Origin of the sequence: Methyloversatilis discipulorum (assembly GCF_000385375.1) — a bacterium.
GTDB classification, from domain to species: Bacteria; Pseudomonadota; Gammaproteobacteria; order Burkholderiales; family Rhodocyclaceae; genus Methyloversatilis; species Methyloversatilis discipulorum_A.
In genome coordinates, this window is record NZ_ARVV01000001.1 from 3,257,237 (window position 1) to 3,372,579 (window position 115,343).

Genomic DNA, 115,343 nt, shown 5'->3' on the forward strand with positions numbered 1-115,343 from the left:
ATAGCGCGCTTTCAGCATGATTTCAGCTTCGTTCCCTACACTGGGGACATGAACCTGAAACGCATCGCACTGTTCGTATTGCTGCCCGTCACCGCCGTCGTATCCGCCGCCGGTATCGCGCTGCTGCACGCGCCCGACACGCAGGCCGGCGAAGACCACCTCAAGGCGCGCGCACTGAGCCAGCGCGGCGACATCCTGCCGCTGGAGAAGATCGCCGAGCGCGCGCGCGCGGAAAAGCCGGGCAAGCTGATCGATATCGAACTCGAACAGAAGAAGGGCATCTGGGTGTATGAAGCCGAGATACTCGACGACGCCGGTCGCGTGTGGGAACTGAAGCTGGATGCACGCACCGGCGTACTGCTGGAAATGGAGCAGGACGACTGACATGCGCCTGTTGCTGGCCGAAGACGACGAAACGCTGGTTGCCGGACTGAAGCCGCTGCTCGAACGCGCCGGCTACGCGGTCGACGTCGCCACCGACGGCGTGTTCGCACAGCTGTCGGCGGAAGCCATCGACTACGACCTCGTGATACTCGATCTCGGCCTGCCACGGCGCAACGGCGTCGAGGTACTGCGCCAGTGGCGCGACGCGCGGCGCGCGATGCCGGTGGTGGTGCTGACCGCCCGCGACACCTGGCAGGAGAAGGTCGAGGTGCTCAACGCCGGCGCCGACGACTATGTCTGCAAGCCCTTTCACAGCGAGGAACTGCTGGCGCGCATCGCCGCCGTGCTGAAGCGCAGCGCGGCGCGCCGCACGCCGGGCCCGCTCGTGCGCGGCCCACTGCGGCTCGATGAAGCGACGCAGAGCGCCGCACTCGATGGCGGCGCGCTGATAGAACTGAGCAGCATCGAGTTCCGCCTGCTGCGCTGCTTCATGCTGCACGCCGGCCAGGTGCTGTCGCAGCAGCGCCTGAACGAACACCTCTACGACCATGCCACCGATCACGACAGCAATGTGATCGAGGCCCACATCACGCGCTTGCGCCGCAAGATAGGCCGCGACTGGATACAGACGCGGCGCGGTCAGGGCTATGTGTTCGACGCTCCGGAGGCGCCGTGAAGTACGCGCTGCGCACCCGTCTTGCCGCCGGCCTGGCGATCAGTTTCGTCATGCTGGCCGGCCTGCAGTGGCTGCTCGCCGGCATCGCCATCGAACGCCTGCTCAAGGCGCAGCTGGCGCAGCGACTGGAGCGCGACGCCGAGAACCTGCTGGCCGCACTCGACGGCGAAGCCGGCGCACCGCTGCAGCTCGACGACGCACGCGTGGGCGGCGAATACCGACAGCCCTTCTCCGGTCATTACTTCCGCATCGTGATCGATGGCGGTGACGACATTTCGTCGCGCTCGCTGTGGGATCACAGCCTGGCCCTGCCGGCCGCCGGCAGCGAACGCATCGCGCAGAGCGAGGCTGCCGGCCCGCAGGGACAGTCGCTGTGGCTGCTGTCGGCGCGCTACGAAAAGCGCGGCCAGTCGGTGCGCATACTGGTTGCCGAAGACCTGTCGGCGCTGCGAACCGGGCTGCGCGAGTGGCATCTGCTGTATGGCGTGCTGACGCTGGTCGTGGTCGCGCTCGTGCTGGCCGTGCAGCAGTGGGTGGTGCGCCGTTCGCTGGCGCCGCTCGATACGCTGCGCGCCCAGATGCAGGCGCTCGAACGCGGCGAGCGCGAGCGGCTCGACGTCGCGCTGCCGGACGAGATCGCGCCGCTGGTCGATCAGTTCAATACGCTGCTCGGCATGCTGCTGCGCCGCTCGCAGCGCTCGCGCGACGCGCTCGGCAACCTCGCCCACGCGCTGAAGACGCGGCTGGCGGTGCTGCTGCAGGTCGCCGAGTCGCCGGCGATGGCGGCCCACCCCGAACTGCAGCAGCGCATGACCGACAGCACCGAACTGATGCGCCGCGCCATCGAGCGCGAGCTGCGGCGCGCCCGGCTGATGGGCGGCACCCACCCGGCCCGGCGCAGCGACCTGCGCGATGCCGCCGGACGGCTGGCGGCCACGCTGGCCATCCTGCACGGCGAACGGTCGCCGGACATTGCGCTCGACATGGCCACCGACATCACGCTGGCGATGGACGCGGAAGACCTGATGGAGCTGCTCGGCAACCTGATGGACAACGCCTGCGCCTGGTGCCGCAGCCGCGTGCGACTGTCGGTCGAACGTGGCGCCGACCTCAAGCTGGTGATCGAGGACGACGGCCCGGGCTGCGCGCCCGAACAACTCGAATCGCTCAGCGCGCGCGGCTTCCGCGCCGACGAGACGAAACCGGGCCACGGTCTCGGCCTGTCCATCGTGCGCGACCTGGTCGACAGCTATGGCGGCGCACTCGAGTTCGGACCGTCACCGGTCCTCGGCGGACTGCGCGTCACCGTGCATCTGCCGGCACGCATGGCGCTTGATGCGCCCTCAACCGAAGGAGAACGGACATGAAGAAAGCCCTGATCGCGACAACCACCCTGCTCGCCGCCCTGCTCACGCCGCCGGTCTTCGCCGACGACGACGATCTGCCGAAGATGCGCGCCATCGCCGAGGCGATGAAGCTGATCTCGCTGGAGGAGGCGACCGCCAAGGCGCTCGCCGCCAAGCCGGGCACGGTGATCGAAGCCGACCTCGAACGCCGCTTCATGAGCGACGACTACGACTACGAGTTCGAACTGATAGACACCGCGGGCAAGGAGTGGGACGTGCACATCAACGCGCGCGACGGCTCGGTGCGCTCGATGCGGCGCGACTGGTTCGACTGAGCGCTCGACCGGCGGGCGGACGTCCTGCCGCAGTGCACGCTGACCGTCCGTATGCGCTGGCGCACAATACCGGTTTTCAACGCAGGCTCCGAAACCGATGAACGCGCCCACCGATACCCTCACCCACTGGATAGACGGCCAGCGCAGCGCGCTGGACAGCACGCGCAGCGCCGACGTGTTCGACCCGGCGCACGGGCGGGTGGCGCGGCAGGTGCTGCTGGCCTCGGACGCCGACGTCGGCCGTGCAGTCGCCAGTGCCGCTGCCGCCCAGCCGGCCTGGGGCGCACTGGCACCGCAACGACGGGCACGCGTGCTGTTCCGGATGAAGGAGCTGGTCGAGCGGCACAGCGCCGACATCGCGCGACTGATCACGCGCGAGCACGGCAAGACCTTCCCGGACGCGCAGGGCGAGGTGCAGCGCGGACTGGAAGTGATCGAATTCGCCTGCGGCGTTCCGCAGTTGCTCAAGGGGCAATACTCCGATCACGTCGGCGGCGGCATCGCCAACTGGAGCCAGCGCATGCCGCTCGGTGTGGTCGCCGGCATCACGCCGTTCAACTTCCCCTTCATGGTGCCGATGTGGATGGCGCCGGTCGCGCTGGCCTGCGGCAACAGCTTCATCCTGAAGCCGTCGGAACGCGACCCGTCGCCGTCGCTGCTGACCGCCGAACTGTTCCGCGACGCCGGCCTGCCGGACGGCGTGTTCAACGTGCTGCAGGGCGACCGCGTCGCGGTCGATGCGCTGCTCGCGCACCCGGACGTGCGCGCGGTGAGTTTCGTCGGCTCAACCCCGATCGCCCGCCACATCTTTGAAACCGCCGCGAAGCACGGCAAGCGCGCACAGGCGCTGGGTGGCGCGAAGAACCATATGGTGGTGATGCCGGATGCCGACCTCGACCAGGCGGCCGACGCGCTGATCGGTGCCGCCTACGGCTCCGGCCGGCGAACGCTGCATGGCGATTTCGGTCGCGGTCGCGGTCGGCGACATCGCCGACGCTCTGGTCGAGGCAGTGCGCACGCGCGCGCAGAAGCTGAACATCGGCGACGGCGAAGCCGACGGCACAGACATGGGTCCGGTGGTGACCGCGGCGCACCGCGAACGCATCGTGTCGCTGATCGACGCCGGCGTGGCCGAGGGCGCGCAGCTGGTGCTCGACGGTCGCCGTCACACGGTGGCCGGCCGCGAACAGGGATACTTCCTCGGCGCCACGCTGTTCGATCGCGTCACGCCGGCGATGCGCATCTGGAAGGAGGAAATCTTCGGCCCGGTGCTGTGCGTCATCCGCGCCGCAAACCTGGCTGATGCGATCGCGCTGGTGAACAGTCACGAGTATGGCAACGGCGTGTCGCTCTACACGCGCGACGGCGCCGCCGCACGCGAATTCGGCCAGCGCATCGAAGCGGGCATGGTAGGCATCAACGTCCCGATCCCGGTGCCGATGGCCTGGCATTCCTTCGGCGGCTGGAAGCAGAGCCTGTTCGGCGACCTGCACGCCTACGGCGAAGAAGGCGTGCGCTTCTACACCCGCTACAAGAGCATCATGCAGCGCTGGCCGGACAGCGGCTCGAAGGGGCCGGAATTCGTGATGCCGGTGAACTGAGCGCTCAGGCCGGCGCGTCAGGCGGCGCCGCGCGCAAGCAGCGCGGTTGCCTCGTCCGCCGGCATCGGTTTGCCGAACAGATAACCCTGTCCGATGCGGCAGCCCTGTTCGCGCAGGAAGGCGAGCTGGTCTTCGGTTTCGACGCCCTCGGCAACCGCCTCGATGCGCAAGGAGCCGGCCATCGCGAGTATGCAGGCGCAGATTGCGGCGTCATCGGCGTCGTGACCGATGTCGCGCACGAAGGACGCGTCTATCTTCAGCACGTCGATCGGAAAGCGCCTGAGATAGGCGAGGCTGGAATAGCCGGTGCCGAAATCGTCGATGGCGACCGCGATGCCCAGCCGCTTGAGATCGCCAAGCAGCTTCACCGTCTGGCCGACGTTGTGCATCAGCATCGATTCGGTCAGTTCCAGTTCGAGATTGCGCGGCGACAGGCCGCTGCGTTCGAGTTCGCGCGAAACGGTGCGCACGATGTCGCTGCCGACGAACTGCCGCGCCGACACATTGACCGCGACCCGCAGTTCCGGGTCGAAGCGTTCGGCCCACACCTTTCCCTGCTCGCAGGCCTGGCGCAGCACCCACTGTCCGAGTTGCACGATGAGGCCTGTTTCCTCGGCCAGCGGTATGAAGTCGACTGGCGACACCAGCCCGCGCTCCGGGTGACGCCAGCGCACCAGGGCTTCGAAACCGATGACGCGGCGGCCGTTCAGCAGATCGACCTGCGGCTGGAAATGCAGTTCGAACTGCTGCTGCGCCAGCGCCGTATGCAGATCGGCTTCGAGGCGCAGCACACCGGAGGCGGCGTTCTGGTCCGGCTCGTGAAAACAGATCGTATTCCGTCCGGATTGCTTGGCCCGGTACATCGCGGCGTCGGCATGACGCAACAGCGTCGCGACGTCACGGCCGTCGCGCGGAAACACCGCCACGCCCATGCTGGCGGTGCAATGGATGTCGTGATTCCGTATCGACACCGGCGGCGCCAGCGCGCCCAGCATCTGTTCGCACACGGCCTGCGCGTCCTGCGCCTGGCGGATCTCCGGCAGCAGTACGACGAACTCGTCGCCGCCCAGGCGGGCCACCGTGTCGCTGGCGCGCACCCGCTGCGACAGGCGCCGCGACAGCACGCGCAGCAGTTCGTCACCGGCGTCGTGCCCCATGCTGTCGTTGACGATCTTGAAGCGGTCGAGGTCGATGAACACGACCGCCATCATCGCCTCCGTGTCGATCGCGGCATCGATCGCCTTCTGCAGCCGCTCGTTCAGCAGGATGCGGTTGGGCAGGCCGGTCAGCACGTCGAAGTGGGCCGCCTGGCGCAGCTTGGCTTCGCTGCTGCGCTGCTGCGTCACGTCGCGGGCGATGCCATCGAGGCGGATGCGGGCGCCGTGCTCGTTGAACACCACGCGCGCGCGATCAAGTATCCAGCGCACTTCGCCGTCAGGCCGGACGACCCGGTATTCGGTGGTCAGGCTGCCGCTGGTGGTCGCCTCCTTCAGCGAGCGCAGCATGCGTTCGCGGTCGTCCGGGTGAACCATGTCCAGCCAGTCGACCTCACTGCGGAGGAAGGCCTCGGCGCTCACGCCGTAGATGGTTTCGGCCGACGGGTTCAGGTAGACCAGCTTCTGCGACGGCAGCTCGATCGACCAGATGATGTCTTCCAGCGTGGCCAATATGCTGTGCAGCCGCAGTTCGCTCTCGCGCAGCTTCTGCCGTTCCGCGCGCAGCGCACGGGCGGTGGCCGACTTGGTGAGCTCACGGTCCACCACGGCGCCGAGGCGCAGCAGGTTCTGTTTGAGCAGATAGTCCTGCGCGCCGGCGCGCATGGCGTCGACGGCGACCGCCTCGCCGATGCCGCCCGACACCAGGATGAAGGGCAGGTCAGGCTGCATGCGCCGGACCACGGCCAACACGTCCAGACCGTCGCAGTCCGGCAGCACGTAGTCGGAAATCACGATGTCCCAGTGCCGCTCGCGCAGCGCTGCTTCGAGCGCGGCCACGCTGTCTACGCGGCAGTGTTCGACGGCAAAGCCCGCGGCGCGAAGCTTGGCCAGCACCAGCAGTTCGTCGACCGGGTTGTCCTCGACGATGAGCGCACGCAGACGCCTCGCGACGACGTCTGCGTCGCGAGGCGGAGGGCGAGGTGCTGCGCGATCAGGCAAGGAGGGCATCGGTGCCGGCCTTGGTTCGACAATGGTCATTTAACGGCCGACGGTGTCCGTGCTTGAACCCGGTGGCCGGCGACGCACGCGCGCGTCGTCAAGGGCGAAGGTCGGACATGCGCGAAATGCCTTCGGCACCCGGCTCCTCACCCTTCATAAGGTAGTACATGTTGTCCGGCGCCGACGGAGCCGCCACCTCCGCCCGCTCGGGAAACCAGGACGGGTGAGGCGCGGTCGATAGCGCATATTCCCGCCGCGACAACCGCATCGATGAACAGACGTCACCTGTTGCACGCCCTCGGCTGCCTGATGTTGCAGCCGGTCTCGGCACGCGCCGACGACACCCCGGCGCTGGACGCGCTGCGCTCGGGTGGCGTGCTGCTGTTGCGCCACGCGCTGACCGAGCCCGGCATTGGCGATCCGCCGGGTTTTCGCATCGGCGACTGCAGCACGCAGCGCAACCTGTCCGTCACGGGCCGCGCCCAGGCACGCGCCGCAGGCAACGCGCTGCGCGCGCGCGGCGTGACCGTCGATGCGGTGTACAGCAGCGCCTGGTGCCGCTGCATCGATACCGCGAAGGAGATGTTTCCGGAACTGCAGATTGAGGTGCTGCCGGCGCTGAATTCCTTCTTCGCAGGCCAGGGTGACCGCGAGCGGCAGACGGCGGCGCTGCGCCAGTGGATCGCGGCGCTCGACGACGGACTGCGGGTGGCGCTGGTGACGCATCAGGTGAACGTGCTGGCGCTGACCGGCGACAACCTCGCGATGGGCGAGGCCATTGTCGTGCAGCCGGACCGCCGTGGCGGCGTGCGCACCGCCGGCCGGCTGGCACTGTGAGGCGCGGGCGGCGGATCAGTACTTTCCGGCCTTCACCGCGGCGAAGTGTTCGTCATAGCGGAACACGAAATCCTTGTCCTTCAGTGGCGCATGGCAGCCGCGACAGGTGTCGTACTTCGCGTCGCCATTCAGCTCGCCATTGCCCTTGAACGCGGAATAGATCCAGTTGCCGTTGCGCTGCGCCTCCGGCACGTCGACGCCCCAGCCGGCGTTCTTGCCCATGACGAACACGGCGGCCAGCTTGTCCTTCACCAGCTTGCCGTCGGCGCCCTTGACCGCCTTGCCGTCAGCATCGAGCTTGATCGACCAGTTCTCCATCACGAACACCGACCCGTCCGGGAAGCCCTTCTCGGCGCTGCCCTTCTTCGCATCCGCGTTCATGTAGATGTCGCGTATCTGTTTGACGTCCTCGCGCTGCACGGCGGTCAGGAAAGCGGGCCAGGACTTGTAGTCGGCAGGCAGCGGCAGCTGGCCGTCGTCGAGCCGGGCGACCGGCGTGCTGCCCATCTGGCTGCAGCCGGCGACCAGCGTCCCGAAAACGATTGCGGACAGCAGATTCTTCTTCATCGGATAACTCCTCGCATGGCACGGGTGGTTGAACGGGTGCCCGCGCTGCATCGCATCTGCAGCGTCGGCACCCTGCGTGCCCTGTCTACGCGCGGGAGGCGTTTCCGGATGCAGTCGAGGTCGGGGAAATCTGCGCACGACGTCGACGCAGGCCTTCGACCGACAGCAGCAGCAGGCCGACGCCGATCAGCAGCATGCCGGTCAGTTCGTTCGCCAGTGGCCGCTCGCCCAGCTGCAGCGCCGCCGCCAGCACGCCGATCACCGGCGTCAGCAGTGACACCATGCTGGTGGTGCCGGCCGACAGCCGGCGCAGCGCGTACAACCACAGCAGCCAGGCCAGTGCGTTCGCCAGCACGATGTTGAAGCCGAGCGCGCCGATCAGCGACGGTGTCCAGTTCGCTTCGCGCGCCGGCCAGAACAGCGCGACGGCGACCAGCGGCAGCGAACCGAACAGCATCTGCCAGGCGGTCATCGACAGCAGGTCGATGTCCGGCGCACGGATCTGCAGACGCTTGGCGACGATGACCGCCAGCGCCCACAGCGCGCCGGCACAGGTGGCCAGCGCCATGCTGGTCAGGTCACCACCCAGGTGCGCCGGATCGAGGATGAACAGCAGGCCGGCCAGCGTGGCGACCGCCGACGGCCACTGCCAGCCGTGCAGCCGCTCGCCCAATAGCGGCCAGGCAAACACCATGACCCAGAAAGGCATGGTGTAGGTGAGCACCGCCGTCTTGCCGGCGCCACCGCTGACCAGCGCGAGGATGATCAGTCCGGTGAAGCCGGTGGTCTGCAGCACGCCCATGGTCGCCACCCAGGGCAGGTGCTGTGGCCGGAAGGGCCGGCGCAGCACCGCCATCAGCGCGAACAGGCTCAGCGCGCCGCCGAAGGTGCGCCAGGCGCCGAACTGGAAGGCGTCCATGTCGACCAGCGCGATCTTCATGACCACCCAGTTGTAGCCCCAGATCACCGCCAGCAGCAGCAGGGCGGCGACCGCGCGCAGCGACGGCGAGCGGGTATTCATGCCGGTGCTCCTCAGTTCCAGGTATGGGTCAGCGCGCGCCAGTTGCCATCGGGCTGGCGGCGATAGACCACGGAGATGTGGCCGGAGAAGGTCTGCAGTTCGCCATCGGCGTTCTTCGCCTGCGCACTCCAGCGGCCGCGCTGGGTGGCGAGCGCGTCGTCGCCGGCGACCGCATGCAGTTCGATGCGGTGGTTGTGGATGCCACTGGCGATGGCACCGGCAAACAGCGCCTGGATGGCCGCCGGACCGATGGCCGCCTCACCGCCGGCGGGCAGCACGGCCGCTTCGGCGTCGTACAGCGCGGCGACGGCTGCGGCGTCGCCGCGGTTGAAGGCGGCGTCCCAGCGGGTGTTGATGTCGGCGATGGCGGTCTGGAGTGCGCTCTGGGTCATTTCAATATCCTTTCGGTGTGCAAGGTTGATACGGAGGCTAACTATTCAGGCAAATTTTTTTACGGGTCACGTGAATGCATCGAGCCCAGCATGCACGGCACCCAGCATCGACTGCAGCAGCACGCGCTGGTTCTCGTCCAGCCCGGCCATCAGCGTGCGCACCCGCCGGTAGTAATCCGGCATCACGGTATCCAGCACGCCCTGCCCCGCCGGGGTCAGCCGCACCGTGGTGCGCCGCCGGTCGGCGGTGTCGAACACCCGTTGCACGAGCCCGTCGCGCTCCAGTCCATCGATCAGACCGGTCATCGTCGCCCGCGTCACGCCGGCCTTCTCCGCCAGCACCGACGGTGAGGATTCCAGCGTCTCCTCGCGGAACAGCAGGATGAGCACCCACCAGCGCCCCTGCAGCAGCCCGTGCCGCGCAAGGAAGGCATCCAGCGCCTGCGACAGCTCGGTCGCCGTACGCAGCAGCGTCAGAAAGCCGGTGACGGCGCTGACATCGGCGTCCGGATAGCGCTGCGCAAAGCGACGCAGGATGTCGGGGGTCGGAAGATCACGTACCTGAAGCATGTACGGAACAATATCATAAGCCACCTAACCATAGCAACACGGGCAAGTCGGGAAACCCGGTGCGATGACAGCACGGGACAAAAGAGTTCACTTCGCGGCAGCATTTCCGTGATAATTAACGAGAATCATTCTCGAACTCATTAAAACAAATAGCCATGACTGCCCGAACCCATCCTCAGCGCCTCCACCTGCTTGCCGCTGCGATCGCCGCGCTGCTCGCCCCGCTCGCCTCTGCCGATGAGGCGGTCGCAACGCTGCCTGCCGTCCGCGTCGACGCCGCTGGCGACGTCGGCTTCACGGCGCGCAAGGCAAGCAGCAGCACCTTGAAGTCGGACTTGCCGCTGAACGAGACCGCACAGTCGGTCACCGTCGTGACACGCGAACAGATGGACGCACGCGGCGTGCAGTCGTTGACCGACGCGCTGCAGGGCGTGGCCGGCGTGGTGTCCGGCTACTACGGGCGCCGCGGCTGGGACGACTTCATCATCCGCGGCCAGCGTGCGACCGAATCGGTCTACGTTGATGGCCTCAGGGTGGAGATGGATGCACGGGTCGCACAGGAAACCTTCGGCGCTGAGCGCATCGAGGTGCTGAAGGGCCCGGCCTCGGTGAACTTCGGTCTGGTGCAGCCGGGCGGCATGGTCAACATGGTGAGCAAGCGGCCGCGGGCGGAGGCGTTCACCGAGGTCGCCTTCACCGGCGGCAGCGACAACTTCCGCCAGTTCACTTTCGACTTCGGGCGCCCGCTGTCCGACACCGGCCGCAGCGCGCTGCGCATCAACGGCCTGATGCTCAACAGCGACGACCCGACAGACTTCGTCTATTACAAGAACCGCTGGATCGCGCCGTCGATGTCGCTCGACCTCGGCACGCGCACCGACTTCACGATACTGACCAGCTTCCAGACGCGCGAGTACGTCCGGCAGCAGGGGCTGCCGGTGCGCGGCTCGGTACTGCCGAACCCGAACGGCCGCGTGGACCGCAGCCTGTTCATCGGCGAACCGGGCTTCGGGCCCTACGAAGCAAGCCAGGCGCGCATCGGCTACGCGCTGGAACATCGATTCGACAGCGGCTGGACACTGCGCCAGAACTTCCGCTGGCAGGACTACGACATGGACGGGCGCCTGGTCGCCGTAGATAACGGTGCTTCGGGCGGCCTGCAGGCGAACAACAGGCAACTGAAGCGCCAGGGCACGCTGCAGGACTTCCGGGGCCACGGCTTCGGGCTGGACACCCATGTGTCCCGTGCGTTCGATACAGGCTCGATACGTCACACCTTGCTTGCAGGCGTCGACGTGAACCGGCACGCCAAGCGTGAAACCACGACTCGTTGCGCAGTCGGAATGCTCGACGTCTTCACGCCCGTGTATGGCTCGACGGTGAGTTGCAACGTCACGCCGCTGACTGATCTGGACGAAACCATCCGCTACACCGGTTTCTACCTGCGTGATCAGGTGCGTCTGACCGATCGGCTGAACGCCTCGGTCACACTGCGCCGTGACTGGGCGTCGATTGAATCGGTCAACATGCGTACCGGCACCTCGATCACCGACGAGAACTACGCAACCACCACCGGCAGCGCCGGCCTGATCTGGGAAGTGATCGACGGCGTATCACCGTACGTGAGCTACGCCGAATCCTTCCTGCCGCAGGGCGGGTATTCGGTGAGCGGGCAGGCGGTGAAGCCGGAAAGCGGCAAACAGACCGAAGTCGGCGTCAAGTTCAGCTTCGCGCAGGGGCGCATCCAGGCGACCGTCGCCCACTTCGATCTTGAACGACAGGACGTGCGCGCGAGCGACGCCTCCAACCCGGGCTTCTACATCCTGATCGGCGAGCAGCGCACGCGCGGCTACGAACTCGAACTGCTGGCCGACCTGCGCAACGGCTGGAACCTGTCGGCTGCCTACGCCAACACCGATGGCGAAGTGGTGCGTGACGTCATTGCTGCCAACGTCGGCAAGCCGCTCGACAACGTGCCGCGGCACAGCGCCTCGCTGTGGGCGCAGTACCGCGTGCGCAGCGGCGCACTGACCGGCCTCGGCCTCGGTGCCGGGCTGCGCTACGAGAGCGAAAAGCAGGGTTACAGCTTCAACTACACGATTCCGGACTACACCGTGTTCGACGCCAGCGTGAGCTATATCGGCCAGGGTTACCGGCTGAGCGTGATCGCGAAGAACCTGTTCGACCGCGACTACTTCGCCGGCGGCCTCAACAACAACGTCGTTCCGCTCGGCGACCCGCGCCGCGTGCTGGCGTCGGTCACGCTGGACTTCTGAGTGTGGCTTCGCAACGCACGCTCACCCTGCTGTTTGCGGTGCACTCGTGGGCCGGCATCGTCACCGGCGTACTGCTGTTCGTGATCTGCATGTCCGGCGCGCTGGCAGTGTTCAAGCACGAGATCGACCTGTGGGGCAATCCGTCGCTGCGCCACCTCGAGCACGCGCCGTCGCCGGTCGGGCCGCAAGCCGTCCTGGCGGCCGTGCAGAGCGCGTTGCCCGGCAGCAAGGTCGAGAACATCGTGCTGCCGACCGCCACCAGTCCGGCCTACTTCGCGCAGGTGCGACACGACGACGGTCTGCGCAGCAAGATCGCTGTCGATGCCGGCAGCGCCGCCGTCATCGGCCCGGCGGACAGCGAACTGGGGCAGTTCGTGCGCATGCTGCACGTGTTCCTGTTCTTCGCGCCGCGCTGGATTGTCGGCTTTCTCGGTGCCGTCATGCTGGTGCTGGCACTGACCGGCATCGTGATCCACCGCAAGATCATGCGCGAGCTGTTCACGGTGCGCTGGCGCCGCAGCAGCCGGCTGGCGGCGTCCGACCTGCACAAGGCGTCCGCCATCTGGGGCCTCGCCTTCCATCTGCTCATCGCTTTCACCGGTTGCTGGCTCGGCCTCGCACCGGTGTTCGAACAGAGCTGGCGTTACCTCAGCGGCGGCGCCGACCCCGCAGTCGCGCTGCCGAAGGACGCGCGCAAGCAGCCCATGCAGTCGCTGGACACCCTGCTGCTGCAGGCGCGTCGAGACCTGCCCGGTCTGGAGCCGGAAACGATCTCGCTGCGCAACGTTCAGCGCGCCGACGCCATCGTCACCATCTCCGGCGACCTGCCACAGCATCTGATCAGCAGCGCCCGCGTCAGCTACGCCGGCGCGGACGGTCGCACGCTCGACCTGCGCGACCCGCGCCAACGCGGATTCTGGAGCCGCTTCGACGGCTGGATGGAGCCGCTGCACTTCGGCGATTTCGGCGGCCTCATGCTCAAGGCGCTGTATTGCGTGCTCGGTCTCAGCGCTGCCGGCCTGGCCATCAGCGGTACCGTGATCTGGGCCGACCGACGCCGCCAGCAGCACCGCTCGGGCGACGCCGCTCACCGTTCGGCCATGGCTGGAGGGCGCCTTGTTTGAGCGCATCATGGCGGCACTGCTGACCGCCGCACCGACTGCGCTGCTGCTCTGTGCCGCGACCAGCCTGTGGCTGGGCCGCCGTCTCGAACTGCTGCCAGGCAATCAGGGCCTGGGCCCCTGGCTGTTCATCCTGCTCTGGCTGCTGCTGACGGCGCTGAATGCGCGGGCCACACAGCCCGTTGCGGTCTGGCGGCGCGGCCTGCACGGCAACGCCGTCGGCAGCGCGACGGTCGCACTGAGCGGCCTGCTGCAGCATTCGCCGCAGGCCGGCGCCATGGCCGTCGCCTGTGCCGTCGCAGCACTGGCCTGTTCCGCCGGCGCAATGGCGCTGCCCCACGCCGGCACTGCACCCGTGCGGGCCCCTGCCAGAGCGCGCCGCCCCACCCTGCTGCGTCGCTGCATGAACGGCCTGCCCTGGTGGGTGGTCGCGGCCTGTTTCGTCGAAAGCTTCCGCATCGCCCAGACCGGCGGCGATGGTCGCGGTGCTGGTCACACCGGCATGCTCCTCGCCTTCTTCGTACTGCTGCCGGCGCTGTCCCTGGTCAGCTGGTTCCGTGGTCCGGCCCGGCTCGCGTGGTTGATCGGCAGCGCCCTGCTCGGCTGGCTCGCACTCGCCGCCGATCGCCCGGTGCTGGCCGCGCTGGCGCTGACGGCGCTGCTGTGCGCGCGCCCCTTGGGCGGACGGACACTGCCCTCGACAGGCGCGGCCACATGATCGCCGGCTTGACCGAATGCGGACTCGCACTGACCGGCGCGGTGCCGGTGGCCGCACTGTTCGCCGCCGGCAACGCACGCTCCGCCGCCGACGCTGCGCCGCCGCGCTGGCTGATCGAACACGGTCGGCAACTGGCGCTGGCGAGCGCACTGGTGCAACTGCTGCTGGCGATGGCGAGCAGTGGCCCGATGGCCGGCAGCGTGCTGGTGCTGACGGCCTGGATGGTCGGCGGCAGCCTGTTCGTTCCCCTGGTGAATGCGTGGCCTGCGATCACGCTCAGGTCCTCGGCAGCGCTGGCCGTCGCCGGTGCGTTGATGGCGCTGACGGGTGCGCTTGCCTGAGGCGGCGCTGTTCGGCCCCGCGCGCTTCGGCTAGCATGAAGATCGAGTGCCGCATGCCGGTCGGGCATGCGAGCGCGACGCCCGATAACCGAAGCGATGCCCACGCCATGGACCTGACCGAAGCCATTGCCGCCGCCGCCGGCCTCGCCTGGGCCAGCGGCCTGCGGCTGTACGCCGTCATCTTTCTCGCCGGTCTGGCGGGGCGGATGGAATGGGTCGAACTGCCCGGCGAGCTGGACGTGCTGGAACACCCGCTGGTGCTGGCCGCCGCCGGTTTCATGCTGTGCGTCGAGTTCCTCGCCGACAAGGTGCCGGCGCTGGACAGCCTGTGGGACGGGCTGCACACCTTCATCCGCATTCCGGCCGGCGCACTGCTTGCCGCCTGGGCGCTGGCCGATCAGAGCACACCGGTGGTGCTGGCCGGCGCGCTGCTCGGCGGTACGCTGACCGGCGCCACTCACCTGACCAAGGCGGGCAGCCGGGTGGCGATCAATGCCTCGCCGGAGCCGGTCAGCAACGTGCTCGCCTCGACCAGCGAGGACGGCCTGGCGGTCGGCGGACTGTGGCTGGCCTTCGCCTACCCGGTGTTCTTCCTGGTGCTGCTCGCCTTCTTCGTGCTGCTCATGCTGTGGCTGCTGCCGCGCGTGTGGCGCTTCCTGACCGGATTGCTGTCCTGGGTGGCGGGCAAGCAGGCGCCCGGTTGACCTGCAGCAGCCCGTCATGACCCGGCCGGCGCTTCAATGACGAAAACACGTCGAAAGGGAGGGAATCATGAAAGCGCTGTCCGATCTGCTGTCGACCGACTACGGGCTGATGAGTCTGGTGGTGATCGCCATCGTCATCTTCATGAGCATCTGGTTCGGCCGTTTCTTCAAGCGGCATATGGACGAGGATGCGGCCGCGGCGGCCAAGGCCGAACAGTCCGGCCGACCGGCGCCGTGAGCGCGCCCGCGTTCAGCGGGTAAGCACCTTCCACACCAGGCCGACGCCCGCCACCAGCAGGTCGGCCACGTCCAGGCCGCCGGCATCGCGAGCGCCTTCGATCTGGCGCTGCCGGTCGGCGCGGGCGCGCGTGCGCTCGCTCTCGACGATGGCGTCGGCCATCGACACCGGGTCGCGGGTGGTGCGTTTCACTTCCGCCTGGTGGTAGCCCTTCAGCGCATTTTCGACGGCGTCCGGATCGAGCAGCGAAAAGGCCGAGCGGCAGTGCGGGCAGGCGTGGTCCTTGCGGATGTCGACCGGCGCCCCGCAGCCGGTGCAGTAGATGGCGCCGACCCGCTTCGCCAGATCGGCGATTTCGGCCATCGTCATCTGCCGCACGAAGCCCTTCTCGACCATGAAGGACGAAAAGCTGCTGTAGCGACCGTGCTTCTCCGGGCAGCGGTAGGTCATGTAACGCCCGCTGCGCACCAGATCGTAGCCCTTGTCGAGCTTGCGGCTGCAGCGCGGGCAGGCCATCACGTTGGCGACCGGATGCTGCATTTCGTCGCGGTGCGCGTGCAGTTGCTTGAACAGTTCGTTGACCGAGCCCGGCGACAGCTGCAGGTTCTCGAAAGTGTCGAACCAGATACCCTGGCAGTGCCAGCAGATGTCGAGCTCCATGTCCTCGCCGCCGTGATTCTTGAAGCGGTGCACCTTCATCGGCACACGGCAGGACGGGCAGTGCGGCACGGAATTCTGCATGGCGGTCGGTATGACGTCGGCTGTCGATCTATCGGCGCGGGCAGCGCCCGCATGGTGTTGTCAGCGGCATGCGGGCGCGCAAGGTTGAGGGCGATCAGCGCGCCGAGCGTGTCACCTTGACGCCTTCCGGCGCGCTGCGGTGGAAGGTGACCGGCACCGCCTGCGCCTTCAGCACGTTCTTGCGGATGCGGCCGACCACGTGCATTTCGCACTTCTTGCAGTCGAAACGCAGCGTGAGCTTGTCGTTGCCGTTCATCAGCGTCATCGGTTCGGCCTTCACCATGCCGCGCAGGTCGTAGTCCTTCAGTTCCTTCGGGCACAGGTTGTGGCTGAAGCGCAGGCAGTGCTTGGTGATCATCAGCGACACCTCGCCCAGTTCCTGATTCGCCTCGTAGGCGTCGGCGATCAGTTCCACGCCATGCTTGCGGTAGAAGGCGCGCGCCTTCTCGTTGTACACATTGGCCAGATAGGACAGTTCGGTGTCGGTGAAACGCACCGGCGGTTCGACCGGCACGCCGGGCTGTGGTCGCTGATGAGCGGCGATGCGCTTCGTCTCCAGCAGCGCCACCGCGTCGCGGCGCAGGCCGTTCAGGGCCGACGCCGGCAGGAAGCGCGCTTCCGGCAGATCGATCGCGATGTCGCCCGCTTCGAACAGCGTGTTGCCCAGCTTGCCCAGGCTGTCGCGGATGCCTGACAGCGCCCGTTCGGCGTCACGCGCCGGCTGCTTGTCGTGCACCAGCTCGACCCGGGCGCTGACGCCGTCCTCGTCGGTCATGGTCAGCGCGAAGCCGTCCGCGGTTTCCTCGAAGCGCAGGTCGGCGCGGATGCGGCGGTCGGCCGACTTCTTCTCCAGCGCGCGTTCGAAAGCCTGGTCGCGGTTGCGGTACAGCGTCATGCCCGGCTTCAGATCGTCAGGCATCGCGTTCGGGTAGAGCTTGCGGCCCTGCGCGACGTTGATGCGCAGGCCCATCAGTTCGCGGTGGCTGTCGTAGTAGCTCAGGCCGTCGCCGTTGTGGATGTCGACCTCGGCCTCGACCTCGATGTGGTCAGCCGCCACCTTGCTGATCGTCGCCGCTTCCTCGCCGACGAAGCTCGGCGATTCGAACGCCTCGATGCCGTGCTGGCGGCCGTTCGCGAAGTAGTCGGTCGAGCCGCGGTTGAAGGTTTTCTCCGGCTGCGGCACGAAGGTGTAGGTGCAGTGGCCGCTGGAGGCACGGCGGTAGCCCGGCAGATCGGCCAGCAGTCCGTTCAGCAGCGTGCTGTAGTGGGCGGTGATGTTCTTCACGTAGCCGAGGTCCTTCAGCCGGCCCTCGATCTTGAACGAGGACACGCCGGCATCGATCAGCGCACGCATATTGGCCGACTGGTCGTTGTCCTTCATCGACAGCAGGTGCTTGTCGTGCGCCACCACCCGGCCCTGCGCGTCGGTCAGCGTGTAGGGCAGACGACAGGCCTGCGAGCACTCGCCGCGGTTGGCGCTGCGGCCGGTATGCGCGTGGCTGATGAAGCACTGGCCGCTGAAGGCCACGCACAGCGCGCCATGCACGAAGTATTCGAGCGTACAGGAGGTGTTCGCCGCCACCTTGCGCACCTCGTCCAGCGTCATTTCGCGCGCCAGCACCATCTGCGTGAAACCGACGTCCTGCAGGAAGCGCGCCTTGGCCGCGTCGCGGATGTCGGTCTGCGTGCTGGCGTGCAGCTGGATCGGCGGCAGGTCCATTTCGAGCAGCGCCATGTCCTGCACGATGAGCGCGTCGACACCGGCGTCGTACAGTTGCCAGATGGCGCGGCGGGCCGGTTCGAGCTCGTCGTCGCGCAGTATGGTGTTGAAGGCGGTCAGCACGCGCGCGTGGTAGCGGTGCGCGTGCGTGCACAGGCGGGCGATGTCGGCGATGTCGTTGTCGGCGCCCTTGCGCGCACCGAAGGACGGGCCGCCGATATAGACGGCGTCGGCGCCATGGTTGATGGCCTCGATGCCGAAATCGGCATTCCTGGCGGGCGCGAGCAGTTCGAGTGTGCGGCGGTCGGCGTTCATGGTACGAGGCACTGCGGGAAAGACGGGATTATCCCCGATCCTGCGCCTCAGGCCATCGCCACGCGATCACGGCCGTCGCCCTTGGCCGCGTACAGCGCGCGGTCGGCACGGTCGACCAGCCGCACCGGCGTGTCGGCGGCGGCGAAGGCGGTGACGCCGACACTGACCGTCGCCGTTACCGCGGTGCCGTCGATACTCAACGGACTGGCGCCGATCAGCGCGCGCAGGGTTTCCGCCCGCTGGCGCGCGTCATCGGCCGCGCAGTCCTTCAGCACCACCAGGAATTCCTCGCCACCCCAGCGGCAGGCCATGTCGGATGCGCGCAGGCCGCTGCGTATCAGCGCCCCGACGTGCTCGATCATGCGGTCGCCGGCAAGATGGCCATAGCGGTCGTTCAGGGACTTGAAGTGATCGATGTCGATCAGCAGCACGGTCGACGGACGGCGGCTGCGCTGCACCTCGGCCACCGCGTGTTCGAGCATGATTTCGAAGGCGTGACGGTTGAGCAGGCCGGTCAGCCGGTCGGTGGTGGCCATCTGCTCCAGCCGGCGCTGGTAGCCACCCAGCGTCAGGCTGGCGAGCCACAGCACCGCCGCCGTCACCGCGGCGCAGATGAGCAGGTTGATGTAGAGGGTGCGGCGGATGTCGGCCAGCGCCTCGTTCTCGACCTTTTCGACGAAGAGGTACCAGTCCAGCTCCGGCACGTAACGCACGTTCAACAGGTAGTCCTTGCCGCCCTCGCGGTACTGGTAGGAACCGCTGTCGCGGGCCAGCACCTCGTGCGCGATGTCGCCCAGGCCTTCGACGTCGCCGATGCGCAGCGTGCCGTGCGAGGGCTGGTCGCCGTACAGCACGATGTTGCCACTGCGGTCGACGAAATAGACGCCGCGGTGATAGCGCTGCTGGTAGCCAGACAGCAGCCGCCGCACCGTGTCGACGGTGAGGCCGACGCCGGTGACACCCACCGTCTTGCCGGCGTAGTCGAACACGCGGTAATTGACGAACACGGTCAGCGTGTCGGGCGAAGCGGTGTCGGAATCGACGTTGATTTCGTACGGCGCGTCGAGGTCGCGCGAACGGAAATACCAGGCATCGCGCTCGCTGCCCTGCTCCACCCGGCGCAGCAGGCCGTCCGGGTGATAGTAGTTGCGGGTCGCTTCGGAGACGAAAAAGCTGGTGAAGGTGCCGTAGCGCGTGCGGATCTCGCCGAGGAACTTGGTCATCGCCGGCACGTCGCGCTCGCCCTGCAGCACCCAGTCGCGGACGAAGGTGTCGCCGGCCATCACGGACGACACGAACACCGGACGGATCAGATCCTTCTGGATTTCCGAGTAGATGGTGTCGGAGGTCAGCGGCAGTTCGTTCTCGACGATGGAGCGCTGGATCTCTCGCTTCGACACCGAGTAGCTCAGCAGCGTGTTGGCCAGAAAGCCGAGCGCGAGCAGCAGGCCCAGCATCAGCACCAGACGGCGGCGGCCGGTCACACCCAGCGAGGCGCGCACCTCGGCGCCCGGCACGACGGCCGCCGGGTCGGTGCCGGCAGGGACCACCGTGGCCTCTGCCTGAATCTTCATCGTTTCGGACATGAGGCCGCGCACAGGAGATTGACGTCCCCTGTTTTCGGCAATCCGGCGCCGGACTTTACCGCCGTGTGCAGCGGGCGCGCCGTGGCATCAGGCCGCACGGCGTCGGGCGGAGGCGCCCACCAGCAACAGGCCGCCCGCCATCAGGCCCCAGGTGGCCGGCTCGGGTATCGGCGCCGGCACGGTCGCCTGCAGGCTGGCCACCTCCCACCCGATGTCGCGCAGCGCCGCCCAGTCGAGTTCGGTCATGTAGCGGCGCGCGCCGGCGGGAATGACCGGCGACAGCAGCGGCACCTGATCGACACCGTTCGCGGCCGCCCGCAGGGAGGTATCGAAATGCGCATCGCTGCCGTCGTTGCGCAGCAGCGGCGCGACACCGTCGTTGATCGCGGTCGCGCTGGCGCCGATGAAGCTGCGGTCGCTGACCAGGGCGAACCAGCTGTCGGCGGTACCTATGCCCAGCACGTGCGCCGTTTCGTGCGCCGCCACCGTATACAGGTCGAACAGTCCGGCGAAGTTCTCGACGGTGCCGACATCGTCGTCGGCGTACCAGCCGACGTTGGTGCCGAAGGTGATGGTGCCGCCCCAGGGCGCGAAGTCGGTGGGCGGCGACGTCAGTGCCCCCGGCTCGCCACGCCCGTCGGCCAGCGCAACGAAGTCGCCGCTGCCGCTCGCCACGTGAAAACCCGGCCCGCCCACCCCCAGCGTCTGTCCGGAAAAGGCGCGCGCGCCGACGAAGATGCGGATCTCGTCGGCAGCCACGGTCAGCCCGGGCACCACCACCGTGCTGTTCAACGGATCGACCGGATCGAAGATGCGGGCCTGGAACACGTCGTCGCCGGTGGGCGCAATGGCCGCCAGCGTGTCGTCGAGATTGCTGCTGAACAGGCGCGCCACATCGTCGAGCACGGCACGTCGGTCGTCGGTGAAGAAGCCACCGCTGTCGTAGCGGTAGTCGAACACCACGTCGACCGCCCGCACAGGCGCGCTCAGGCACAGGCTTGCGAGTGCCGCAGCAAGAAAAGTCCGCATCATCATCCCGGCTCCCGGTTACGGCCGCACACGGCGCGGCGCATGGAAGCGCGAAGCGTACGCCCTCGCCGCCGCAAACTGAAGCGTGCGAGATCCGCCGGCGCACCGGCAGCTGCAGCGCCTGACCGGCGGCACCAATTCACAGACAGACACCTTGCGAAATCGGGAAGATTGACCTTGCGCAGCGAGAACGACTTTGTGCGGCGCTACGCTGGTTCCCGAGATGAGTGCGGTGTGCACACCGCCTGCCCGATGCCAACGCCGGCCGGGCATTGCGGACGAGGAACGGATGGACACGAAAAAGGACAGCCCTGAGCCGCCGTTCGACGCGCCCCCGCCGGGGCACGCGCCCGCGCGTTGGCTGACTCTGGTGCTGGACGACGAGCCGCGTCAGCGCCTGCGCATATCCCGCGCTTTTACGTCCATGCTGGTGTACGTGATATGCATTGGGCTGGCCGAGTACGCGCTGGCGCACGGCATGGCCGACCCGGTCGCCACCCGCCTGCTGCAGGGCGGCATGATCGTCTGGATGGTCATCGTCTACGCCACGCTGCGCAGCGGGCTGAACCTGCGGTTTCGCGATCCTTCGCTCACCTTCCTGCAGATCATGGCGGCAGGCGCCTGGATCACCGCCGCCTACATCGTGTTCGCACCGGTCCGCGGTGCGCTGCTGATGCTGCTCGCGCTCACTCTCGTGTTCAGCATCTTCAATCTCGACCGCAAGAGACGCCGCATCTACAACGGGTGCGTCGTCGTCGGCACCGGACTGACGATGTTCACGCTGTCCGCGCTGCGCCCTGACGACTTCCCGGCCGAGGTGGAAATGGTGCACTTCGTGCTGACGACGGCGGTCCTCGCGGTCATGGGCCGGCTGAGCGAACAGCTGCTGGCGATCCGGGCGCGCCTGCGCACCCAGCGCAACGAACTCGAGGCGGCGCTGACGCGCATACAGGAACTGGCCACGCGCGACGCCCTGACCGGACTGCCCAACCGCCGCCACATCACCGACCTGTTCGCGCAGATGGCCAGGGGCGCGGAACGGACCGGCTCGCCGCTCACCGTCTGCCTGATCGACCTCGACCACTTCAAACGAATCAACGACAGCTACGGACACAAGGCGGGTGACATCGTGCTGCAGCGCTTCGCCGACACCGCGACCGGCGCGCTGCGCGAGTCGGACGTGCTGGCGCGCTGGGGCGGCGAGGAATTCCTGGTGCTGCTGCCCGACACGCCGGCGCAGAAGGCCGATCAATCGATGACGCGGGTGCGCGCTGCACTGGCGCAGATAAGGCTGGTCGCCGCCAGTGACGCCGCCAAGGTGACATTCTCGGCAGGACTGGCTCAGTTCCGCCCGGGAGAGTCGATCGAACACGCGGTCGAGCGGGCGGACTTCGCGCTCTATCGCGCGAAGTCCGCAGGGCGCGACCGCTGCGTGATCAGCGACTGATGGGCTTGTAGCGGATGCGCTTCGGTTTGGCGCCCTCTTCGCCGAGTCGCTTCTTCTTGTCGGCTTCGTATTCCTGATAGTTGCCGTTGAAGAATGTCCATTGCGAGTCCCCCTCGGCCGCCAGGATGTGGGTGGCGATGCGGTCGAGGAACCAGCGGTCGTGCGAGGTGACGAGCACGCAGCCGGAGAACTCGAGCAGCGCGTCCTCGAGTGCACGCAGCGTTTCCACGTCGAGGTCGTTCGACGGTTCGTCGAGCAGCAGCACATTGCCACCGGAAATCAGCGTCTTGGCCAGGTGCAGCCGGCCGCGCTCACCGCCCGACAGGTTGCCGACGATCTTCTGCTGGTCGCCGCCCTTGAAGTTGAAGCGGCCGATGTAGGCGCGGCTGGGCATTTCGAAGCGGCCGACAGTCAGGATGTCCGCGCCGTCGGACACCGCCTCGAACACCGTCTTCGAGCCATCCAGCCCGTCGCGGGTCTGGTCGACGGCAGCGATCTTGACGGTCGGGCCGACCACGATTTCGCCCGAGTCCGGCGTGTCCTTGCCCTGGATCATCCGGAACAGCGTCGACTTGCCGGCGCCGTTCGGGCCGATGACGCCGACGATGGCGCCCGGCGGAATGCTGAAGCTCAGGTTGTCGATCAGCAGGCGGTCGCCGAAGCCCTTCGAAACATTGTGGAATTCGATCACCTTGTCGCCCAGGCGCTCGCCCGGCGGGATGAAGATTTCGTGCGTTTCGTTGCGCTTCTGGTACTCGACGCTGCTCATTTCCTCGTAGCGGGCCAGACGCGCCTTGCTCTTGGCCTGACGCGCCTTCGGATTGCCACGCACCCACTCCAGTTCGGTCGCCAGCGCCTTCTGCCGCGCAGATTCCTGCGACTCTTCCTGCCGCAGGCGCTCGCCCTTCTGGTCCAGCCAGCTGGAGTAATTGCCCTTCCACGGAATGCCGTGGCCGCGGTCCAGTTCGAGAATCCACTCGGCCGCGTTGTCGAGGAAGTAGCGGTCGTGCGTCACCGCCACCACGGTGCCCGGGAAGCGCACCAGGAACTGTTCCAGCCAGTCCACCGATTCGGCGTCCAGGTGGTTGGTCGGTTCGTCCAGCAGCAGCATGTCCGGCTTGGACAGCAACAGCTTGCACAGCGCCACGCGACGCTTCTCGCCGCCGGACAGCGGGCCGATCTTCGCGTCCCACGGCGGCAGGCGCAGCGCGTCGGCGGCGATCTCCATCTGCGTCTCGACGTCGGAACCGGCTGCCGCCAGCACCGCTTCGTACTTCGCCTGCTCTTCCGCCAGCTTGTCGAAATCGGCGTCCGGTTCGGCGTAGGCGGCGTAGATCTGCTCCAGCTTCTGGCGCGCCTCGACGATTTCGCCGAGGCCGGATTCGACCTCTTCCTTCACCGTCTTGTCCGCGTCCAGTTCCGGCTCCTGCGGCAGATAGCCGATGCGCACGCCGGGCTGGTGCTGCACCTCGCCGTCGTACTCGCGGTCGGCGTTGGCCATGATGCGCAGCACCGTCGACTTGCCCGAACCGTTCAGGCCGAGCAGGCCGATCTTGGCGCCGGGAAAGAAGGACAACGATATGTCCTTGATGATCGTGCGCTTCGGGGGAACCACCTTGCTCACGCGGAGCATGGACATCACGTATTGGGCCATTTTCTGCAACTGCACCGACAGGGAAAGGGCGCAAGTATACGCCGGGGTACCGGCATTGGTCCGCCGGACGGGGTCAAGACGGGCTTGCTGGCGGTCGATAAGTGCTTGACGCACCAGAAAGCTCACTGCGGCGCACCGCGGCCGCCCCGAGTTTGGTGACATGCCCGGAAAATGCAGGTTCAATGCCCGACATGAGCGCAGCGCCCGACACGCGAGCTTCAACGGACCGTTCTGTCTGGCAGATCGGTCTGCCCGTGCTGCTCGCCACGCTCGGCGCAACGCTGGCCGTCTATCTGGTGTGGAACGAGATGGATCGCCGGCACCGCGAGCGCGTCGACGAACGTCTGGCCTTCGAGGCGCGCGACATCACGCAGCAGGTCGAACAACGGATGCGCGCCTACCGTCAGGTGCTGCGCGGCGCACGCGCGCTGTTCGACGCGTCGGACGAGGTCACGCACGAGGACTGGAAAACCTATGTCGGCGCACTGTCGCTGCAGGAGGACTTTCCCGGCATACAGGGCGTCGGCTTCTCCGCCTACGTGAAAGCGGAGGATCTGGACAGCCACATCGCGTCGATGCGCGCCCGCGGCCAGGCCGATTACAGCATCCGTCCGCCGGGCAAACGCCCGGAGTACAGCAGCATCGTCTATCTCGAACCGCAGGACTGGCGCAATCAGCGCGCCATCTCCTTCGACATGCTGTCCGAGCCGGTACGCCGCGAGGCGATGCAGCGTGCCCGACTGACCGGCGAAGCGGCGCTGACCGGCAAGGTCAGGCTGATCCAGGAAGCCGACCGCGACATCCAGACCGGCGTACTGCTCTATCTGCCCGCCTACCGCCGCGGCCTGCCCACCGGCACCGAGACGGAACGCGCGGCGGCGCTCAGCGGATGGGTGTACAGCCCCTTCCGCATGCTCGACCTGATGGCCGGCACACTGGGTCGCATGCAACCCTCCTTGCGCCTGCGCATCTACGACGGCAGCTCCGCCGAACCCGAAGCGCAACTGTTCGACAGCCACCCGACCGATCCGGTCCGCTTCGACGCGCCGACGCATTCCATTTCGCGCGACATCGACGGACGGCGCTGGCTGCTGGTGTTCGAGCAGCGGCAGGAGGCGGCGGCCGACGTCGATCGCTGGCACACCGAACTGGCGCTGGTCGTGCTGTTCGGCGTACTCGTGGTGGCACTGACCGCCAGCCTCGGACTGGCCCGCCGCCGGGCCGCTCGGCTGGCCGAGTTGGGCGCTTCGCTGGCGCGCAGCGAAGCGCTGTACTCGACCCTGGTCAATCTGTCCGGCGAAAGCATCCTCGCGCTCGACCCACGGGGCCGCATCGAATATGCCAACCCGGGCCTGCACCGGATGCTCAACCTCGACGCGCGCGACGTCAGCGGCCGCTCGCTCGGCGAACTGGCCTTCGACGGCAACCGGCATGCGCTGCAGTCGATGGCGGACGCACTGCTCGGCGGCGACACCGTGCGCATGGAACTGACGCTGCAGAGCCGCGACCGCGGCGAAGTCGCCGTGCTCGCCTCCGGCGTGCCGCGCACCGACGGCGCCGGCCGCGTCACCGGCGCCATCATCGTCATGGCCGACATCAGCGAACGCAAGGCCGACGAGGCGAGGATCGCCTGGCTGGCCACGCACGACAGCCTGACCGGTCTGCCCAACCGCTCGCTGCTGGTGGAGCGACTGAACCGGACGCTGACGTCAGCGCAGCGCTACCGGCGACGTTTCTGCCTGCTGTTCATCGACCTCGACCACTTCAAGGAGGTGAACGACCGGATGGGGCATCACGCCGGCGACGAGGTGCTGATCGAAGCGAGCCGTCGCATGCTCGCCTGCCTACGCGCAGCCGATACGCTGGCCCGCCACGGCGGCGACGAATTCGTCGCCCTGCTGCCGGAAACCGGTTCGATCGAGGCCGCCTGCGCGGTGGCGGAAAAAATACGCTTGCGTCTCGGCGAGCCCTTCACGCTCGAACAGGGGCAGGCGCAGATCTCCGCCAGCCTGGGCGTCGTGATGTGCCCGGACCACGGCGACGACTTCGACACCCTGGTCGCCCGTGCCGATCAGGCGATGTACGCAGCAAAGGCAGCCGGACGGAATACCATCGCGGTCTGGACCGCCCCGGACAACAAGGACAAGCAATGATCGGATCGATCGGCCTCATCGTCATCGGCGCACTGCTGCTGGCTTCCAACCTCAACCTGTTTTCGCTGCGCGAGCTGGCCGAACTGTTCGGCACCTGGTGGCCGGCCCTGCTGATCGCCGCCGGCGTCGCCGGCCTGATCAAGCGCAAGTAGCGCCGTCCGGCGCCAACCGTTAAAGATTCCACGTTTTCTCCCGATATTCAGGCACTTGCCTCTGGAGTGCCCGACATGAACGGACTGAAAACACTGCGCGGCCGCCTGCTGGCCCTCGGCTTCGTCGCCCTCGCCGGACTGCTGGCCGCCGGCGGCTTCGGCCTGCTCCAGCTCTACCGCCTCGACCGCGGCGTCGGCGACGATCTGGCGCGTCTGCAGCGCACGGTCGCCATTGGCCTCGACGTGCAGAACGCGAGCATCGATTTCAAGACCCAGGTGCAGGAATGGAAGAACATCCTGATCCGCGGCAACGACGTCGAGCAGTTCCAGCGCTACAGCAAGAGCTTCGGCAAGCATGCGCAGGACGTGTCGTCGCGCCTGCAGGACATCGCCGGCCGACTGCAGGCGGAAGGATCGCCGCGCGTCGCCGAGGTGAAAGCCCTTGCCGCCGCGCACGCTGCGATGCACGAGCGTTACGTCACCGCACTGAAGGACTTCGACGCCGCCGATCCCGAATCCGGCAAGAAGGTCGACCGCGCGGTGAAGGGCATAGACCGCAGCGCGACCGAAGCGATGACCGCGCTGACCCGGCTGATCGAACAGGACGTGAAGGCGCTGGGTGACGACACGCGTGCCCGCACCAGCGCGCTCTACCGCACCGGCCTGATCACGCTGAGCGTCGCCATCGCCGTGCTGTCGCTGCTGCTGATCGTCGGCATCGTGCTGACGCTGCGCCGTCTGACCACCAGTCTTTCGTCGCTGCAGGGCGCGCTGGGGCAGGCACGGGCGCGGATGGACCTTACCGTACGCGCGCCCGACAGCCGTGGCGACGAGCTGTCGGCGGCCGGCGCGTCGATCAATGCGCTGTTCGCCGAGCTGCAATCAACCCTGAAATCGATGCGCGACAACGCGCAGCAGGTCGCCAGCCACTCCTCGTCGCTGCACGGCTCGGTCGACACGCTGGCCGACGCCGTCGCACAGCAGAACGATTCGACCTCGAGCATGGCCGCGGCGGCCGAACAGCTCGCCGTCAGCGTTGCCCACGTCAGCGAAAGCGCCGGTCACGCGCGCGACGTGTCGCGCAGTTCGCTCGAGCGCGCCGACTTCGGCGGCAACGTGATCGAGACCACCGCGTCGTCGATGCGCGACGCCGCGGTAGACGTACAGGCGGCCGCCGGCGGCATGGAAGAACTGAGCCGCCAGGTGGAACAGATCGGCGAGATCGCCGGCACCATCAAGGGTATCGCCGACCAGACCAATCTGCTGGCGCTCAATGCCGCAATCGAGGCGGCACGCGCCGGCGAACAGGGCCGCGGTTTTGCGGTGGTGGCCGACGAGGTGCGCAAACTGGCCGAGCGCACGACCGAAGCGACCAAACAGATCGACAGCGTGGTCGGCAACGTGCAGTCGGTGACCGAACAGACGCGTACCAGCATGCAGGAACTGGTGTCGCAGTTCGATCAGATCGGCAGTTCGACGCAGCAGGCAGCGCAGGCGATGGACGACATCAAGAGCGAATCGCGCAACGCGGTTGGCGCCACCGACGAGATTTCACGTGCGCTGCGCGAACAGACCAGCGCCAGTGAGAGCATCGCGCAGCAGGTCGAGCGCATCGCCGGCATGAGCGAGCACAACAGCGCGGCCGTGCGTCAGGTCAGCCACGCGGCCGACGCGATGAACGCGCTGTCGCAGTCGATGCGGCAGCGGCTGGAAACCTTCGTCGTCTGATCCGGCGACACGGCCCGCTCGCGCGGGCCGGCGCCCTCACTTGCGACCGTAGGTGTCCTCGAAGCGGACGATATCGTCCTCGCCCAGATAGCTGCCGGACTGCACCTCGATCATTTCCAGCGGCAGCTTGCCCGGGTTCTCCAGCCGGTGCGTGGTGCCCAGCGGAATGTAGGTGGACTGGTTCTCCGACAGCAGCAGCACGTTGTCGCCGCAGGTCACGCGCGCGGTGCCGCTCACGACGATCCAGTGTTCGGCGCGGTGGTGGTGCATCTGCAGCGACAGCGAAGCGCCCGGATTGACGACGATGCGCTTGACCTGGAAGCGCGGGCCGGCGTCGATCGAATCGTAATAGCCCCACGGGCGATACACCTTGCGGTGGTTTTCCGCCTCAGGGCGCTTCCTCGCCTTCAGCTCGGTCACGATGCGCTTGACGTCCTGCGTGCGGTCCTTGGCCGCCACCATGACCGCGTCACTGGTTTCGACCACGACCACGTCCTTCAGGCCGAGGCAGCTCACCATGCGGGTTTCGGCGAACACCAGACTGTCCGAGGTGTCCTGCAGCAGCACGTCGCCGCGCGCCACATTGCCGTCGGCGTCCTTGTCGGCCACCTGCCACAGCGCATCCCACGCACCGACGTCGGACCAGCCGGCATCCAGCGGCACCACCACCGCCGGCGCCACACGCGGTTCGCCGGCGGCCAGCGGTTCCATGATGGCGTAGTCGATCGAATCGGACGGGCAGGCGGCGAAGGCGGCCTTGTCGACACGGTAGAAGTCGCGATCGGCGGCGCCGCCCTCGTAGGCGGCGCGGCTGGCCGCCTCGATGTCCGGACGGAAACGCTTCAGCAGATCGAGCGCCACGCCGGCCTTCATCATGAAGATGCCGGCGTTCCACAGATAGTTGCCGCTTTCCAGGTAGGACTGCGCGGTCGGCGCGTCCGGCTTCTCGACGAAGCGGTCCAGCGTGCGCGCCGGGCTGCCGGCCAGTGCGGCACCGACCTTGATATAGCCATAGCCCGTCTCCGGGCGGTCCGGCGTGATGCCGAAGGTGACCACCGCGCCCTGCTCCGCCTGCGCCGCGCCGATGGCCACCGCATCGCGGAAGGCCGGGGTGTCGCGGATCACGTGGTCGGACGGCATCACCAGCAGCACGGTGTCGGGGCCGGCTGCGGCCAGCGCGGCAAGTGCCAGCGCCGGCGCGGTATTGCGGCCAACCGGTTCGAGCAGCAGCGCGGCCGGATGCACGCCGATCTGACGCAGCTGTTCGGCCGTCAGGAAGCGGTATTCCTCGTTGCAGACGACCAGCGGCGGCGCCAGTTCGATGCCGGGTGCGCCAGCGCGCAGCGCAGTGTCCTGCAGCAGCGTGTTGTCACCATCGAGCGGCAGCAGCTGTTTCGGATAGCGTTCGCGCGAAAGGGGCCACAGGCGGGTGCCGGAACCGCCGCACAGGATGACGGGCTGCAGGGACATGACGGAAACCTGAAAGGATGTCGGAAGCGCCCGAGTTTAAGCGACGCCTGCGCGCCGTCTGCGATAAATCCGTTACAGCCGGTGTGCAGGCCGCAGTTCAGGCGAGCCAGCGCTCCATCTGGTGCACCGGCGCGTTGCGCAGCAGATGGAGCTGCGGATTGTCGCGCTGTGCGCTCTGGCCGGATTCGATCACCCTGACCGGCTCGCGCTCCAGTATGCACAGCCGGCGGCTGATGCAGTCGGCGCGCCACTGCGCATTGGCGGTCCGGCCGCGCTCCTCGACCGCGATCCGGGTCAGCGCGAACTCGTCCTGCGGGTTCTCCCGCTCGATGCGCCGGCGGATGGCGGCGTGCGCCTTGTCCAGACTGCCCTGCTGCACGCACAGGTCGTACAGCGCGGCCAGGCAGCGGAAATTGCGTATCGGTATCGGCCGCACGCCTTTAAGCCAGGCCAGCGCGACGACCAGCTTGCGACCGTAGGTGTCGTAGGCGTAGCGCAGCCATTCGGCGCGGAACACCGGCTGCCGGCCGACTGCCTGCAGCGCCTTCGTCCACGCCGGATCGAAAGCGGCCTTGCGCGGACCGCGGCTCAGTGCATCGGCCCAGCGCACCTGCGCCGCGCGCGACGGCAGGCGCAGCATGCGCTGCCATTCGTCCCACAGCGCGCCGAAGCAGGCGCGCAGCGTCGCCTCGTCGCGCGCCGCGAAGCGGCGGAACAGCTCCTGCAGCGTGCCGGTGCCCAGATTGACCTGCAGCGGCCCGAAGGACAGACCGGCGCCGTCGAAATTGCCGGTCACCTGCAGATAGGGATCGCCGCTGGTTTCGAATGCCGCCGTCACCGCGATGGCGAGGTCGAGCGCGCGCTCGGCGGACAGCGCTGGCAGCTTGGACGGGTCGTGCATCTCGACATAGACCTGCTCGCCGCGCGGTTCGACTCGCGCCAGCCAGCCGTCGCGCGCGACACGGCGGGCGGCGTCGGCCAGTGCGGCCGGATCGGCCGCTTTCAGCCAGACGAAGCGCCCCTCGATCCCTGCGCCCAGACCACCGCGCGGCACAACGCCGGCAATGCTGACGCCCGTCCCGAGCTCTTCGCGTACCCGTTGCACCGCTGCCAGCAGCTCGCGATGCACGCGCACCGTACCGTCGGCGCGCGCGTATTCTGACAGCTGGAAGTTGGGCGTGACGCGGGCGCGCGCCGGGCCGCCGATCAGGTAGTCGTCCGCGTACTTCAGTCCGCTGGCCATGTGTCCTCCTTGAGTCCCGGTCAGGCGCCGAGCGCCTCACGCACCTTTTTCAGGCCGCTACGCAGCACGCCCAGGTCGATCAGGAAATCGACCTGATCGAGCACCGACGCGCGTTCTCTTGCGCTGCCGCCGCGGCCGAAGGCGGCGCGATAGGCGCCGACGATGCTCGCCTGTTCGGCGGCAGCCAGTCGCCCGTCGAGCAAGGCGCACAGCAGTTCGCAGTCGCCGACCACGGCCGTACTCCAGAAGTCCGGATGCGGGTGGGCGGCGGCATCCCGTTGCACGCGCTCGCATCCGTCGCGGACGGTGCGCGCGTCATCCGCCGGCAGTACCGCACCGCTCAGCCGCGCATGCAGCAGTCGCGCCGTCCACAGATTGACGAAGGCATAGCTGTCCACGGTCTGCCCCTCGTTGCGCGCGGCCAGCTCGAACGCCCGCCCGTAGTGCTTCGCCATGTCGGCCAGCGCCGCCAGCCGCGCGTCGCCGTCCAGCATCCAGGCCAGCCGCTTGTGTGCACTGCCGAGCAGCGCGCAACGCTTGGCCGACGGCGTCAGCAGTTCGAGGTCGGCGATGGCGCGCCGGATGCCAGCAACCAGGTCGGTTACGTCACCGCGCTTCTCGCGCATCAGCGCCCACTCGTCGTCGGCCGCCCGAACCCTGAAATTGGCCGACTGCTCGAGCACGCGCAGCGGGCAATCACCGTCGTCAGCCTCGCGCGCGCGGTCCAGCCACTGCGCCGCCAGCGCGTAATGGCCGGACTCGCCGAAACAGAGACCGATCGCCGCGGCGACGTCGGCGCGCGCCAGCCAGGCGGCACGGGCGGCGGCCGGCACGCGCGCGGTGTAGCTGTCGAGCCAGGCCGACGGATCGGCATCGCCACCGTTCGCCGCAGCGCCGCCGCTCATCAGCGCGCTGCTGCGGTTGTCGATCTGCACCACCAGTTCGGACGGTGTAGTGAAGGGCGGCGGCGCGCTGTCGCGGCGCGCAGGGCCGGTCGGGTCGAGGCGGTAATCCGGATCGCCGTAACACTGGTAGGCGCCCCAGGTATTCACCTTCGGGTGACGGGTCCAGGTCGCCTCGCGCGCGATGCGCACCGCGTCGCCGAAGCCACGGCCATCGAGCAGGCTGCCGTACAGGGTCTCGGCGAAACAGCGCGCGGCCGCGTCATCGACCGCCCAGCCTGCGGCGACGACGGCGCGCACGCCCATGCGGATGAACTGCGTCGCCAGGTTCGCGGCCAGTCGATTGAGGTCGGGTGAGCCGCCGGCATCGTCGCCGCCGGTATTGCCGAGATGGCAGCAGTTGATGAACACCAGTTCCGGCACGTAGCGCATCTGCTCGACGTCGCCGGGTGTCAGAAACCAGCCGTCGCCGATCACCATGCCGGACACCTTGCGCGTGCCGCCGCCGCCCTCCGCTGGCGTGGTGGTGGGCACCACGTACTCGTGAACGCCGTGGCCGGCCAGATGCAGGATGCGCCATGCGTCCTGGTGCAGCGCCGCCATGATGGCGCGACCTTCGGCGTGGATCAGCTCGGTCACCGCGCAACCGCCGGACGACAGCACGCCGGCCACCGCACGCGCCTCGGCGGCGGCGTCCGGCAGTGCGGAAAACCCGCGGCCCAGCGGCGCCGGATCGCCGATCACCAGTGCGCTGGCGCGTGTCGCACCCAGCGGTCGCTCGCGATACTGCGACGTGCGCAGCTGGCGCAGCATGCCGGAGGCCACGGCCGGCGGACGCTGACCGGCCTGCCAACGGTCCTCCAGCAGTTCCCACGGGAAACGGCCGGACACCTCGTCGACCAGCAGCACCACGCTGCGCCGCTCCGGGGCCAGCTGCTTCATCCGGTGCGGCAGCAGCATTTCGAACAGCGTGCGCGACGTGTCGGCATCGGCAGCGCAGGAGCGGCAGGCCTGGCTGACGAAGGCATCGACCTGCTGCAGCTGGCCGCCGACCAGGCTGATTTCGGCACGCGCGCGGTCGGTCAGCGCGATGAAGCGCAGTTCGTCGCGACGCGCGTCGTGGGATATCTCCAGGCGGTGCCACCAGCTCGCGTCCTCGTCGAAGCAGACGCGACGACGCCCACCGTGACCCTGGCCGAGCACCTGCTCCGGCCATACGAAGTCGCCGGCCAGCGGACCATCGACCACCTCGCGCAATGCGCCGGCGGCCTGGATGGCGATGTCCTCGTACAGCTCGATGAATTCGACCTCGCCGATGACAACGCGACCGGCGAGCGCACCCTCGCGCAGCGCGCGCTGGGCGTCGCCGGTGCCGCGCAGGATGGACTCGACCGAATCGCGCGTGCGCATGCCGCCGGCACCGGTGCCAACCAGCAGCGTGGACACGCAGATGCTGCGCGTCGCGTCGGCCGGGCCGAAGCGCTCGTCCGGCCACTCGATCACCTGCAGTGCAAGATCGAGCAGCGCGCGGCGCACGCCGTCCTGCAGCAGCCCCGGGCTCAGCTCACCCACCTCGCCCAGGCCGACCACGATGGCGCCCTGCGGGTGCTGGTGCATTTCGCGCGGAATGAAGATGCCGTGAGTGCCTGCCGCACCCGGATAGCGCCCCAGCTGCAGGCTGCGCGACAGCGCACCGTGCATGCGCCGGTCCATGCTCGCCTCGGCACTGACGATGGTATCGCCGGCATAGTGACCGACCATCACCGGGTGGCGCGCATAGCTCAGTTCGCAGTGGCGTACGCGCACGGTGATCGGCGTGCGCGTGCTTCGCTCGACCCGACGCGGCGGCGTCCCGCCGCCGAAGCCGAAGCTGGCGATGTCGGCCGCTTGCGGAATGCCGTCGGCCGGCGGCAGCGGCTTCAGCACGAACAGCTCCTCGCCAGCGCCGCCCGTGCGCGCGCTGGCCGGCGGCGCCGACGGCAGCCGGGTCGTGCTGCCGGTGGTCAGGATGTCGAGGTAGCCGTCGAAGGCGCGCGTCTGCGCGCACAGGAAGTCGTGCGCGGTGTCTTCGGCGTACCACATGGGCACGCCGGGCAGCGCGCCGGAGGCCCAGCTCACCGTGCCATCGCCACGCGCGGTCGCAACGAAGTCGATGCGCTTGCGGCCAAGCGACCAGGGGTCATCGACATCGTCGACACGGTAGTCGATGACGGTGGCCGGCTGGCAACCGGCCACGTAGCGGACAACGCGCGTATCGACCGCGATCGCCTTCAGCTGCGTCCAGGTGTCGCGCACGGACTTCAGTGTTTTCGCGTCGGCCGGCTTCCAGCGCGCGCCGAGCTGCTTGCGCAGCGCCTCCCAGCGCGCCACGTCGGCGAAGTCCGGATCGCTGTCGGCAAAGGGCAGCAGTTCGAGCAGGCCTGGGTAGGTGCGCACCAGGTCGATGATGTCGGTGGTGCTCTGCGTGAAGTCGAGCAGCGCAAGACGCGCCTGCGTCGGATTGTGACCGGTGAGCCAGCGCACTGCCTCGTGCGAGCCTGCGTTCGGTGTACCGAGCATCAGAAATCGGCTGCCCGGCAGCCGGGTGATGCGCGCCCACACGGCCGCACCGCGACCGCCGTCGCTCATCAGCGCGCGCACCACCAGTCCGCCCATCGAGTGGGCGACGATATGCACCGGCTGCTGTTCCGCCTCGGCGCGCGCGACCACCGCCTCCAGCCGCTCGGCCAGCCGCGCTGCGGCAGCGCGCACCGACTGGCGCCAGTCGTAGGCGAAGAATTCGACGCGGTGACTGCGCGCAAGGAATTCGAGCAGCGGCCCGTAGAACTGATCGACCAGTCCGCCCGGCTCGACCTGCGCCGCCGCCATGTGCAGGCGCTTGAGTCCGCCCTTGAACAGCGCGAGATAGTCCAGCCAGACGCGTTCGCCGTCGACGCTCAGCTCGCTGCCCATGGTGCCCGGCAACACCACCGCCAGCGGCCGCGGTTCGGCGGCACTCTGGCTGCGCGCCAGCGCGCTGCGCCAGCGCGGCGGATCGTGCGGCGCCTCGGCGATCGGCTGGAAACCGGCATCGTCACCCTCGACGCGCAGCAGGCCGGCGGCCAGCCAGCGCACGCTCTTCTCGTTGACGAAGTAGCGGAAATGATTGACCTGAGCGCCCGCGTCGCGACCGAAGCGCGCGCCGTTCGCCGGACGGCGCAGCCCGCCGCTCATCGATCCGGTGTTCACCACCAGATCGTGGTCGGCTCCGTAGAACCAGTCGGTGGCAAGCAGCTTGATCTTCTGCCACAGCGATTCGCCCTCGACGTCGCCGGCGATCACCGTGAGGTCGGCAGCGGTCTCGAGTTCTGCGTGATTGAGCAGCCGGGTCAGCGCCGAGCCGGGCATCATCGCCTCGGCACCGGGCAACGTGCGCGGATCCGTGCGTTCCTTCACCACGGCGAGCAGGAAGTCGACGGCGTCGCCGAACAGCGCCTTGCCGGACACGAAGTCGAGCACCGACAGCCAGCGGTCGAGGCGGCCGGACGCCAGCGTGGTACCGCGCGCCGGGCAAGCGACGCGGACGAAGCGGCTGACGCGGAACTGCTTGGCTTTCAGCTCCGCCAGCAGCGCCGCCAGATCCGCACGATCGGCCTGATAGGCGGCGTGGCGCGCCGCCTCGGCGGCATCGTCGAGCGCGCCGAGGCCGATCTGCTCGGCCAGCGTGCGGTCGGCGGCGAACAGTTCATCGAGCCGGCCGACGACCGCGTCCAGCCCGCGACATTCGCCCAGGCACATCAGTTCACCCACCATGCCGCCGCGCGAATGACTGACCAGATGCAGCTCCGCCCCCTTGGGCAGGCGCTTGGCCAGCGCCAGCGCATTGCTGATCGGGCTCTCGGTCAGCGAACGGTGTTCGAGCGCGAACACCCGCTCGCCGTAGCGCGCACCGAGCCGGCGGCGCAGCGCGGCGCCCTCGCGATTGGCAGCGTCCCACAGTCCGCCGAAGCTGCCTTCGCAGCTCGAGCCGGTGCCATGCAGGAAAACCAGCAGCGGTCCAGCGTCGACGGCGATGGCCGTGCGCGCGGCCAGCGGCGTCAACGCGAAGGCGTCGAGCGTGCAGTGATAGACGCTGGGCGCGCGTCCGAGCCGCTTCTCCTCGAACCACTTGCCGAGCGCGGCGGCCGACTTCTTCTTCAGATCGATGCCGAAGAAGTCGAGCACGCGAATGCCCAGCCCGAGCAGACCGCGCGAGGTCGGCGCCGCTGCGGCGGTGTCGAGCGCGTCGAATTCCCAGGCGCTGTCGCCATCACGCGACACCGAACGACGGCCGTGCTCGCGCACCAAGTCGTCGGTGCGGCTCCACAGCACGAAGCCGTTGTCGAGTTCGATGCGCACGACCTCGTCGGCAGCCACCTCCAGTTCGCCGGTCACACCGTCGCGCGCGCGGCCGGGAATCAGCCGGCGGCCGTGCAGCACCGCGACACCGGCGCCGGCGTCCAGCGTGGCCGCGTCGCTGACGGTGCCGCGTATGCGGTATCGGGCTGCACTCATGTTCCGTCTCCTCGGTTCAGGGTCGGCGCGACAGCACGACCGTATTCTGTTCGCCACTGTTCAGTTCGACCTTGCCGGCCATCACGCGGCGCTCCGGGCCGATACGCAGCGTGAGATTGCCGCTGTCGACGAGAAAGCTGCCGTCGGCGCTGACAACACGCACGGCAAGATCGGCGAGTTCGCCGAATACGGCGCCCTCGGCGGTAAACACGATATGGGTGAGCGGCGGCCCCTCCATCGCGGCAAGCGATGCGATGTAGTCGCGCCAGGCAGGATCGTTGTCGACGCGCACCGGCTCGGAGCGCAGCGACAGCCGGTCGTCACGGTGACGCAGGTGCAGCGGAATGCGCTCGCCGTTCTGCGTGGTGAGCAGCCAGCGGCCCTCAAGCGATGGCCGGTCGGTGGCGAGTGCAGCCACCGGCTGCGTGGCGTCCGCCGGTTGCGACGGCGTGGCGGTGTCGACGCCGGCCGCGGTGGGCGGCAGCGGCAGCTCGGCGTCGTCCTCGACGGCAAGGCGGACGAGCGCGGTGATCGCCAGCACGCCCACGGCGGCAAGCGCCCAGCGACGTGCATTGCTGCGCACCGGCCGCACGCCCTCCGCCACAGTGGCGCCGCTACGCGGCACGCCCAGCCGCTCGATGTCGGCGACGATGCGCGGCAGATCGAGGCGGGTCCAGTCGTCGGTGCGCAGCGGCAGCGCGTGGCGCTCGGTGATGACGCGCAGGGGTTCGGGCAGGCTGGCGGCCGACGGCATCGGCGTGCCATCGACGCGCAGTGGCATCAGCACTGCGCCGGCGTCGATGGCCGACTGGATTTCCATGCGCACGGGATCGTCGGGGTCGTCGATGCGCAGCCGCCCGTCAGCGTGACGCGCGCCGGCGAAACCGGGCGTCACCAGCAGCAGCACGATGGGCCGGTGGCCGATGGCGCGTTCGATCTCCTGCCGCCAGCTGCTGCCGCCGCGCAGATCCTGCCGGTCGAGGAACACATGGTCGGCGCCGAAAACGCGACCGAGGTCGTCGGCCAGCCGGCTGGCGTCCTTGGCCCCATCGGCACTGCGGTAGCTGATGAAGATGCGGTTCATGGCCCGTACCGGACTGTGACATCAGACTGTCCGGGCTTCAGCCTCGAAGCCGCGGATCCGTCTTCAGTCTATGCCCGATGCAAGACGAGAACCACCCCGACCGATGGACGATGCGCCGGGCCGTTCAGGACCTGCCGGCGCCACTCATCGGGAATGTCCGTGCGCAGATGTTCCGCGCACGGTGAACGGATCAGAGCACGCGGCTCAGCCGGGCAAGCACACGGTCGCGGCCGAATGCTTCGAGCACTGCGTCGATCGACGGCGTCTGCGGCTGGCCGAGCAGCGCCACCCGCAGCGGAATTGCGACCTGCGGCATCTTCAGGCCGCACTCGGTACAGGTTTCCTTGATCGCGGCGGACAGCGCGGCCTTGTCCCAGGCGGCCGCTTCGAGACGGGCGGACAGCTTGCGCAGCGCCTCGCGCGCGGGATCGGTCAGATGCTGGGCGAGCAGTTCGGGCGCCACGTGCAGGTCGATGTAGAACGCTTCGAGCGCATCGGCCAGTTCGACCAGCGTAGCCACGCGATCCTTGTACAACGCGATCAGCGGCTCCAGCGCGGGCCCGGCTTCCGGATCGACACCGCGGCGCGCCAGCCGGCTGGCGACGTCGGCGGCCAGCCACGCGTTGTCCGCCTGCTTCATGTAATGGGCGTTGAGCCAGCGCAGCTTTTCGGTGTTGAACTGGGCCGCCGATGGCGTGATGTGGTCGAGATCGAACCACTGCACGAACTGCTCGCGCGAGAAGATTTCGTCGTCGCCGTGGCTCCAGCCCAGACGCGCCAGATAGTTGATCACCGCCTCCGGCAGGTAGCCGTCCTCGTCGTACTGCATCACGCTGACCGCGCCATGACGCTTGGACAGCTTCTGCCCGTCATCGCCGAGGATCATCGACAGGTGCGCGTACTGCGGCACCGTTGCACCCAAGGCGCGCAGGATGTTGATCTGGCGCGGCGTGTTGTTCACGTGATCGTCGCCGCGGATGACGTGGGTGATGCCCATGTCCCAGTCGTCGACGCAGACGCAGAAGTTGTAGGTGGGTGTACCGTCGGCGCGGGCAATGATGAGGTCATCCAGCTCTTCATTGGCGATGGCGATGCGGCCCTTTACCTGATCATCCCACGCGACGACGCCGTCCACCGGATTGCAGAAGCGGATGACCGGCTGTACGCCAGCTGGCGGTGCCGGCAGCGTCTTGCCGGGCGCCGGGCGCCAGCGACCGTCGTAACGCGGCTTCTCGTTGTTGGCGCGCTGGCGTTCGCGCAGCGCATCGAGTTCCTCGGGCGTGGTGTAGCAGCGGTAGGCGTGGCCCTGCTCCAGCATCTGCGCGATCACCGCCTTGTAACGGTCCATGCGCTGCATCTGGTAGAACGGGCCCTCGTCGTGGCCCAGATCCAGCCACTTCATGCCGTCGAGAATCGCCTGCACCGCCTCCGGGGTCGAGCGGGCAACGTCGGTATCTTCGATGCGCAGGATGAACTGGCCGCCATGCCGGCGCGCATAGGCCCAGGAGAACAGCGCAGTGCGGGCGCCGCCGATGTGCAGATAACCGGTGGGGCTGGGGGCGAAGCGGGTACGAACGACCTGGGACATGGCTGGAAACACGTAAAAGTGAGCGCGCGATTGTAGCGCGTCGCACAACAGCATTTGACGCGCCGACGTTCACCGGCTAGTATTCGCGCCCTGTCACGAATACAGGGCAGTTAGCTCAGCGGTAGAGCACCGCCTTCACACGGCGGGGGTCAGTGGTTCGATCCCACTACTGCCCACCACATTCAGGGCTCAGACCTCACGGTCTGGGCCCTTTTCTTTTGTCCCGACGCCACGCTGCCCTAGGCGGCGCCGACAGCACGTCGTTTCAAGCTTTTTGCCATGCACGCCGCGATGGCCGCTGTTACGCTGCGCGCCTCGCAGCTTGTTGCACCACTTTGACGCGGGCGCGAAGAAAATATACATTCACGTCTGTTTGTATAAATCCCTTACAGCTCATATGGTCAGACGCACCAAGGAAGAAGCCGAAGCGACGCGCATTCAGTTGCTCGACGCGGCGGAGCGCTGCTTCCGCGAAAAGGGGGTCGCCAGCACCACGCTGGACGACATCGCCAAGAGCGCCGGTCATACGCGCGGCGCCGTGTATTGGCATTTCGAGAACAAGGCCGACATTTTCGAAGCTGTATGCGAACGCGTGAGCACGCCGATGCAGGCCATGCTCAGCGATCTGGCTGCCGACCCCGGCAACGACCCGCTGGGCTATCTGCGCAACGATGCGATCCACGTGCTGCGCATGCTGGCCGAGTGCGAACGCGTGCAGTCGGTGTTCGAGATCAAGTTCTGCAAGCTCGATGGCGGCCCCGACTTTGATCGCCTGCGCTCGCGCGAACTGGAGACGCACACGCGCTGCCTGTCCATGCTGGAAGTGGTCTTCGCGGCGGCCGTGCGCCAGGGTCAGTTGCCGGCGCACCTGCCGCCGAAGGAAACCGCCGAGGCAATGCACGCATTCATCGGCGGGCTGATGCGCAGCTGGATAGAACGCCGCGATTTCGATCTGCGCGCCCGGGCGCCCTGGCTGGTCGACACCTTCCTGACCGGTCTGCGCAACGCGCCCGACCCCGCCGCCTACGCCTGAACACAGGACTGAACCTCAGCGACGAAAAAAAGGCCACCTTCGAGGTGGCCTTCTTGTTCCAGCTGCCCGCGCTCAGGGCTGCTTGACGTTGTCGATCAGTTTGCGATTGACGGTCACCGGATACTCCTTGCGCAAGGAAGCAAGATAGGCGGCGAAATCGTCCTGCGACACGGTCTGTTCGAGTTGCGCCTTGATTGCTTCGACGCGCGCCGGATCGAGCGCTTCCTTCGGCTGCTTGACGGCGGTGATGCGGAAGATCGCAAAACCACCGTTATCCATCGGGAAGCCCAGATAGGCCGGCAGCTTGTTGGCCGGTGCATTGAAGATGGCGCGCACCATGGTGGCGGCCGGACCCTGCGCCTGGGCGCGCGAGATGTCCTGCGGCGGCGACCAGTTCAGCGGCGCCTCTTCGCCGGCACGCAACTTGGCGAGCGACGCTTCGCCCCGCTCCAGCGCCATCTTGCGGCCCGCTTCGAAGCCCAGCTTCTTTTCGATGTCGGCCTGCACGGTTTCGAAGGGTTTGATGGACGGCGGCAGTTGCTCGATCACGCGTGCCGACACGAGGGTGTTCGACGCCGTCTCGATCGCCTGCGTATTGCGACGGTTCTTGACCGCGTCTTCCGAGAAAATCGCCTCACGCAGCTTCTCGTTGTCGAACGGCGCCGGCATCAGCAGCCCCTTGGGGATCAGCGGACTGATCTTCACCTGCAGACCAAGCTTCTCGGCGGCCGGCGCCAGACTGTCGGCCTGTTCATAGACGGTATTGCTGAAGGTTTCCGCAAGTTCGGCAAAGCGCCGACGGGCCGCCTGCTTCTTCAGATCGTCGGTGATTTCGGCACGCGCCTCTTCCAGCGTCTTGCCCTGACCACCGCGGACGTCCTCGACCTGGATGATGTGGTAACCGAAATCGGTTTCGACGACAGCGCTGACTTCGCCCTTCTTCAATGCGAAGGCGGCTTCCTCGAACGGCTTCACCATGGTGCCGCGGCCAAAGAAGCCCAGATCACCACCGTTGTCCTTCGAGCCCGGATCTTCGGAGTTGGCCTTGGCCAGCTCCGCGAACTTCGACGGATCGGCCTTGACCGTCTTCTGCAGGGCCTCGGCCTTGGCCTTGACCGCCTTGCGATCCTCGGCGCTGGCACCCGCGTCGACGGTCAGCAGGATATGACGAACCTTGCGCTCCTCGCCCTGCATGTAGCGCGACTGGTTGGCTTCGAAGGTCTTGCGCACCTCTTCCTCGCTGACCTCCTGTGTCGCGGCAAGCGCGGCTTCGCTGAGCACCAGATACTCGACCTTGACCTGCTCCGGGACCGAGAACTCCTTCTGATTGTCGTCGTAGTACTTGCGCACCTGCTCCGGCGTGATCTTGAACTGCTCGATGAACTCGAAGGGGGTGATGATGGCTTCGCTCACCTCGCGCTCTTCCTGCTGCATCTGCGCCCAGCGACGGGCAAGCGAGGCGGGCACGAAGGAACTGCCGGCGACACCGGTGTACAGCTGGCGGATCACCAGATCCTGACGGATGCGGGCCAGCAGGCCGTCGCGACTGTAGCCCTGCGTCTGGGCAACCTGGTCGAAGCGTGCTTCGGAGAACTTGCCGTCGATCTGGAAACCGGGAACGCCGGCGATGATCTGGCTCATGCGCGCATCGGAGACGGTCATGTGCTGACGCTGTGCCTCCTGCAGCAGGATGCGCTGGCTCACCAGGCCGTCGAGCGTCTGCGCACGCGCCTGCGGCGTCTCCATCATCTTCGGGTCGAACTGTTCACCCGCCATGTCGCGCAAGCGATCGGTCTGATCTCGCAGCGCCTGCTCGAACTCTTCCGGAGCGATCTTCAGCTTGCCAACGACCGCCGCGTCCTCGCGCACCGCGTCGTTGTTCATGTAGGACTCGACGCCAAAGAAGGCGAAGGGCAACACCATCAGCAACAGGACGACCTGGACCACGCGCTTGTTGTTGCGGACTGCATCGAACATAGGAACCTTTCGCGGAGCCCGGGCTTTTCGGGCGCAGGAAATGAAAAAGGCGAACATCCGTTCGCCCGCTGTCAGTTTTGGCGGAGTGGACGGGACTCGAACCCGCGACCCCCGGCGTGACAGGCCGGTATTCTAACCAACTGAACTACCACTCCAGTTTTGCGGGGCAACGAGGCAGGGAATGGTGGGTGCTGACGGGCTCGAACCGCCGACATTCGCCTTGTAAGGGCGACGCTCTACCAACTGAGCTAAGCACCCGCTGCCTGAAAGTCGCTGCAAAAAACAGCCCGCGATGATACCTCACAAGAGGTGGTTCGCGGGCTGTTGTCAGGCAGCGATCAGTGCGTAACGACCGAGCCGGCCGCTGCGGGTTCCTCGACCTTGGCGACTACGGCTGCCGGATCGGCCTCGGGCAGTGCGTCGGGCTTGCGCTCGAGCGCGCGCTCCAGCACCTCATCGATCCACTTCACCGCCACGATCTCGATCGAGTTCTTCAGCGTGTCCGGCATGTCGGCCAGATCCTTCACGTTCTCCTGCGGAATCAGCGCCGTGCGGATACCGCCACGCACTGCTGCAAGCAGTTTTTCCTTCAGGCCGCCAATACCCAGCACCTCGCCACGCAGCGTGATTTCGCCGGTCATCGCGACGTCGGCACGGACCGGAATGCCGGTCAGCGCAGACACCAAAGCCGTGGTGATCGCGATACCCGCCGACGGACCGTCCTTGGGCGTCGCGCCCTCAGGGAAGTGAACGTGCAGATCGGACTTCTCGAACACTTCGTCCTTGATGCCAAGGCGACGTGCGCGCGAACGCACCACGGAGCGCGCGGCCTCGACCGATTCCTTCATCACGTCGCCGAGCGAACCCGTGCGCTGCACGGCGCCCTTACCCGGCATGGTCGCGACTTCGATCGTCAGCAGTTCGCCACCGACTTCGGTCCAGGCCAGACCGGTCACCTGACCAATCTGGTTGTCCTTCTCGGCGATGCCGAAGGTATAGCGACGCACGCCGAGGAACTTGTCGAGGTTCTTTGCGTTGACGATCACCTTGGACGAACGCTTGCGCATCACCAAGCCCTTCACCACCTTGCGGCAGATCTTGGACACTTCACGTTCAAGCGCACGTACGCCGGCTTCGCGGGTGTAGTAGCGCACGATGTCGCGCAGCGCGTCTTCGGTAACCGACAGCTCTTCCTTCTTCAGGCCGTTGTTCTTCATCTGCTTCGGCACGAGATAGCGCTGGCAGATGTTGACCTTCTCTTCTTCCGTGTAGCCGGACAGCCGGATCACTTCCATCCGGTCGAGCAGCGGCGCAGGAATGTTCAGCGAGTTCGCGGTCGCCACGAACATCACGTCCGAGAGGTCGTACTCGACCTCGACGTAGTGGTCGACGAAAGTCGAGTTCTGCTCCGGATCGAGTACTTCGAGCAGCGCCGACGACGGATCGCCACGGAAGTCCTGGCCCATCTTGTCGACTTCGTCGAGCAGGAAGAGCGGATTCTTCACCGCGACCTTGGTCATGTTCTGCAGGATCTTGCCCGGCATCGAACCGATATACGTGCGACGGTGGCCGCGGATTTCGGCTTCGTCACGCACACCGCCCAGCGCCATGCGCACGAACTTGCGGTTGGTGGCCTTCGCGATCGACTGGCCGAGCGAAGTCTTGCCGACGCCCGGAGGGCCGACCAGGCACAGGATCGGTGCCTTCAGCTTGTCGACGCGCTGCTGTACCGCCAGGTATTCGAGAATGCGTTCCTTCACCTTCTCCAGACCGTAGTGGTCCTTGTCGAGAATCTTCTCGGCTTCCGCCAGATCCTTCGAAATACGCGACTTCTTGCGCCACGGCAGACCGACCAGCGTCTCGATGAAATTGCGCACGACGGTCGCCTCGGCCGACATCGGCGACATCAGCTTGAGCTTCTTCAGTTCGGACTGCGCCTTGGCGATGGCTTCCTTGGTCATGCCGGCAGCCTTGATCTTCTTCTCGATCTCCTCGAGATCGGCGCCGTCCTCGCCCTCGCCCAGTTCCTTCTGGATGGCCTTGACCTGCTCGTTCAGGTAGTACTCGCGCTGGCTCTTCTCCATCTGCCGCTTCACGCGACCACGGATGCGCTTCTCGACCTGCAGGATGTCGAGTTCGGTTTCCAGCTGCGACAGCAGGCGCTCGATGCGCTCGGCGGTGCCGAACAGTTCGAGGATGTCCTGCTTCTGCTCGAGCTTGAGCGGCAGGTGCGCCGCCACAGTGTCCGCCAGTCGGCCCGCTTCCTCGATGCTGGACAGCGAGGTCAGGATTTCCGGCGGAATCTTCTTGTTCAGCTTGACGTACTGATCAAACTGGCTGATCAGCGCGCGCCGCATCGCCTCGATCTCGTGCGAGGTCTGCTCGACGGCAGGCACCGTGGTGACCTGGGCCATGAACAGCGTCTTGATATCGACGATGTCCTCGACCGTCGCACGCTGCGTGCCTTCGACAAGCACCTTCACGGTGCCGTCCGGCAGCTTGAGCATCTGCAGGATGTTGGCAACGCAGCCAATACGGTAGAGATCTTCGGGATTCGGCTCATCCTTGGCGGCGGACTTCTGTGCCACCAGCAGGATGCTCTTGCCGGCTTCCATGGCCGACTCGAGCGCCTTGATGGATTTCGGGCGACCGACGAACAGCGGGATCACCATGTGCGGGAAGACAACGACGTCCCGCAGTGGCAGAAGCGGCAGTTCGAGTTGCTCGGGAACGGTTTGGAGGCTGGACATTGCTATTCCTTAACGCGACAGTGTCAGACAGATTGGGGCGGCACTTCCCGAATCAAGCCGCCCCGGCTCCGGCACCCGCGCAGCGCGCAAACCGACGCGCGGGTATCAGTTCGAACCGGACACCTTGGGCTGATCGGCGAACAGCATGATCGGCTTGGTCTCGCCGTCGATCACGCCCTCGTCGATCACCACCTTTGCGACATTCTCGATGCCCGGCAGTTCGTACATCGTGTCCAGCAGCGCAGACTCGATGATGCTGCGCAGACCACGTGCCCCGGTCTTGCGCTTCAGTGCCTTGCGTGCGATCGCCTGCAGCGCACCCGGGCGCACCTCGAGCTCGACGCCTTCCATCTGGAACAGCTTCTGGTACTGCTTGATCAGCGCGTTCTTGGGTTCGATCAGGATCTGGATCAGCGCTTCCTCGTCGAGCTCCTGCAACGTTGCGACGACCGGCAGACGGCCGACGAACTCGGGAATCAGGCCGAACTTGATCAGATCCTCAGGCTCGACATTGCGCAGCGCCTCGCCGGTGCTGCGGTTATCGCGGCTTTTCACCTCGGCACCGAAGCCGATACCCACTTGCTCGGTGCGATTGCGAATGACCTTCTCCAGACCATCGAACGCGCCGCCGCAGATGAACAGGATGTTGGTCGTATCGACCTGTACGAAGTCCTGGTTCGGGTGCTTGCGCCCGCCTTGCGGCGGCACGCTGGCGACCGTGCCCTCGATCAGCTTGAGCAGCGCCTGCTGCACACCTTCGCCGGATACGTCGCGAGTGATCGACGGGTTGTCGGATTTGCGCGAAATCTTGTCGATTTCGTCGATATAGACGATGCCCTGCTGCGCACGCTCGACTTCGTAGTCGCACTTCTGCAGCAGCTTCTGAATGATGTTCTCGACGTCTTCGCCGACGTAACCCGCTTCAGTCAGCGTCGTGGCGTCAGCCATCACGAAGGGCACATTGAGCAGGCGCGCCAGCGTCTGCGCGAGCAGTGTCTTGCCCGACCCGGTCGGACCGACGAGCAGGATGTTGCTCTTCGACAGTTCGACCTCGTCCTTGCGCGACATGTGGCGCAGGCGCTTGTAATGGTTGTAGACGGCAACCGCAAGGATGCGCTTGGCCGGAGACTGCCCGATCACGTACTGATCGAGAATCTCGCAGATTTCCTTCGGCGACGGCAGATCACCGCGCGCACTCTTTCCCGCCTGCTCGCTGCTGATTTCGTCTCGAATGATGTCGTTGCAAAGGTCGATACATTCGTCGCAGATGAAGACCGACGGCCCGGCGATGAGCTTCTTCACTTCATGCTGACTCTTCCCGCAGAACGAGCAGTAGAGCAGCTTTTCGGAACCCGATTTCTTGTCGGTCATGACTCAACTCCAAACTTGACAGGTACACCTGCGTTGCATGCGGACACCCGCACTCAGGCGGCACTCTCCGCCCGCGTTGTCAGTACCTTATCAATAATGCCGTACTCGCGCGCCTGTTCCGCCGAAAGGAAATTGTCGCGATCCGTGTCGCGTTCGATTGTTTCGATCGGCTGACCGGTGTGGTGCGCCATGATGTTGTTCAGCTTGGCCCGCAGCGTCAGGATTTCCCGGGCGTGGATTTCGATGTCCGACGCCTGCCCTTGAAAACCGCCCATCGGTTGATGAATCATCACGCGCGAATTCGGCAGGCAGAAGCGCTTGCCCTTCGCGCCGGCCGACAGCAGGAAGGCCCCCATGCTGGCGGCCTGACCGATGCACAGCGTGGACACATCCGGCTTGATGAACTGCATCGTGTCGTAGATCGACAAGCCCGCGGTGACCGAGCCACCCGGCGAGTTGATGTAGAAGAAGATGTCCTTGTCCGGGTTTTCCGACTCAAGAAACAGCAACTGCGCAACGATCAGGTTGGCCGTCGTGTCATTCACGGGTCCGACCAGGAACACCACGCGTTCGCGCAGCAGACGCGAGTAAATGTCGTAAGCGCGCTCGCCCCGACCACTTTGCTCGATGACCATGGGCACCATGCCCAGACCGACAGTTTCCGACATCATTCGACACTCTCCCGGACGAGGCCGCCCGTGCGGCCTCTCGTATTCATACAAGCAAGCATCGGACCCGACACGTCGTACCGATCAGTTCGTTGCCATCAGTTCGTCAAACTCGACAGCCTTGTCCGACACTTTTGCGACGCCCAGCACCCAGTCAACCACGTTGTCTTCGACAACGAGCGCTTCGACTTGTGCCAGACGCTGCGTATCGCTGTAGTACCAACGAACGACATCGGCCGGATCTTCGTAACTTTGAGCCTGCTCTTCCACCACGGCGCGGATTTGTTCCGGCTTGGCATACAGCTCGTTCTTCTTGACGATCTCGGCAACAACAAGGCCGAGACGGACACGGCGCACAGCTTGATCGGCAAACCATGCCGGCTCGACCGGAATGTCCTTCACGTTCATGCCACGTGAGGCAAGATTTGCACGCGCTTCTTCCGCCATGCGCTGCGACTCCTGCTCGACGAGCGCGCTCGGCACGTCAAACTCATGCGTTTCGAGCAGCAGGTTCATGACCTCGTTCTTGACGCGCGCCTGCAGGCGCTTCTTGACTTCTCGTTCGAGGTTGGACTTGACGTCCGCCTTGAGCTGTTCGACGTCGCCGGACGGAACACCGAGTGACTTCGCGAAATCGGCGGAAAGCTCAGGCAGCACCGGAGCCTCCACCGACTTGATCTTGACCTCGAACTGAACCGTCGTACCAGCCAGATCCTTCGCCTGATAGTCCTCGGGGAAGGTCAGCGAAAACGTCTTGGAATCGCCCGCCTTCAGGCCTTCGACATTACTCTCGAACTCGGGCAGCAGTGCGCCTGCGCCAAGAACGACAGGAAAGTCCTCCGCGGTGCCACCGTCGAAAGCTTCTCCTTCTCGCGTACCGCGGAAGTCCATGACAATTCGATCATCCTTGGCAGCAGCCTTATCCGCCGCAACGTAGCTGACACGCTGCTTGCGCAGAACTTCAAGCGTCTTCTCGACCTCTGCATCGCCAACGGTCAGTACCGAGCGCTCGAGCGCCTTGCCGCTGAGGTCGGCTGCAACGATCTCCGGGTACACCTCGAAGGTAGCACTGAAGAAGACCTTGCCAGGCTCGGTGGATTCGGCGGGCTCGATCTTCGGGAAACCTGCAACGCGGAGGTTCTGCTCACGTACTGCTGCGCCGAAAGCTTGTTGAACGGCTTCGGTGAATGCCTCGGAGCGAGCCTGGGCCGAGTATTGCTGCTCGACGATCTTCATCGGCACCTTGCCCGGACGGAAGCCGGGCATCTTGACCGTGCGAGCCATCCGCGCGAGGCGAACCGCAACGCTCTTTTCGACATCCGCGGCGACCACCGACATATTGATCTTCCGCTCGAGTGTGTTCACGGGTGAGGTGTTCTGCGCCATTAGCGAATGTCCTTGAATCGTAGGGAAAAATTAGGCGTGGTTGTATGAGATTCCGCCGTTGCGGATAGCTTTCTAGGATAACACAGCAGGCGACGCTCTGAGCCTCGTGGCTGGTGCTCCGATCGACCAGGTCGGGGCTAATTCGAGCTTGTACCGGCGAGCCGGCGCCCACGTTTGTCCCACCGCGATGATGTTGATATTTTGTATAGCGTGTCTGGAGATTGCTTCGGCGGCCCATGATCCGACGCCGCCGATGCCGACGATGGTGACGGATGCGTTGTGGAGTTTTGCGTAAGCGCCGTTGCCGTAGAGGCGGTCGATGCCGGAGAAGGCGCGTGGGGTGTTTTGATCGGCCATGGGACGGATTGTGGTCCGGTTTTGGTCGTTTGCGGGGTTGGTGAGCTGTGGTGGAGCGGGGTGTGGACGCACAAACGCCCGATCACTGGAGGGTGATCGGGCGTTGTGTTGTGGGGTAGCCTGGCGCTGACCTACTTTCGCGAGCGAGGTGCTCACTATCATTGGCGCGGCTGCGTTTCACGGTCCTGTTCGGGATGGGAAGGGGTGGTTCCACAGCGCTATGGGCACCAGGCTGAAGCTTTTCATGCAGGCGCGAGGTGCATCGGGCCTACATGTGGAAGAAGTAAAGGATTTGGGGTGATTGTGTGCGCGAGGCACTTGGGATCACCGGTGCGATATCAACGATTGTTGAGCACACGGTTATAGGGTCAAGCCGCACGGGCAATTAGTACTGGTTAGCTTAATGCATTACTGCACTTCCACACCCAGCCTATCAACGTGGTGGTCTTCCACGACCCTTCAGGGGGATCGAGTCCCCGGGAAGTCTCATCTTGAGGCGAGTTTCGCGCTTAGATGCTTTCAGCGCTTATCTCTTCCATACTTAGCTACCCGGCGATGCCACTGGCGTGACAACCGGTACACCAGAGGTATGTCCACTCCGGTCCTCTCGTACTAGGAGCAGGCCCCCTCAAACTTCCAGCGCCCACGGCAGATAGGGACCAAACTGTCTCACGACGTTTTAAACCCAGCTCACGTACCACTTTAAATGGCGAACAGCCATACCCTTGGGACCGGCTACAGCCCCAGGATGTGATGAGCCGACATCGAGGTGCCAAACTCCGCCGTCGATGTGAACTCTTGGGCGGAATCAGCCTGTTATCCCCAGAGTACCTTTTGTCCGTTGAGCGATGGCCCTTCCATACAGAACCACCGGATCACTATGTCCTGCTTTCGCACCTGCTCGACGTGTCAGTCTCGCAGTCAAGCTCGCTTTTGCCATTGCACTTTAGGTACGATGTCCGACCGTACCAAGCGAACCTTCGAACTCCTCCGTTACCTTTTAGGAGGAGACCGCCCCAGTCAAACTGCCTGCCATGCACGGTCCCCGACCCGGATTCACGGGCCTAGGTTAGAACCTCAACGACACCAGGGTGGTATTTCAAGGATGGCTCCTCGTGATCTGGCGACCACGTCTCACAGCCTCCCACCTATCCTACACAAGTCCCGTCAAAGTCCAATGCAAAGCTACAGTAAAGGTTCATGGGGTCTTTCCGTCTAGCCGCGGGGAGATTGCATCTTCACAAACATTTCAACTTCGCTGAGTCCCAGGAGGAGACAGTGTGGCCATCGTTACGCCATTCGTGCAGGTCGGAACTTACCCGACAAGGAATTTCGCTACCTTAGGACCGTTATAGTTACGGCCGCCGTTTACCGGGGCTTCGATCAAGAGCTTGCACCCCATCACTTAACCTTCCGGCACCGGGCAGGCGTCACACCCTATACGTCCACTTTCGTGTTTGCAGAGTGCTGTGTTTTTATTAAACAGTCGCAGCCACCGATTCTCTGCGACCCCGTTGGGCTCCGTCCGCGAGGGACTTCACCTACTAGGGGCATACCTTCTCCCGAAGTTACGGTATCAATTTGCCGAGTTCCTTCTCCTGGGTTCTCTCAAGCGCCTGAGAATTTTCATCCTGCCCACCTGTGTCGGTTTGCGGTACGGTCAATCCATGACTGAAGCTTAGAGGCTTTTCCTGGAAGCGTGGTATCTAGCACTTCAGAGCACGTGGCTCCTCGTCATCACATCTCGGCTAAGCCGCGCGGATTTGCCTACGCAGCACGCCTACCTGCTTAAACCGGGACGTCCAACACCCGGCTGCTATAACCTTCTCCGTCCCCCCATCGCATCATGGATTGGTACAGGAATATTGACCTGTTTCCCATCGACTACGCCTTTCGGCCTCGCCTTAGGAGCCGACTCACCCTACGCCGATGAACGTTGCGTAGGAAACCTTGGGCTTTCGGCGAGCGGGCCTTTCACCCGCTTTATCGCTACTCATGTCAGCATTCGCACTTCTGATATCTCCAGCATCCGTTACCAGACACCTTCGCAGACTTACAGAACGCTCCCCTACCATATGTCTTACGACATATCCGCAGCTTCGGCTCGTGGCTTGAGCCCCGTTACATCTTCCGCGCAGGACGACTCGACCAGTGAGCTATTACGCTTTCTTTAAAGGATGGCTGCTTCTAAGCCAACCTCCTGGCTGTCTATGCCTTCCCACCTCGTTTTCCACTTAGCCACGCATTGGGGGCCTTAGCTGGCGGTCTGGGTTGTTTCCCTCTTGACGATGGACGTTAGCACCCACCGTCTGTCTCCCATGCTCGCACTTCTCGGTATTCGGAGTTTGCTATGGCGGGGTAGATCGCAATGACCCCCCCAACCATTACAGTGCTCTACCCCCGAGAGTGATACATGAGGCACTACCTAAATAGTTTTCGGGGAGAACCAGCTATTTCCAGATTTGTTTAGCCTTTCACCCCTATCCACAGCTCATCCCCTAATTTTTCAACATTAGTGGGTTCGGACCTCCAGTACCTGTTACGGCACCTTCATCCTGGCCATGGATAGATCATCTGGTTTCGGGTCTACGCCCAGCAACTGAATCGCCCTATTCAGACTCGCTTTCGCTACGCCTCCCCTATTCGGTTAAGCTCGCTACTGAACGTAAGTCGCTGACCCATTATACAAAAGGTACGCAGTCACCCCTTTCGAGGCTCCCACTGTTTGTATGCATGCGGTTTCAGGATCTATTTCACTCCCCTCCCGGGGTTCTTTTCGCCTTTCCCTCACGGTACTGGTTCACTATCGGTCGATCACGAGTATTTAGCCTTGGAGGATGGTCCCCCCATCTTCAAACAGGATTTCACGTGTCCCGCCCTACTTGTCGCACGCTCAGACCCGCCATCTACTTTTCGCATACGGGACTATCACCCTGTATCGTCGGACTTTCCAGACCGTTTTGCTAAGTAAATGGTTTAGTCGTGCAGGCTACTCCCAGTTCGCTCGCCACTACTTTGGGAATCTCGGTTGATTTCTGTTCCTCGAGCTACTTAGATGTTTCAGTTCGCTCGGTTCGCTTCCTCTGGCCTATGTATTCAGCCAGGGATGACCCTTACGGGCCGGGTTTCCCCATTCGGACATCTGCGGATCAAAGCTTCATTGCCAGCTCCCCGCAGCTTTTCGCAGGCTTGCACGTCCTTCATCGCCTGTGATCGCCAAGGCATCCACCACATGCACTTATTCACTTGACCCTATAACGCTGTGCTCGACTTGCGTCTCACACCGCACTACAGGATAGTTCTCAAGCGCTCGCGCTATCTATCCCACCGCTGGTTCAAAGAGGTGGGACGATGCAATCACTACCCATGAGATGCCGACGCGGTTGAAACGCCGACATCCCTTTACTTCTTCCAAATTTTTAAAGATCAAACTTCGCACCCTTGCGGGTGAGGTCTGGGCAGCATTTCTGCACCCCACGCCTCACACTCAAAGCTACGGCAACAAGAACAACCGACGTCCCATCAAAGGAAGTGGTGGAGGATGACGGGATCGAACCGACGACCCCCTGCTTGCAAAGCAGGTGCTCTCCCAGCTGAGCTAATCCCCCAAAGACTGCACTTACTCATGCAGGCAATCTGGTGGGTCTGGTTGGGTTCGAACCAACGACCCCCGCCTTATCAAGACGGTGCTCTAACCAGCTGAGCTACAGACCCGGTCCTTCCAGGGTCGGGTGCTCAACGCGGGCTCGTCATCGCTGACTCGCCCGAGCTCCTTGCCCTTGTTGCTTCTTTAACAGCCGATAGGTTGTGGACACGACCTGATTGTGACTCTAGAAAGGAGGTGATCCAGCCGCACCTTCCGATACGGCTACCTTGTTACGACTTCACCCCAGTCATGAATCTCACCGTGGCGACCGCCCCCCTTACGGTTAGGCTAGCCTCTTCTGGTGAAACCCACTCCCATGGTGTGACGGGCGGTGTGTACAAGACCCGGGAACGTATTCACCGCGGCATGCTGATCCGCGATTACTAGCGATTCCGACTTCACGCAGTCGAGTTGCAGACTGCGATCCGGACTACGATCGGCTTTCTGGGATTGGCTCCACCTCGCGGCTTGGCAACCCTCTGTACCGACCATTGTATGACGTGTGAAGCCCTACCCATAAGGGCCATGAGGACTTGACGTCATCCCCACCTTCCTCCGGTTTGTCACCGGCAGTCTCATTAGAGTGCTCTTGCGTAGCAACTAATGACAAGGGTTGCGCTCGTTGCGGGACTTAACCCAACATCTCACGACACGAGCTGACGACAGCCATGCAGCACCTGTGTTACGGCTCTCTTTCGAGCACCCCCACCTCTCAGCAGGGTTCCGTACATGTCAAGGGTAGGTAAGGTTTTTCGCGTTGCATCGAATTAATCCACATCATCCACCGCTTGTGCGGGTCCCCGTCAATTCCTTTGAGTTTTAATCTTGCGACCGTACTCCCCAGGCGGTCGACTTCACGCGTTAGCTGCGGTACTCAATGAGTCTCCTCACCGAACACCTAGTCGACATCGTTTAGGGCGTGGACTACCAGGGTATCTAATCCTGTTTGCTCCCCACGCTTTCGTGCATGAGCGTCAGTATTGGCCCAGGGGGCTGCCTTCGCCATCGGTGTTCCTCCACATCTCTACGCATTTCACTGCTACACGTGGAATTCCACCCCCCTCTGCCATACTCTAGCCGTGCAGTCACAAGCGCAGTTCCCAGGTTAAGCCCGGGGATTTCACACCTGTCTTACACAACCGCCTGCGCACGCTTTACGCCCAGTAATTCCGATTAACGCTCGCACCCTACGTATTACCGCGGCTGCTGGCACGTAGTTAGCCGGTGCTTCTTCTTCAGGTACCGTCATTAGCGAGCTATGTTAGAGCTCGCCGTTTCGTTCCTGCCGAAAGAGCTTTACAACCCGAAGGCCTTCTTCACTCACGCGGAATGGCTGGATCAGGGTTGCCCCCATTGTCCAAAATTCCCCACTGCTGCCTCCCGTAGGAGTCTGGGCCGTGTCTCAGTCCCAGTGTGGCTGATCATCCTCTCAGACCAGCTACAGATCGTTGCCTTGGTAGGCCTTTACCCCACCAACTAGCTAATCTGACATCGGCCACTCCAATCGCGCGAGGTCTTGCGATCCCCCGCTTTCTCCCTCAGGACGTATGCGGTATTAGCACTTCTTTCGAAGTGTTATCCCCCACGACTGGGCATGTTCCGATGTATTACTCACCCGTTCGCCGCTCGCCGCCAGTCCGAAGACCGCGCTGCCGCTCGACTTGCATGTGTAAAGCATTCCGCCAGCGTTCAATCTGAGCCAGGATCAAACTCTTCAGTTTAATTCCCAAAACTCGTCAGAATTCACAGGTATAAGCTTTCGCTTAAAACCTTTGATTCGTATGAGCACTTCAATTTAGTTGTCATGCGATCAACCACCACCCCAGGAATCCCTGAAACGACAGCTACTCGCCGTTACAACCACGCCGTGCCCACACCTATCGGCTGTTTGTTTTGTTAAAGAACGTTCGCTGCTTTGTTACTGTTTTGCTGCCGCTTTCGCTGCAGCACAGAAGTGAAACTATAGCACGTTTTCAGATCTGCGCAAACATTTTTGAAACTTTTTCTCGCTCACCGCCTTGTTGAATCGGTGGTTGCGGGGACAGGATTTGAACCTGTGACCTTCGGGTTATGAGCCCGACGAGCTGCCAGACTGCTCCACCCCGCGTTCGAGAGAAAAAGATTATGGGGGTTTTCCAACAACAGGTCAACACCCACCGGGACTTTCTTTACAGCGAGGTTACTGCAGCTGAAATGTCAGGGCGTCAGTGTGTGGCAGCATCGGTAACTCGAACAAGCCGTGAATGCCGGGTTAGGGATACATGCATATATATAGGGCGGTGCACACGGGCACCAAGTCATCGGCACGCCGACGGCGACTCGAAGGCGCGCTGATAGGTACGACTGCGCTGCTCACCTTTCTGGTGAGTTCACGCACCGAGCTCTACGAAAGGCTCCACGCCGAGCTCACTCGTTACGAGGGCTTCCAGGCAGACGAGCTTGTGTTCGTGCTGCTCAGCGTGCTGGCAGGATTGGCCGTTTTCTCCTTTCTTCGCTGGCGTGAGGCTCGCAGCGAACTCATGTCGCGTGTGGCGGCCGAGCACGCACTGCAGAGGCTCGCAGCACGGAACAGAGAATTGGCGCAAACATTGATTGGCCTGCAGGAGGCCGAACGCCGGCGCATTGCGCACGAACTTCATGATCACTTCGGACAGAGCTGCAACGCCATCAGGATCGATGCGGTGTTCCTGCGTACGACGCTTCCGGATGCTTCGTCGGAACAGGCGGCGGCGGCACGCATTGCAGAGACTGCGGACGAGTTGTACCAGACCGTCCGCGGACTACTTTACGAACTGCGCCCGGCGGCACTCGACAGCCTTGGCCTGGTGGGTGCTCTGCAATCACTATGCGAGTCCTGGGAGGAGCGCTCCGAAGTAAGCTGCGCGCTTCTTCCGTCCGGCGAACTGGGCGAGCTCGGGGAGCAGGTCAATATCGCGCTGTATCGCATCGTGCAGGAATCGTTGTCGAACGTCATGAAGCATGCCCACGCCGGTCACGTTCGAATCCTTCTGCACGGTCACCCGGAATCAGGTCGGATCGATCTGACCATCGAAGACGACGGCATCGGTCATGACGTTGCAAGCGTTCGTGCGGGACTGGGCTGGCTTGGCATGAAGGAGCGGGCCTCCATGTTGGGCGGCAGCCTTTCGATCGGGCAAAGCCGTCTGGGGGGCGTGCTCGTCACGTGCTCGATTCCATGTCGACCGCCGGTTGAACAAGATAAGGAGGACACTTAATGATCGACGTATTGCTGGTGGACGATCATCCGGTCGTGCGCTCGGGCTACGCAAGACTGCTCGAAGCAGGTGGAGACATCCGCGTGGCCGCCGAAGCGCCGGATGCAGAGGCGGGCTACACCGCTTACGTGCAATGCACGCCGAAGGTTACCGTGACCGATCTCTCGCTTCCCGGATCGAGCGGCATAGAGCTGATACGGCGCATTCGTGCTCGGGATACGAGCGCGCGCGTACTGGTGTTCAGCGTCCATGACGAGGCCGTGGTGGTTGATAAGGCCATCCAGAGCGGCGCCAGCGGGTTCATCAGCAAGCGCAGCGCCCCTGAGGTGTTGCTTGAGGCGGTTCGAGCGGTCGCGAAAGGTGAGCGCTACTTCAGTGAGGACGTACGACGAGTGGTCGAGCACCGCTCGCCCGACGCCGAGCGCGAGGTCATCAACGCGCTTTCGGCACGCGAGTTCGAGGTCTTCCGCCTGCTCGCACGCGGCATGTCGCCGGCAGAATGTGCGCAGATGCTGAACCTGAGCCAGAAGACGGTCGCAAACTATCAGGCGCTCATCAAGGAAAAGCTGAACGTCAGCACGTCAGCTGCGCTGGTGCACCTCGCGCTTCGTCTGGGGGTGGTGTCCGGCACCGGCCCGACCCAATTGCTCGGCCCGAAAGACGGCAATCATTGACGCGGCAGGCGCAAGGCATATGTGCTCTACGGACAGACAATTAGCGCACTAAGCGATAAACGAGCCAGCCCGCCCACCTCGGGAGTTTTTCCCGATCCTTGCTTACAGCTCTTGGCTATCTTCCGATCGGACCCTGCCTGTAGGGTCGTTTCAGTGACGCACTTCAGAGAACGAGTGCGCACTCCCCAGAAACGAGAGGAGTAACCCCTTGAGAAAGCATACCGACGCACAACGTCTGCGTCTGACCCCGCTCGCCGCAATCATCAGCGGCGCCTGTACGATCGGCCTGCCGTTTGCCAGCCATGCGCAGACAGTTGCCCCCACTGTTGAGGTTGTCGGCACGTCGCCGGTGCCCGGTCTGGACCGGCCGAAGGACGAGATCCCTGCCAACGTGCAGTCCATCCGTCGTGAAGCGCTGCGCGATACCGGTGCTGCGGGCCTGCCTGAACTCCTTGGCAGTCAGCTGCAGAGCGTCAACGTCAATGAGATCCAGGGCAATCCCTACCAAGCGGATGTGAACTACCGCGGCTTCACCGCCAGCCCGCTGCTCGGCACGCCGCAGGGCCTGTCGGTCTATCAGGACGGCGTGCGCGTAAACGAGCCCTTTGGCGATGTGGTGAACTGGGACCTGATCCCGCGCAACGCGATCGCCTCGATCGACCTGATTCCGGGATCGAACCCGCTGTTCGGCCTGAACACCCTGGGCGGCGCGCTGTCGGTGCGTACCAAGGACGGTTTCAGCCACGCCGGCACTGGCATCGAGGCCTACACCGGCAGCTTCGGCCGCAGCGCGGTGACCGCCGAACATGGCGGCAACAATGGCGAACTGGGCTGGTACTTCACCGCCACCCGCTTCAAGGAAGATGGCTGGCGCGATCTGTCGCCGTCGGACGTGAACCAGTTCTTCGGCAAGATTTCGCATCGCTCGTCCAAGCACGAACTCGATCTGAACCTCACGCACGCAAACAGCGACCTGATTGGCAACGGTCTGACGCCGCTTTCCTTCTACGAACAACGCCGGCGTTCGATCTTCACCTCGCCCGACAACACGAAGAACCGCATGACCATGCTGTCGCTGAATGGCGGCTACTGGCTGGACGACGTGCAGAAGCTGTCGGGTACTGTCTATGTGCGCAAGAACAACGTACGCACGCTCAACGGCGACGCCAACGACGAGTTCGCCGCGCCGGGGGATCCGGAAGGCGTGCTGAACCGCACGCGCACCCGCCAGACCGGCTACGGCTTCAGCGCGCAGTGGGCGCATATCCTCGAAGACCGTCAACTGGCCGTCGGCACGACCTTCGACCACAGCCGCACCCGCTTCCAGCAGACCGAGCAGGAAGGCGATTTCCTGCCCGACCGTTCGGTCACCCCGACAGACAGCGAGGAGGATCCGGAACCGAAGCTGCGCGGACGCAGCCGTACGTGGAGTCTGTTCGCGACGGGCACCTGGAAACCGATCGCCGACGCAACCGTATCGCTGTCCGGTCGCTACAACCACACCAGCGTGCGCACGATGGACCAGCTGGATGCCACGTCCAGCCTCAACAGCGACTACACCTACAGCAAGATCAACCCGGCTCTGGGCGCCACCTATGCGCTGACGCCAGCCGTTACGCTGTACGCGAACGCCCAACAGGGCAACCGCGCGCCGAGTCCGATCGAACTGGGCTGTTCCGATCCGAACGAGCCGTGCAAGCTCCCGAATGCGATGCAGGCCGACCCGCGTCTCGATCAGGTGGTCACCCGCAGCATCGAGGTCGGCGTCCGCGGCGTCGCCGGCCCGATCCGCTGGAATGTCGCCGCCTTCGGCGCGGTGAACCGCGACGACATCCTGTTCGTTGCCAGCAACACGGTCGGCCAGGGGTACTTCAAGAACTTCGGCAAGACCCAGCGCAACGGCGTCGAGCTCGGTCTGGGCGGCGACTACGGCAGCCTGATGTGGAACGCCGGCTATACCTGGGTCGACGCGACTTACCGTTCGAGCGAGTGCATCGTGTCGCCGGAAAATTCGGCGCTCGATCCGAGTTGTGGCGCCGACAACATCCGCGTGCAGTCGGGCGACCGCATCCCCGGCATCGCCGAACACTCGTTCAAGCTCGGCGTGAACTGGCGCGCCACCGACTGGCTCACGCTCGGTTCGGACGTGGTTACGCACTCCGGCGTGTATGTTCGAGGCAACGAGAACAACGAGCACGACGAGAACGGCAAGACGTCCGGCTTCACTGTGGTGAACATGGTGGCGGACGCGAAGCTGGGCGGCGGCTGGTCGGTGTTTGCGCGGGTGAACAACGTGTTCGACAAGCGCTACTTCACAGCGGGCCAGATCGGCGAGAACCCCTTCGTCGGTCCGAACAACAGCTTCGACAGCAACACGGCGAACTGGGAAGACGAAACCTTCTACGCACCGGGCGCACCGCGTTCGGGCTGGCTGGGGGTGCGCTACCGCTTCGGCGGCTGAGTCACTTCCTCCGGGTCACCTCGGTGATCCGGAGCAGCAAAGACAAAAGGCACCTCGCGGTGCCTTTTGTCTTTGCTGCTCGTCGAGACGCTGCGTCCCGACGTACCTACTTTGCTGCAGGCGGTGCCGCGGGCGCTGCAGCCGGCGGGTTTGCCGCCCCTGCAGGTGCCGCCGGAGCGGCCGGTGGCGCGATCGGCGTGGGGGTCACGGTAACGCCCTTCGCCTTCATCTGCTCGATGTACTTCGCCGCTACGCGGTCCTGCGACGCGGCGAGCTGCTCGTTGCCCTTCTTGGTCGCTTCGTCGGCCTTCGCCTTCTTCTCGGCGGCGGCCGCTTTCTGCTCTTCGGTCAATTCAGGCAGCTTTGCCAGCGCGCCGGTCGATAGCAAGGCGCCGAGCAGCAGCACGATCATCCTGTTCATGCGTAGTCCTCCGTTCAGACGCGGGCCGGTGCAGGCATGCTGCCTGCCGGCTTCTCCGCCGGTTGAGCCTTCTTCGCCGCGTCGTACCACAGCTCGTGGTGCTCCTTGGCCCAGGTTTCGTCGACATAGCCCGTCCTCATGCCGTCGAGCGCGCCTTCCATGCCGATGCTGCCTATATATATATGGGCGAGCGACAGCGTCATCACGATCAGGCCACCGATCAGATGGATGATGTTTGCCGTCTGCATGATGGCGCGGCCCTGTTCGAAGTTCGGGAAGTTGAGCACCAGACCGCTGATGCCGACGGTCAGCGACAGGAACACCACACCGAGCCAGAACCAGGTCTTCTCGCCGAAGTTGAAGCGATGCGACGGTACGTGCTCGCCGGTCAGCAGACCACCGGCCTTGCGTATCCACAGCGCGTCGATGGCCTGCCACACGTTGTCCTTCACGAACAGCACGATGAACAGCAGCACCGACAGGATGAACACCGGCCCGACGAAGTTGTGGATGTTCTTGCACACCAGCGCCACCGTCGCGAACAGCGAGTAGCCGAACACCGGCAGCAGCACGTGCTTGCCGAACAGCATCACCAGCCCGCTCACCATCAGCACGCAGAACGAGATCGCCATGGCCCAGTGCGACATCCGTTCCATCGTGTTGAAGCGCTGGATCATCCGGCCGGTCTTCGCCTCTGACAGCCGGATCGGGCCGCGCAGCTTGAAGAACACGGCCAGCAGAACCAGCATGGCGCAGAAGGCGATGCCGCCGTACAGCATCAGCGGACCGTTGCGCAGCGCCCGCCAGGTCTGGCCGCCGGACTGGATCAGCACGCCAGTCTCGACGCCCTGCACCGTGGTGTAGTGCTGCTCGCCCGACCTCACCTCGCGCCACACCGGCGCGTTGTTCAGCGGCTGCGACTGCTGGCGCAAAGCCTGGTCGGCCGCCGTCGCCGGCGGCGCGTCGGCGGCGAACACCGGTCCGCCGGCCAGTGCGCACAGCGTCAGCACCATCCACAGCAGGCGCTTCAGTACAGTCATGTCATGACTCATGAACGCTCTCCTAACCGTTGATGCGGCGATATTCGTTCTGGTTCTGGTTGCGCGCCTTGATGGTCGCCTCCCAGTTCCCCTTGTCGCCGGAGAAGGACTCGTTATCCCAGGGCTTGCCGTCTGCCTTGCCCTGGTAGTGGCCCTGCTTGTAGACCACCACCTGCTCCTTCTCGCCGCAGCCGGCGAGCGCGGCTGCAAGTGCGACCAGGCAGACGGCTCCGCTCAGCGGCTTCATGATTTGCCTCCCGCCGCCGGGGCGGTGGCCGGTGCATCCGGCTTGCCATAGGCGGTCGACCAGCCCCAGATGTCCGCACCCTTGCCGCGAGTGAGCACGCGCTGGCGATAGATGTCCGCCAGCACGTCGGCGTCGCCGCCGAGCAGCGCCTTGGTCGAGCACACTTCGGCGCACAGCGGCAGCTTGCCCTCGGCCAGACGGTTGCGGCCGTACTTGCGGAACTCCTCTTCCGAGTTGTTCGTTTCCGGGCCACCGGCGCAGAAGGTGCACTTGTCCATCTTGCCGCGCAGACCGAAGGCGCCCGCCTGCGGGAACTGCGGCGCGCCGAACGGACAGGCGTAGAAGCAGTAGCCGCAGCCGATGCACAGGTCCTTGTCGTGCAGCACCACGCCCTCATCGGTGCGGTAGAAGCAGTCGACCGGGCACACCGCCATGCAGGGCGCGTCGGAACAGTGCATGCAGGCGACCGACATCGAGCGCTCACCCGGTACGCCGTCGTTGATGGTCACGACGCGCCGGCGGTTCACGCCCCAGGGCACCTCGTGTTCGTTCTTGCATGCGGTGACGCAGCCGTTGCACTCGATGCAGCGCTCGGCGTCACAGATGAATTTCATTCTTGCCATGGTGTCCTCCGTTCTCCGGGGCGACGCGCGGCTGACGCGCCGCCCCGTGTTGTTTCATCGCGCCCGCGTCAGGCCTTCATGATCTGGCAGACCGTGGTCTTGGTTTCCTGCATCATGGTCACCGAGTCGTAGCCGTAGGTCGTGGCGGTGTTGACCGCCTCGCCACGCACGACCGGTGCAGCCCCTTCCGGGTAGCTGTCGATCAGGTCCTTGCCCATCCAGTGGCCGGCGAAGTGGAAGGGCAGGAACACCGTGTCCGGCCCGACCCGCTCGGTCACCATCGCCTGCACCTTGATCTGCGCGCCGCTGGGCGACTTCACCCACACCATGTCCTTGTCGCGGATGCCGCGGTCGTTGGCCGCCCGCGGGTTGATCTCGACGAACATGTTCTGCTGCAGCTCGGCCAGCCAGGGGTTGGAGCGCGTTTCGTCGCCACCGCCCTCGTACTCGACCAGACGGCCCGAAGTCATGATCAGCGGGTAGTCCTTGCCGACGTTGGCGAACTGGTCCTGCACGCTCTTGTACAGCGTGGGCAGGCGCCAGAAGGCCTTCTTGTCCTCGTGCGTCGGATACTTGGCAACGAGGTCGGCACGCGGCGAGAAGAGCGGCTCGCGATGCACCGGCACCGGGTCCGGGAAGTTCCACACCACCGCGCGCGCCTTGGCGTTGCCGAAGGGGTGGCAGCCGTGGTTCTTCATCGCGACGCGGATGATGCCGCCCGACGGGTCGGTCTTCCAGTTCTTGCCTTCGGCCTTCTTCTTCTCGTCCTCGGTCAGCTCTTCCCACCAGCCCAGCTTCTTCAGCAGCACGTGGTCGAACTCGGGGTAGCCGAACTGCAGGTCGGCACCCTTCGACGCGGAGCCGTCGGCCGCCAGCAGGCTGGTGCCCTCCTTCTCGACGCCGAAGTTGGCGCGGAAGTTGCCGCCCCCGTCCATCACGTGCTTCGAGGTGTCGTACAGATTGGGCGAGCCCGGGTGCTTCATTTCCGGCGTGCCGTAGCAGGGCCAGGGCAGACCGAAATACTCGCCGTCGAGCACGTAGCCGGTTTCCTTGTCGATGCCGCCCTTGGCCTTCAGCGTCTTCGGATCGAACACCTGCATGTTGCGCATGTGGATCTTCAGGCGCTCCGGCGACTGGCCGGTGTAGCCGATGGTCCAGGTGCCGCGGTTGATTTCGCGCAGGATGTCTTCGACGCTGGGCTCGTTGTTGGTCACCTTCACGTTCTTCGTGAACTGTTCGGCGAAGCCGAACTTCTGCGCGAACAGATACATGATGGTGTGGTCGGGCTTCGACTCCCACAGCGGCTCGATCACCTTCTCGCGCCACTGGAGCGACCGGTTCGACGCGGTGCAGGAGCCTTCGCACTCGAACTGCGTCGCGGCCGGCAGCAGGTAGACGCCGTCCTTGCGCGCGCTGGCCGCCATCGCGGCAGTAGCCGACGGATAGGGATCGATCACCACCAGCGTGTCGAGCGCCTTCATCGCCTCCAGCATGTCCTTGCCACGCGTCTGCGAGTTCGGCGCGTGGCCCCAGAACACGACTGCGCGCAGGTTCGGGTCCTGGTCGATCAGTTCGTTCTTTTCGGTCACGCCGTCGATCCAGCGCGATACCGTGATGCCCGACTTCTCCATCAGGGCCTGCGACGCGAAGCGGCCTTTCAGCCACTCGTAATCGACGCCCCACACATTGGCCCAGTGCTTCCACGAACCGGTCGCGATGCCGTAGTAGCCGGGCAGCGAATCCGGGTTCGGGCCGACGTCGGTCGCGCCCTGCACGTTGTCGTGGCCGCGGAAGATGTTGGTGCCGCCGCCCGCCACACCGACGTTGCCGAGCGCGAGCTGCAGATTGCACATCATGCGCACGATGGCGTTGCCGGTCGTGTGCTGGGTCTGGCCCATGCACCACACCACGGTCGAGGGCTTGTTCTTCGCCATCGTTTCGGCGATCAGCTTCACCTGATCATCCGGCACGCCGCTGACTTCCTCGACCTTGTCGGCGGTCCACTTCATCGCCTCGTCGCGGATCTTGTCCATGCCGAACACGCGATCCTCGATGTACTGCTTGTCCTCCCAGCCATTCTCGAAGATGTGGCGCAGCACGCCGTACAGGATGGCGATGTCGGAGCCGGAGCGGATGCGCACGAAGTGGTCGGCCTTGGCTGCGGTACGCGTGAAGCGCGGGTCGGCGACGATGATCTTCGCGCCGTTCTCCTTCGCGTGCAGGATGTGCAGCAGCGACACCGGATGCGCCTCGGCGGCGTTCGATCCCATGAAGAAGATCGCCTTCGAGTTCTGCATGTCGTTGTAGGAGTTGGTCATCGCACCATACCCCCACGTGTTGGCCACACCGGCCACCGTTGTCGAGTGACAGATGCGCGCCTGGTGGTCGCAGTTGTTGGTGCCCCACATCGACACGAACTTGCGCATCATGTAGGCCTGCTCGTTGTTGTGCTTGGACGAGCCGATCCAGTACACGCTGTCCGGGCCGCTCTCCTCGCGCAGCTTCAGCAGGCGCGCCGACAGTTCGTTCAGCGCGTCGTCCCAGGACATGCGCACCCACTTGCCGTCGACCAGCTTCATCGGGTAGCGCAGCCGGTGCTCACCGTGGCCGTGCTCGCGGATGGACGCGCCCTTGGCGCAGTGCGCGCCCATATTGATCGGGCTGTCGAACACCGGCTCCTGGCCGACCCACACGCCGTTGACGACTTCGGCGTCGATGGCACAGCCGACCGAACAGTGGGTACAGATCGTGCGCTTCACTTCCACCTTGCCGCCGGCCGCCGACGGGTTGGCGGCCTGCGCGCGCTCGACCATCGAGAAAGGCAGTGCCGACGCGAAGGCGCCGGCGCCGGCAGTCATGCCGGAACGCTTGAGGAAGGTGCGGCGGTCCATCGTGCGCGGCGAAGCCGCCGATGCCGGGCGCGCCAGACGCGATTGCGCGCGCGCGCCACCAGCCGATTTGCGGGTCAATGTCATGTTGGCTCTCCTCGGGATCAGACGCGGGCGGTGCGGTAGTAGGCCGCGATGTGCTCGGTCATGCGGTATCCGCTCCTGTCGGTCTGCGCGGTGGTGGCGGTCGCGCCGGCATCGCTGCCGGTCGACCGCACCGCCACCACGGCCGCCGCGGCGCTCACGCCGCCGACGCCCGCGGTCAGCAGGAACTGACGGCGTTTCAGGTTGGCTTTTTCGGTCATTGCTCTGTCCTCCTCGTGATGACTGCCCGGTTCAGGGTGTTGGCTCTTCAGTTGTAGGTCACTTCATCGATCTATGGTGAGCGCCGCCGCCTCGACATCGAGGAAGCTGCGCGCGTACTGCGAAACACGGCGGTAGAAATTGGCGCCTGCGGCGGCATCCAGCGCGTCGCACAGCGCGCCGTACCACGGCTGGATGTGGGTGGCGAAGAAGCGGTCCTGCTCGAGCGCTCGCTCGGCGGCGCTGCGCATGGTGTCGGTCAGCAGCAGGCGCATCACGTCGCATACCGCGGCGATGTGGTCCTCGGGCAGCGACTCGCCCTGCGTGCGCGCCAGGCCCAGCGCCGCCAGGTCGTCGCGCAATTTCACCAGCGGCTTCTCGTTGACGAAGCCGGCCAGGTAGAAGGAGCCGAAGACGACGATCTCCGGCCGGCCGACGCCGCCGAACAGCGCGTCGAACTCGTCCTGCGCGGCAGCCGGGTCCATCGCTGCCGACGCCGCACACAGTCCGTTCCAGGCCTGCGCCATCAGCACCGCCTCGGCCGACGGCGCGTCGTCGATCTGCCAATCGCCGGAGGCGGCAAGCATGCCGAGCAGAGAGGCATCGGGCGCCGCGTGCAGCAGCCGCGACAGCAGTGCGTAGTGATTGGCGCGCGCGGTGTCCTCGTCACTGACCGGGTCGCGCACGAAAGCGAGTGTTTGCGGAGTGGGTGCGTTCATGTGTCGAACACCGTGGTTTCGCCGCCCTTCGCCTTCATCATGTCGATGACGCGACAGTCGGCGCACATCTGCAGCCGGCGCAGCGCGTCGCCGCTGGCGAACATCGAATGCGCCGACAGCCTGCCGGTCATCGCGTCGATCATCTGCTTGGTGCCGAAGGGCGTACCGCAGCTGATGCAGTGGAAAGGCTCAGTCTCGTTGAGCACGCGTTCGCGCCGCACCGCGTCGCCGATCAGCAGTCGCGGTTCGAGCGACAGCGCGTACTCCGGACAGGTGTTCACGCACAGGCCGCACTGCACGCAGTTGCGTTCGAGGAAGCGCAGCGCCGGCCGTTCGCCGCCATCCATCAAGGCCGAGGCCGGACAGGCGCCGACGCAGCTCATGCACAAGGTGCAGGCGGCCTTGTCGATATTGACCGCACCGAAGGGCGCGCCGGCGGGCAGCGCGATGGCCTCGACCTTCTGCGCCGCGTGGCGGGCCAGGTGATCGATGCAGAACTCGAGCGCGCCGCGCTTCTCGACCGGCAGCGCGAAGCTGGCCGGCGGACAGGACTGCGCCAGCGCAGCCGTCGCGCCCAGAGCGTGGATCAGCGTCGCCGCATCGTCGGCGACCACGGCGCACAGCGCCGACGACGGATGGCCCAGCGCGGAGAGGATGGTGCGACCGAGCGCGATCTGCCCCGACGTCGCTTCACGGTAGGCGTCGGGCTGATCGTCGTGAGACAGAATGACGCATTGTGCGGCGCCGTAGCACAGCGTCGCGAGCATCAGTTCCAGCCCGACCGAGGCGACGTCATGCACGGCCACCGGCAGCAGGTCGGCGGGCAGTCCGCGACGGCGTCCAGCCAGCGCCAGCAACTCCTCACCCTGCGTCTCGTTGTGGAACACGACGCGCGGTGCGCGGCCGCCGGCGGCGCGCCAGGCCTGCAGAGCCGTCTTGAGGCGCACCGCAACATCGGACGCCGATGGGTAGGCGTAGCGCATCGCCCCGGTGGGACAAACTGTCGCACAGGCACCGCAACCCATGCACAGGTGCGGCTCGACGAACACGCCGTCACCGTCGGCGCGGATGGCCGAGGTCGAACAGACGTCGATGCAGCGATTGCAGCCCTGCTTGCTGTTGCGGCTGTGTGCGCAGATCGAGGACTTGTAATTGAAGAACTTGGGCTTTTCGAATTCGCCCACCATGCCGGCGAGCTTCTGCAACGCCAGCGACTGTTCGAGCGGATCGCGGCCCGGTGCCGCGTAACCCTGCGGCGGGTGCGGAATGCGGATCAGCGCCGGCTCCGACAGGTCGAGCACCAGGTCGTAGCGCTCGCTGCGCGGGCTGCCCACGGCGGCGAAATCGATGGCGCCGATGTCGGCACAGGCTTTTACGCAGGCGCGGTGCCCGGTACAGCGGGCGGCATCGACCTGATAGTCGTAGCCGATGGCGCCCTCCGGACAGGCGTCGATACAGGCATTGCAGCGCACGCAGGCGTCGAGATCGATCGCGTTGGCGCGCGCCCAGCTCACGTCGAATGCGCCGAGCCAGCCGCTCACCGTCACGTCGCGGCCGGTCATGACCGGCCAGTCGCGGCGCACCGGCAGTTCGCTGCCGTCGCGGCCGGTGACCAGCACGCTGACGGCGATGCTGTCGCCGTAGCGGCGCTGCGCTTCCTGCGCCCAGCCGAGCGCGGCACCGGCCGGGCCGATGATCAGCAGCTGACCGGACGACGCGTAGCTGACCGCAGGCACCGGGGCCGGTTCGGCCATGCGCGCCATCGCCAGTTGCGCGGCGACCGACGGCGTCGCGTCGCTGCCGCGCGGGCTGCGTCCACCGATGTCGCGCAGATTGATGAAGGTGAGACCCGCCGTCGCGTCGGCCTCGTCGGCCACTTCGCGCAGCAGCGCGGCTTCCTGCGTGCAGCCGACGATGGCGTCGGCCGCGCCACCCAGGGCGGCGGAAAACGCGGCGGCATCGCGACCACACAGCTGCGTCGCGGCATGCAGTACCGGCAGATCGGCGGCGTCCAGCGCCAGCGCGTCACCCAGTCTTCTGATGTCGATCTCAACCGTGCCATTGCAGCTGCACAGCTGGATCGCCTTGTGGGCGTTGTTCATGTAGTCAGGCTCCTCCGGCAAGGCTTTTGCAGCCTTCGTGCCAGATCGCCCGAGAACAGAACGGACTATTCCGACCTGGAATTACTTTCGGCGTTGTCGGACGACACGGGCAACTCGCTCGGCAAGCGCTCGATTTTGTCCGACTCGGTCGCAACACCCTCGTCTTCGTCCGCCGGACTGTCCAGCGCAGGCGCTGCCGCCTGTTCCGCGGGGGCCGCGGTCGTCTCCGGCACGGCGGGCGGCGTCTCGTCCGGTACCGAGGTGAGCCAGTTGTCGGGCAGCGTCGGGTTCAGCGTTTCCTTCGCATGCGCAAGCTGCGACACCATGGATGCCGGCAGCGGCTCGTACAGGTTGAAGTCCTCGATATAGACGTCCAGCCCGTCCATCGTATTGAAGTGCGGCGTGTGGAACAGCTTCTTCAGCGCCGCGCGTTTCAGTCCCTCGTCCACCTTCTGGCCGAGGAAGGCGCGGTAGTCGGAATCGAAGCCCAGCGATTCGAGCGGTGGCGGTTCGGCTGGCACATCGCTGTCCGGCCTCGCCGCCTGCCCCGCGTCCGGCGCCGGCGGCGGCACGATGGCGACCGGCGCCTCGACCGGCGGCAGCGGCTCCGCGGCGGCCGCTTCCCGCTTCAGCCGCGACCAGCGGCCGAGGAAGCCCTTCACCGGATCATCGCTCACGTTCATCTCCATTGGCGCCTGCGCGTACCCCGCCGCTCATGTTTCCGTAATGCGTATTGCCATCGCCGGTCTTCGCGAAACGCTTGGGCTTGCGCGGTTCGGGTGGTCTCTGGAAACGGCGCGCGAAATCCTCGACCCAGTCGCGCATGTCGGCCGGCATCGGCAAGCCATCGACCTTCTCGCCCGAATCCATCCAACGCGCGGCCTCGCCGTAGCTGGCGCTGATCTGCATCGGTCGCACCGGCGGTTCGGCCTCGTCGTCAGGCCGCCACATGACGAAGATGCGCGGCTCGGCGGCGGTCACGTTGAGCAGGTAGTTGTCGGCCTCGTCGGTGTAGAGCGTCAGGTCCAGCGGCGGGAACAGCCACTGGGTCGCCTCGTCGGTCTGCGCAAAAACCCTTGGCGCATCAGGGCTTTCCGGGCCTTCGGGCAAAAGCGCACGCGCTTCCCAGGCATGGTCTGTCCACTTGTTGTGCAGTACCCTGCGCTCCATAATCACGGCCAACCTGAGGGTGACGGGGCTGGTTTCCACGAAATCTTCCTCTGCCTTTCTGTCAAACGGAGCCGGAGCAAGGAAACGGCTCACGCCGCACCGCCCATGAGCGAAAAGATCATACATCTGCTGGACATCCGCACCGCCGGACGCGCGACCGCACTGGTGCCGGAGACGCCGATTCCGGCGACCGGCACGCTGCTCGACACGCGTGGCCGCGCCGTGCGCGATCTGCGCATCTCGGTCACCGACCGCTGCAACTTCCGCTGCATCTACTGCATGCCGAAAGAGGTGTTCGACAAGGACTACCCCTATCTGGCGCGCAGCGATCTGCTCAGCTTCGAAGAGATCGAGCGCATCGCACGTCTGTTTGTCGCGCACGGCGTCAACAAGTTGCGCATCACCGGCGGCGAGCCGCTGCTGCGCAAGGACGTCGAGAAGCTGATCGAGCGGCTGGCGAAGCTGCCGGTCGAACTGACGCTGACCACCAATGGCGCGCTGCTGAAACAGAAGGCGCGTGCGCTGCGCGACGCCGGCCTGACCCGCGTCACCGTCAGCCTCGACGCGATCGACGACGCCACCTTCCGCATGATGAACGACGTCGACTTTCCGGTCGCGCGCGTGCTCGAAGGCATAGACGCCGCGCATGCCGTCGGTCTCGCGCCGGTCAAGGTGAACATGGTGGTCAAGCGTGGCACCAACGACCACGCCATCGTGCCGATGGCGCGCCACTTCAGGGGCAGCGGCCACATCGTGCGCTTCATCGAGTTCATGGACGTGGGCTCGAGCAACGGCTGGAAGATGGACGAAGTGCTGCCCAGCGCCGACGTCATCGCGCGCATCCATGCCGAAATGCCGCTGGAGCCGGTGGACCCGAACTACCCGGGCGAAGTCGCGCAGCGCTGGCGCTACACCGACGGCAGCGGCGAAGTGGGCGTCATCTCGTCGGTGACCCAGGCCTTCTGTTCGTCCTGTACGCGCGCCCGCCTGTCGACCGAGGGCAAGATATTCACCTGTCTTTTCGCGACCGAGGGCCACGACCTGCGCGCGCTGCTGCGCGAAGGCCGCAGCGACGAAGAAATGCTGTCGGCCATCGGCGCCATCTGGCAGCAGCGCGGTGACCGCTACTCCGAAATCCGCACCGCGGAAACGGCCGCAGCAAGAAAAATCGAGATGTCCTACATCGGTGGATAGTGTGCACAGACCCGAACTGACCGACGCCGCACGACCCGCCACGATAGAAATCCCTGCCATCAACGAGCGCGGCGAAACCGTGCCGACCGCGATTGCCGGCGAACACCCGCTGACCGTCTATCTCGACAAGCGCGAACTGGTGACGTTGATGACGCTGGGCGGCGCGCCCGAGGCACTGGTGATCGGCTATCTGCGCAACCAGCGACTGCTGCCGGCCATCGACGACATCCTGTCGGTGCAGGTGGACTGGGACGTGAACGCCGCTGCCGTCACCACCCGCGCCGGCGTCGCCGACCTCGACGCGCGCATGGCCACGAAGACGGTCACCACCGGCTGCGGCCAGGGCACGGTGTTCGGCGACCTGATGGACGACATCGAACGCATCCGCCTGCCGGACGATGCCCGGCTGACCGAGTCGACGCTGTACGCGATGCTCGACGTGGTGCGCAAACACGAAACCATCTACAAGCAGGCCGGCGCGGTGCATGGCTGCGCGCTGTTCCGCGGCGACGAACTGCTGTACTTCGTCGAGGACGTCGGCCGCCACAATGCGGTGGATGCCATCGCCGGCCACATGTGGCTGGATGGTGTCGAAGGCGGTGACAAGATTTTCTACACCACCGGCCGGCTGACCTCGGAAATGGTGATCAAGGCGGCACAGATGGGCATCCCCTTCCTGGTGTCGCGCTCCGGCCTCACGCAGATGGGCTATGACATCGCGCAGCAGGTGGGCATCACGATGATCGGCCGCTCGCAGGGCAAGCATTACCTGCTGCTGACCGGCATGCAGCGCTTCGTGCGCGATGGAGAGAGCGCATGACTATAAGCGGCGTGAGCGAGGCGATCACCGGTCTGGTGCTGGCTGGCGGCCTCGGCCGCCGCATGGGTGGCGTCGACAAGGGCCTGCAGGAGTTCCGCGACGAGCCCATGGTCGCGCACGTGATCCGTCGCCTGGCGCCGCAGGTCGATGCGCTCATCATCAACGCCAACCAGAACACCGAACGCTACGCCGCCTTCGGTCACCCGGTCGTGGCGGACGCGATAGCCGGCTTCGCCGGCCCGCTGGCCGGACTGCACGCCGGGCTGAGCGCCTGCACGACGCCGCTGCTGGTGACCAGCCCCTGCGACTCGCCCTTCCTGCCACTCGATCTCGTCGCGCGACTGCGCGCGGCGCTGGAGCGCGAAGACGCCGACCTCGCGGTGGCCATCACCGGCGACCAGCCGCATCCGGTATTCAGCCTGGTGCGCGCGCACGTGCTGCCCGGTCTGACACAATTCCTCGAAGGCGGCGGCCGCAAGGTCGACCTCTGGTACTCGGCGCTGAAGGTGGTCGAAGTGCCCTTCGACGACAATCCGGACGCCTTCGCCAACATCAATACGCTTAACGAACTGGCCTTGCTCGAAGCCCGGCCCGACGCCTCATGACTGATCGCTTCACTCCGGTCGCGGACGCCCGCGCCCACATCCTCGCCGCCTGCTCGCAGGTCGCCGGCACCCAGCGCGTGCCGGTGCGCGACGCGCTGGGCCGCGTGCTCGCCGTCGACGTCATCTCGCCGGTCAGTGTGCCGCCGCACGACAACTCGGCGATGGACGGCTACGCGGTGCGCCATGCCGACCTGTCGGCCGACGCCGAGACGCGGCTCACCGTCGTCGGCACCGCCTACGCCGGCCACGCCTGGGACGGCGAGGTCGGCCCCGGACAGGCGGTGCGCATCATGACCGGTGCCGTCATGCCGCGCGGCGCCGACACGGTCGCGATCCAGGAAACCGCGAAGGTGGACGGCGACTGCGTCATCATTCCGCCCGGCCAGAAAGCCGGCCAGAACCGGCGCCGCGCCGGCGAAGACCTGAAGGCGGGCGAAGCCGCGCTGCGCGCCGGCCGCCTGCTGCGCCCGTCCGACATCGGCCTGGCCGCTTCGCTCGGCGTGCCCGAACTGACGGTGGTGCGCCGCGTGCGCGTCGGCGTGCTGTCGACCGGCGACGAGGTCATGTCCATCGGTGACGCGCCGCGCGAAGGCGGCATCTACGACAGCAACCGCTACACGCTGACCGCCATGCTGACGCGACTCGGCTGCGAGGTGGTCGACCTCGGCGTCGCGCGCGATACGCGCGAGGCGCTGTCGGCCGCGCTCGAATCGGCGGTCGGCGAGGTGGACGCCATCATCACCAGCGGCGGCGTGTCGGTCGGCGAAGCGGATTTCGTCCGCGAAATCCTCGCCAGCCTGGGCGAGGTCACCTTCTGGAAGATCGCGATGAAGCCGGGCCGGCCGATGGCTTTCGGCCGGCTCACCAAGGGCGGCCGCGACACCTTGCTGTTCGGCCTGCCGGGCAATCCGGTCGCGACGATGATCACCTTCTACTTCTTCGCGCGTGAGGCACTGCTGACGCTGATGGGCGCCTCCCCCGTGCCGGCACCGATCCGCTTCGACGCGATCAGCGGCAGCGCGATGAAGAAGCAGCCGGGCCGCACCGAATACCAGCGCGGCATCCTCGAACTGCGCGACGGCCGCTGGCACGCCACGGTCACCGGCGCCCAGGGCTCCGGCATCCTGCGTTCAATGTGCGACGCCAACTGCATCATCGTGCTCGACGACGACGTGGGCAACGTCGCAGTCGGCGACACGGTGGGCGTCATCCCGTTCGAAGGCCTGATCTGAACGTGAGCGCCGACGGCGACGATACGACGCCTTCGCCCTACCTGACGGCGCGCGAAGCGGCCGCCTACCTGCACCTGAACGAGAAGACGCTGTACGCGATGATCCAGGACAGCGGCATTCCGGCCACCAAGGTGACCGGCAAGTGGCTGTTCCCGCGCAAGCTGCTCGACGACTGGCTGCTCGAATCGACGCACGGCGGCGTGCTGGCCGACCGCCTGCTGATCGCTGGCAGCGACGACCCCTGGCTGGCGCACAGCATCGCGCGGCTGGCGCAGCGCGCCGACGACGGCACGCTGATCGCCTACAGCCCCTGCGGCACCCGCCGCGGCCTCGCCCTGCTCGCCCAGCGCCGCGCCAACGCCTGCCCCATCCACTGGGGCGAAGCACACCACGCGACGCGCCGGCACGCGCTGCTGCTGCGCGAATACACCGGCAGTTCGAACTGGGTCATGGTGCAGCTGGCGCTGCGCGAACAGGGCGTCATGCTGTCACGCACGCTGCCCTCCGTCGGCGGCCTGCGCGAACTGTTCGAGCGCCGCCCGCGGCTCATTCAGCGCGGCGAAGGCGCCGGCTCGCAACACTTCTTCGTCCAGGCTTGCACCACCGCCGGCCTCGCCGCGCCGGAGGCGGTGCAGGTCGCCGCCACGGAGCGCGAAGCCGCCTTCATGGTCGCCAGCGGCGCCGGCGACTGCGCGCCGGGCACGCGCGCCGCGGCCGGCGAGTTCAACCTGCATTTCCTGCCGCTGGGCAGCGAAGCGCTCGACCTCGTGATGCCGCGCACCCTCTACTTCCGTGCACTGCTGCAACAGCTGCTAGCCGAACTGGCCAGCGACGACAGCCGCGACCTCGCCGCCCGACTGGGCGGCTACGACCTGGCGCCGCTGGGGCGGCTGCGCGAGGCAACGTCGCAGTAACGCGCCTCACCTCGCCGACGCGCTCACAGCGACTTGCCGCACTCCTCGTCGTCCGGCCGGCAGCCTGCAGCCGTGCTCTCCTCACCCAGTCCGACCAGTTCGACCGTCAGGATGGAGCTGCGGTCGCGCTCTTCCTTCTGACCGGATGCCGCGGCGCCCTGCCCCTGGTCGGCCGCCTTGTTCGCTTCCGACGGCGGCGGCGCGGCCGGCGGTGCCGCCGGCGCGGCAGCCACCACGGTCGCCGAACCGCTGATCGAGCCACCGGCGCGTATCGAGTCGCCCAGCACGCGGTCGGCACCGATGGTGATGTTGCCGGACGAGCGGATCGCCGCGTCCAGTGCGATCACCGCGCCCGACGGTGCGAACAGCCGGATGTCCGCATCGCGCACGTCGGGCGACTTCTTCAGCGTGCCGATGCCGGAGCCGGACACCGAATCGCTGATGTCCAGCACCACCAGATCGCCGCGGATGCGCACCTGCGGCGGCGGCGTCGCCGATGCGGTGCGCGAGCCACGACCGGCGTCGATGTCGCCGAAGCTCGACCAGATCTGGATGTCGCCGCCACCCAGCGTGAACACGCGCGACGGGCCGAGCTGGAAATCGCTGCCGGCGACCGCATTGATTTCGCCCGCGCCGATGGCGAACACGCCCTGTCGCGACGCACTGGCCGAACTGGCACCGGCGCCGGCCACACCGACATTGATGCTGCCGCCCGGCGCGTAAAGATTCACCGCGCCGCCCTGTTCCGACTTCACCTGGCTGAAGAAGAGGTTGATGTTGCCGGCCTCGTTGGCCTGCGGGAAAGCCGCCTCGATCAGTGCCACGCCCGGCGCATAGCCGTCCTTGCCGGCACCGAGCGCGTCGCCCAGCTTGCCGGCGTAATTCAGTCCGGCATTGAGCAAGGCCGACAGCAGAGGCTGCTGCGCTTCGAAGAAGCGCTGGCGCTCGGCCGCCGGCCGCGCAGCGAAAGCGGCGATCAGCTGGGCGTCGCTGGCCTGCGGATCGGCGCCGCCGGCGCGCATGTGCTGCACGATGGCGGCATCCAGTTCCTGCATGCGCGCCGCCAGCAATGCGCGCCCTTCGCTGCGGATGCGGCCGAAGGTGCTGCCGGCCGGACCCGCCAGCAGCGTGTCGATCGACGACGCACCGGACAGCGACAGCATGATGGCATCGAACAGGTCGTTCGATCCGCGCAGCGCAGCCAGCAGTGCGGCGCCATCGAAACGGGCGCTGCCGGCCTGCACCAGGATGGAAGCGCCGGCCTCGTCCAGCCACGGGTTGTCGTAATTGCCGCGGGTAACGATGCCGAAGGAGTTGGCGAGGTCTATGCTGCCGCCAGCCATCACCTCGAGCTTGCCGCGCCCGCCGGTCTGTATGCCTTCGGCCACATTGCTGGCCGGCGTACCGGCCGAGTCGGTCACTGCCGTGAAGGTGATGTCGCCACCGGCGCGTACGCGCGTCACGTCGCTGTCGCTGAAATGCTGCGAACGCAGAGTCAGGTTCTCGATGTCGCCACCGGCTTCCACCTGCACCGGCTGCGGCGAATTGATCACCAGCGGCAGGTTGGCGCTGACCGCCGGCACACGGATGTCGCCGGCTTCGGCCACCAGCCGCACCGTCTCGACCACGCGGTTGGCGTTCAGGTTGGCATCGTGCGCACGCAGACCGGACACCACGTTCGGATTGGCCAGCTCTACCCAGAAAACATTATTCGCGTTGGCAGCCGGCCGCAGCAGCGAGGGCACACGCGACGGATCGCTGTCGGCGATCTTGATCGCCGACACGCCGCCATCGGCAGTGTTGAGCTTCAGGTTGCCCGAGGCGGCCAGCAGCAGGTCGTTATAGACCGCCGGCAGCAGCACCATGCCATTGCCCAGCGTCAGGTCGCCACCCATCGCCACCGCGTTCAGCGAACTCGGCAGCAGCGGCGCGTTGCCCTCCCACAGCGCGAGCGTGCCCCAGGGCAGCGGATTGTTCGCCAGGTCGACCGCACCGCCGAAGCTCAGCAGATCGACGCGGCTGTCGGCGCCGTAGCGGAAGAAGTAGCTCGATCGGTTCGACGTCGTCGTATTGCTCGCCTGCCGCACCGCGGTCGACGACGCGATCGTTTCCAGATTGATGGCACCGGCCGCGGCGAGCTTTGCCGAGCCCTCGCCCAGCAGCAGTACCGAACCGGCGCCATTGCCGCGTGCGCTGTCGAAGGCGCCGCCGGCCTGCGCGGTCAGCACGCCGCGATCCACCATCATGATGGCGCTCGAGATGTCGCCACCGGCACGGATGGCCACGTCGCCGCCGGCCAGTACGGTCAGGTTTGCGGCATCGGGCGCGTTGCCCGCCGTACCCGACAGGCGCCCGTTCGATACCGTGTAGACGCCCAGATTGCGGATGTCCTCGCCGGCGCTGACACGGATGTCGCCGCCGCCGAAGGTCGCCACGCCTTGGCTGAACTGGTCGATGCGCGCATACCAGGTGGTGTTGCGCTGGTTGCTGCCGGCCAGGAAGTTGCCGTTGGCGTCGAGCGCGCCCTGGCGCAGCAGCCAGTCGCCGACGATGCCATTCGCTTCGGTCGCAGAAATCGTGCGCTGCGCGCGCACCGCCACGTCGCCGCCGTCGGTCGCGTACTCGGCCTGGCGGTTGCCGGAGCCATTCAGGTTGAGCAGGGTCTGTGTGCCGAATTCGGCACCACGCGCCACCTGATAGCCGGCGGTATAGATCGCCGCGCGATTGCCCAGCACGAGGTCACGGCCGGCGGCGACTTCGATGTCGCCGGCGCCGGTGCGTACCTGGGTGTTGGCGGCCAGCGCCAGGTCGCCACTGTCGGCTGCAGTCAGCGCATCCAGCGTCTGCAGCGACAGCGCATTCGACGCCGACAGGTCGGCGCCGGACGCCAGCCGGATCGACCACGCGGTGTCGCGCGTGCCCAGCGCGAAGCGGCTCTGCGTCAGACCCGAATCGGCGAGCGCGCCGAGCACGATGGTCTGGCTGCTGGTCGTCAGTCGGCCGAAACCGTCGCTCAGAGTGCCATTGACGTTCAGGTCGCCGGCCGCGCGCACGGTCAGCGACGCCGCCTCGGTGCCGCCGGAATAAGTGAAACTCGCCAGATCGGTGGCGGCGATGCTGAAGTCGCCTTCGCCGCGGAACTCGATGTGCGGGCGCACGTGATAGCGCGTATCGCCGGCGGCATCGGTCGTCGGCAGACCGAGTGCTTCGCGGGTGGCCGCAACGGCCGCGGTCGTCGTCATCGCCGCGGCGTCGGCGTGCGCCGCCGCCATGTTCAGCGTGCTGCCGCCATAGACGCGCGTGCCTTCGACAAAAACATGACGCGCGCCGTCGATCGCCGCCGGCAGGTTGCCGTCGATGGCGACCGCCGTGTTGCCGGTGCGCTCGGCGCGCAGCCACACCTGGCCATCGCGCGCGGCGCTGGCCTGTTCGACGCCGCCCACCACCTTGGACGTCGTACCGACCGCAATCTGCGCGCCGTCGACGATGCGCAGCCGGCCGCCCTGTGCCGGGCCGCTTTCGCCACCGGCGGCACGCGGACTGGCTTCGAGCACCACGGTGCCGCCTTCGCCACGCGTACCGACCGCTTCGGCCACGTACTCGGTGGCGCGTGCGTCCAGCTTCGCGCCGGCTTCGAGCACCAGGTCGCCAGCGCCGGTCGTCATGCCATCGACGTGGTCGAGCGCGCGCTGCGCCGTCAGTTCGATACGACCACCGCGCTCGGCGCCCGAAGCGTCCAGCGTGCCGCCGATGGCGAGCGAACCGGCGTCGGCCGAAATCGCGATGGTCTGCGCCTTCACGTTGGCATCGAGGCGGGTGTCGCCGTCGCGCACACGCGCCTGCCAGCTGCGCGTGAACTCGCCGGTCAGCGCAGCGATGCCGTCCAGGCTCGCTGCGGAATGGGTGTCGATGGAGAAGCCGCCGCCGGAAGCACCGCCTGCGGACTGCGCACGCAGCACGCCGGCCGCGACCTCGATGTCGCCTTCCGGCGCGGACAGCGTGACCGATCCGGCGCTACCGCTGCCCGCCGCCGACACGTCGACGCGCGCGCCGCTGCTCAGCGCGATATTGCCTGCGCGTGACATGATCGCGACGTCGCCGCCCGGAGTCGTGACCGTCTTGCCCAGATAGTCCTTGGCCGTACCGGCGACGTCGAGCGTGCCACCGCTGGCCAGCTGGATGTCGCCGGCCGCGCTCAGGCTGATGCGACCCGACGGCAGCACGATGCGTGAAGCCACGTCGATGCGCTGCGCATCGACAGCGAGCGAGGCGCCGACGCCAGCCTGCACGGTCGATGCCGTGCCGCCGCCCTGGATGGCCACTGCGCCGTCGCTGCTGATGCGCGTGCTGGCGCCGGTATCCGCCGACACCTGCGGCGTGCTGATGGTGAGCGTATTGGCGGCGAAGTGATGGTTGCCGGCGCCGGACAAACGCACGCCCTTCTGCGCGCCCAGCGTTACCGCGTCGAAGCCCTTTACTGCAAAGCCACGCGCGTCGCTGGTGGCGTCCGGCGTCGCACCCAGCACTATCGTCTGCGCATTCACCGCCAGCGTGCCGCTGCCAGCGGTCGCCGGCAGCACCGTCGCGGATGTCGACGAGTTCGTCAGCTGTACCTCGCGCGCCACGATGTGCTGCGTCAGCGTGGCGTTGTCGTGACCGACGATGCCGGCGGCGTCGATGCGCAACAGGTCCAGCGATTCGCTGCCCAGCGTCACGTCGCCATACATGTTCAGGCTGCCGTAGGCACGCAGGGTCAGTCGCGACGGATCGCCCAGTGCGGCCAGCTGCGCATTGTCGAAACGCAGGCCCGGCGCGTCGGCACCGACCTCGCCGACACTGATGGTCGAGGCGGTCAGCGCCAGCGCCCCGCCTTCGGTCGGCAGCGCGATGACCGCGCCCAGGTTGCGCGTGTCGCGCGTGCTGTCGAGCACCACGCCGCGGCCTTCGATGTGCGCACCGTCCCCCAACACCAGTTCGCCGCGTGCGCCGGTCGGCGTGTCGCGCCCGATCAGCGCGCTGTCGGCGGCGCTGACGCGCAGTGCCGCACCATCGGCGTCGGCGCCGCTGCCGGCGATGCGCAGCGCCTGCGCATCCGTCCCGCCGATCGCGCCGCTGGCAGACACCTGGCTGCCCGCCTCCAGCACTACCGAGTCGCGCGCCACCAGCACCAGATCGGGCGCGGTAAGCGCCGGACCGGCCGCGTTGTCGACGCGCACAGTGGACGCCCCGCGTATCAACTGCCCGGCCGCGTCGAACTGTCGTACATCGACCAGCGTGTCGCCGCTGTCCTCGTCGCTGCCGCCGCGCGTGCCACCGAGCACGATGCTTTCCGCATTGAGCGCATTGAGCTGGGCGACCGATACGCCGACCTCGCCGTCGCGCGCACTTGCGCCCTCGCCGAGCAGGGCGAGCGCCTGCGCCGTGATGTCGACCTGGGCACCGCGCGCACCGGTCGCGCGTGTCGTGTCGAGCACGCCGTCGAGCGCCAGCGAACGTCCGACCTGCAGGGACAGGCGACCGGCGTCAGCCGTGCTGCGGCCGTCGTCGAACACGTCGCCGGTCTTCGATATCAGGTATTCGGCGCGCGTGCGCACCTGTTCTCCACTCAGCAGTTCGGCGGTGAAGGCCTTGCCGCTGGTCGTGCTCGAACCGCTCATCGCCTGCGCAGCACGCACGCTGACCTGGGCCGTGCCATCCGGACGCAGCATGGACTGGCCGGCGGCCAGCGATTGGTCGCCCGGCTTCAGCGTGATCAGGAAAGCACCCGGCAGCAACGCGTAGCGAGCTGGCAGCAAGGTGTAGGTGCCGGCCGGCAGGCCGTTCGCCGAAGCGAGTATCTGCACCGCGTCGCCGATCTGCAGGCCATTGGCTTCCTCCGACCAGGCCGACAGGTCGTACGGCGCATAGCCGCTGCCGATGGACGGCACGATGGCGTAAGCGTCCTTCGCGCCAGCCAGGATGTCCTTCGAGCCGCCGCTGCCGGCGATCCATTCCCAGGCCTGCAGATCGCCGCCGCCGGACAGATCGACCAGCGCCTTGGCCTCGCCGTCGGCGGCGTCCCGCAGCACGATGTTGTCGGCGTTCAGCGTGATGCTCTTCTGCGGCGTGCCGTCGAGTTCGATGCGTCCGTCGGTGCCGACCAGATAGAGCCAGTCGCGACCGCTCAGTGCGGTCTGGCCGAAGGGCAGCAGCAAGCCGTCGGCCGACACCGAGGTGACGCTGCCGGCAGCCAGTTCGACCGTGCCGCCCGCGGTCGCCGTGCGCGTGCTGCCGGCGTCGGTCGTCGTGATGGTCTGCGACTGCAGCGATATGTTTCCGAACGGCGCGACCAGGCGACCGTCCTGCACGATGTGCGGTGCTGCCAGCGTCAGCGTGCCGAGCGCCGAATACACCGGACCGGCCGCACGGCCGGACGATTCGACGCGCAGTGTGCCGCTCGCGTTGTTGTGGATTTCGAAGGCATAGTTCGACGCCGAGGTCGGATAGACCTGGGCCGCACGCAGCGTAAGGTCGCCGCTGGTGACAAGGCGCGCGCCGTCGCTCAGATAGGCCGGCGAAGCGCTGGCACGCAGGTCGCCCTGTGCGGCCAGCGTCACCTTCGAAAAGCGGCTGGCCGCCAGATTGCCCGCCACGTTGATCAGATCGGCCGACAGCGTGAGGGTGCCGTCACCCGCCTGCACCGCGGTCGGCCGGGTGTGGTTCTGCTGCACGCGGCCGACATTGGTCCAGTCGAGCACCGCGGCCGACAGCTTCACGTCTGCCCCGTTGGCACCGGCGATATTGGCCGCGTCGAGCAACATGCGGCCGGACACGGCCTGCGTCACGTCCTCGCCGAAGCGCAGCGTGCCAGCGTTGCCGCCATTGCCGCGCACCGCCAGCGTCAGGTCGGCGATGCCGCTGCCGTCCAGTGCGTCGAGCGCGAACACGCCGCGCCCGGCATAGGTCGCCGGGCTCGGTGCCGCACCGGGTACGAAGGCGGCCGAGCCGCTGTTGCCCGACTGCACGATGTCCAGCGTGCGCGGGCCGGTCAGCGCCGGCGGCAGCGACAGCAGATCGCCCCAGTTGTTGCTGCCCTGGTCCAGCGTCACCGACAGCGCGCCGCCGTAGGCATTCGCCCCGCCCGCTTTCGCGGACAGCAGTGGATCGGCGTACAGACCTTCGCGCGCATTGAGCGCAATCAGGCCGCCGGACGAATCGATGCGGGTCGGCGTCAGCGTGCCCAAGGAACCGATGCGTTGGGTCAGCACCGCGCTGCTGCCGTCGGCGCGCAGTTCCGCGCCTTCCTGGATCACCAGATAGCCGCGCCGTGCCGCGATGTCTATCGTGCCGCCGCCGTACAGAGTGCCGTCGACGTAGGGGATATTCGGCGTGGCGACGAAAGTGCCGCTGACGTCCAGCTTCGCGCTCGGCGCGACGAAGATGGACGCGCCGTAATAGATATCGTCCTGCTGCGGCTCGGCCATGCGCAGCGCGATGCGGCCGCCGGGGGCCGTGAGCTGGCCGGCGACTTCGAGGCTGCGATTGGCGCTCAGTTCGATCTCACCGCCGGCATCGACGGCGATCCGCGTGCCTTCATGCACCCGCACCGTGCCCAGCAGATCCGATGCCGACTCGAACGCCAGCCGCATGCCCTCGTCGCGGAAGGCGCGCGGCATGATGGCCAGCATGCCGAGCCCGTCGAGCGATGTGCGCGATGCGCTGCCGACGCCGTCGATCGCACGGGTCACGAGCTGCGGAGTCAGACTGAGCGCCGCACCCTCGCGCCCCAGTTCGACCAGATTGCCGCCGGCCACCGTGATGTCGCCGAAGCCATAGGCGGAGAACAGCGTCGGCGACAGGTAGAGCGTGTCGCCTTCGAGTCGGGTGTCGCCGCCGTCGATGGCCACCGCGGCGCTGCGCAGCGAAAGCGTGCCGCTGTCGCCGCTGCGCCCCTGCAGGCTGGCAGCGTAGGCACTGACGCGGCCATCGAGTTGCAGGTTGCCGGTGTAGGAGCCGACCGTGGCGCCACTGCCGAAGTCGCCGCTGCCGACCTCGAAGCCGGCACCGAGTGCGACCGTGCCGGCATCGCCGAGCGAGGTGCGGCCGGCCACGGTCTGCCAGGCGCCGGCCGAGGCGTCGATCACGGCTCCGGCGCTCAGCACCAGATCGTTATCGGCGTCGAGCGTAACGCTGCCGCCGTCCTTCGCGACATAGCCGCTTGCCGTGCTGCGCGTATCGCGCTGCCACTGGCCGGCGGTAGAGATCGATGCCTTGCTGCCGACCACGATGTTGCGGTCGACGCGCGGTGCGCTGTCGACCAGGCCATCGGTGTCGAGGCTGACGGAGCCGCCGGCAGCACTGATGCGGCCATTGATCGTGAAGTCGGTGCCGCTGATCGCCAGGCGGCTTCCGTCGCTCCACTTGCCGTCGGCGCCGCGCAGCGCAGTCGGGCCCAGCGTCAGGCTGACATCCTCGGGCAGCACGACGCTGCCGGCGCCGCTCAGCTCGAAGCTGCCGACACCGGCCGTGAACCAGTCGCTGCGCAACCACAGCTCTTCCGGCTGGGCGCCGTCCGCGCTCAGCGTGCGCGAGGTCGTGGACGTGACGAAGCGCGTGTCCTGTGCCTGCACACCATTGATCAGACGCAGTTCGAGATCGATGCGGCCGGCCTGCGGCGAGCCGGTGACTTCCGACTTGCCCGGGCCGAGCCAGCGCGTACCCAGTTCGCGCTGCGTGATGCCAACTGTGCGCTCGGCCTTGACCGCGCCGTCCAGTGCCATGCCGAAGGCGGTCACCTTCATTTCACCGGCGTCGCGGCCCTCGACCACTTCGGCCACGCTGCGCGTGCGGTCCACGGTGCCGGTATAGACGCGGTCACCGACAGCCTTCTCGACCGCCTGCGTGCGGCCGTCGGCCGACTGCACCAGCGTGTAGTTCACCTCGCCGGCGCGGTAGGTCACCGTGCCGCCCGAAAGATCGATGCGGCTGCCGGAATGGGTCAGCACGTCGCCCTGCGAATGGGCGACGAACTGGCCGCCGCTGGTCATCTTCTCGTCCAGCGTACGCTCGATGCCGCCGATGTAGCCACCGATGTCAAACAGCTGGGTGCCGCTGCGCGTATCGACCCAGATTTCCTTGCCGAACAGCTTGCGGCCGTAGGCGGGGTCGCGCAGCAATGGCGAATCCTTCACCTCGTCGCCGCGCAGTTCGACGCGCACGATTTCGCGATCGGCATCGGCCACCGCGTTCAGGCCGGCGAGGTCGATCACGCTGCCCGCGCCGATATAGATGCGCGAGCCGCTGTCGCGCTGCGGCAGCGTCTGCGCCGCCGAGCGCGGATCGGCTTCGGCGGTCATGCGCAGCAGGCCGGACGGCGCACGCAGCGTCACGCCGACGCCGTCGGCCCCGGCGTCGGCCAGCACGATGGTGTGGCCGTACAGATTGATTTCCGAGCGGCGGAACAGCGCGTCGTCGCGCGCCGTCTGCGTGCGCGACGCCTCGTCCGGCGTCACCTCGATCACCGCGCCGGCCGCCAGTTCGATGCTGCCGGTACGCTGACCGATAGGCACCTGCGAGCCCTCGGGCAGCGCCGCCGCGTCCGGGAACATCGCGTCGACCAGACGGCCTTCGACCGAGTCGCGCGCCTTCAGGAAAACGGTGCCGTTCAGCGTGACCGACGTCGTTGCGCGTGCCGCACCGCCATGACGGATGTTGAGACCGACCAGCGTGATATTGCCGCGGTCGGACAGCAGTTCCGACGCCTTGTCCGTGGTCACCGTGCCACCGTTGTCGACTTCGACCAGGAAGCCGCGCAGGCGGCTGTCCAGCGGGTCGGCGATATACACCTTCTCGCCGGCCGCCAGCACCACCTGGCCCTCTTCCGCCTCGATGCGCGCATCCGGCAGCGCGGCCCGCTGCGCCGGCGTCAGCGGCGAATCGATGGTGGTATCGACGTCGGCGCCGACCCGGACGTTCGGGGCGGCCAGCAGCACGCGGCCGTTCTTCGCTGCCAGCAGCCGGGCGCCGCGCGCCACCGTGATGTCGCCGGTCGCGCGGCCGGCGTAGCCGCCCTCGCTGAAAGGCGCCAATGCAGCGGCCGTGGAGCCGAGCGAATTGAGCGCGCGCTCCATCAGTTCGTCGTTCAGCTTCAGCGACGAACCCACCAGGCCACCGACGTCGACGAAGGCGTTCGGGCCGAACAGGATGCCGGCCTGATTGAAGATGAACACCTGGCCGCTTGCGGTCAGCGAGCCGTTGATTTCGCTGCGCGGCCCGCCCGGCAGCACGACGTTGACCGCACGCATCGAACTGCTGGCCTGATCGAAGTGCACCGCATGGCCGCGCGCGATGTCGAAGCTCTGCCAGTTCAGCAGCACCGGATTGCTGCTGTGCTGGGTGATGGTCATGCGACGGTCCGACACATTGATGCTGGCCGAGCCGGGCACCGCCACCGCCGAACCGGGCGATCCGACCACCGGCGCCACCGGCAGGTTGCGATTGGCCTGCGCCGGTCCGCTCAGCGCGGCGGCGACGGCGGCCGCCAGCACGCCGGTCTTCAGCGCGCGGCGTGCGCGCTTGCCACGCGCCTTGACCGTTTCGGCCACCGGCACCCAGGTGTTGCTCAGCTCATTGAATACCAGACGGTAGCGATCGCGGTTCATGTCGTGCTCCTGTGGCCCGCTGACGAGGGGCCGTCGTGTTCAGTGTCGGCATCGCGCATGACGCGACGATGACCCAGGCGGCGCGGCGTTCGCCGCACCGTGACCGGATGGGCAGACGCGGCTGCGTCAGAACTCGTAGGCCAGCTTCATCAGCAGGCGCTGGTCGCCTTCGCGCGTACGGCCGACCGCGCCATCGCGCAGCGCGTAGGCCCAGTCGGCGTGCAGCTTCCAGCCGCCGGGTGCGTTCGCACGCAGGCCCAGCCCGGTACTTTCGAGCGCTGCACGCGGGTTCTGGCCGATGAAGGCCTCGCGGGTGCGCAGGCCGGCCCAATCGTAGAAAAGCAGCGCCGACAGGCCGAAGGCGTCGTCGAAGAACAGGCGCGTCGGCGTCGCCAACTCCAGCCGCACGCGCTCACCCTCGTCGCCGAGGCGCTCCGATTCGAGATAGCCGCGTACCGAGTCGAAACCGCCGGCCGAGAACTGTTCGCTGTTGATCAGCGGGTCGCTGCTGCGCTGCACGTCGATGCGTCCGCTGGCCACCCAGCCGTCGGCGAAGGGCATGGCACCCTCGATCTCGAAGCGCGACACGAAGAAGGACGGACGCGCGCCGAAGCGGCGGCACTCGAACTGCTCGGCCTGCACGCCGTTGCAATCGATGATGCGTTCGTTCATCGCGTTCGAGCCGACGTTGAGCGTTGCGCCCAGGCGCAGTCGCGCACCGGATTCGAAGGGCAGCGTGATGCCGTACTGGCCCGACAGCACCCAGTAGCGCACCGGCTGGCTCAGCGAGAAGGCGGTGCCAGCAATGCCCAGCGTGTCCTGGTCGTTGTCCTTGTAGTCGGCGCCGACGCTGATCGAGTGGATGAAGCCCAGACCCCGGTCAGGAAGCGGCCGCACGTAGCGGAAGCCGGCGGTGTCGCCGGTGCCGAGCGAGGTGGTGTCGAACTGGGTTGGGATGTTGCTGTTCGACTTCGCGTAGTAGGCGGCGATGATGCCCTCGCCCAGCGGCGCCGAGTAATTCAGGCCCCACACCTCGACCTGCTCGCGGTCGCGCGGCGACACGAAGTAGGTGACGCCAATCGAGTGACGGCGCTGCCACAGATTGTCGTAGCGCATCGACGCCTCGATGCGTCCGGCATCGGTGTCGGCGCTGCGCTTGTTGTTCAGTTCCACCGAACCGTGGAAGGGGTTGTCGTCCTTCAGCCGGAGTTCAACCGCGACCGAACCGGGCACACGGCCGGGCTGCAGCAGCGGCGTCACCGTCAGGTCCGGATTGCGCCCGAGGCGGCCGAGATCGGCCTGCACTTCCGGGAAATGCGGCACCTCACCCTCGGCCAGCGACGGTGCGGCGTCCTTCACGCGGCTGGGCAGCGTGTATTCGGCGCCGGTCACGCGCAGTCGCTCGACACGGCCCTCGGTCACCTCCAGCTTCACCACGCCGGTGGTGATGGCCTGCTCCGGTATGCCGACGGCAACGGTCAGATAGCCGGCGTCCTGATAGGCCTTCTCCAGCGCGGCCACGGCCGCGTTCACATCGTCGGCCGTGCGCTTCTCGCCGAGGAAGGGATAGACCGCGCGCTCGATCGCTTCGGCCGGAAGCACGGTGTTGCCGTCGATCTCGAATTCGTAGATGTCGAAGCGGGCTGTCTCGCCCGCGGCCTCGGGCGTCCGTGCCGATGCGGTACCAAGACAGAAGGCCAGTGCGAACAGCAGTGAAAGGCGTTGGATGGCAGCGATGTGCATGGATGCCGGAAAGGACGTGGCCACCTGGGCCGATCAATGGAACGGCCCGCCAGGGGCGGGCCGCGATGCAACGGGCGTCCGCACGGCAGAGGCCGCGCGGACGGGTACGGCTTAGTTGCCGCGGAAGCGCAGCGGGCTGCAGGTGTTCGCGTTGCGGGTGAACTTCGACACGAAGCGGTCCGCATAGCGCACGCCGTTGCCATCGGCTTCGCTGCCGTTGGCATCGGTCAGGCCGGCGTAGAACTGCGGCAGCGACGCGAACGCGTTCGGCGTGCTGACCTGGACACCGGTGTTCTCGAAGTTGCCGGTGAAGCGCGGCGAGCCGGCGCGCTTGACGATTTCGTCGGCGAACGCCTTCTGCACGCCGGCGATGGCCGGCACGGTGTCGCCCTGCTCGTTGGTGACCGGCACCGAACGGTCCTGGATCGACAGTTCGACTGCGAAGTCGTAACGGCCCTTGATCAGGTTGTCCTTCGACGGGAAGATGCCGGTGGCGTTGGCCGACGGCGCCTGGGTGGCGGCGTTGTAGGTACCGACGCCATCCAGGTTGCGGAAGCTCCAGCCATTGGTGCTGGTGTAGGAATCCAGCGACAGCGTGGCGATCGCCTTCATCGGGCCGACGTTCGAGAACGGCACCTTGAAGGTGTTGGTCTTCTCTTCTTCCGGATCCCACGAGGTGAAGGTGTAGTCGGTGCCGTTGTTGGCCGCCTGCATGCACGAGCGGACATTACCCGACGACGAGTTCTCGATCACGGTGAAACCGGCCGACGGATCGATGATGTAGGGGTCGGCGGCGGTGCCCGAACCTTCGGTCTTCCAGCCGAAGCTGTCGGTCATGCGCGCCGGCTCGTAAGAACCGCCCTCGTTGGAGGCGCAGGGGAAGTTGCCGAAGAACCAGTTGTACGCGGTCTGGGTGCCCGAACCTTCGACGCGGCGGCACACGACCACATCGCCCGACAGCGACGGATCGACCTGATCCCAGGTCTGGATCTGGCCGTTCAGCATCGCACCGTAGGTGGAGCGCGAGAAGAAGGTGGTGTCCGGCACGGTGTTGGTGGCGGCCAGGCCCATCATGAGCTGGTTGACCGGCTGCACGCGCATGCGCGCCACTTCGTCCGGCGACAGCGCGGGCGTGTCGTTCTCGGTGTTCAGCGGGCCGGCGAACATGGCCGGCTCGACGTCGGACACGCCGAAGTCGATCACCAGACCGGCGTTGTTGGCGGCGGCGTGGTTCGGCTCGCCCGGGTCGGTACCGACCACGGCGCAGCTGAACGGCGACGCCTTGGTGCCGGCGCCGCTGGTGCAGTTGTTCACGTCGATGCTCTTGACGCGCTGCGCACGGGCCACCGGGTTCACACCGAACACCGAACCGCCGGCAGAGCGCTTGATGAACAGCACGCGGGTACCGTTGGTGACACCCGGTACGCCATTGGCGGCACCGGCGTACGCGCGGTAGTTGGGGGCCGTGTAATAGGTGATGCCGGTCAGCACGCCTTCGGCGATGTCGTTCAGGAAGTTGTCCGGGGCCGAGGCGCCGGAGAAGTACACCACCTGGTGGGCGACGCCGCCGATGTTGACGGTGCCGGCGGCGAAGGACGAACCCGCGGCCATCATGGCGCAGGCGAATGCGAGGGACTTCAGCTTCATGGTCTGTCTCCGTGACAGGTCGCGCGCGGCGGCGCGACCTTCAGTGCGATAGGGGAAGGATCAGGCGCGGCGGCGGGCGGCGAAGCCGATCAGGCCAAGACCGGCCAGCAGCATCGCGTAGGTTTCCGGCTCGGGCACAACGGCGATCTGCAGGCGGTACTCGCCGGTATCGCCGACATAGACCTTGGCCGCCACGGCCAGCGAGCTGTCGCCAACCAGTTGTGCGAAGCCGCCGAGGTTCGCGTCGTCACCGCTGCCGAAACCCCGCACGACGTACATGTCGAGCTCATCGCCGAAGTCGCCGAAGCTGGCATAGCTGCCGGCGAGGCGGGATCCAAGGGTGTAAGCACGAGCGAGCTCGGGATCCTGATCGGTGGTCACACGATAGCCATCGACCAGCGCGTCATTCGCGTTGTGGGTGCCGCCCTGATTGTTCGAATTCACGAAGTTGGAGTACGCGAACACCGCGGTGTTGATCGAGCTCGTCTCAAGCTTCTGGGTCGGCGTATCGGCGACCGTCTGGATGATGCGACGGATACCCGAGCTCTCACCGGACCACACGTTCCACTTGAACGTCGTCGCGCCACCTGCGACAGACATGAAGCTGTCGAAGCCAGTCAACGCCGCATCGAACACGATGTCGCCGGCGGACAGCGATTGCGTCAGCGACACCGTCGTTGCAGCAAGCTGGGCAGCGCCGGTCGCGTTGGTACCGGCGACGTGCGACGAACCGATCAGGCTGTTCATGCGGACGTTGGAGCCGAACAGGCTGTTGAATCCGGAGTCAGCCAGATCAAAGGTGTAGCCGACGCCATTGACGTAGGCATTGAACACCAGCTCGGTATTGCCGGTGCTGGTCGCATTGATACCGGCGCTGGCGGCGCCCGACATGCCGATGGCAGCGACGGCGGCCAGCAGTTTCATCTTGAACATATGAATCTCCTTGAAGAATTTCGTGGGTGGAATCCGGCGTCCGCCGAACCTCCCTGCTCCACGAGGAAGCGAGGTGAATCGTGCGGGGGGTGCGTTACATGCACCCGCTGTCCGGCGGAAAAATTGATGATCCGATCGGACTATGTGCTGTAAAGAAATCCGTCCTCGGGTACCCGGCGCAAGGTAGTCAGCGCAGGTGACGAAAACATTTCAGGACGACCGGCGATTGGTAGTCCGAACGGCCCACTCCGCGTAGTCCGCACCCCGGAAAACCCCGCTGGCAAAAGGTTGGGGCGATGAGCCGTCGCGAGCCGAAAGGCGCGAAAACCATGTGCAGGTGCAGCAGCAAGGACGATGCAATCGCCGTCAGCGCGCCGCCGACGGCGCGGCACCGATGCGCTTTTCGTCGAGCCGGTCGCGCCACGTTTCGACCAGGTTCTCGAGCTTGACGCGGCCGATCTGGGTGAAGGGCTCGCCCTGTGCGGTGCGTTCGCCCAGCGTGCGGTCGCGCCAGCGGTCCAGCATTTCGATACCGGTGCGATAGAGGGCGACGTTGTCCTGCGTGCACTGGTCGAGGCGGCTGCCGAGCTGGCCGGCGCGGGCCCGGGTCTGTTCGAGTTCGCGCGCGGTCGTGGCAAGCGTGTTGCGCGTGTCGCCCAGATCGCGCTCACGCTCCGCCAGGCGGCTGGCCGTCTGTTCGTGGCGGGCGGTCAGCGCGCTGTGCGCGGCGCGCAGTTCGTCCAGTTCCCGCTGCGCCTGGTCGAGCTGCTTCTGCACGCTGCCGGCGCGACGGCGAGCGGACTGCGCTTCTTCGCCAAGCTTCTCCAGTTCGGCGCCCTGCGTCTGCTTCAGCGACTGCAGTTCGGCGGTGGCCGCCTGGCGCTGCTGCTGTTCGGCCGACAGCGCCTGCTGCAGCTGCTGCGCCTGTGCGCGCAGGCGACGCAGCTGTTCCTGTTCGCGCGAGGCGTTCTGCGCCAGCGCAGGGCCGGCGGCAAGCAGCAGCGCACATGCGATCAGCGGCATCTTCATCGTCAGAACCTCACGTTCATGTCGACCATGACGGTGTCGACCTCGTAGCGCTGTCCGGCGATGACGGCGGGGTCGTAGGTCATGCCCTGTATGTTGCGCGCCGAGTACCAGCGCAGACCGACCGCGGTGTCGCGGTAGAGGCCGTAACTGCCGCCGAGCACGAAGCCCTTAAGGTTGGTGCCGCCGAGGCCGAAGTCGGAGTCGGTGAAACCGTCGATCAGCGCATCCGACCCGATGTACTTGTAGGAGGCGAACACCTGCCAGTCGTCGGCCAGGCGCACCGACGGCATGCCCACCATCAGGCGCACGTGATACGCGGTGTCCTTGCCATCGGTCAGGTTGAGGCCGGTGCGGCGCAGGATGTCGCCGCGATCGAAGCCGGTGTTCTTCACGTACTCGGCGGACAGCAGCACATGCACCGGATCAAAGTGGGCAAGGTCGGCGGTGGCGGTGAGCACCCAGGGCTCGAACTTCGATGCCAGACCGTAGATCGGCGCCGTCTCGCCGAAGGCGGCACCAGCACCCGGGTTGGTCAGCACCAGCGTGTTGCCCTTCTGACGCAGCGCCGAGGAGTGCTCGTAGCGACCGTAGCCAGGCAGCGGACCGATCGCATCGAAGTTGGTGTCGGTGCGTGCCTCGATCCGGCTGTAGTGATATTTCGCCAGACCCACGCGCAAGCGGGTCGAGCTGCTGAGGTCGTACTCGGCGCCGATCTGACCGCCGGCCAGCCATTGCTTCTCGGCGTTCGGCGGATTGTCGGCGCGCAGCGGGAACCAGCCGGCGGTGGCGAAAGGACGCAGCGACTGCGTCGGCGTCACGTTGCGCAGGTTTACCGCGACACCGTCGAAGTTCAGGTCCTCGTCCCACACCAGATCGGTCGAGAACCACGGGTTGGGGATGCGACCACCGCTGACCGACGCCCACTCCACCGGATCGAACTTGATGTAGGCGCGATCGACCAGGAAGCTGTACTTGTTGAAGCCGCTGCCCAAGGTCTGGTTGGTCGATACGCGGTCGGTCACGTTGCCGGTGGTGAAGCGCAGGCCGGCGCTCACGGTGTCGTTGATCTTGGCCAGCACGCCGAGACGGGCACGCAGGCGCAGGCGGTTCACATCGTCGGTCGCGTTGCCGGTCGGCAGACCGTTGTCGTCCAGATCGACGCCGGCAGGAAAGCGCGTCGCGAACGGGTAGTCGGTGTTCAGCGCGGCCGGATTGCCCGCCGCACCGGGCGCGAAGCCGGCGATCGGCGTGTTGGTCTTCGGGAAGCTGTCGTCCTGGTAACGCACCCGCAGATCACCCTCGATCTTGATCCGCTCCGTCCACTCCGGAATCGCGTTCGGCGCCGCCCAGCCTTCGGTTCGCGCCTGGGCCAGCACTTCCTGATTCAGCTGTTCGCGTATCTCCGCCTTCACCGACTCCGGCACGTACTGCACGCGCACGGTGCTGTCCTTCTTCGCTTTCGCCGCCGTCCTCGCAGCCTTGGCTTCGGCCGCCTTGATCAGTTCGTCGGCTTTCTCGCGGGTGAGCACACCGGTATCAACCAGGGCGTCGATCAGGTTCATCGTGGTCTGGCGCAAGGTGTCGATCGATGCGCCTTCGTTCGCCTGCGCGGGCAGTGCGAACAGCGCGGCGAGCGCGAGCGTGGGCAGGGCTTTCTTCATCACTTCGGTTCCGGAGTGTCGTGTATCGGGTGCGTCAACCGGTCATCCGGTTGGTGATGCGCAGACGTATCGGCTGCGGCATGTCGGACGGCGGCGCGTCGCGGAAGGCGCGCATCTGCGCCAGCGCGGCAGAGAGCGCGGCGTCGGCCTTGTCGTCGCCAGTGCTGTCCACCAGTTCGGCCCGCCGCACGCTGCCGTCGCGGCCCAGCCAGATGGCGACGGTGACGCGGTAATCGAGCAGCTTCACTTCTCGGTTGCGCGCCAGCTCGTCCTGGATGTGACGCTGCAGCGCGTTGGTGAAGAATGCGTACTGCATTCGGTTCGGCTTGGCCGGGCCACCGCCTATCGTGGTGCCGACGTCGCCGCCCCTGTATTCGTTGGTGACGCTGCCGGCGGCAAACGGACTGGGACCGTCGCCGGCCGCGCCTTCCATCTTCAGCTGTTCGGCCTGCTGCGGCGGCGCCTCGACCGGCTTGGGCTGTTCGACCTTCACCTCCTTCATGTCCTTCGGCGGCTCGGGGCGCTTCTCTTCCTTCGGCGGAGGCGGGGGCGGCGGCGGTGTGTCAGGAATGATGGAAATCTTCGTCACCTGGCGCGTCGGCGCCGACGGCTTCGAGAACAGGTCCTTCAGCCACATGCCGGCCGCGACCAGCAGCGCGATGCCGACCAGCAGCGCGACCAGGCGCAGCGCGCGCGCGCCGCGCGACAGATCGACGGAGTCTTCGGCCAGCGCGCTCATCAGGTACCGATCCGCGAGGTGATGAGACCGACGTTCGCTATGCCCATGCGATTGACCAGATCGACCACCTGTATGACGCTGTTGTAGGGCGCGCGCGCCTCGCCGCGGATCATCACGCTGAACTTCGGATCGCGCGCGCGCGCCGCATTGAGCTGGCCTTCGAGCTGGTCCAGCGTGACGCCGACGCCATTGACCATCAGCGCGCCGCTTTCCATCACCTGCACGATCTTCACTTCGTGCTGTTCGGTGCTCGGCTTGTTCGACGGCTTGGGCAGCGTCATCGTCAGCCCCTGCACGCCGGCGGTGGTCATCAGGATGAACACGACCAGCAGCACGTAGGCCAGATCCAGCATCGGCGTGACGTTGATCGAGTCGTAGGGTTTGGCTTCGGTATTGATCTGCATTGGAGCGTGGCCTCAGTTCATTTCGCCCATGCGTCGAGAGCGCAGGACAGTGCGATCGGAGCCATCGCCGCATGCGCGGCAGGATCGCGTTGCGTAGGACGTCAGCGCGTTGAGTGCGCTCTCGACCCCGAGGGGCGCACGAATCTGTCCGCCCGGTCCCGCGTTGCACCTCTTTGCCTGACAGCCAGTCAGGCTGCATCGGTGCGCCTTGTCCCGGCCGGCCGGATTCGCACGCGCAAGCGCGAAATGAACTGAGGCCACGCTCACCCCGCGACCTTCCTGGTCACCAGCCCGACTTCGGTGATGTCCAGCCGTTTGCAGATTTCGAGCACCGCCGACACCTTTTCGTAGTGCGCGGCGGCGTCGCCCTTGAGCACCACCGGCAGCGCCGGGTTGGCGCTCTTGTACTGGCCGAGCCGCGCTTCGAGCGTGGCCATGTCGACCGGGTAGGCGTCGAGGAACACGTCGCCGGCGGCGGTGATGGTGATGGCCTTGGTCTGCGGCTTGGCGAGACTTCCGCCGGCCTGCGTCTGCGGCGCCTCGACCTTGATGCCCTGCACCGAGGCGGTGGTCATGATGATGAACACCACCAGCAGCACGTAGGCCAGGTCCAGCATCGGCGTGACGTTGATTTCGTCGTAGGGCTGGTTGTCGTCCTTGACGTCGGCGGACATGGCGCGCTGGTGCCCTTATCGGCCGTGAACTTCAGCGACGCGAGTGATGAACTCGTCGACGAAGATCTGCATGTCGGCGCTGATGTTCTTGATGCGCGACGCGAGGTAGTTGTAGCCGAACAGCGCCGGGATGGCGACGGCGAGGCCGGCCACCGTGGCCAGCAGCGCGGCGGCGATGCCCGGCGCGATGGCGTTCACGTTCACGTCACCCGCCGCGGCGATCGCGGCGAAGGTGATCATGACGCCGACCACGGTGCCGAGCAGGCCGAGGAAGGGGCCGCCGGAAATGGCGATGGTCAGCAGCACCATCTGCGAATTGAGCTTGTGCGACTCGCGCACCAGATCGGCGTCGATCGATGCCTTGATCGCGTCCATCGACGCACCAGTCAGGCCGGCCGCCTCGCCCTGCGCGTCGAAGCGCTTGCGGATTTCGCGCAGACCGGCGCCGTACAGGCGGAACAGCGACGAGCTCTTGTGCGTGGCGCCCTGATCGAGCGTCAGGAAGTCGGTGCTGGCGCCGCGGAAGCGCTGCAGGAAGGCGCGGTTGTCGCCGTCGATGCGGCCGACCAGCAAGGCCTTGGCGATCATCACCCAGCAGCTGATGACGAACATGACGGCGAGGATGACGATGACCACCCAGGCGTCGACGGTGAGGTTGTCGATCAGGATGCCGAAGTAGTTGTGACCACCTTCTTCACCCTCGACGGCGTCTTCGCGCACCGTCACGAAGGTCGCGTCAGCGCCCTGCCCGGCCGCGGCCAGCTTGATCCAGTCGGCGCTGCGCGCGGTGTTCGCCAGCTGCAGCTCGTCCAGTTCACCGGTGAAGCCGTCACCGATCACCACCTCGGCCTGTTCAGCCGGCAAGGTGGCATCGGCCGAAGCAACCGGCTGACCATCGACATAGAGCGTCGCCTTGCCGCCACCGACCGTCGCCGCGACGTGCTGCCAGGCACCCGGCTTCAGCGCGCCGCCCGCCACACGGGTGGCGCCGACATTCAGCACATAGGCGCTGTCCTCGACCTTCACCGTCAGCGTGCCCTGCGCATACAGCGTGGCCTGCTGCGCTGCCGCCGGCTTGATCCAGGCCGACATCGTCCACGCGCCGCCGGCGGAGGTGGCCAGTTGCGGTGCAGCCGGCACGCGCAGCGCGCTGCCGTTGAAGATCGCCGCGTCGCCGAGCAGCGCCGCCTTCTGCAGCGTGACAGTGCCGGCTGCGGTCAGCGCACTGGCGGACGCGTCAGCCAGCGGTGCCGCTTCGGCGAACTGCCAGGCGCCGACAGTCGAGCCGTCCCAGGTCGTCTTGCTGTCCGGCGTGCCGCCGACCGCGGCGTTGCCGAAGTAGGCATACAGCGTCGTGCTCTGGCCCGGCGCGATCAAGGGCACCTGCACCCACACGACCGCCAGCTCGTTCAGGCTGTCGTAACGCTCGACGTGGTGCTTCAGCACCGTCTTGTCGTCACCGGCGACGAAACGCAGGTCGGAGCCGTCTTCCTTCGCCGCGGTGAAGTCGAAATTGCCGCTGTGCAGCCGCACGGCGACCGGCACCGACGACTGCGGCGCAGTGATCGCCACACCGGTGGCGGAGGTATCGAGCGTGACGGTGCGGCGGGCGGTCCACGCCTCGTCCCACCAGGCGTTGGCAAAAGTAGGGGCAAGCGCCAGCAGGGCGCCGAAGGCAATGATGTTTTTCATGGCAGGCAGGGAAAATTTCAGGCCGGATTCTCGCGGCCCAAGGTGTCCTTGCCATGACATGAAATATGGGGATGGATAGTCCGAACGGACTATCGCGACTTGCGCATCGATGCTGGACGCGGCGCGGGACCAGTCTGGCGGCCCTCTCAGATCACCGGCTCCGGCGACCGGTCAGGCGCCCCCTTGTAGGAGCGGTCCTCTGACCGCGACGCAGCGGTTGCAGTCCACCGGCTCCGATACAGGCTGCTGTCGGGGTCAGAGGACCCCTCCCACAGAATCATGGCTTCCGTGGCGGATCGTGCGCACCTACTGTAGGAGCGGTCTTCTGACCGCGACACGGCGGTTGCAGTCCCCAGCCTCCGATACAGGCCGCTGTCGCAGTCAGAAGACCGCCCGCACAGCGTGCACTGCCGGACGCGCGTGAATCAGCTTACTGACCGCCAAGCAGCGGATGCACGGCCTCCGGCCTCAGCACCTCCGCATCCCACCCGAACACCTCTGCCAGCCGCTCGAAAGCCGCACCCGGCCCGCAGCGCAGTTCGATGCCGGCGCCGCTGAGCGGGTGACGGATATGCATATGTATACAGGCGAGCAGCAGCCGCGACTCGCCGCACAGCGTGGCGACGTAGCGGTTGTGCGCGCCCTTGCCGTAACTGGCGTCGCCGATGACCGGATGGGCGATGTGCTTCAGGTGACGGCGGATCTGGTGCGTGCGGCCGGTCAGCGGCATCGCCTCGACCAGCGCGTAGCGGCTGCTCGGGTAGCGGTCGATCGCCACCGGCATTTCGGCCACGGCCAGGCGCCGGTAGCGGGTGACGGCCGGCTGCGCCGCCAACGGTTCGGCGCCCTCGCGTGCGCCGCGCGGGTCGATCGCGTCGTCGATGCGGCGCAACGGGTGGTCGATCTCGCCCGACTCCGGCGGGTGGCCGCGCACCACCGCGAGATAGCGCTTGGCCGGCAGGTGCTGCGCGAACTGCTGCGCCAGCGCATGCGCCGACGCGGCGTCGAGCGCGAACACCAGCACGCCCGAGGTGCCGCGGTCCAGCCGGTGCACCGGCCACACGCGCTGGCCGATCTGGTCGCGCAGCCGCTGCACCGCGAACTCGGTTTCGTGGCGATCGAGCGCGGTGCGATGCACCAGCAGGCCGGACGGCTTGTCGATGGCGATCATCTGCGCGTCGCGGTAGAGGATGTCGAGCATGGGAGGACTGGTTCAGGGGTCGCCGCGGATCATGCCCGAAGGCGCCGCGCCGTGGCGCGAAGGGCGCATCCCTTGTCCGGGATCAACACCTGCGCTTGCCCGCCCGGGCACCATCGCGTCCGCTCGGCCCTTTCAGGCCTGCCCGCACACGCCGACCGGCCGCACCAGACGATGCCGGCGGCGATGGTGTCGGAGACCGACGACAACACAACACAGAACAGAGCCGCCCCATGACCTTCATGCCTGCCCCTGCCCTGCCGGACGAGGCCGCACGCCTCGCCGCGCTGGCCGAATACGCCATCCTCGATACCGACGCCGATCCGCTCTACGACGACTTCGTGCTGCTCGCGACCCGCCTGTGCGGCACGCCGATGGCCTATATCAGCCTGGTCGACCACGACCGCCAGTGGTTCAAGGCGCGTACCGGCGGCGGGCCGGACGAGACGCCGCGCAGCATTGCGCTGTGCAGCCACGCGATCGCTCAGCGCGAGGTGTTCGTGGTCGAGGATACGCACGCCGACGTGCGCTTCGCCGGCAATCCGCTGGTCACCGGTGCGCCGCACATCCGCTTCTACGCCGGCGCGCCGCTGGTGACGCCGGAAGGTCATGCGGTCGGCGCGCTGTGCGTGGCCGATCACGTGGCGCGCCAGCTCAGCGCCGGGCAGATCGAATCGCTGGCGGCACTGGCGCGACACGTCGTGTCGCAGCTCGAACTGCGCCGCGCCACGCTGCGTCAGGAGCGCACGCGGCGCGCACTCGAAGCGTCGGAACGCCGCCTGCGCGACATGAACGAACACCTGGAAGAACGCGTCGCCGCGCGCACGCTGGAACTGCGCCAGCTCAACGACGATCTGGCCGCCTTCGGCTACTCGTGCGCGCACGATCTGCGCACGCCGCTGCGCGCCATCGACGGCTTCTCGCGCATCCTGATGGAAGAGGCGGCGGCCAGCCTGAACGACGAACAACGCCTGTACCTCGACCGCATCGTCGCCAACACGGTGCGCATGGGCGAGCTGATCGACGCCATCCTCGACTTCTCGCGCATCGGCAGCAAGTCGCCACAGGTACAACGCATCAACCCGGCCGCGCTGGTGCGCGAGGTGATCGCCTCGCACCCCGGCTACCGCGACGACAAGCGCGTCAAGGTCGACATCGGCACCCTGCCCGACACGCTGGCCGACCCGGTGCTGTTCCGTCAGGTGTGGCAGAACCTGATCGACAACGCGCTGAAATTCTCACGCGCGCAACCGCGCAGCGAAGTGACGGTGGAAGGCTGGATAGAACCGGGCCGCGCCTGCTACGCGGTCAGCGACAACGGCCCCGGCTTCGACCCGTCGCAGGCGCACCGGCTGTTCCGCGTGTTCGAACGCCTGCATCCGGCGGCCGAACATCCCGGCGTGGGCGCGGGCCTGGCCATCGTGTCGCGCATCGTGTCGCGCCACGGCGGGCGCATCCGCGCCGAGTCGGCGGCTGGCGGCGGCGCACGTTTCGTCGTCGAAATGCCGCTGGCGCGCGCCGGCGCACTCACCCGCGTGGCGGAGCCGGAAACGGCCGCCGCCTGACATCGAGGCGCCGACGGTGCTAGATTGACAGCACCATCCAGCGGGAGGTGAGTCATGACTGATGCACGCACGTGTGAATACATCGTCGATCTGACGAATCACTCAAACCGCCTGCGGCTCGAAGCCGCCGTGCCGGGGCGTCCGATGAAGGTGGTGGTGCGCGACCCGGCGCATCCGGACGGGCCGGCGATCCACGGCACCGGCCTGCTCAGCGCCGACGGCCGCAGCTTCGCCATCGACATCCCGACGCCGTCGGGGCTGCACCACCAGGCCTGTGACTGGGCCAGGCTGAGTGCCGAACTGAACACCTATTCAGAGTTCGACTGAACGCTGCGGCGCGGCTCAGCGCTCGCGTCGCCCGTCCGGCAGACCGAGCGCGCGCCAGCCGTCGATGCCCAGCTTCTGCAGCGTTTCGATATTGCGCTCGTAGATGCTCTCGGCTTCGGGGAAGGCATCGACCGCGCGCGTGACGCTGGCCTCGCGCAGCAGGTGTATGGTCGGAAACGGGGCGCGGTTGGTGTAGTTGCCGATGTCGTCGGGCTCGGTTTCGGCGAACTGCCACTGCGGGTGGAAGGCGGCGACCTGGATCACGCCTTCGTGACCCTGCTCGCTGACGGCCTCGTCGACGATGTCGAGGAAGTCGTTGAAATCGAGGAAATCGCCGAGCAGCGAGGCGTGCATGATCAGCGTGGTATCGACCTGCTGTGGATCGGCCGCGGCGAGAAAGTCGATCTCGCGGTCGATGTCTTCGAGCAGGCCGTCGAGGTGCTTCGCCTCGCTCACCACGTAACGCACCTGCTCCTTCACATACACCGCCTTGGCGAACGGGCACAGATTGAGCCCGATGACCGCCTTCTCGATCCAGTTGCGGGTGGCGGCGATGACTTCATCCTTGTTCATCAGACAGAATCTTCCAGCAGGAATTGTTCGACCGGCGCGGTCTGCGCGATGTCCATGAACATCGGCGCGTGACCGACACCGGGTATTTCGAGCGTGCGTGCCTTCGGGCCGCGTGCGCTCATCTGCGTCAGCGTGTCGTGCGTCAGCAGGTCGGATTGTGCACCGCGCACGCACAGCGTCGGGCAGCGTATCGCGTCGTACAGATTCCACAGTTCGATGTCGCCGAGGAACTGCATGGCGGCCAGCGGCTTGCCGATGTCCGGGTCGTAGCCCATTTCGAAACCGCCCTCCGCCGACGGCCGCGTCACGTGAACGGTCAGGTGGCGCCACTGCGCGTCGGTCAGCGGGCCGAAAGGCGCGCTGACGACACGGATGTAGCGCTCGGCCTCGTCCAGCGACGCGAACTTCGGTGCCTTGCCGACGTACTCGGCGATGCGGCGCAGGCTGACCGCCGTGACCACCGGACCGACGTCGTTCAGCACCATGCGCGTGACCGGTGTCTGCGGCAGCGCGGCCAGCGCCATGCCGATCAGGCCACCCATCGAGGTGCCGAACCAGTGCACCTGTTCGACGCCGAGGCGGGCGATCAGCGTCACCATGTCGCCGACGTACTGCGGCACGCCGTAGCCTGCCGCGTCCGGCAGCCAGTCGCTGCGGCCGCGCCCGACCACGTCCGGGCAGACGACGCGGTAATGTTGCGACAGGCGCTGCGCAAGGAAGTCGAAATCGCGGCCAACCCGGGTCAACCCATGCACGCAAATGAGCACCCGCGGGTTGTCCGGCTCGCCCCACTCGGCATAGGCCATCCGGTGCAGCCCCTTCGGGTTGGCACACTGCACGTGCAGCAGCCGCGGCTGTTCGCTCACCCGCGCCCGCCCGAACCACCCCGCCACCTTGTCGATCACGCCCATGTCGCCCCCTAGCCTCTTGCCCCTAACCCCTGGCCCCTAGAACCGATTGTGCCAGTAGCGCGCGTCCTGCTCGCGGCTGCGTTCGATCGCGATGCCCGCCGCCGTGAAGCGGTAGCGCACCGCACCGTCGTGATCGCTGCGCCGCTGGGTCGCGCCAGAGGCCTCGTAGCGCGCAGCGACAGCCGGGTGCGGGTGATTGAAGCGGTTGCGGTAGCCGACCGCATGCACCACCTCGCGCGCCGCGACCGCATCGACAAAGACCTGCGTGGAAGAAGTGCGGCTGCCGTGGTGCGGACTGACCAGCAGGTATGCAGCAAGCGGCGCGCCTGCCGCCACCAGCTCGCTTTCTCCGTCGGCCAGCAGATCACCGGTGATCAGTGCGCCGCCGTGCACCGACTGCACCCGCAGCACGCATGACAGCGCATTGCTCGAGCGCGCCCCGCGCCTCACCGCACCCGGCGGCGGGTGCAGCAGTTCGAACAGCACGCCGTCGGCCACCCACCGCTGCCCGGCGGCGCAGTCCTCGGTATCCGGCCGCAGCAGCCGCAGCCCGTCGTGCGCCGGCACCGACGACAGCACACGTTCGACCGGCATGCCGTCGAGCAGCGAGGCGGCGCCACCCGAATGGTCGCTGTCGGCGTGACTGACCAGCAGCAGGTCGAGCCGGCGCACGCCGCTGGCGCGCAGATAGGGCAGCAGCAAGCGCTCGCCGGCGTCGGCTTCGGCGCCGTAGCGCGGTCCGGTATCGAACACCAGGTCGTGCGCCGCCGTCTGCACATGCACCGCCAGCCCCTGCCCGACGTCGAGCACGGTGACCGTCATGTTGCCGGCCAGCGGCCGCGGCGGCGCGAAGAGTAGCAAGGGCAGCATCAGCGGCAATGCGAGTACGCGCCCGCTCCACCCGGCTGGCGCCAGCGCGCAGGCAGCGCCTGCGACACCGGCCAGCACCGCCCACGGTGGCGGTGCTGCGCCGTGCCACAGCGCCCAGTCCGGCGTCGTCAGCGTTGCCGCAATGCTCATCAGCACCGATGTCAGCGCATGCGCACAGATGAGCAGCAGGTCGACGGGCAGCAGCACCGCCAGCAGGGCCAGCGGCGTGATCAGGCCACTGACCAGCGGTATCGCGAACAGATTGACCAGCGGTGCCAGCAGCGACATGCGGCCGAACAGCGCCAGCGTCAGCGGCGCCAGCCCGACGGTGATCGCCGCCTGCGCCTGCAGCCAGCGACGCAGCGGATGACGGGCGCCGACGCCGCTGGCTGCGGCATAGAACAGCACGGCCACCGCACCGAAGGACAGCCAGAAACCGGCGTCGATCACCGCCAGCGGATGCAGCGGCAGCACGACAGCGACCGCCAGCGCCAGTGCGCGCGACGGCGACGAGAAGCGCCCGGCGAGCAGCGCAAGGCCGGCGGTGGCGAGCATGATCAGCGTGCGCTGCGCCGGAATGCCGAAGCCGGCCAGCGCACAGTAGGCGGTGGCGGCCAGCAGCCCGGTCAGCACACCCGCCCGCTGCGCCGGACAGCGCAGCGCAAGCAGGGGCACGCGGCGCCAGACCGCAGCACACAACCAGCCGGCCAGCGCCGCCACCATGGTTACGTGCAGGCCGGAGATCGACACCAGATGGGTCAGACCGGCGCGCTCGAACAGATCCCACTGGGCCGGCGGAATGGCGCGCTGGTCGCCGATCGCCAGCGCGATCAGCACCCCCGCCCACGGATGGGTGACGGATACGCCGTCGACCACGCCGAGCGCGCGTTCGAAGCGCTCGCGTACCGCCTGCCGCGCGCGCTGCACCGCGTAGCCGACGCCCGCCGCCTCGGCCTCCAGCATGCGCGGCACGGCGTCGCCGGAGATACGTACATGACCGGTGGCGCCGATGCCGCGTGCAAACAGCCAGCCTTCGTAATCGAAACCGTGCGGATTCATGTTGCCGTGCGGCCGCTTCAGTCGCACGCGCAGCTGCCAGCGACTGCCGGCCGGCAACGCGGGGCGCGCCAACGACGCCTGCTCGCCGCGCGCGCCGTACCAGTTCAGCACGATGCGCGCCGGCACACCCGGCGGCGCCCGCTCGACCTCGAAATCGAAGCGCAGGCCGCGCTCGATGCGCACCGGCAGGCCGGCAACGACGCCGACGATGTCGAGGTCACGTCCTTCGAGCACGCTGTCCAGACGCCGGTCGAGCTGCGTCAGCCCCCAGCCGGCCGCCCAGCAGAACGACGCCAGCAGCGCCCCGACGCAGGACAGCGCGCGCCAGCGGCGACCGGCGAGCACGCACACCAGCGCCAGCACCGCCAGCGCGCCGAGCTCCGGCAAGTCGGGCAGCCGTTCGAGCCGCGACGCAAGGAAGGCGCCGGCCACCAGTGACGATGCGAGACGGATGGACATTCGTCAATTATCGCTCAACCACCCATATGGCATATATCGATAACACCCTCCGCCACCCGCGGCCGGAACCTCCGCTCGCGGCGCCGATCCAGAGCAGGCAGGATGCGACGTCGGCCACGCCCCGGCGGCTCGTCTTGACGCTACGCTGTGCATGACGATCCGCTCCCGACCCATGAAGAAAATCATTCGCAGCTACCTGCCCGACACCGAAAGCCTGCGCCGCAACCGCTGGCTGGCGCCCTTTGCCGATACGCTGGGCCACCCGCGTCTGTGGCGGCTCAACCGCCACAGCTGTGCCGGCGGCGTTGCCGTCGGCCTGTTCGCCGGACTGATCCCCGGGCCGCTGCAGATACTTGGCGCCGCCGTGCTGTCGGTGCTGTTGCGGGTGAACCTGCCGCTGGCGATGGTGGTCACCTTCTACAGCAACCCGCTCACCATCGTGCCGCTGTATGCGGTCGCCTGGGCCTACGGCCGGCTGGTGATGCCGCTGATCGGCCTGCAGATGCCGGAAGGAGCACGCTTCCAGGCGCCGGTCATCCCCGACGGCGCCGGTTTCAGCGGCTGGATACACGCGCTGGCAGACTGGTTCTTCGCGCTCGGCGAGCCGCTGCTGATCGGTCTGCCGCTGCTGGCGCTGACGCTGGCGGGGCTCGGCTACGTGGCCGTACTCGGCGCCTGGCGCTGGCATCTGCTCCGCAACTGGCGCCGCCGCGCCGAGCGACGCGGAAAGCCATGACGCTCACACGAGAGAAATTCGCGCTTTACCAGCGCTTCGAAGGTGAACTCGACGCCCGCACGCGGATGGCGCCCGACACGCGCGCGCTGCTGTCCGACGAGGAGTGGGCACTGATCGACGACCTGCGCATGCAGATCGCCGTCGTCAGATCGGGACACGCATCGGAAGCGTTCGCGACTACGGTGCAGCAGCGGCTGGACGAGATCGCGGACGCCGACCTGCGCGCTGCGTTGTGGGACAGCCGGTAACGTAGCGCCGCGCACCTTCGTCCGCCGAGTCGCAGCCAAGGCCGCTCCCACAGGGTTTGCGCTCGAGCAGTGGTCTGAGCCTGGAACAGGGTTCTGTGGGAGGGGTCTTCTGACCCCGACAGCAGCCTGTACCGAAGCCGGCGGACGGCGGCCGCCGTGTCGCGGCCAGGGCTGCTCCGACAGGAGGACCGCTGGCGGTCTTCCCGCGAGGCCGCTGCAGCCCGGGTCAGAACCGGCCGTCCACCAGCCTCACGGTGCGGTCGGTGCGCGCCGCCAGCCTTTCGTCGTGGGTGACGATGACGAAGCTGGTGCCGCGGGTGCGGCTCAGCGTCAGCATCAGGTCGAACACGCCGTCGGCGGTGCGGCTGTCGAGATTGCCGGTCGGTTCGTCGGCCAGCACGCAGGCCGGCTGGGTCACCAGCGCGCGGGCGATGGCGACACGCTGGCGCTCGCCGCCTGACAGTTCGCCCGGCTGGTGCTCGACCCGGTGCGCCAGCCCGACTTCGGCCAGCATGGCCGCAGCCGCTTCGCGCGCCTGGGCGCGGGTCTGGCGGCGGATCATCAGCGGCATCGCCACGTTGTCCAGCGCCGAGAACTCGGCCAGCAGATGGTGGAACTGGTAGACGAAACCCAGCGAGCGGTTGCGCAGCGCACCGCGCGCCGCCTCGCCGAGCGACGAATAGTCCTGACCGAGCAGCGACACGCTGCCGGCGGTCGGCACATCCAGCCCGCCCAGCAGGTGCAGCAGCGTGCTCTTGCCGGAGCCGCTGGCGCCGACGATGGCGACGCGCTCGCCGCGGATGACATCGAGGTCCACGCCGGACAGCACCGGCACCTCGACCTTGCCCTGATGGAATACCTTGGTCAGCCCGCGGCAGCTCAGCACGATGTCACTCATAGCGCAGCGCCTCCGCCGGTTGCACGCGCGAGGCGCGCCAGCTCGGATACAGCGTGGCGACCAGGGTCAGCACGCCGCCGATCAGCGTCACCGTGACGACATCGCTCATCAGGATTTCCGACGGCAGCTCCGGAATGAAATACACCTCGGACGACCACAGCGACACGCCGACGATCTTCTCGATGGCGGGCACCACCACGTCGAGGTTGGCCGCCAGCAGCACGCCGCCGGCCACGCCGAGCAGCAGGCCGAAGCCGCCGATGATGGCGCCCTGCACGACGAACACCGCCATCATGCTGGCCGGGCTGGCGCCCAGCGTGCGCAGGATGGCGATGTCGGCCTGCTTGTCGGTCACCACCATGATGAGCATGGACACGATGTTGAAAGCAGCCACCGCGACGATGAGCGACAGGATGATGAACATCATGTTCTTCTCGATCGCGATGGCGCGGAAGAAGTTGGCGTGCTGGCGCGTCCAGTCGCCGACCAGCAGCTCCTGGCCGGACAGCTTGGCGTGCAGTTCGCGCGCCACGCGCGGCGCGTCGAACAGGTCGCCCAGCTTCAGGCGCACGCCGGACACGCGGTCTTCCATCCGGTACAGCGTCTGCGCGTCCTGCATGTGGATCAGCGCGAGGCTGGCGTCGTATTCGAAATGCCCGGCCTCGAACACGCCGACCACGGTGAACTGCTTCAGCCGCGGCAGCACCGCGGCCGGCGTCACCAGGCCCTGCGGCGCGATCAGCGTCACCTTGTCGCCCAGCTGCACCTGCAGCGCGCGCGCCAGTTCGAGGCCCAGCACCACGCCGTAGCCACCGGGCTGCAGATCGGTCAGCTTGCCGGCGCGCATGTGCTGGCTGAAGTCGGCCACGCCGTCCTCGGCCGCCGGCAGCACGCCGCGCACCATGGCACCGCGCACCGTCTGGTCGAAGGACAGCATGGCCTGTTCGCTCACATAGGGCGCGGCCGCCTTGACCTCGGGGTTCTTCAGCACGGCGTCGGCCACCTGCTGCCAGTCGGCCAGTTCGTTGTCGTAGCCGGTCACCTGAATGTGCGAGGCGACGCCGAGGATGCGGGTGCGCAACTCCTTCTGGAATCCGTTCATCACCGACAGCACGGTGATCAGCGCCGCCACCCCGAGCGCCAGCCCGAAGGTGGAGATCAGGGAAATGAAGGAAATGAAGCCGTTGCGCCGTTTCGCCCGCACATAGCGCAGGCCGAGCAAGATTTCGTAGTTCATGGGGTCGGCATGGTACCGGATGGCGCCCGCGCGCCCGCCAGGGATGATGCGGCAGCGCCGCGTCGGATTCCGCCGACCGGGCAGCGGCCAGTCCCCCGCGCGGCGTGCCGCAAGCCGGGTAAACTCCCGGCCATGTCCCTGCATCTCGTCCTGCCCGGCCTGCTCTGGCCGTCGACTTCACCGCTGCCGCCCCCCCGCACCCCGGCGCTGTCGCTGCTGCTGGGCCGTGGTCGCCGGACCTCCCGGGCCGCGCGCGCGCCTGAACACCTGCTGGCCGAGCTGTTCGGCCTCGACGAGCGGGCGCCGCTCGGCGCGCTGCGCTGGGCCGGCACCGGTGAGCCAGCCGACACCCGCTGCTGGCTGGCGGCCGACGCCACTCACCTGCGCTTCGCGCGCGACGCACTGATGCTGACCGACCGCCCGGACGTCGCGCCGGACGCACAGGAGGCCGCCGCGCTGGCCGCGTCGTGGAACGCCCACTTCGCCAACGTCGGCTGGCTGCACCTGCCGGCCGGCGGTCACGGCCATCTGTCGCTGCTGGAGCCGCTGGACGTCGACACCGTGCCGCCGGGCGCCGCGCTCGGGCGCAAGATCGACGCCTCGATGCCGGCCGGTCGCGACGGCGCGAAGCTGCGCCAGTGGATGAACGAGACGCAGATGCTGTTCCACGCCCACCCGGTCAACGTCGCACGCGAAGAGGCGGGCCGGCCGGTCATCAACAGCCTGTGGTTCTGGGGCGCCGGCAGCCTGCCGGTACGCGCCGACATTCCCTGCATGCAGCTGTGGGCGGACGACCCGCTGGCGCACGGTCTGGCGCACGCCGCCGGCGTGCGGGCGGCGCCGCTGCCGGACAAGACCGGCGTCGCACTGCAGGAGGGCAACCTCGTACTGCTGCAGGACGCGCTGGCGCCCGCCCTCTACCTGGACGCCGCGGCCTGGACGCAGGCGGTCGAAGCGCTCGACCGCGACTGGATAGCGCCGGCACTCGACGCGCTGCGCCGCGGCGACGTGCAGTCGGTCACCGTGCGCCTCAGCGGCGACGAAGCCGCGGTCGCGGTGACCACCGAACGCCGCGACCTGTGGAAATTCTGGCGCCGCCCGCAGCCCCTGACCCCTGGTCCCTGACCCCCAGCCCCTAGCCCCTAAAAAGACAGTGACCCTCATCCTGAACCGCCCCATCCCGGCGCGCAGTTCCGCGCTGCTCGAACAGCAGGGCATCCATCCGCTGCTGGCCCGGCTGTATGCCGCGCGCGGTGTGCAGGACCGCAGCCAGATCGACTATTCACTGAAGGCGCTGCTGCCGCCGGACGCGCTGACCGGCACCGCAGAAGCGGCGCAGATGCTGGCCGACGCGATCGAGGCCGACGCGCGCCTGCTCATCGTCGCCGACTACGACTGCGACGGCGCCACCGCCTGCGCCCTCGGCATCCGTGCGCTGCGGGCGATGGGCGCCAACGTGAACTACCTGGTGCCCAACCGCTTCGAGTACGGCTACGGGCTGACGCCGGAAATCGTCGATCTCGCGGCGCACGCCGAGCCGGACATCATCATCACCGTGGACAACGGCATCGCCAGCGTCGAAGGCGTGGCGCGCGCCAACGAACTGGGCGTATCGGTGCTGGTGACCGACCATCACCTGCCGGGCGACGAACTGCCGCTGGCCGACGTGATCGTCAACCCGAACCAGCCGGGCTGCGCCTTCCCGAGCAAGGCGATCGCCGGCTGCGGCGTCATGTTCTACGTGATGCTGGCGCTGCGCGCGGAGCTGCGCCGCCGCGGCGCCTTCGCCGGCCGCGAGGAGCCCAACCTCGGCAACCTGCTCGACCTGGTCGCGCTCGGCACCGTGGCCGATGTGGTCAAGCTCGACCACAACAACCGCGTACTGGTGACCCAGGGCATGCAGCGCATCCGCGGCGGCAAGCTCACGCCGGGCCTGCGCGCGCTGTTCGCCGCGGCCGGCCGCGAGCCGGAGCGGGCCACCTCCTTCGATCTCGGCTTCGCCATTGGCCCGCGTCTGAACGCGGCCGGCCGGCTGTCCGACATGTCGCTGGGCATCGAATGCCTGATCACCGACGATTTCGCGCGCGCGCTGTCACTGGCGCAGCAGCTGGACGCGATGAACCGCGAGCGGCGCGAGATCGAACAGGGCATGCAGGAAGAGGCGGAAGCCCAGCTGGCCGGCATCGACATCGGCGAGTCGACATCGCTGGCGCTGTTCCACCCGGACTGGCACCAGGGCGTGATCGGCATCGTCGCCTCGCGCGTCAAGGAACGCGCGCACCGGCCGACCATCGCCTTTGCGCGCGGCAACGAGGGCGAGATCAAGGGCTCCGGCCGCTCGATACCGGGACTGCACCTGCGCGACGCGCTCGATCTGGTGTCCAAGCGCGAACCCGGCCTGCTCATCCGCTTCGGAGGCCACGCGATGGCGGCCGGCCTGACCGTGCACGAGCACGATTTCGAGCGCTTCCGTGACGCCTTCGAACAGGCGGTCGCCGACATGGTGGAACCTTCGGCGCTGACCCGCACCATAGAAACCGACGGCGCGCTCGAAGCTTCGCTGATGAACCTGCACGCGGCCACCCTGATGGAAGCCGAAACCTGGGGCCAGGGCTTTCCGCCGCCTGTTTTCGCCGACCGTTTCGAAGTGCGCAACCAGCGTCTGCTGAAGGACAAGCACCTGAAACTGTCGCTGGCAAAGGACGGTAACGTGTTCGATGCAATATGGTTCAACCGCGCCGAACCACTGCCCGAACGGGTGACCGCCGCCTACCGGCTGGACATCAACGAGTACCAGGGCGTGCGCCGTGTGCAGCTGATGGTGGAACACGCCGAACCGGCCTGATACGGACGGAGCGCCGGCGCGACCTTGCCCTGTCAGCGGCGGCGATCTTCCAGCGTTATCGCTGAAGACCTCAACGAAGGACGACGACCATGTCTCACGACCGCTTTTTCCGCCGCGAAATGAGCCGCCGCGACTTCCTGTGGCTGTCCGGCATCGCCGGCGCCGCAGTGACGCTGCCGCAGCTGTCCGGCTGTGCCACCGACCCGATCACCGGCCAGCAGGTGCTGGTCGGCCTGTCGGAGCAGGACGAGATCGGCATCGACCGCAAGCACTCGCCGCAGCAGTTCTCGTCCGACTACGGCGCGGTGCAGGACGCCGAACTGAACCGCTACGTGAACGACCTCGAACTGTCGCTGGCGAAGCACACGCACCGGCCCGACGTGCCCTACAGCGCGCGCGTCGTGAACGCCAACTACATCAACGCCTACACCTTTCCTGGCGGCAGCATGGCGTGCACGCGCGGCATCATGCTGGACATGGACAGCGAGGACGAGCTGGCCGCGCTGCTCGGCCACGAGACCGGGCACGTGAACGCGCGCCACAGCGCCAAGCAGGCCGGGCGCACGATGATGGCGCAGGTCGGCGCCACGGCGGTCAATGTGGCGGTGGCGATGTCCGACTATCGCGGTGCCGCGCCGCTCGCCAACATCGCCACCCAGGTTGGCGCCAGCGCGCTGCTGGCCGGCTACTCGCGCGCCGACGAACGGCAGGCCGACGCGCTCGGCATGGAATACATGACGCGCGCCGGCTACAACCCGGACGGCATGGTGAATCTGATGGACATGCTGCGCAGCCAGCACAAGGAAAAACCCAGCCTGCTGCAGACCATGTTCTCATCGCACCCGATGTCGGACGAGCGCTACGCCACCGCCGAGCGCGAGGCGCTGGACACCTACGGCAGCCTGCGCAACAAGAAGCTGTCGCGCGAGCGCTACATGGACCACACGGCAGGCCTGCGCAAGCTCGCGCCGGCGATCAAGTCGCAGCAGGAAGGCGAGTCGCTGATGGCGAAGAAGTCGCTGGACGACGCCGAGACGCGCTTCGCGCAGTCGCTCAAGGTCGCGCCGGACGACTATTGCGGCAACGTGCTGATGGGCAAGTGCCTGCTGGCGCAGAAGCAGTACGCCGACGCCGACCGCCACTTCGCGCGCGCCGCCGAGGTGTATCCGGGCGAAGGTCAGGCCATGTACCAGCGCGGCGTGTCCAGGCTGGCACTGGGCCGGGCCCCTGAGGCGCTGGCCGCCTTCAACGCCTACGATCGCGTGCTGCCGGGCAACCCGACCACGCTTTTCCTTAAAGGCGTGGCCTACGAAACGATGCAGGACAAGCGCGCCGCCAGCCAGCACTACGCCGCCTACATCCGCAGCGGCAGCAAGGACGCACAGGCCAAGTTCGCCTACCAGCGGCTGCAGGCCTGGGGCGTCGTCAAGTAGCCCGACGCAGGCAGCGACGAGGATCTGCATACATTTGTGTCGGACACCGGATAAGCGCGGCCAGCCGGTCGCACGCCGCGGCGCCGCAGGGCGCGGAGCGCCGGAAAAAGGGCATTCCGTCGTCACGCTGCAGTGCGCCTTGTGACGGATTCCCGGCAGGGTTAGCATCGCGCGGCGTCGTTTTTTGTCCGTTGCCGGCAACCCCCTGCAGCGGACAGTACGAAGCACCCACCACCACGAGGAGGAGCATCAACCATGTCAGAACAGAACAAGACGCAGTCGGCCCGCCGCAACTTCCTGGCCAAGGCTGCAGGCACCGCTGCCGGTACCGCGGCAATCGCCTTCCCCAGCATTTCCGTCGCCCAATCCCCGGTCACCCTGCGCTTCCAGTCGACCTGGCCGGCGAAGGACATCTTCCACGAATTCGCGCAGGACTACGCCAAGCTGGTCAATGACATGTCCGGCGGCCGCCTCAAGATCGACGTGCTGCCCGCCGGTTCGGTGGTGAAGGCCTTCGACCTGCTGGACGCGGTCAACAAGGGCACGCTCGACGGCGGTCACGGCGTGATCGCCTACTGGTACGGCAAGAATTCCGCACTGGCGCTGTGGGGCTCCGGTCCGGCCTTCGGCATGGACGCCAACATGCTGCTGGCCTGGCACGAGTTCGGCGGCGGCAAGGCGCTGCTGGACGAGATCTACAAGAGTCTGAACATGGACGTCGTGTCCTACATGTACGGCCCGATGCCGACCCAGCCGCTGGGCTGGTTCAAGAAGCCGGTCACCAAGGCCGAGGACATGAAGGGCCTGAAGTTCCGTACCGTCGGCCTGTCGATCGACGTGTTCACCGACATGGGTGTGTCGGTCAATGCACTGCCCGGCGGTGAAATCGTGCCGGCGATGGACCGCGGCCTGCTCGACGCAGCCGAGTTCAACAACGCCGCCTCCGACCAGGTGCTCGGCTTCCCCGACGTGTCCAAGGTGTGCATGCTGCAGAGCTTCCACCAGGCCTCGGAACAGTTCGAAATCCTGTTCAACAAGAAGCGCCTCGAAGCACTGCCGGCCGACCTGCGCGCCATCATCGCCAACGCGGTGCCGGCCGCGTCGGCCGAAATGTCGTGGAAGGCCATCGACCGCTACTCCACCGCCTACCAGGAGATGCAGGAAAAGCAGGGCGTCAAGTTCTACAAGACGCCGGATGCCATCCTGAAGGCACAGCTCGCCGCCTGGGACAAGGTGACCGAGAAGAAGGCGGCCGAGAACCCGATGTTCAAGAAGGTGCTGGAATCGCAGCGCGCCTTCGCCCGTCGCACCGCGAAGTGGCAGAACGACACGACGGTGAACTTCAAGATGGCCTACGACCACTTCTTCGCGAAGAAGGGCTGAGGCCATCAAGCTGCAAACGAGCCGGCGTCTCCAAAAGGGGCGCCGGCTTTTTTGACTCCAAAAGAAAAGGACGGGCACCCACAGGTGTCCGCTTGATGCCATGCAGAAACTTCTCCTGCGCGTAGACCAGTTCAACACACTGGTCGGCCACGCCTTCGCGTGGACCATAGTCGGACTCACGCTGCTCATCACCTGGGAGGTTTTTTCGCGCTACGTGCTGAATTCACCGCACGCCTGGGTATTCGACGCCACCTACATGCTTTACGGCACGCTGTTCATGATGGCCGGCGCCTACACACTGGCCACCGGTGGCCACGTGCGCGGCGACGTGCTGTACGGCTTCTTCCGGCCGCGCACGCAGGCCACGCTGGACCTCATCCTCTACTTCGTGTTCTTCATCCCCGGCGTGCTCGCGCTGTGCTGGGCAGGCTGGGACTTCTTCAGCGAATCGATGGCGATCAACGAACATTCGTCGGTCACCTCGGATGGCCCGCCGATCTATCCGTTCAAGGCCATCATCCCGCTGGCCGGTGCGGTGCTGATGCTGCAGGGCGTGGTCGAAATCCTGCGCTGCATCGTCTGCATCCAGCAGGGCGAGTGGCCCTCGCGCACGCACGACGTCGAAGAGGTCGATGTCGAAAAACTGCGCCACATGGTGCATGCCGATCTGCCGGAAGGCAGCGAAGGAGCGTCCAAATGAGAAAGGAACTCCGTTTCGGCTTCGGACTGATGGCGATCATCATCGTCGCCACCGCCGTACTGATGCCCGCACCGTCGGAATGGACCGGCGGCCACCTCGGCCTGCTCATGCTGGCACTGGTGGTGGTGGCCATCATGCTCGGCTTCCCGACCGCGTTCACGCTGATGGGCATGGGCGTGCTGTTCTCCTGGCTGGCCTACCGGATGCAGAACCCGGACATCGCCACCCAGCAGACGCTGGACCTGATGGTGCAGCGCGCCTTCTCGGTCATGACGAACGACGTGCTGATATCGATCCCGCTGTTCGTGTTCATGGGATATCTGGTCGAGCGCGCCAACCTGATCGAGAAGCTGTTCAAGAGCCTGCATCTGGCGCTGGCCCGGCTGCCCGGTTCGCTGGCGGTCGCAACGCTGGTGACCTGCGCCATCTTCGCCACCGCCACCGGCATCGTCGGTGCGGTGGTGACGCTGATGGGTCTGCTGGCGCTGCCCGCCATGCTGCGCGCCGGCTACGACGTGCGCCTGTCGGCCGGTGTAATCACTGCCGGCGGCTGCCTGGGCATCCTGATCCCGCCTTCGGTCATGCTCATCGTCTATGGCGCGACCGCCGGCGTATCGGTGGTGAAGCTCTATGCCGGCGCGTTCTTCCCGGGCCTGATGCTGGCCGGCCTCTACATGCTGTACGTGATCCTGATGGCCAAGTTGCGACCCGACTTGGCACCGCCTCTGCCAGACGCCGAACGTCACGTCGAACTGCCGCCATCGACGGCGGGGGTGGCTAAGCAGTACGGTCAGCGCGCTCTGCCAGCGCTGCTGGCTGCGCTCAAGGGCCCGCGCAACGCCGGTGTGGCCACCGGCACGATCATGCGCCAGCTGCTCGTGACGCTGCTGCCGCTGATCGCGGTCGCGGTGGCGCTGACGGCGATCCACGGCAACCTGACGAAGGCCGATGCGGTGGCCGACGTGCTGCCCGACAGCCTGCAGTCCTTCGACAGCGACTATTCCTCGGGTGGCGATCTGGCCGAACCACCGGCAGACGAAGGGGGATTGCAGGAGCCGCCGGCCGATGAAGGCGGGCTGCAGGAGCCGCCCGCTGCCGACGGCCTCGCCGAACCGCCGCCGTCCGGTGGAGATCTGGCTGAGCCGCCGGGCGCGCAATCCGCCGCTCCGTCGCTGGCCGAACCTGCCGCCGCCGAGGCCGCAGCGGCACCGGCAGAGGCGGCCGAGGCGAAGTCGGCACCGCGCGGCTTCTGGATCGCGGTTGCCGTGTGCGCGGTGCTGATGCTCGCCTACTACGCGATGCTGAGCTTCGAGCGGCTGGAAATCTTCAAGATGCTGCTGTCGTCCTTCTTCCCGCTGGCGATACTGATCCTGGCCGTGCTCGGCACCATCGTGTTCGGCCTGGCAACGCCAACCGAGGCCGCGGCGATCGGCGCCTTCGGTGGCGCCTTGCTGGCGGCAGCCTACGGTCAGCTCAACTTCGGCGTGGTGAAGGAGTCGGTGTTCCTGACCGCCAAGACCTCGGCCATGGTGTGCTGGCTGTTCGTCGGCAGCGCCATCTTCTCGGCGGCATTCGCGCTGCTGGGGGGGCAGGAGCTGGTCGAGCGCTTCGTGCTGTCGATGGACCTGACGCCGATCCAGTTCATGATCCTGGCGCAGTTCATCATCTTCGTGCTGGGCTGGCCGCTGGAGTGGACGGAAATCATCGTCATCTTCATGCCGATCTTCATCCCGCTGCTGGCGCACTTCAACATCGATCCGCTGTTCTTCGGCCTGCTGGTGGCGATCAACCTGCAGACGGCCTTCCTGTCGCCGCCGGTGGCGATGTCGGCCTTCTATCTGAAGGGGGTGGCGCCGCCGCACGTGACGCTGAACCAGATCTTCGCCGGGATGCTGCCCTTCATGGGCATACAGGTGATCGCGCTGATCCTGCTCTATCTGTTCCCGGGCATCGGCATGTGGCTGCCCAACTATCTGTACAACTGATCGCAACGGTACAGATCAGGGTGTTATGACGACGACGGCGCTGCGGCGCCGTCGTTTTTTTGGCCACAACGTAGAATCGCCCCGATGCTCTCCGCCGAACACACCCGCCTGCTGATCCGCCTGCGCTGGACAGCTTTCTTCCTGCTCGCCGGCGCCTACGTGCTGGTGTTCTTCCACCGCACCGCGCCGGCAGCCATCGCCGGCGAACTGGCGCGCGACTTCAACGTCGGCCCGGCCTCGCTCGGTGCGCTGGCATCCAGCTACTTCTGGATCTACATGGTGATGCAGATCCCGACCGGGGTACTCGCCGACACGCTGGGCCCGCGGCGCATCGTCGCGCTCGGCGGCGTGATCGCCGGCATCGGCTCGATCACCTTCGCGCTGGCCGACACGCTGTGGGTGGCAGTGATCGGGCGCACGCTGGTCGGCCTCGGCGTGTCCTTCCCCTTCATCGCTCTGCTCAAGATCAACGCCGCCTGGTTTCCGGAAAGCCGCTTCGCTACGCTGAATGGCGTCACCATGTTCATCGGCAATCTGGGCGCCGCCAGCGCAGCCTTGCCGCTGGCCTGGGTGGTGACGCTGGTGTCCTGGCGCACGGTATTCGTCGCACTCGGCCTGCTGTCGATGCTGCTGGCACTGGTGACCTGGCTGCGCGTGCGCGACCGGCCGGAAGATGCCGGCCTGCCGACGATGCGCGAACTGGACGGCAAGCCGGCGCACGCGCCGCTGCCGGTTGGCGACTGGAAGGCCGGTCTGGCACAGGTCGCGCGCAACCGCGCCAGCTGGCCCGGTCTGTTCGTCAATGCAGGCATCGCCGGCAGCCTGTTTTCCTTCGCCGGTCTGTGGGGCGTGCCCTACCTGATGGCGGCGCACGGCATGGAACGCGCGGTCGCCGCGCAGCACACCACGCTGCTGCTGGTCATCTTCGCCTGCAGCTGCCTGGGCATCGGCCGGCTGTCCGATCACCTGCGCCGGCGCAAGCCGGTCATGCTGAGCTATGCCGCGCTCTACGTCGCCGGCTGGCTGCCCTTCGTGCTCGCCGACGGCGCGCTGCCGCCGCTGGCGACCTACGCCACGTGTGCGCTGATCGGTGTTTCCGCCGCCGCCTTCTCGCTGACCTGGGCCTGTGCGAAGGAAGTGAATCCGCCGGCGCTGTCCGGCATGGCGACCAGCCTGGTCAATGTCGGCTGCTTTCTCGGTGCGGCACTGCTGCAGCCGCTGGTCGGCTGGGTGATCGAGCTGTATTCGCCTTCGATCGCCGAAGCGACGCACGAAGCGGTGACCATGGGCATACGGGTGCTCGCTGTCGCGGCGCTGGGTGGCTTCGTCGCCGCCTGCTTCATCCGCGAAACCGGCGCCCGCAACCTGACGGAGTCGCACGGATGAACGCGCTGGTCGGCCTGATGGTGCAGGTAATGCTGCCGCTGTCGCTGCTGGTGGCGGCCGGCGGCTGGTGGGCGGCGCGCATGGGTGAAGGACGCGACGCCGACGTGCTGCGTGCGCAGCTGAACCGGCTGGTGCTCTACGTGTTCTACCCGGCCATCCTGTTCGCGGTGGCGGCCAGCACGCCGATCAGCGTGGAGCTGCTGACCGTACCCTTCCTGGTCGGCGTCGGCACGCTGGCCAACGGCGCCCTGCTCTATCTGCTGCTGTGGAAGACGCGACTCGGGGCGAAGCTGCACGACACCACGCGCGCCGCCATCATGCTCGGCGGCATGTTCGGCAACACCTTCAACGTCGGCGCGCCGGTGCTGGAGTTCTTCTTCGGTAACGGCGCGATGCGCTACGCCATCTTCAACGACATGTTCATGACCATGCCCTTCGTGTGGACACTGGGCGTGTGGATCGCCACCCGTCTCGGTTCGCACGCCGAGGGCGAACGGCCGGACGTGCTGCGCACCGTGCTGATGATGCCGCCGATCTGGGCCTTCGTGCTCGGCCTCGGCGCGCAATACACCGGGCTGGCCTACCCGCCGCTGGTACAGGCGGCGCGCTTCATCGGCCAGGCGGCGATTCCGGTCATCATTTTCGTGCTGGGCATGACCATTCCGTGGCGCCGGTTGGTGCCGCGCACCGAAATCCTGGTCGCCTCCGGCGTCAAGCTGCTGGTCGCGCCGCTGCTGATCTGGGGGCTGGTGCTGCTGGTATCCGATACGCCGAACGAGGCACAGCGCGCATCGCTGGTCGAGTGCGCGACGCCCACCTTCATGACCTCGCTGCTGCTGGCCGAGCGCTTCAAGATCGACGCCGCGGCGTCGGCGCTGCTGATCGGCTGGAGCACGCTGCTGTTCTGGCTGTCGTTGCCCTTGCTGATGGGGCTGGGCCTGTTCGGCTGACGCCCGCTGCCAGCGCCCTACCGCCGGGACTGCGTGCTGCAGCGGGCCAAGGCAGACTTTGCACCATCGTCGCCTGGATCGATCAACGGCAGCAGCGCGGCCAGCGGATTCACCAGTGCCAGCGCCGCCGCCGGCAGCAGACGGGCCAACAGAGGACCTTTTTCAAGCGACACCTCAGGCTGGGCGAAACGGCCGGTGATCCGCACCGGCGTGCGCAGGCTGAGCGGCGATACGTCCTTCGGCGCAGCGCGCGCCACCAGGTCCAGCCTTTCGTCGACCAGCGACAGCGAACCGTCGACGCCGAGCGTCGAATCCGCCGTGTCGACGCGCGCGCCCGCGACCGTCACGCGGCCCTTGCGCACCTGCAGATCGGCGACGCCGCAGGTCACCGGGAGTGCGGCGTCACCGCTGAGCATGACGCCCAGCGCCTGCGCGACGTCGATGCCGGCCGCTTCCACCGCCAGGTGCGACACACGGCCCTGCGTCCACACCAGCGCCGCATGACCGTCGGACGACGCCAGCAGTTCGGCGGTTGAACGCCCCTGACCGCGCAGTTCGATACGGCCACCGACCCGTCCAGCGACGTAGGGCGGCGCACCGTCGGCGCGCGGCTGTCGTATCCACTCCTCCAGCCGCAGCCCGCCGCCGCGCAACTGCACGTCCCACTGCGCAATGTCGGCACGACCGTCGAGACCGATGCGACCGGTGAGCCAGCCGTGCGCGAGCCGTGCTTCGATGTCGCGGATGTCGAGCACGCCATCGGCAAGGCGCAGGCTGCCGCGCAACGGTGCAATCGCCTGCAGCGAGTCGCTGCCCGATTCGAAGCGCTCGATGTCGATGCGTACGTCGGCATTCATGGCGCGCAAGGACGGCAGATCGAAGTGGCGATCCGGCAAGACGCGTCCGTTGCGCCGCGCGGAGGACTGCTCGCCCTCGGTTACGCCCACAGCCGG

The 115,343-nt window shown here is 66.7% G+C and carries 85 protein-coding genes, 6 tRNA genes, 3 rRNA genes and 1 pseudogene (2 of these 95 running past the window's edge); 40 read left to right on the plus strand and 55 right to left on the minus strand.

Annotated elements, in window-relative coordinates; genetic code table 11:
• The 7 genes and pseudogenes from clsB to METRZ18153_RS21325 all read left to right on the plus strand — a co-directional run.
• Positions 1 to 4: the final stretch of a cardiolipin synthase ClsB gene (clsB, locus tag METRZ18153_RS0115275; protein ID WP_020165548.1), read on the plus strand. It extends 1,172 nt beyond the left edge of the window; the window shows 4 of its 1,176 coding nt (coding positions 1,173-1,176); its start codon lies beyond the left edge, outside the window; the stop codon is at positions 2 to 4.
• A 44-nt stretch (positions 5 to 48) separates the two neighbouring features.
• Positions 49 to 384: a PepSY domain-containing protein gene (locus METRZ18153_RS0115280; RefSeq protein ID WP_020165549.1), complete on the plus strand. Its 336-nt coding sequence runs from the start codon at positions 49 to 51 to the stop codon at positions 382 to 384.
• A gap of 1 nt (position 385) precedes the next feature.
• Entirely contained in the window at positions 386 to 1,060 is a 675-nt protein-coding gene (locus tag METRZ18153_RS0115285) for a response regulator transcription factor (RefSeq protein WP_020165550.1), read from the plus strand.
• Positions 1,057 to 2,427 carry an ATP-binding protein gene (locus METRZ18153_RS0115290; protein ID WP_020165551.1) on the plus strand — a complete coding sequence of 457 codons (1,371 nt, stop codon included), beginning with the start codon at positions 1,057 to 1,059 and terminating at the stop codon, positions 2,425 to 2,427. The genes METRZ18153_RS0115285 and METRZ18153_RS0115290 overlap by 4 nt, the downstream gene beginning before the upstream one ends.
• Complete coding sequence (locus METRZ18153_RS0115295; RefSeq protein ID WP_020165552.1) at positions 2,424 to 2,741, plus strand: PepSY domain-containing protein; 318 nt, start codon at positions 2,424 to 2,426, stop codon at positions 2,739 to 2,741. The genes METRZ18153_RS0115290 and METRZ18153_RS0115295 overlap by 4 nt, the downstream gene beginning before the upstream one ends.
• 97 nt (positions 2,742 to 2,838) lie before the next feature.
• Positions 2,839 to 3,615: pseudogene (locus tag METRZ18153_RS21320) on the plus strand (aldehyde dehydrogenase family protein); the annotation flags it as partial.
• A 79-nt stretch (positions 3,616 to 3,694) separates the two neighbouring features.
• Positions 3,695 to 4,342: an aldehyde dehydrogenase family protein gene (locus METRZ18153_RS21325; RefSeq protein WP_020165556.1), complete on the plus strand. Its 648-nt coding sequence runs from the start codon at positions 3,695 to 3,697 to the stop codon at positions 4,340 to 4,342.
• Positions 4,343 to 4,359: 17 nt separating this feature from the next.
• Here METRZ18153_RS21325 and METRZ18153_RS0115305 read toward each other — a convergent pair whose 3' ends face one another.
• Entirely contained in the window at positions 4,360 to 6,507 is a 2,148-nt protein-coding gene (locus tag METRZ18153_RS0115305) for a putative bifunctional diguanylate cyclase/phosphodiesterase (protein WP_020165557.1), read from the minus strand.
• Positions 6,508 to 6,768: 261 nt separating this feature from the next.
• On the opposite strand from METRZ18153_RS0115305, the gene METRZ18153_RS0115310 reads away from it, so the two are divergent.
• On the plus strand, positions 6,769 to 7,335 hold the full coding sequence (locus METRZ18153_RS0115310) for a histidine phosphatase family protein (protein ID WP_232416061.1): 567 nt from the start codon (positions 6,769 to 6,771) through the stop codon (positions 7,333 to 7,335).
• Positions 7,336 to 7,350: 15 nt separating this feature from the next.
• Here the strand turns inward: METRZ18153_RS0115310 and METRZ18153_RS0115315 are convergent, their stop codons facing one another.
• From METRZ18153_RS0115315 to METRZ18153_RS0115330, 4 genes are all read right to left on the minus strand, one after another.
• Positions 7,351 to 7,902 carry a cytochrome P460 family protein gene (locus METRZ18153_RS0115315; protein ID WP_020165559.1) on the minus strand — a complete coding sequence of 184 codons (552 nt, stop codon included), beginning with the start codon at positions 7,900 to 7,902 and terminating at the stop codon, positions 7,351 to 7,353.
• 85 nt (positions 7,903 to 7,987) lie between these two features.
• Complete coding sequence (locus METRZ18153_RS0115320; RefSeq protein ID WP_020165560.1) at positions 7,988 to 8,923, minus strand: DMT family transporter; 936 nt, start codon at positions 8,921 to 8,923, stop codon at positions 7,988 to 7,990.
• Positions 8,924 to 8,934: 11 nt separating this feature from the next.
• The gene (locus METRZ18153_RS0115325; protein ID WP_020165561.1) at positions 8,935 to 9,315 is read right to left on the minus strand and encodes a YybH family protein; all 381 of its coding nucleotides are present in this window, start codon (positions 9,313 to 9,315) and stop codon (positions 8,935 to 8,937) included.
• Between the two features lie 66 nt (positions 9,316 to 9,381).
• Positions 9,382 to 9,885 (minus strand): MarR family winged helix-turn-helix transcriptional regulator, encoded by a 504-nt coding sequence (locus METRZ18153_RS0115330; protein WP_020165562.1) that lies wholly within the window; start codon positions 9,883 to 9,885, stop codon positions 9,382 to 9,384.
• 155 nt (positions 9,886 to 10,040) lie between these two features.
• Here METRZ18153_RS0115330 and METRZ18153_RS0115335 point away from each other — a divergent pair, with 155 nt between their 5' ends.
• From METRZ18153_RS0115335 to METRZ18153_RS20695, 6 genes are all read left to right on the plus strand, one after another.
• Positions 10,041 to 12,161: a TonB-dependent siderophore receptor gene (locus METRZ18153_RS0115335; RefSeq protein WP_020165563.1), complete on the plus strand. Its 2,121-nt coding sequence runs from the start codon at positions 10,041 to 10,043 to the stop codon at positions 12,159 to 12,161.
• Between the two features lie 2 nt (positions 12,162 to 12,163).
• Positions 12,164 to 13,285, plus strand: coding sequence for a PepSY-associated TM helix domain-containing protein (locus METRZ18153_RS0115340; RefSeq protein WP_020165564.1), 1,122 nt, complete (start codon positions 12,164 to 12,166; stop codon positions 13,283 to 13,285).
• The gene (locus METRZ18153_RS0115345; protein ID WP_020165565.1) at positions 13,278 to 14,000 is read left to right on the plus strand and encodes a hypothetical protein; all 723 of its coding nucleotides are present in this window, start codon (positions 13,278 to 13,280) and stop codon (positions 13,998 to 14,000) included. Before METRZ18153_RS0115340 ends, METRZ18153_RS0115345 begins: the two co-directional genes overlap by 8 nt.
• Entirely contained in the window at positions 13,997 to 14,341 is a 345-nt protein-coding gene (locus METRZ18153_RS0115350; RefSeq protein ID WP_020165566.1) for a hypothetical protein, read from the plus strand. The genes METRZ18153_RS0115345 and METRZ18153_RS0115350 overlap by 4 nt, the downstream gene beginning before the upstream one ends.
• A gap of 107 nt (positions 14,342 to 14,448) precedes the next feature.
• Complete coding sequence (locus METRZ18153_RS0115355; RefSeq protein WP_029143807.1) at positions 14,449 to 15,045, plus strand: DUF4126 domain-containing protein; 597 nt, start codon at positions 14,449 to 14,451, stop codon at positions 15,043 to 15,045.
• A gap of 67 nt (positions 15,046 to 15,112) precedes the next feature.
• Positions 15,113 to 15,283: a DUF3149 domain-containing protein gene (locus tag METRZ18153_RS20695; protein WP_019917152.1), complete on the plus strand. Its 171-nt coding sequence runs from the start codon at positions 15,113 to 15,115 to the stop codon at positions 15,281 to 15,283.
• 12 nt (positions 15,284 to 15,295) lie between these two features.
• Here METRZ18153_RS20695 and METRZ18153_RS0115365 read toward each other — a convergent pair whose 3' ends face one another.
• The 4 genes from METRZ18153_RS0115365 to METRZ18153_RS0115380 all read right to left on the minus strand — a co-directional run bounded on the left by METRZ18153_RS0115365 (position 15,296) and on the right by METRZ18153_RS0115380 (position 20,680).
• Positions 15,296 to 16,024 carry a TFIIB-type zinc ribbon-containing protein gene (locus tag METRZ18153_RS0115365; RefSeq protein ID WP_020165568.1) on the minus strand — a complete coding sequence of 243 codons (729 nt, stop codon included), beginning with the start codon at positions 16,022 to 16,024 and terminating at the stop codon, positions 15,296 to 15,298.
• Positions 16,025 to 16,118: 94 nt separating this feature from the next.
• The gene (locus METRZ18153_RS0115370) at positions 16,119 to 18,059 is read right to left on the minus strand and encodes a peptidase U32 family protein (RefSeq protein ID WP_020165569.1); all 1,941 of its coding nucleotides are present in this window, start codon (positions 18,057 to 18,059) and stop codon (positions 16,119 to 16,121) included.
• Between the two features lie 47 nt (positions 18,060 to 18,106).
• Complete coding sequence (locus tag METRZ18153_RS0115375; protein ID WP_232416062.1) at positions 18,107 to 19,633, minus strand: sensor domain-containing diguanylate cyclase; 1,527 nt, start codon at positions 19,631 to 19,633, stop codon at positions 18,107 to 18,109.
• 99 nt (positions 19,634 to 19,732) lie between these two features.
• The gene (locus METRZ18153_RS0115380; protein WP_198291217.1) at positions 19,733 to 20,680 is read right to left on the minus strand and encodes a PEP-CTERM sorting domain-containing protein; all 948 of its coding nucleotides are present in this window, start codon (positions 20,678 to 20,680) and stop codon (positions 19,733 to 19,735) included.
• A gap of 283 nt (positions 20,681 to 20,963) precedes the next feature.
• On the opposite strand from METRZ18153_RS0115380, the gene METRZ18153_RS0115385 reads away from it, so the two are divergent.
• On the plus strand, positions 20,964 to 22,121 hold the full coding sequence (locus tag METRZ18153_RS0115385) for a GGDEF domain-containing protein (protein ID WP_020165572.1): 1,158 nt from the start codon (positions 20,964 to 20,966) through the stop codon (positions 22,119 to 22,121).
• On the opposite strand, the gene ettA is transcribed toward METRZ18153_RS0115385, so the two are convergent.
• A complete protein-coding gene (gene ettA / locus METRZ18153_RS0115390; protein ID WP_020165573.1) occupies positions 22,111 to 23,775 on the minus strand; it encodes an energy-dependent translational throttle protein EttA in 1,665 nt (554 codons plus the stop codon). The two genes, METRZ18153_RS0115385 and ettA, sit on opposite strands and share 11 nt — an antisense overlap.
• Before the next feature lie 191 nt (positions 23,776 to 23,966).
• Between ettA and METRZ18153_RS0115395 the strand changes: the two genes are divergently transcribed.
• The 3 genes from METRZ18153_RS0115395 (at position 23,967) to METRZ18153_RS0115405 (ending at position 27,808) form a co-directional block, all read left to right on the plus strand.
• A complete protein-coding gene (locus tag METRZ18153_RS0115395) occupies positions 23,967 to 25,928 on the plus strand; it encodes a CHASE domain-containing protein (RefSeq protein ID WP_232416063.1) in 1,962 nt (653 codons plus the stop codon).
• A complete protein-coding gene (locus METRZ18153_RS21005) occupies positions 25,925 to 26,080 on the plus strand; it encodes a LiaI-LiaF-like domain-containing protein (protein WP_019917143.1) in 156 nt (51 codons plus the stop codon). The genes METRZ18153_RS0115395 and METRZ18153_RS21005 overlap by 4 nt, the downstream gene beginning before the upstream one ends.
• 75 nt (positions 26,081 to 26,155) lie before the next feature.
• The gene (locus METRZ18153_RS0115405) at positions 26,156 to 27,808 is read left to right on the plus strand and encodes a methyl-accepting chemotaxis protein (RefSeq protein ID WP_020165575.1); all 1,653 of its coding nucleotides are present in this window, start codon (positions 26,156 to 26,158) and stop codon (positions 27,806 to 27,808) included.
• A 36-nt stretch (positions 27,809 to 27,844) separates the two neighbouring features.
• Here METRZ18153_RS0115405 and METRZ18153_RS0115410 read toward each other — a convergent pair whose 3' ends face one another.
• The 5 genes from METRZ18153_RS0115410 to gltX all read right to left on the minus strand — a co-directional run bounded on the left by METRZ18153_RS0115410 (position 27,845) and on the right by gltX (position 38,628).
• The gene (locus tag METRZ18153_RS0115410) at positions 27,845 to 29,278 is read right to left on the minus strand and encodes a mannose-1-phosphate guanylyltransferase/mannose-6-phosphate isomerase (RefSeq protein ID WP_020165576.1); all 1,434 of its coding nucleotides are present in this window, start codon (positions 29,276 to 29,278) and stop codon (positions 27,845 to 27,847) included.
• 97 nt (positions 29,279 to 29,375) lie between these two features.
• The gene (locus METRZ18153_RS0115415; protein WP_020165577.1) at positions 29,376 to 30,521 is read right to left on the minus strand and encodes a hypothetical protein; all 1,146 of its coding nucleotides are present in this window, start codon (positions 30,519 to 30,521) and stop codon (positions 29,376 to 29,378) included.
• A 20-nt stretch (positions 30,522 to 30,541) separates the two neighbouring features.
• Positions 30,542 to 35,956 (minus strand): CHAT domain-containing protein, encoded by a 5,415-nt coding sequence (locus tag METRZ18153_RS0115420; protein ID WP_020165578.1) that lies wholly within the window; start codon positions 35,954 to 35,956, stop codon positions 30,542 to 30,544.
• A 16-nt stretch (positions 35,957 to 35,972) separates the two neighbouring features.
• Complete coding sequence (locus tag METRZ18153_RS0115425) at positions 35,973 to 37,040, minus strand: toll/interleukin-1 receptor domain-containing protein (protein ID WP_029143810.1); 1,068 nt, start codon at positions 37,038 to 37,040, stop codon at positions 35,973 to 35,975.
• A 190-nt stretch (positions 37,041 to 37,230) separates the two neighbouring features.
• Positions 37,231 to 38,628 (minus strand): glutamate--tRNA ligase, encoded by a 1,398-nt coding sequence (gene gltX / locus METRZ18153_RS0115430; protein ID WP_020165579.1) that lies wholly within the window; start codon positions 38,626 to 38,628, stop codon positions 37,231 to 37,233.
• Positions 38,629 to 38,732: 104 nt separating this feature from the next.
• Between gltX and METRZ18153_RS0115435 the strand changes: the two genes are divergently transcribed.
• Together METRZ18153_RS0115435 and METRZ18153_RS0115440 are read left to right on the plus strand one after the other, a co-directional pair.
• Positions 38,733 to 38,807: transfer RNA gene (locus METRZ18153_RS0115435), tRNA-Val, on the plus strand.
• Positions 38,808 to 39,025: 218 nt separating this feature from the next.
• Positions 39,026 to 39,661, plus strand: a complete 636-nt coding sequence (locus METRZ18153_RS0115440; RefSeq protein ID WP_020165580.1) for a TetR family transcriptional regulator — start codon at positions 39,026 to 39,028, stop codon at positions 39,659 to 39,661.
• A 72-nt stretch (positions 39,662 to 39,733) separates the two neighbouring features.
• Here METRZ18153_RS0115440 and METRZ18153_RS0115445 read toward each other — a convergent pair whose 3' ends face one another.
• The 13 genes from METRZ18153_RS0115445 to METRZ18153_RS0115505 form a co-directional block, all read right to left on the minus strand.
• Entirely contained in the window at positions 39,734 to 41,638 is a 1,905-nt protein-coding gene (locus tag METRZ18153_RS0115445; RefSeq protein WP_020165581.1) for a SurA N-terminal domain-containing protein, read from the minus strand.
• Positions 41,639 to 41,716: 78 nt separating this feature from the next.
• Positions 41,717 to 41,793 (minus strand) — tRNA-Asp (locus tag METRZ18153_RS0115450).
• Between the two features lie 27 nt (positions 41,794 to 41,820).
• Positions 41,821 to 41,896, minus strand: a tRNA-Val gene (locus METRZ18153_RS0115455).
• A gap of 80 nt (positions 41,897 to 41,976) precedes the next feature.
• Positions 41,977 to 44,388: an endopeptidase La gene (gene lon, locus METRZ18153_RS0115460; RefSeq protein ID WP_020165582.1), complete on the minus strand. Its 2,412-nt coding sequence runs from the start codon at positions 44,386 to 44,388 to the stop codon at positions 41,977 to 41,979.
• Positions 44,389 to 44,493: 105 nt separating this feature from the next.
• Entirely contained in the window at positions 44,494 to 45,759 is a 1,266-nt protein-coding gene (gene clpX / locus METRZ18153_RS0115465; RefSeq protein ID WP_019917134.1) for an ATP-dependent Clp protease ATP-binding subunit ClpX, read from the minus strand.
• A gap of 53 nt (positions 45,760 to 45,812) precedes the next feature.
• A complete protein-coding gene (gene clpP, locus METRZ18153_RS0115470; RefSeq protein ID WP_019917133.1) occupies positions 45,813 to 46,430 on the minus strand; it encodes an ATP-dependent Clp endopeptidase proteolytic subunit ClpP in 618 nt (205 codons plus the stop codon).
• A gap of 81 nt (positions 46,431 to 46,511) precedes the next feature.
• Positions 46,512 to 47,813: a trigger factor gene (gene tig / locus METRZ18153_RS0115475; RefSeq protein WP_020165583.1), complete on the minus strand. Its 1,302-nt coding sequence runs from the start codon at positions 47,811 to 47,813 to the stop codon at positions 46,512 to 46,514.
• 475 nt (positions 47,814 to 48,288) lie between these two features.
• Positions 48,289 to 48,402, minus strand: a 5S ribosomal RNA gene (gene rrf, locus METRZ18153_RS0115480).
• Between the two features lie 132 nt (positions 48,403 to 48,534).
• Positions 48,535 to 51,422, minus strand: a 23S ribosomal RNA gene (locus tag METRZ18153_RS0115485).
• A gap of 280 nt (positions 51,423 to 51,702) precedes the next feature.
• Positions 51,703 to 51,778, minus strand: a tRNA-Ala gene (locus METRZ18153_RS0115490).
• A 29-nt stretch (positions 51,779 to 51,807) separates the two neighbouring features.
• Positions 51,808 to 51,884: transfer RNA gene (locus METRZ18153_RS0115495), tRNA-Ile, on the minus strand.
• 120 nt (positions 51,885 to 52,004) lie between these two features.
• Positions 52,005 to 53,537, minus strand: a 16S ribosomal RNA gene (locus METRZ18153_RS0115500).
• Together the 16S, 23S and 5S rRNA genes with 3 tRNA genes alongside form the textbook arrangement of a ribosomal RNA operon.
• Before the next feature lie 309 nt (positions 53,538 to 53,846).
• Positions 53,847 to 53,923: transfer RNA gene (locus METRZ18153_RS0115505), tRNA-Met, on the minus strand.
• Between the two features lie 256 nt (positions 53,924 to 54,179).
• On the opposite strand from METRZ18153_RS0115505, the gene METRZ18153_RS0115510 reads away from it, so the two are divergent.
• The 3 genes from METRZ18153_RS0115510 to METRZ18153_RS0115520 all read left to right on the plus strand — a co-directional run bounded on the left by METRZ18153_RS0115510 (position 54,180) and on the right by METRZ18153_RS0115520 (position 58,187).
• On the plus strand, positions 54,180 to 55,052 hold the full coding sequence (locus tag METRZ18153_RS0115510) for a sensor histidine kinase (RefSeq protein WP_043364266.1): 873 nt from the start codon (positions 54,180 to 54,182) through the stop codon (positions 55,050 to 55,052).
• On the plus strand, positions 55,052 to 55,726 hold the full coding sequence (locus METRZ18153_RS20265; RefSeq protein ID WP_020165585.1) for a response regulator: 675 nt from the start codon (positions 55,052 to 55,054) through the stop codon (positions 55,724 to 55,726). The genes METRZ18153_RS0115510 and METRZ18153_RS20265 overlap by 1 nt, the downstream gene beginning before the upstream one ends.
• Positions 55,727 to 55,934: 208 nt before the next feature.
• The gene (locus METRZ18153_RS0115520; protein WP_020165586.1) at positions 55,935 to 58,187 is read left to right on the plus strand and encodes a TonB-dependent receptor; all 2,253 of its coding nucleotides are present in this window, start codon (positions 55,935 to 55,937) and stop codon (positions 58,185 to 58,187) included.
• Positions 58,188 to 58,293: 106 nt separating this feature from the next.
• Here the strand turns inward: METRZ18153_RS0115520 and METRZ18153_RS0115525 are convergent, their stop codons facing one another.
• The 10 genes from METRZ18153_RS0115525 to METRZ18153_RS20270 form a co-directional block, all read right to left on the minus strand.
• Positions 58,294 to 58,608, minus strand: coding sequence for a hypothetical protein (locus METRZ18153_RS0115525; protein ID WP_029143812.1), 315 nt, complete (start codon positions 58,606 to 58,608; stop codon positions 58,294 to 58,296).
• Between the two features lie 14 nt (positions 58,609 to 58,622).
• The gene (locus tag METRZ18153_RS0115530) at positions 58,623 to 59,648 is read right to left on the minus strand and encodes a formate dehydrogenase subunit gamma (RefSeq protein ID WP_020165588.1); all 1,026 of its coding nucleotides are present in this window, start codon (positions 59,646 to 59,648) and stop codon (positions 58,623 to 58,625) included.
• A gap of 22 nt (positions 59,649 to 59,670) precedes the next feature.
• Positions 59,671 to 59,895, minus strand: a complete 225-nt coding sequence (locus METRZ18153_RS0115535) for a hypothetical protein (protein ID WP_020165589.1) — start codon at positions 59,893 to 59,895, stop codon at positions 59,671 to 59,673.
• Positions 59,892 to 60,509, minus strand: coding sequence for a formate dehydrogenase FDH3 subunit beta (gene fdh3B, locus METRZ18153_RS0115540; RefSeq protein ID WP_020165590.1), 618 nt, complete (start codon positions 60,507 to 60,509; stop codon positions 59,892 to 59,894). Before fdh3B ends, METRZ18153_RS0115535 begins: the two co-directional genes overlap by 4 nt.
• A 77-nt stretch (positions 60,510 to 60,586) precedes the next feature.
• Positions 60,587 to 63,493, minus strand: coding sequence for a formate dehydrogenase subunit alpha (locus METRZ18153_RS0115545; RefSeq protein WP_020165591.1), 2,907 nt, complete (start codon positions 63,491 to 63,493; stop codon positions 60,587 to 60,589).
• A 17-nt stretch (positions 63,494 to 63,510) separates the two neighbouring features.
• A complete protein-coding gene (locus tag METRZ18153_RS0115550) occupies positions 63,511 to 63,711 on the minus strand; it encodes a hypothetical protein (RefSeq protein WP_020165592.1) in 201 nt (66 codons plus the stop codon).
• Between the two features lie 63 nt (positions 63,712 to 63,774).
• Complete coding sequence (locus METRZ18153_RS0115555) at positions 63,775 to 64,428, minus strand: TorD/DmsD family molecular chaperone (RefSeq protein ID WP_020165593.1); 654 nt, start codon at positions 64,426 to 64,428, stop codon at positions 63,775 to 63,777.
• Entirely contained in the window at positions 64,425 to 66,530 is a 2,106-nt protein-coding gene (locus tag METRZ18153_RS0115560) for a 4Fe-4S binding protein (protein WP_020165594.1), read from the minus strand. The genes METRZ18153_RS0115555 and METRZ18153_RS0115560 overlap by 4 nt, the downstream gene beginning before the upstream one ends.
• Before the next feature lie 65 nt (positions 66,531 to 66,595).
• Complete coding sequence (locus tag METRZ18153_RS0115565; protein ID WP_043364268.1) at positions 66,596 to 67,213, minus strand: DUF3306 domain-containing protein; 618 nt, start codon at positions 67,211 to 67,213, stop codon at positions 66,596 to 66,598.
• Positions 67,197 to 67,739, minus strand: coding sequence for a DUF3305 domain-containing protein (locus METRZ18153_RS20270; protein WP_232416064.1), 543 nt, complete (start codon positions 67,737 to 67,739; stop codon positions 67,197 to 67,199). Before METRZ18153_RS20270 ends, METRZ18153_RS0115565 begins: the two co-directional genes overlap by 17 nt.
• Before the next feature lie 66 nt (positions 67,740 to 67,805).
• Between METRZ18153_RS20270 and moaA the strand changes: the two genes are divergently transcribed.
• Genes moaA through METRZ18153_RS0115595 form a run of 5 tightly spaced genes read left to right on the plus strand, consistent with a single transcriptional unit; the run spans position 67,806 to position 72,465 of the window.
• Positions 67,806 to 68,894, plus strand: coding sequence for a GTP 3',8-cyclase MoaA (moaA, locus tag METRZ18153_RS0115575; protein WP_020165597.1), 1,089 nt, complete (start codon positions 67,806 to 67,808; stop codon positions 68,892 to 68,894).
• 1 nt (position 68,895) lies between these two features.
• Complete coding sequence (locus METRZ18153_RS0115580) at positions 68,896 to 69,714, plus strand: formate dehydrogenase accessory sulfurtransferase FdhD (protein WP_020165598.1); 819 nt, start codon at positions 68,896 to 68,898, stop codon at positions 69,712 to 69,714.
• Complete coding sequence (gene mobA / locus METRZ18153_RS0115585; protein WP_020165599.1) at positions 69,711 to 70,319, plus strand: molybdenum cofactor guanylyltransferase MobA; 609 nt, start codon at positions 69,711 to 69,713, stop codon at positions 70,317 to 70,319. Before METRZ18153_RS0115580 ends, mobA begins: the two co-directional genes overlap by 4 nt.
• Entirely contained in the window at positions 70,316 to 71,551 is a 1,236-nt protein-coding gene (moeA, locus tag METRZ18153_RS0115590; RefSeq protein WP_020165600.1) for a molybdopterin molybdotransferase MoeA, read from the plus strand. Before mobA ends, moeA begins: the two co-directional genes overlap by 4 nt.
• A gap of 2 nt (positions 71,552 to 71,553) precedes the next feature.
• Entirely contained in the window at positions 71,554 to 72,465 is a 912-nt protein-coding gene (locus METRZ18153_RS0115595) for a helix-turn-helix transcriptional regulator (RefSeq protein ID WP_020165601.1), read from the plus strand.
• 23 nt (positions 72,466 to 72,488) lie between these two features.
• On the opposite strand, the gene METRZ18153_RS0115600 is transcribed toward METRZ18153_RS0115595, so the two are convergent.
• The 11 genes from METRZ18153_RS0115600 to METRZ18153_RS0115650 form a co-directional block, all read right to left on the minus strand.
• The gene (locus METRZ18153_RS0115600; protein ID WP_020165602.1) at positions 72,489 to 83,105 is read right to left on the minus strand and encodes a filamentous haemagglutinin family protein; all 10,617 of its coding nucleotides are present in this window, start codon (positions 83,103 to 83,105) and stop codon (positions 72,489 to 72,491) included.
• 126 nt (positions 83,106 to 83,231) lie between these two features.
• Positions 83,232 to 84,848, minus strand: a complete 1,617-nt coding sequence (locus METRZ18153_RS0115605; protein WP_020165603.1) for a ShlB/FhaC/HecB family hemolysin secretion/activation protein — start codon at positions 84,846 to 84,848, stop codon at positions 83,232 to 83,234.
• 111 nt (positions 84,849 to 84,959) lie between these two features.
• The gene (locus tag METRZ18153_RS0115610; protein ID WP_020165604.1) at positions 84,960 to 86,495 is read right to left on the minus strand and encodes a hypothetical protein; all 1,536 of its coding nucleotides are present in this window, start codon (positions 86,493 to 86,495) and stop codon (positions 84,960 to 84,962) included.
• Between the two features lie 60 nt (positions 86,496 to 86,555).
• On the minus strand, positions 86,556 to 87,428 hold the full coding sequence (locus METRZ18153_RS0115615) for an FxDxF family PEP-CTERM protein (protein ID WP_020165605.1): 873 nt from the start codon (positions 87,426 to 87,428) through the stop codon (positions 86,556 to 86,558).
• A gap of 366 nt (positions 87,429 to 87,794) precedes the next feature.
• Positions 87,795 to 88,457, minus strand: coding sequence for a hypothetical protein (locus METRZ18153_RS0115620; RefSeq protein ID WP_020165606.1), 663 nt, complete (start codon positions 88,455 to 88,457; stop codon positions 87,795 to 87,797).
• A 2-nt stretch (positions 88,458 to 88,459) separates the two neighbouring features.
• Complete coding sequence (locus METRZ18153_RS0115625; protein ID WP_020165607.1) at positions 88,460 to 90,118, minus strand: putative porin; 1,659 nt, start codon at positions 90,116 to 90,118, stop codon at positions 88,460 to 88,462.
• 34 nt (positions 90,119 to 90,152) lie between these two features.
• Positions 90,153 to 90,857, minus strand: a complete 705-nt coding sequence (locus tag METRZ18153_RS0115630; RefSeq protein ID WP_020165608.1) for a TonB family protein — start codon at positions 90,855 to 90,857, stop codon at positions 90,153 to 90,155.
• Positions 90,857 to 91,261, minus strand: a complete 405-nt coding sequence (locus METRZ18153_RS0115635; RefSeq protein WP_020165609.1) for an ExbD/TolR family protein — start codon at positions 91,259 to 91,261, stop codon at positions 90,857 to 90,859. The genes METRZ18153_RS0115630 and METRZ18153_RS0115635 overlap by 1 nt, the downstream gene beginning before the upstream one ends.
• 263 nt (positions 91,262 to 91,524) lie before the next feature.
• Complete coding sequence (locus tag METRZ18153_RS0115640) at positions 91,525 to 91,935, minus strand: ExbD/TolR family protein (RefSeq protein WP_020165610.1); 411 nt, start codon at positions 91,933 to 91,935, stop codon at positions 91,525 to 91,527.
• A 15-nt stretch (positions 91,936 to 91,950) separates the two neighbouring features.
• Entirely contained in the window at positions 91,951 to 93,627 is a 1,677-nt protein-coding gene (locus tag METRZ18153_RS0115645; protein ID WP_020165611.1) for a DUF2341 domain-containing protein, read from the minus strand.
• 430 nt (positions 93,628 to 94,057) lie between these two features.
• Complete coding sequence (locus tag METRZ18153_RS0115650; RefSeq protein ID WP_020165612.1) at positions 94,058 to 94,828, minus strand: pseudouridine synthase; 771 nt, start codon at positions 94,826 to 94,828, stop codon at positions 94,058 to 94,060.
• 239 nt (positions 94,829 to 95,067) lie between these two features.
• Between METRZ18153_RS0115650 and METRZ18153_RS0115655 the strand changes: the two genes are divergently transcribed.
• Together METRZ18153_RS0115655 and METRZ18153_RS0115660 are read left to right on the plus strand one after the other, a co-directional pair.
• Positions 95,068 to 96,390 (plus strand): GAF domain-containing sensor histidine kinase, encoded by a 1,323-nt coding sequence (locus METRZ18153_RS0115655; protein WP_232416065.1) that lies wholly within the window; start codon positions 95,068 to 95,070, stop codon positions 96,388 to 96,390.
• Positions 96,391 to 96,444: 54 nt separating this feature from the next.
• Positions 96,445 to 96,717 carry a hypothetical protein gene (locus METRZ18153_RS0115660; protein ID WP_020165614.1) on the plus strand — a complete coding sequence of 91 codons (273 nt, stop codon included), beginning with the start codon at positions 96,445 to 96,447 and terminating at the stop codon, positions 96,715 to 96,717.
• Positions 96,718 to 96,732: 15 nt separating this feature from the next.
• Here METRZ18153_RS0115660 and METRZ18153_RS0115665 read toward each other — a convergent pair whose 3' ends face one another.
• Genes METRZ18153_RS0115665 through METRZ18153_RS0115675 form a run of 3 tightly spaced genes read right to left on the minus strand, consistent with a single transcriptional unit; the run spans position 96,733 to position 100,589 of the window.
• On the minus strand, positions 96,733 to 97,290 hold the full coding sequence (locus METRZ18153_RS0115665; RefSeq protein WP_020165615.1) for a DUF1415 domain-containing protein: 558 nt from the start codon (positions 97,288 to 97,290) through the stop codon (positions 96,733 to 96,735).
• On the minus strand, positions 97,290 to 98,201 hold the full coding sequence (locus METRZ18153_RS0115670; RefSeq protein WP_020165616.1) for an alpha/beta fold hydrolase: 912 nt from the start codon (positions 98,199 to 98,201) through the stop codon (positions 97,290 to 97,292). The genes METRZ18153_RS0115665 and METRZ18153_RS0115670 overlap by 1 nt, the downstream gene beginning before the upstream one ends.
• 36 nt (positions 98,202 to 98,237) lie before the next feature.
• Positions 98,238 to 100,589: a DNA internalization-related competence protein ComEC/Rec2 gene (locus METRZ18153_RS0115675; RefSeq protein ID WP_020165617.1), complete on the minus strand. Its 2,352-nt coding sequence runs from the start codon at positions 100,587 to 100,589 to the stop codon at positions 98,238 to 98,240.
• 172 nt (positions 100,590 to 100,761) lie between these two features.
• On the opposite strand from METRZ18153_RS0115675, the gene METRZ18153_RS0115680 reads away from it, so the two are divergent.
• Positions 100,762 to 101,325 carry a DUF2062 domain-containing protein gene (locus METRZ18153_RS0115680; RefSeq protein WP_020165618.1) on the plus strand — a complete coding sequence of 188 codons (564 nt, stop codon included), beginning with the start codon at positions 100,762 to 100,764 and terminating at the stop codon, positions 101,323 to 101,325.
• A complete protein-coding gene (locus tag METRZ18153_RS0115685) occupies positions 101,322 to 101,573 on the plus strand; it encodes a hypothetical protein (RefSeq protein WP_020165619.1) in 252 nt (83 codons plus the stop codon). Before METRZ18153_RS0115680 ends, METRZ18153_RS0115685 begins: the two co-directional genes overlap by 4 nt.
• A gap of 226 nt (positions 101,574 to 101,799) precedes the next feature.
• Here METRZ18153_RS0115685 and lolD read toward each other — a convergent pair whose 3' ends face one another.
• Positions 101,800 to 102,471: a lipoprotein-releasing ABC transporter ATP-binding protein LolD gene (gene lolD, locus METRZ18153_RS0115690; protein ID WP_020165620.1), complete on the minus strand. Its 672-nt coding sequence runs from the start codon at positions 102,469 to 102,471 to the stop codon at positions 101,800 to 101,802.
• A complete protein-coding gene (locus tag METRZ18153_RS0115695) occupies positions 102,464 to 103,708 on the minus strand; it encodes a lipoprotein-releasing ABC transporter permease subunit (protein ID WP_020165621.1) in 1,245 nt (414 codons plus the stop codon). The genes lolD and METRZ18153_RS0115695 overlap by 8 nt, the downstream gene beginning before the upstream one ends.
• A gap of 132 nt (positions 103,709 to 103,840) precedes the next feature.
• On the opposite strand from METRZ18153_RS0115695, the gene METRZ18153_RS0115700 reads away from it, so the two are divergent.
• From METRZ18153_RS0115700 to METRZ18153_RS0115735, 8 genes are all read left to right on the plus strand, one after another.
• Entirely contained in the window at positions 103,841 to 104,833 is a 993-nt protein-coding gene (locus tag METRZ18153_RS0115700; RefSeq protein ID WP_020165622.1) for a hypothetical protein, read from the plus strand.
• A gap of 28 nt (positions 104,834 to 104,861) precedes the next feature.
• A complete protein-coding gene (gene recJ, locus METRZ18153_RS0115705) occupies positions 104,862 to 106,553 on the plus strand; it encodes a single-stranded-DNA-specific exonuclease RecJ (protein ID WP_020165623.1) in 1,692 nt (563 codons plus the stop codon).
• Positions 106,554 to 106,642: 89 nt separating this feature from the next.
• Positions 106,643 to 107,986 (plus strand): M48 family metalloprotease, encoded by a 1,344-nt coding sequence (locus METRZ18153_RS0115710; protein WP_020165624.1) that lies wholly within the window; start codon positions 106,643 to 106,645, stop codon positions 107,984 to 107,986.
• A 255-nt stretch (positions 107,987 to 108,241) separates the two neighbouring features.
• A complete protein-coding gene (locus tag METRZ18153_RS0115715; RefSeq protein ID WP_020165625.1) occupies positions 108,242 to 109,369 on the plus strand; it encodes a TRAP transporter substrate-binding protein in 1,128 nt (375 codons plus the stop codon).
• Positions 109,370 to 109,469: 100 nt separating this feature from the next.
• A complete protein-coding gene (locus METRZ18153_RS0115720) occupies positions 109,470 to 110,069 on the plus strand; it encodes a TRAP transporter small permease subunit (RefSeq protein WP_020165626.1) in 600 nt (199 codons plus the stop codon).
• Positions 110,066 to 112,054 (plus strand): TRAP transporter large permease, encoded by a 1,989-nt coding sequence (locus METRZ18153_RS0115725; RefSeq protein ID WP_020165627.1) that lies wholly within the window; start codon positions 110,066 to 110,068, stop codon positions 112,052 to 112,054. Before METRZ18153_RS0115720 ends, METRZ18153_RS0115725 begins: the two co-directional genes overlap by 4 nt.
• 84 nt (positions 112,055 to 112,138) lie before the next feature.
• On the plus strand, positions 112,139 to 113,440 hold the full coding sequence (locus METRZ18153_RS0115730; protein ID WP_020165628.1) for an MFS transporter: 1,302 nt from the start codon (positions 112,139 to 112,141) through the stop codon (positions 113,438 to 113,440).
• Positions 113,437 to 114,390, plus strand: coding sequence for an AEC family transporter (locus tag METRZ18153_RS0115735; RefSeq protein ID WP_020165629.1), 954 nt, complete (start codon positions 113,437 to 113,439; stop codon positions 114,388 to 114,390). Before METRZ18153_RS0115730 ends, METRZ18153_RS0115735 begins: the two co-directional genes overlap by 4 nt.
• A 17-nt stretch (positions 114,391 to 114,407) precedes the next feature.
• Here the strand turns inward: METRZ18153_RS0115735 and METRZ18153_RS0115740 are convergent, their stop codons facing one another.
• Positions 114,408 to 115,343, minus strand: partial view of an AsmA family protein gene (locus METRZ18153_RS0115740; protein ID WP_020165630.1) — the final stretch only. 1,044 nt of this gene lie beyond the right edge of the window; only the last 936 of its 1,980 coding nucleotides appear in the window; the start codon falls outside the window, past its right edge; the stop codon is at positions 114,408 to 114,410.

Bases quoted from the DNA above. Each gene is read 5' to 3' on its own strand.
- METRZ18153_RS0115440 (WP_020165580.1), top strand. From the start codon at position 39,026: ATGGTCAGACGCACCAAGGAAGAAGCCGAAGCGACGCGCATTCAGTTG.
- fdh3B (WP_020165590.1), bottom strand. From the start codon at position 60,509: ATGAAATTCATCTGTGACGCCGAGCGCTGCATCGAGTGCAACGGCTGC.
- METRZ18153_RS0115625 (WP_020165607.1), bottom strand. From the start codon at position 90,118: ATGAAGAAAGCCCTGCCCACGCTCGCGCTCGCCGCGCTGTTCGCACTG.
- METRZ18153_RS0115330 (WP_020165562.1), bottom strand. From the start codon at position 9,885: ATGCTTCAGGTACGTGATCTTCCGACCCCCGACATCCTGCGTCGCTTT.
- METRZ18153_RS0115605 (WP_020165603.1), bottom strand. From the start codon at position 84,848: ATGCACATCGCTGCCATCCAACGCCTTTCACTGCTGTTCGCACTGGCC.
- METRZ18153_RS0115380 (WP_198291217.1), bottom strand. From the start codon at position 20,680: ATGATGATGCGGACTTTTCTTGCTGCGGCACTCGCAAGCCTGTGCCTG.
- METRZ18153_RS0115365 (WP_020165568.1), bottom strand. From the start codon at position 16,024: ATGCAGAATTCCGTGCCGCACTGCCCGTCCTGCCGTGTGCCGATGAAG.
- METRZ18153_RS0115720 (WP_020165626.1), top strand. From the start codon at position 109,470: ATGCAGAAACTTCTCCTGCGCGTAGACCAGTTCAACACACTGGTCGGC.
- METRZ18153_RS0115370 (WP_020165569.1), bottom strand. From the start codon at position 18,059: ATGAACGCCGACCGCCGCACACTCGAACTGCTCGCGCCCGCCAGGAAT.
- METRZ18153_RS0115535 (WP_020165589.1), bottom strand. From the start codon at position 59,895: ATGAAGCCGCTGAGCGGAGCCGTCTGCCTGGTCGCACTTGCAGCCGCG.
- METRZ18153_RS0115550 (WP_020165592.1), bottom strand. From the start codon at position 63,711: ATGACCGAAAAAGCCAACCTGAAACGCCGTCAGTTCCTGCTGACCGCG.
- mobA (WP_020165599.1), top strand. From the start codon at position 69,711: ATGACTATAAGCGGCGTGAGCGAGGCGATCACCGGTCTGGTGCTGGCT.
- METRZ18153_RS0115295 (WP_020165552.1), top strand. From the start codon at position 2,424: ATGAAGAAAGCCCTGATCGCGACAACCACCCTGCTCGCCGCCCTGCTC.
- METRZ18153_RS0115695 (WP_020165621.1), bottom strand. From the start codon at position 103,708: ATGAACTACGAAATCTTGCTCGGCCTGCGCTATGTGCGGGCGAAACGG.
- METRZ18153_RS0115385 (WP_020165572.1), top strand. From the start codon at position 20,964: ATGGACACGAAAAAGGACAGCCCTGAGCCGCCGTTCGACGCGCCCCCG.
- METRZ18153_RS0115310 (WP_232416061.1), top strand. From the start codon at position 6,769: ATGAACAGACGTCACCTGTTGCACGCCCTCGGCTGCCTGATGTTGCAG.
- clpX (WP_019917134.1), bottom strand. From the start codon at position 45,759: ATGACCGACAAGAAATCGGGTTCCGAAAAGCTGCTCTACTGCTCGTTC.
- METRZ18153_RS0115355 (WP_029143807.1), top strand. From the start codon at position 14,449: ATGGACCTGACCGAAGCCATTGCCGCCGCCGCCGGCCTCGCCTGGGCC.
- METRZ18153_RS0115640 (WP_020165610.1), bottom strand. From the start codon at position 91,935: ATGTCCGCCGACGTCAAGGACGACAACCAGCCCTACGACGAAATCAAC.
- METRZ18153_RS0115670 (WP_020165616.1), bottom strand. From the start codon at position 98,201: ATGGGCGTGATCGACAAGGTGGCGGGGTGGTTCGGGCGGGCGCGGGTG.
- clpP (WP_019917133.1), bottom strand. From the start codon at position 46,430: ATGATGTCGGAAACTGTCGGTCTGGGCATGGTGCCCATGGTCATCGAG.
- ettA (WP_020165573.1), bottom strand. From the start codon at position 23,775: ATGGCCCAATACGTGATGTCCATGCTCCGCGTGAGCAAGGTGGTTCCC.
- lon (WP_020165582.1), bottom strand. From the start codon at position 44,388: ATGTCCAGCCTCCAAACCGTTCCCGAGCAACTCGAACTGCCGCTTCTG.
- METRZ18153_RS0115405 (WP_020165575.1), top strand. From the start codon at position 26,156: ATGAACGGACTGAAAACACTGCGCGGCCGCCTGCTGGCCCTCGGCTTC.
- METRZ18153_RS0115610 (WP_020165604.1), bottom strand. From the start codon at position 86,495: ATGAAGCTGAAGTCCCTCGCATTCGCCTGCGCCATGATGGCCGCGGGT.
- lolD (WP_020165620.1), bottom strand. From the start codon at position 102,471: ATGAGTGACATCGTGCTGAGCTGCCGCGGGCTGACCAAGGTATTCCAT.
- METRZ18153_RS0115545 (WP_020165591.1), bottom strand. From the start codon at position 63,493: ATGACATTGACCCGCAAATCGGCTGGTGGCGCGCGCGCGCAATCGCGT.
- METRZ18153_RS0115650 (WP_020165612.1), bottom strand. From the start codon at position 94,828: ATGCTCGACATCCTCTACCGCGACGCGCAGATGATCGCCATCGACAAG.
- METRZ18153_RS21005 (WP_019917143.1), top strand. From the start codon at position 25,925: ATGATCGGATCGATCGGCCTCATCGTCATCGGCGCACTGCTGCTGGCT.
- METRZ18153_RS0115560 (WP_020165594.1), bottom strand. From the start codon at position 66,530: ATGAACAACGCCCACAAGGCGATCCAGCTGTGCAGCTGCAATGGCACG.
- METRZ18153_RS0115675 (WP_020165617.1), bottom strand. From the start codon at position 100,589: ATGTCCATCCGTCTCGCATCGTCACTGGTGGCCGGCGCCTTCCTTGCG.
- gltX (WP_020165579.1), bottom strand. From the start codon at position 38,628: ATGTCCCAGGTCGTTCGTACCCGCTTCGCCCCCAGCCCCACCGGTTAT.
- METRZ18153_RS0115555 (WP_020165593.1), bottom strand. From the start codon at position 64,428: ATGAACGCACCCACTCCGCAAACACTCGCTTTCGTGCGCGACCCGGTC.
- tig (WP_020165583.1), bottom strand. From the start codon at position 47,813: ATGGCGCAGAACACCTCACCCGTGAACACACTCGAGCGGAAGATCAAT.
- METRZ18153_RS0115530 (WP_020165588.1), bottom strand. From the start codon at position 59,648: ATGACTGTACTGAAGCGCCTGCTGTGGATGGTGCTGACGCTGTGCGCA.
- METRZ18153_RS0115735 (WP_020165629.1), top strand. From the start codon at position 113,437: ATGAACGCGCTGGTCGGCCTGATGGTGCAGGTAATGCTGCCGCTGTCG.
- METRZ18153_RS21325 (WP_020165556.1), top strand. From the start codon at position 3,695: ATGGCGATTTCGGTCGCGGTCGCGGTCGGCGACATCGCCGACGCTCTG.
- METRZ18153_RS0115335 (WP_020165563.1), top strand. From the start codon at position 10,041: ATGACTGCCCGAACCCATCCTCAGCGCCTCCACCTGCTTGCCGCTGCG.
- METRZ18153_RS0115420 (WP_020165578.1), bottom strand. From the start codon at position 35,956: ATGAGTGCAGCCCGATACCGCATACGCGGCACCGTCAGCGACGCGGCC.
- METRZ18153_RS0115715 (WP_020165625.1), top strand. From the start codon at position 108,242: ATGTCAGAACAGAACAAGACGCAGTCGGCCCGCCGCAACTTCCTGGCC.
- METRZ18153_RS0115615 (WP_020165605.1), bottom strand. From the start codon at position 87,428: ATGTTCAAGATGAAACTGCTGGCCGCCGTCGCTGCCATCGGCATGTCG.
- METRZ18153_RS0115600 (WP_020165602.1), bottom strand. From the start codon at position 83,105: ATGAACCGCGATCGCTACCGTCTGGTATTCAATGAGCTGAGCAACACC.
- METRZ18153_RS0115635 (WP_020165609.1), bottom strand. From the start codon at position 91,261: ATGCAGATCAATACCGAAGCCAAACCCTACGACTCGATCAACGTCACG.
- METRZ18153_RS0115425 (WP_029143810.1), bottom strand. From the start codon at position 37,040: ATGAACCGCATCTTCATCAGCTACCGCAGTGCCGATGGGGCCAAGGAC.
- METRZ18153_RS0115285 (WP_020165550.1), top strand. From the start codon at position 386: ATGCGCCTGTTGCTGGCCGAAGACGACGAAACGCTGGTTGCCGGACTG.
- METRZ18153_RS0115415 (WP_020165577.1), bottom strand. From the start codon at position 30,521: ATGGCCAGCGGACTGAAGTACGCGGACGACTACCTGATCGGCGGCCCG.
- METRZ18153_RS0115320 (WP_020165560.1), bottom strand. From the start codon at position 8,923: ATGAATACCCGCTCGCCGTCGCTGCGCGCGGTCGCCGCCCTGCTGCTG.
- METRZ18153_RS0115375 (WP_232416062.1), bottom strand. From the start codon at position 19,633: ATGAAGATTCAGGCAGAGGCCACGGTGGTCCCTGCCGGCACCGACCCG.
- METRZ18153_RS0115315 (WP_020165559.1), bottom strand. From the start codon at position 7,902: ATGAAGAAGAATCTGCTGTCCGCAATCGTTTTCGGGACGCTGGTCGCC.
- METRZ18153_RS20695 (WP_019917152.1), top strand. From the start codon at position 15,113: ATGAAAGCGCTGTCCGATCTGCTGTCGACCGACTACGGGCTGATGAGT.
- METRZ18153_RS0115680 (WP_020165618.1), top strand. From the start codon at position 100,762: ATGAAGAAAATCATTCGCAGCTACCTGCCCGACACCGAAAGCCTGCGC.
- METRZ18153_RS0115645 (WP_020165611.1), bottom strand. From the start codon at position 93,627: ATGAAAAACATCATTGCCTTCGGCGCCCTGCTGGCGCTTGCCCCTACT.
- METRZ18153_RS0115410 (WP_020165576.1), bottom strand. From the start codon at position 29,278: ATGTCCCTGCAGCCCGTCATCCTGTGCGGCGGTTCCGGCACCCGCCTG.
- METRZ18153_RS0115565 (WP_043364268.1), bottom strand. From the start codon at position 67,213: ATGAACGTGAGCGATGATCCGGTGAAGGGCTTCCTCGGCCGCTGGTCG.
- METRZ18153_RS0115710 (WP_020165624.1), top strand. From the start codon at position 106,643: ATGTCTCACGACCGCTTTTTCCGCCGCGAAATGAGCCGCCGCGACTTC.
- moeA (WP_020165600.1), top strand. From the start codon at position 70,316: ATGACTGATCGCTTCACTCCGGTCGCGGACGCCCGCGCCCACATCCTC.
- METRZ18153_RS0115620 (WP_020165606.1), bottom strand. From the start codon at position 88,457: ATGAAGATGCCGCTGATCGCATGTGCGCTGCTGCTTGCCGCCGGCCCT.
- METRZ18153_RS0115700 (WP_020165622.1), top strand. From the start codon at position 103,841: ATGTCCCTGCATCTCGTCCTGCCCGGCCTGCTCTGGCCGTCGACTTCA.
- METRZ18153_RS0115660 (WP_020165614.1), top strand. From the start codon at position 96,445: ATGACTGATGCACGCACGTGTGAATACATCGTCGATCTGACGAATCAC.
- METRZ18153_RS0115685 (WP_020165619.1), top strand. From the start codon at position 101,322: ATGACGCTCACACGAGAGAAATTCGCGCTTTACCAGCGCTTCGAAGGT.
- METRZ18153_RS0115305 (WP_020165557.1), bottom strand. From the start codon at position 6,507: ATGCCCTCCTTGCCTGATCGCGCAGCACCTCGCCCTCCGCCTCGCGAC.
- METRZ18153_RS0115655 (WP_232416065.1), top strand. From the start codon at position 95,068: ATGCCTGCCCCTGCCCTGCCGGACGAGGCCGCACGCCTCGCCGCGCTG.
- METRZ18153_RS0115280 (WP_020165549.1), top strand. From the start codon at position 49: ATGAACCTGAAACGCATCGCACTGTTCGTATTGCTGCCCGTCACCGCC.
- METRZ18153_RS0115350 (WP_020165566.1), top strand. From the start codon at position 13,997: ATGATCGCCGGCTTGACCGAATGCGGACTCGCACTGACCGGCGCGGTG.
- moaA (WP_020165597.1), top strand. From the start codon at position 67,806: ATGAGCGAAAAGATCATACATCTGCTGGACATCCGCACCGCCGGACGC.
- METRZ18153_RS0115665 (WP_020165615.1), bottom strand. From the start codon at position 97,290: ATGAACAAGGATGAAGTCATCGCCGCCACCCGCAACTGGATCGAGAAG.
- METRZ18153_RS20265 (WP_020165585.1), top strand. From the start codon at position 55,052: ATGATCGACGTATTGCTGGTGGACGATCATCCGGTCGTGCGCTCGGGC.
- METRZ18153_RS0115445 (WP_020165581.1), bottom strand. From the start codon at position 41,638: ATGTTCGATGCAGTCCGCAACAACAAGCGCGTGGTCCAGGTCGTCCTG.
- METRZ18153_RS0115525 (WP_029143812.1), bottom strand. From the start codon at position 58,608: ATGAACAGGATGATCGTGCTGCTGCTCGGCGCCTTGCTATCGACCGGC.
- METRZ18153_RS0115730 (WP_020165628.1), top strand. From the start codon at position 112,139: ATGCTCTCCGCCGAACACACCCGCCTGCTGATCCGCCTGCGCTGGACA.
- METRZ18153_RS0115630 (WP_020165608.1), bottom strand. From the start codon at position 90,857: ATGAGCGCGCTGGCCGAAGACTCCGTCGATCTGTCGCGCGGCGCGCGC.
- METRZ18153_RS0115725 (WP_020165627.1), top strand. From the start codon at position 110,066: ATGAGAAAGGAACTCCGTTTCGGCTTCGGACTGATGGCGATCATCATC.
- METRZ18153_RS0115395 (WP_232416063.1), top strand. From the start codon at position 23,967: ATGAGCGCAGCGCCCGACACGCGAGCTTCAACGGACCGTTCTGTCTGG.
- METRZ18153_RS0115325 (WP_020165561.1), bottom strand. From the start codon at position 9,315: ATGACCCAGAGCGCACTCCAGACCGCCATCGCCGACATCAACACCCGC.